Raw genomic sequence first — 87,091 nt, 5'->3', positions numbered from 1 at the left:
TACCGGCCAGCGCCAGGGTGCGCGTGGTGGGGGTGGGCGGGGGCGCCGGGGCCGAGGCCGGCGCCGCGGCCGGCGCGACGGGGCTCGGGGCCGTGGCCACCGCCGGTAAGGCGGGCGGCGCCGGGGCGGGAGGTGGCATGGGCGCCGGGACGGGCGCGGGGTGGGGTATGGCGGCCAGGCCGGCCAGCCCGGCGAAAGCGCCGACGGCACCGAACGGGGCGGCCGCGAGGAGCAGCGCGGGGGCCAACAGTTCGGGCTGGCTGATGAAGATCTCGAGGATGTGCGTCGGCCAGTCGAACAGCGCCAGCTGAACCAGATACTGGAACGCCAAGGCGGGATTGTGCACCAGGTAATAGCCGAACTGCTCGAAATCCTCCAGCAGTTCCAGGGCGCGCACCACCCAGAAGAGGGGTTGCCCGGCGTTCGTGTAGGCGTCGTAGTCCAGCCCGTTCACCGTGCCCTCGGCGGGGTCCCAGTCGATCCCGAAGCTCTTCAGGATCCTCGCGATGAAGTCGTTGAACGGATTGTCGATGGTGGGGTCGTGGTCGGGATCTGATGAATCATCGCTCGAGGCATCGGATTTCACGATGGGCGGCGCCGGATCGGGCTGCGGTGTCGATGTGACCGCGGCGCCGGACACCGCCTGGTAGGTGGACATTGTGGTGGCCGCCTGGGTCCACATCCGCGCGTAGTCGGCCTCGTTGACCGCGATGGGAACCGTGTTGACCCCGAAGAAGTTCGTCGCCAGCAGGGCACCGTGCACGACGTGGTTGGTGGCCAGTTCCGGCAGCGTGGGCATGGCGGTCAGCGCTGCGGTGTACGCCGCCGCGGCCACCTCGTGCCGGCTGGCGGCCGTGGCGCTGTCGACGCTCGATTTCGCCAGCCAGGCCAGGTACGGCGCGTGCGCGGCCGCGTAGGACTCGCCGGTGGGGCCCTGCCATGCGCCGGCCTGGACTCCCGCCAGCAGCGTGCTCAATTCTTCCGCGGCAGAAGAATATTCGGCACTCAGTTGCGACCAGGCACCGGCGGCGGCCAGCAACGACCCGGGTCCGGGGCCGCTGCTGAGCAGCGCGGAATGTAGTTCGGGCGGCGAGGCCATCCAAATTGGCGCCGTCATAGGCACTCCTCAGGCTGGAAGTGTTACCAGACTGAAGAGCTTAATGAATATGATTATCGTTTTCAAAGGGGCGAGCTTGTCGCCCCGCGCGCTACACCAGCGGACGGCCCTTCTTGATCCTGCGGTCCAGGTCGTGCAGCAAGACGTTGAAGGGGAACTGCCGGATGAACCGCGGTAGATACCGGTTCACCGTCGCCAACACGGCGATCAGGCGGTCGAAGCGGCGCTGCTTGGTCGCGTCCCAGGGCAGCCGCATCTCGTCGCGGAACCGTTGCGGCAGGAAGCCCGTGGTGATCAGCAGCGCGAAATTGTCGGAGAGCCGCTGCAGCGGGCGCGGCAGGGTCACTCCTTGAATCCGGTTGGCGGCGATGGGAAACAGGTACTCGCGCACGGCGTCGTCGATGTGCACCTTGGCCAGCGATTCTTCCCAGTAGCGGTCGAACGCCGCACGGTCGGCCGGCCACATCTTCGGCGGCACCTGCAAGGTGGTGGCCAGCGTCATGCCCTCGCGGTAGTGACGCTCGGCGTCTTCGCCGTCGAGTTCACCGATGAACATGCGGTAGATGTCGAGCCCGCCCTTGTACAGACAGGCCCCGACCCACAGCTGCAGCGCGGGATCGAACGCGTTGTAGGACACCGGGCTTTCGGGGGTCGAATAGACCTGCGCGTGAGCGCGGTTCACCGCGCGGCGAAAGGCGTCCTTCTGGGCGTCGCTGCCGTTGGTCGCGACGGCCAGGTACGTGAAGGTGGTGCGGGCACGCTTGATCGGGTGCAGGTCGACGCGGCCGCTTTCGACGCGGCTCTCCATCACGCCGTATCCGACGCCGGGCTGGGCCAGTTGCATGATCACGTTCGCGGGGCCCGCCAGCAAGGCGACGCCCATCAAACCCTCGTCGATCCCCAGCGCCCGCCGCCGCCGCCGCCGCCGCTGCGGGCGGGGCGGGTCGGTGGCTCGGCGCTCGACGTGCCCAATGGGCTGGTGCACCGGCTCGTGAATTGCCATTCGTCAGGTCCTCCCGCAGCGCTTGTCCGCTAATGTGCGAACACTTGTTTCCTGATATTGTCGCGGCCGGGCGTTAGTGTCAAGATGGTTGCCATGAGCGAGACGTCCAGCGCCCGGCCGTACCGCGGGGTCGAGGCCGCCGAGCGCCTGGCCACCCGCCGTAACCGGTTGCTCGCCGCGGGCCTGGACCTGCTCGGGGCGGAGCAACAGAACATCTCGGCGGTCACCGTCCGCGGCGTGTGCCGCAGTGCCGGCCTCGCGGCCAGGTATTTCTACGAGAGCTTCGCCGACAAGGACGAGTTCGTCGCGTGCGTGTTCGACTGGGTTATCGCCGAGCTGGCCGCTACCACCCAGGCGGCGGTCGCGGCGGTGCCGGCCGCCGAGCAAACCCGCGCCTGCATGGCCAACATCGTGCGCACCATCACCGAAGACCCCCGCGTGGGGAGGCTGGTGTTCAGCACGCAGCTGGCCGATCCGGTGATCGTGCGCAAACGCGTCGAGTCCAGCGCGCTGTTCGCCATGCTGTCGGGTCAGCACGTCGGCCACTCGCTACAGGTCCCGGCGAACGAACGCATCAAGGCCGCCTCGCATTTCGTGGTCGGCGGCGTCGGCCAAACCATCAGCGCCTGGCTGGCCGGTGACGTCCAGCTCGAACCGAACCAGCTCGTCGATCAGTTGGCGGCGCTGCTCGACGAGCTCGCCGAGCCAAACCTGTACCGCCTCACCGAAACACGCGCGGACGCCTAGCGTCCCAGCACGGGCTCACACGGGGCTGACCGTGCGCCAGCCCGTCGTGGCGGTAAGCGAGAAGTCACTCAACGTATTCGAAATATGTTGTCTCAAGCCGTCGTCCGAGTTTTCTGCGCCCGGCTCGTAGGCGAGAAACGAGACGAAGACTTGTCCGTGCGTCCGTCCCGATAACAACGCCAGCACCCCGTTGGTGCGCTGCATCGTCGCGCTGGTCACACCCGGGTACAGCGACTTCATGGCGAAGTAGTTGGCGTCCGTGCCGTCCGGCCGGTTGCCGGCCGGGTCGAGCACACCGAGGTTGGACGACACGACGGCGGTTGCGTTACCGGTGGCCACACTGATCAGCCGCCGGAATACCCGCTTGGGTATCAACGGCACCAGCGGCAGCAATGCCCACCGCTCGTCGGGCACATCCTGATGGCGAACCAGCGCTCGCTTGATCGCGGCGCGGATCTCCCGCAGGTCCATCGCATGCGCGGGCTCGATCGTGATGTCGACATTCGTGACGGCGTTCGCGCGCGTGTCGCCCGGGGTGCGCTCGTTGACCGGCATCCCCACGTTGACCGAACCGTCGGCGGCGACCCGCCCCGCCCGCTGGGCGAGTCGGGCCGCCATGCCCGCCAGCAGCGCGTTGCTGCTCCCTCCGAGCGCGTGGGCGCGCGCGTCCCATTCGTCGGCTTCGATGAAGAGCGTCGCGGCGGGAAGCATGATGCTTTGGTCCGGTCCGGCCAATCGCGCGGACCGCTGGGCGGGCGGTGGCGCGACGGCTCCGCCACCCGGGCGGCCGGCCCGGGCCAAGCGCGCGGCCGCGGCGACCGCGCGACCGATATCGGGTGTGTCACGGGCGGTTTGGCGAGCATCCTCGCGCAGCGCCCGCCACCGCCGCCGTGACCCGGCGGCGGGCCAGCGCGCCGCCGCCTCGCGTCCTGACGCCGCATCCGCCACCGCCTCGCAGAGTCCCACGCCGTCGCTGACGCAATGCGTGATGACCAAGCTGACCGCCGCCCCGCCGTCGGTGAACGGGAGCACCGCGAGGTGCCAGCCGGGTCCGTGCTCGGCGTCCGGCCGCTTACCGGCCTGCTCGGCGCACCAGTCGTCGAATTCCTCACGCGGACGTGGCCTCGCGACGATCTCGAGGCCGGGCTGCTCGCCGGGCGACACCCAGCGGTGCCGGCCGAACGGCAAGGGGGACCGCTCGATCCGGCGGGCCAACCTCCCCCTGCCCAGGTGGTCATGAAACCTCTTCAGGCCGTCGATGTCGACGGGTCTGTCGTACACCCAGATGCATTGCACCACGCTGGTGGTGCCCGTCGCCCGCTCCCCCAGAAAGAGGGTCTGGTCGGCCAGATCCAGCACGTTGTTCATGCCTAGGCCGCCTCGGTGTCGTCTTCGTCGGCGAAGTCCCGCTGCTCGCCCGAATCGCCCTGGGATGCAGCAACATCCGGGTCCACCGACGCCATCCTTGCGACGTTCACGCACACTTCGGTCAGGGTCGCGATGTAGCGATGCACCGACTCGCGCGCTATCTCGTTGTCCGGGAACGAGATTGTCACCGTGGTCTTTTCGGCGTGCCGGTTGATCCACATGTTGATGCCGCCGGCCGACAGGTTGTCACCATAGGTGCCGAAATTCGCCTCGGCCCACAGTCCGGCGAGGGGGATCTTGCGAAAGTCCAGGAAGGACAGCATCATCGGCAGCTGCGTCGGCAGCTTGATCCCCAGGTCATCCGGTGTCGCCAGCTCCAAGAGCCGCTCGAACGGGACATCGGCAAGACCTTTCGCGGCGTCGAAGGACTTCTGGGCCGCACGGGCCGCCTCACCGAACGAGACACCGCCGGTCGGCACGGTGACCGGGATCAGGCTGGCGAACCAGCCGACGGTCATCGTGTCGACGCCCGGCAGCCGGGTGTCCTTGGCGGTGAACCCGTGATAGGTCTCGTTGCCGGTCAATTCGTGGTCGGCCAGGGCCGTGCACGCCAAGACCCCCCCGATGAACCGGGCACCGGCCGCCCGGCAGGCGGCGTCGAAAGATTCGGTCTCGGCCCCGTCCAGCAAGTCCATCGTGACCAAGTCGCCCTTGCTGCTCGCCCAGGTATCCCCCAGCGGCAGTGGGAAATTCGGCCAGTTGCCGTCGGTGTCGCGGCCGAACGCGATCCAATCCTTGATCTCGGGCGACGACAGATCCAGGGTCGCAGCCTTCTTGCGCTGCCGCGCGGCGTAGTCACAATAGCTCCTGACCTCCGGGAGTTGGGGCTGCGGCTGATGTGCGCCCCGCGACAGTTCCTGATAGGTCAGGTGGATGTCGACGAAGATCAGCCCGGCGGACAAGCCGTCGATGTGCAGATGGTCGACACTGGCATAGAAGGTGAAGTAGTCGGGGTGCTCGACGACACCGAATGTGAAACAACCCCATTCGAGCGTTTCCGGGGTGGTCGTCAGTGCGTGGGTGCGCACCTGATCGGCGCTCATCTGCCCGAACGGCACCGGAACCATATCGATGACGGAGGGGTCATCGATCGTGCGGCGCACGATTTGGCCGTCCTCGAATTCGAACCAATTGTGGTAGGTGTCCTGGCGGCGGACGTGTGCGTTGATGGTTGCTGTCATCGCCGGAACGTCACATACGCCGGGGATGTCCCACGCCACGACCATCAGGCGGGGTAGCTGCCTGCTCATCGCGTTGCCGATGTTGGCGGCCCAAAGATGTTGATTCTGTTGGTAACTCGGAGCCAGCTCAGAGCGGCGCGCGGCCCGGGCCGCGCCATGCGACGCGGGCGCGGGCGTCCACATGGTGAGCGGACCGTTCGGTGGTTGCCATTCGGTGATGTTGCCGAGTGCGACCATTTGCTTAAGTCGTCCCTCCCGTAGTGCCGACATTTGTTGCGCAGCAAGGGAAAGCGAATGAGTCATCGGGCGTCGGCCGATGACCCTCCGCGCAGCATGAGTCCCGCTTATGGGAATTGTCACGACGTTTCTCGGCATGCGGACTGAAGTTGCCGCGTCGCTATGCGCCCCCTGTGTGCGGAAGTTGACGCTAGTCGAATAGGCCACAAACGTGCCCCAGATGTGAGGAGCGTCACACTGCATGGAGAGCGTCTGCGCCGGGCGCCGAGCCGCGGAATAGCCCGCCTACCTGCGCAATTCGGCCTGAGCCCGCTCGATCGCCGCCCCAAGATTTAATGACGGCATCGAAAATACGTGCGGGCGCCCAGTGCTCCGCCCCGGACTCACACCGGGCTGTGCGTGCGCCAGCCCGTGGTGGCGGTCAGCGAGAAATCGCCCAGCACGCCGGAGATGGCCTGCCGCAAATCTTCGTTCGAGTTTCGGTGACCCAACTGATAACCGAGGACCGACACGAAGACCTGGCCGTGCACCCGTCCCGACAACAACGCCAGCGCTCCGTTGGTGCGGTGCATCGTTGCACGGGTCACGCCCGGGTACACCGACTTCATCGCGAAATAGTCGGCGTCGCTGCCGTCTGGCCGATTCACCGCCGGGTCGAGGACACCGAGGTTGGACGACACGACGGTGGTGGCGCCGCCCGTGACCACGCTGATCAGTCGCCGGAAGATCCGCTTGGGGATCAGCGGAACCAGCGGCAGCAACGCCCAGCGCTCGTCGGGCACGTCCTGATGGCGGATCAGCGCGTTCTTGATCACGGCGCGGATCTCGCGCAGGTCGGTCCCGATCGCCGAGGACCTGAGCGTGACGTCGACGTTCGTGACCGCGTTGGCGCGAGTGTCGCCGGGGGTGCGTTCGTTGAGCGGCATCCCCACGTTGACCGAGCCGTCCGCCGCGACCCGTCCCACTCGCTGGGCGAGCCGGGCGGCCAGTCCCGCGAGCAGCGCGTTGCTGGTCCCGCCGAGGGCGCCGGCGCGGCTGTCCCACTCGTCGGCGTCGACGAAGAACGTGGTCATCGGCAGGGTGATGCGGTCGTCCCCCGCGATGGGCGGCGCAGGGGGCTTCTCGGCCGACGCCGATTGCACGGCGTCGCGGCCCTGCCGGAGCATTCGGATCGCCGCGCCGATCGCGCGAGCGACATCGCCCGTGTCGTGCGCGGTTTGGCGGGCGTCCTCACGCACCGCCCGCCACCGACGGCGCGCCGCCGCGGCCGGCCAGCGGATCGCGTCGTCGCGCCCGCACGCCGCGTCCGCCAACGTTTCACACAGCCCGACGCCGTCGGTGAGGCAATGCGTGGTGACCAGGCTGACGGCCGCGCCGCCGTCGGTGAGTGGGAGCACCGCCAGGTGCCAGCCGGGGCCGTGCTCGGCGTCCGGCCGTTTGGTGCCCTGCTCAGCCAGCCACGCGTCGATCTCGTCGCGTCGCCGCGGCGTGCCGACGATCTCGAGGGCGCACCGGTCGTTCGGCGCGACCCAGCGATGGCGCCCGAACGGCAAGGGAGACCGTTCGATCCGGCGCGACAGTCGCCCCTTCCCCAGGTGGCGATGGAACTCGCGCAGCCCGTCGATGTCGACGGCGTGGTCGTAGACCCACACACACTGCAGCAGGCTGGTGGCTCCCGTCGCCCGCTCACCGAGAAAAAGGGTCTGGTCGGCCAGGTCTAGCACGTTACTCATTGTTATGCCGCTTCGTGGTCGCCCGCGTGCGGCGGGAGCGGGTAGGGTTCTTCCGAATTCACCTGGGGCGCAACCACGACCGGCTCATCCGCGGTGGGCTGGGCGACGCGCACGAATGCCTGGGTCAGCGTCGCGATGTAGCGCAGCACCGACTCGCGTGCGATTGCGTTGTCCGGGAAGGACATCGTCACCGTGGTGTTGTCGGCCTGGCGGTTGATCCACATGTTGATCCCGCCGTGCGAAAGGCTGTCGCCGTAGGTGCCGAACTTCGTCTCCGCCCACAACCCGTTGAGGGGAATCTTGCGAAAGTCGAGGAAGGACAGCATCATCGGCAGTTGCGTGGGCAGCTTGATGCCCAGTTCGTCCGGTGAGGCCAATTCCAGGACCCGCTCGACCGGGACGTCCGCGAGGCGCTGGGAGTCGTCGAACGACTTCTGCGCGGCCCTGGCCGCCTGGGCGAACGTTTCGCCGGCCGTCGGCACGGTGATCGGGATCAAGCTGGCGAACCACCCCACGGTCATCGTGTCGACACCGGCCCTGCGGGTGTCCTTGGCCGTGAAGCCGTGATAGGTGTCCTTGCCGGTCAATTCGTGCTCGGCGAGACCGGCGCACGCCAGGACTCCCCCGATGAACCGGGCGCCGGCCGCGACGCAGGCGGCGTCGAAGGCCTCGGTCTCGGCGGCGTCCATCAGTTCGACGGTCAGCAGATCGCCCTTGGTGCTCGCCCAGATATCGCCCAGCGGCAGTGGGAAACTCGGCCAGTCGCCGTCGGTGTCACGCGCGAATGCGATCCAGTCCTTGATCTCGGGCGACGACAGGTCCAGCGCCGCGGCCTTCTCGCGCTGCCGCGCAACGTAGGCGCGATAGCTCCGCACCTCGGGCAGCGCGGCGGCACGATGCCCGCTCTGCGCCAGCTCCTGATACATCAGGTGGATGTCGAGGAAGATGAGTGCGGCGGAAAGGCCGTCGATGTGCAGGTGGTCGACACTGGCATAGAACGTGAAATAGTCAGCGGCCTGGACGATTCCGTAGGTGAAGCAGCCCCATTCCAAGGTCTCCGGAGTCGCAGTCAGGACGTGGGTGCGCACCTGGTCCGGAGTCATCTCGCCGAGCGCCACCGGGACGAAGTCGATGTCTTCGGGATTCTCGATTTCGTGGCGCACGAAGATTCCGTTGTCGAATTCGAACCAATAGTGATACGTGTCCTGGCGGCGCACATGGGCATTGATCGTCGCGGTCATCGCCTCGAGGTCGCAGATGCCGGGAATGTCCCACGCCACGATCATCAGCCGCGGCAGCTGCCGGCTCAGGTTCTTGCCGTGATAGGAGGCCCAGAGGTGTTGGTTCTGTTGATAACTCGGAGCCAGATCACCTCGGCGTGCGGCGCGCGCCGCTTCAAGCGCCGTAGGCGCGGCCATCCACATGGTAACCGGGCCGTGTGGCGGCTGCCATTCGTTGATGTTTCCGAGTGCGACCATTCGTCGAGTCCTTGTGCTGTGAGATACCGACATCTGTTGTGCGGTCTGGGAGGTGGTGAAAGTGCGATTAGCGCTTGGCTTTTGACGAATCTTGTGTTGGTTTCGAGCTTGAAATCTCGCGACGTACTTTTCGGTATATTCTGCTGAACTACCGCGTCGCTTACACCCCCTATGTCGCTGCTGTGGACGCTAGCTGACGCAGGCGATGATTTCGCGGTTTTGTGAAGACTCGCATTCTCCCGCGCGAATGTCTCCGCGGCGGTAATCTTTTTCGCTTACGGTGGTGCGGCCGGCCCGATGGGTGGCGCACGCGTACCAAAAAGTATCCAGCGAGGGCGGTTTATCGCCGATTCGCCTGTCCGCGTCTACAACTCGGGATACCATTGTTCGGCCCGTTCGCGGGGCCGGCATGGCCTCGAACCCGGGCGGCTCGAGCCAAACCTCCCCCGTATCACGGGAACAGCGGCAAATTCCAAAGCCGCATGCCGGGATGCAGCAACCACAACCGGGTCATTGTGAGCCGCAGGATGCGCACCGCGCTGGTGATCATGAAGATCGCCAGCGGCACCTCGATCAGCAGCGCCGTGATCACCGACAGCCAGATGTCCTTGGGGCCGGCCGTCATCAGGTCGAACCAGGCGTCGCAGATCAGCAACACCCCGGTGGTGAAGGCGGCGAGCACCAGCAGCTGGCGGCGCAGGTATCCGAGCAACGCCGTCGTCAGCATGAAGGCGACCAGCAGCACGTCGAAGCCGACCCAGGTAATCGGCCAGTTGTGCGCGACGTAGTTCTCCGGCAGCGTCACCGCCAGATACCCCAGCCACGGAACCATCGCCATGGAGCCACCGACCATCAGGCTCAGCCGGATGCGCCGCACCCGCGCCAGGAAGTCCGGGTCGATCACGTCACCCAGCGGCATTTCCAGGCGGGTGATCAGTTCCCGCCGTTGCTCGGGCGTCAGCGCCGCGATCTGCGCGTCGGTCAGAATGCCGTCGGTCATCAGAACATCCTCGGGCTCGGCCCGGTCGAATCAGTGGGCGGCACCCACCGGGGGCCGCCGGTCCGCCGCGGTCCTGGGCACCGCCTGGACGTCGCCGCTTTCGAATTCCTTCACCCAACACGCGAATTCAAGGGTGATGCCGTCCGGGTCCTGGAAGTAGAACGAGCGCACGTAGACCCCGGGATGCACGGTGGCGGACACCTGCATGGGGCTTTCGTCGTGGTTGAGGACCGGCCCGACCCGCACCCCCTTGTCCTTGAGGAGCTGGCGGTAGGCGTCGAACTTCTCGGCCGGTACGTGGAAGGCGAGATGGTTCATGGTGCTGACGGCGCTGGTGATGTCGCCGATGCCTGGGATGGCGCCCGGCGACGAGATCCCCGGCACCCGGTCGGGGGCGTCGGCGAACCAGAAAAAGGCGACGCAGTCGCCGTTGCCGGCGTCGAAGAAGAAATGCTGGCCGGCGCCGCCGGGCAGGTCCAGCGATTTGATCAGCGGCATGCCGAGGATGTTGCTGTAGAAGTCGACGGTTTTCGCCATGTCCGAACACACCAGGGCGACATGGTTGATCCCACCGAGTTCGAATTCCGTGTTGGTGTTGTGCGGCTTGATCATCTGGTGGCTCCCCTCGGTCCCCGGCTTGACGATCCTGGCCAAGATCCGAATCTGAATCTAACATCAGTTTCAGTTTTGGCCCAGGGAGGTGCGCAGGTGTCGACGGCGGCGTCCCCTGCTGGCCGGGCCGGCCGGCCCGCCGAACTTCCCACCGTTCGCGGCCGGCGCACGCAGGCCGCCATCGACGCGGCCGCCCGGGCCGTCATCGCGCGCAAGGGTGTGCTCGCCACGACCATCGCCGACATCGCCGCGGAGGCCGGACGTTCGGCGGCGTCGTTCTACAACTACTACGACTCCAAAGAGGCGATGGTGCGCCAGTGGGCGCTGCGCTTCCGCGACGAGGCCAACGAGCGCGCGCTGTCGGTGACCGAACATGGTTTGTCCGATCGGGAGCGCGCTCATGCCGCAGCCGCCGCGCACTGGCACACCTACCGCCACCGGCTCGCCGAGGTGATCAGCGTGTCGCAGCTGGCGATGATCAGCGACGACTTCGCCCAATACTGGGCCGAGATCTGTGAGATACCAATCTCTTTCATCGCCGAATCGGTCCGGCGCGCCCAGGCCGAGGGCCGTTGCCGCGGCGACGATCCCCGGCTGATCGCCGAGGCCATCGTGGCGATGTTCAACCAGTTCTGCTACATCCAGCTCGGTGGGGCGCGTGCGGTGGAACCCGACGATCAGGCCTGCATCCAGACCCTGGCCAACATCTACTACCGGGCCATCTATGCGTAAGGGGGACCGCTGAATTGACTGGTCGTACCGGTGCCGGAGTGATCCGCGAATTCATCGGGGTGTCGTCGCCCACCGCGGGGCGCGCGGGCGCGGGCGGGCACCCGTGCCAGGGGCTGTATCACCGGGGGGTGGGGCGCAAACCCAAGGTGGCGATGATCGCCACGCACTATCAGATCGACTTCTCCGAGCACTATCTCGCCGACTACATGGCCACCCGCGGCGTCGGGTTTCTGGGCTGGAACACCAGGTTTCGCGGCTTCGAAAGCAGCTTCCTGCTCGACCACGCGCTGGTCGACATCGGCGTCGGGGTGCGCTGGCTGCGCGAGGTCCAGGGCGTGGATACCGTGGTGCTGTTGGGCAATTCGGGTGGCGGATCGTTGATGGCCGCCTACCAGTCACAGGCGGTCGAACCGAACGTCACCCCCCTGGACGGGATGCGCCCGGCCGCCGGGCTGACCGAATTGCCGCCGGCCGACGGCTACGTGGCCACCGCCGCCCATCCCGGACGCCCGGAGGTGCTCACAGCCTGGATGGACGCCGCCGTCGTCGACGAAAATGATCCCGTGGCCACCGACGCCGACCTCGACCTGTTCAACGAGCGCAACGGCCCGCCGTACTCGCCGGAGTTCCTCGCCCGCTACCGCAGCGCGCAGAGCGCGCGCAACCACGCGATCACCGACTGGGCCGAAACCGAGCTCAAACGCGTTCGCGCGGCGGGGTTTTCCGATCGCCCGTTTTCCGTGATGCGGACCTGGGCCGATCCCCGCATGGTCGACCCCAGCATCGAGCCCACCAAGCGGCAACCCAACATGTGCTACGCGGGCGTCCCGGTGAAGGCGAACCGCTCGGCGCACGGGATCGCGGCGGCCTGCACGCTGCGCAACTGGCTGAGCATGTGGAGCCTGCGGGTGGCCCAAACCCGCGCCGAACCGCACCTGGCCCGGATCAGCTGTCCCGCCCTGGTGATCAACGCCGAGGCCGATACCGGGGTGTTTCCCTCTGACGCCCAACGCATTTTCGACGCACTCGCCGGCACCGACAAGACGCAGGCCTCGGTGGACACCGACCACTACTTCACCACCCCGGGGGCGCGCGGCGAGCAGGCCGACATGATCGCCCAATGGATCGGCAAGCGGTGGCGCTGAGAGTTCTCGCCATTTGGTCCCGGGTGCCTGCGACGGACAGCCGCCAGCCCGTGTCGTCAACCAACCGACTGGTTGTTAGCTTGGAAGGTACTGGGCCGAAACGGCCTCCTGCAGCAACGGAAGGCGACCAATGCCGATCGCGATAAATCCCGAGCATCAAGACCTGGCCGATTCCGTGCGATCGCTGGTGGCGCGCATCGCGCCGTCCGAGACGCTGCATGCGGCCATGGAGGCGCCCATAGACAACCCTCCGCCGTACTGGCAGGCCGCGGCCGACCAGGGACTGCACGGTGTCCATCTCGCCGAATCCGTCGGCGGACAGGGCTTCGGCATCCTCGAGTTGGCCATCGTGCTCGCCGAATTCGGTTACGGGGCGGTGCCGGGGCCGTTCGTGCCGTCGGCGATCGCCAGTGCCCTGATCTCCGCGCACGACCCGGACGCGAAGGTGCTCTCCGAGCTGGCGTCGGGCGCCGAAATCGCCTCCTACGGCCTGAATTGCTGTGCGCTGACCGCCACCCGGCAGGGCAATTCGCTGGTGATCCGCGGCGAGGTGCGTGCGGTTCCCGCCGCGGCGCAGGCCACGCTGCTGGTGTTGCCCGTCGCGATCGACAGCGGTGAAGCGTGGGTGGTGCTGCGTGCCGACCAGCTCGAGATCGAGCCGGTGAAGAGCCTGGACCCGCTGCGCCCCATCGCCGATGTGCGGGCCAACGCCGTCGAGGTCGGCGAGGACGTCGTGCTGACGAACCTGAGCATGGCGACGGCGCACGCGGTGATGACCACGCTGCTGTCCGCCGAAGCCATCGGCGTGGCCCGCTGGGCGACCGACACGGCCTCGCACTACGCCAAGATCCGTGAGCAGTTCGGCCGTCCGATCGGCCAGTTCCAGGCCATCAAGCACAAATGCGCCGAGATGATCGCCGACACCGAGCGGGCCACCGCGGCCGTGTGGGATGCCGCCCGCGCGATCGACGAGGCGCGCGAAAACGGTTGGGATACAGCAGCTTCACACGTCGACTTCGCGGCCGCCGTCGCGGCGACGCTGGCGCCCGCGGCCGCCCAGCGCTGCACCCAGGACTGCATTCAGGTGCACGGCGGGATCGGCTTCACTTGGGAGCACGACACAAACGTGTACTACCGCCGGGCACTGATGTTGGCAGCATCCTTCGGCCGCAGCTCGGATTACCCGCAGAAGGTCGTCGACACCGCCACCACCACCGGCATGCGCGCGGTGGACATCGACCTCGACCCCGACACCGAGAAGCTGCGGGCGGAAATCCGGGCCGAGGTCGCCGCGCTCAAGGAGATCGAGCGGGAGCAGCGCAAGATCGCCATCGCCGAGGGCGGTTGGGTACTGCCCTACCTCCCGAAGCCGTGGGGGCGGGCCGCCAGCCCGGTGGAGCAGATCATCATCGCCCAGGAGTTCGCCTCCGGGCGGGTCAAGCGGCCGCAGGTCGGCATCGCCGCGTGGATCATTCCGTCGATCGTCGCGTTCGGGACCGAGGAGCAAAAGCAACGGTTCCTGCCGCCGACGTTCCGCGGCGAGATGATCTGGTGCCAGCTGTTTTCCGAACCCGGCGCCGGATCGGACCTGGCCGGCCTCTCCACCAAGGCCACCCGGACCGACGGCGGCTGGCGCATCACCGGCCAGAAGATCTGGACCACCGCCGCGCAGTACTCGCAATGGGGCGCGCTGTTGGCCCGGACGGACCCCAGCGCCCCGAAACACAATGGCATCACCTACTTCCTGCTGGACATGAAGAGCGAAGGCGTGACGGTCACGCCGCTGCGCGAGCTCACCGGCAACGCCATGTTCAACACCGTCTACATCGACGACGTGTTCGTGCCCGACGACTGCGTGCTCGGTGAGGTCAACCGGGGCTGGGAGGTCAGCCGCAACACGCTGACCGCGGAGCGGGTGTCGATCGGCAGCAGCGACGCAAACTTCCTGGCGACCCTGCCCCAGTTCGTTGAGTTCGTTCGCGACGGCCACTTCGATCAGATCGCCCAGCACCGAGCGGGCCAATTGATCGCCGAAGGCCACGCGGCCAAGGTGCTTAACCTGCGCTCGACGCTGTTGACGCTGGCCGGTGGTGACGCCATGCCGTCGGCGGCCATCTCCAAGTTGCTGTCCATGCGTACCGGCCAGGGTTATGCCGAATTCGCGGTCTCGTCGTTCGGCACCGATGCCGCGATCGGTGACCCCGACCAGTTACCCGGCAAATGGGGCGAATACCTGTTGGCCAGCCGTGCCACCACCATTTACGGCGGCACCTCCGAGGTGCAGCTGAACATCATCGCCGAACGGCTGCTGGGCCTGCCCCGCGACCCGTAAAACGTCCAACAAGGGCCCCAAACAGGGCCATGCCGACCTGACTACGTCAGGCCGGCATGGTTCCCCCCATTCGCGGTCGGCCATCCCGAGGGTTGGCGTGTCGGCGATGGCCGCTACCGCGCGGAGATGGTGATCACCACCACCAGTTCCACCAGTGCTGGGGGCCCCAGTAGCCACGGCCCCAGTTGCCGTGGCCCCAGTTGCCGTGCCCCCAATTGCCATTTCCCCGACCATCATGGCCGCCCCATCCGCGACCGCCGGGGCGATCGGGGATGAAGCCCGGTCCGCTCTGCGGCCCAGCACTGGCGAAGCTCGTGGTGGCTGCGGGCGCAGGAGCGGCCTGAGCCGTGGGGGCGCCGCTGAAAAGCAGCGCACCGGCCACAGCCCCGGCACCTAGGACACCTGCGGCCCCGCCGCGTAATGATCGCCCGAGGATCATCGAAGTTTTCCTTTCCAACCACTTACCGATAGCAAAAACATTAGTTGGACATTTATGAGCAAAACAAGGGTAATTCGCTATTTGGCTATTGTGAATTGGATAACAGCGGCACCACCCCCAGCCAATAGTGCGGGCCATTGTTGGCCCGTATTTACGTAATTCATTTATTTGCAAATACTGAGGCTTCGGCCGAGCTCGAGCTATTCTAGCAGTTCAGCTATCATCTACTGATGTACTGGCCTACGGATCGCGGACCTACTGATGTCAGACTTTCCGCATTAACAGATATTCTGACTTCCGGACTCTTCGAGGAAAACAGGCCCCATCATATACCGACACCCAAAAGAAGCGTTCCAAGCACACAGCTACTTTTGCCTATTTGCGACACGATCTGCGAGCGAGCCGCTGTGGCGCCGCGCAACGGCGTTCCCATCCGCGGGCTAGCCGACCGGAGGGTGGGCGGCCCGGCGACGCGACTTACGCTGGCGTCGGTGACAGAATCAGTATTGACACAACGGCACCGAGCGCTGATTTACTGATTGGCACTCACGGAGGAAGACACCGAAGTGAACTTCAACAGCAGCCACAGCGGACCCGGCGCCGGATCCTTTCGCGCCCCGCACTCAGCCGCCGGGCCCTCCGGAGACGCCGCACCCACCGAGCGTCTCAGTCTCGGGGGTGCCCCGCGGATCGCCAGCCCGCCGCCGGCCGCCCAGCAGGGACGCACCCAGCGGACGCGCCGAACCGTCGACCTCCCGGCGCCGACGCACCGGGCCCTCGACATCTGGCAGCGCGAGGCGGCCGACCGGCTGGGAGTCGCCCGGGTGACCGGGCAGGAGGTCCTCACCGCGCTCATCGACCAGCTTCTGGTCGACCCGAAACTGACGGCACAGATCACCCGCGCCATCAAAGACCGCCGCTGACCCGCCCATCGGGCGAGCCCTACCGACCCGAACGGGCTAGTTAGTCGACGTCCATTTCGCGCAACTCGCGCTTGAGGACCTTGCCGGTGGGGTTGCGCGGCAGCTCGTCGAGGAAGACCACCTCGCGCGGCACCTTGTAGCGGGCCAGGTGGTCGCGCACGTAGTGCTTGACGGTGTCCTCGTCGAGGTCGGCGCCGTCCTTCTTCACCACGAAGGCGCGCAGGCGGTGGCCCCATTCCTTGTCTTCGACGCCGATCGCAGTGGCCTCCACGACGTCCGGGTGCCCGGTGATCAGGTCTTCGACCTCGGCCGGGAAGACGTTCTCGCCCCCGGAGACGATCATCTCGTCGTCGCGCCCGCTGATGAACAGCAGGCCGTCCTCATCGAAGTAGCCCACATCGCCCGAGGACAACAGCCCGTCGATGATCTGTTTCTTACCCCCGCCGGTGTAGCCCTCGAACGGGAACGCATTGCCGACGAAGATGCGTCCGACCTCGCCCTGCGGCAGCTCCTTGCCGTTGTCGTCGTAGATCTTGACCTTCACGCCCTTGACGACCGGCCCGACTGTCGACGAGTTGCGCTCCAGATGCTTGGGCTCGGCGATGGTGGCGAAGGCGATCTCGGTCGAGCCGTACATGTTGTAGATGACCGGGCCCAGGTCCTTCAGGCCCCGTTCCGCCAGGTCGGCTCCCAGCGCCGACCCGGATACGAACACGATCTTCAGGCTGGACAGATCGGGCTTCTTGTCCATCTTCTCGACCGCGTCGAGGATCCGCGACAACATCACCGGGACCACAACCATCGCGGTCACCTTGTGCTTCTCGATGTCTTCCAGCACCAGCGGCGGCTTGAACTTCCGGCGCAGCACCAGAGTCGAGCCCAAAAACATCGCGATCGTGCCATGCAGGAAACCCAGCGCGTGGAACATCGGTGCGGGCAGCGACGTCACCTCACCGGCCTTGAACGGAACGTGCGACAGGATGCCGCCGATCGGCGCCAGCGTCGGCGGGGTGCTGCGGTTCGCGCCCTTGGGTGTGCCGGTGGTCCCGCTGGTCAGGATGATGATCGACGAGTGCTTGCTCGCCTTGGGCGCGGCCTTCTTGTCGCTGCGCTCGATCAGGTCGGCCAGCGTGTCGTCCTTGCTGCCCGACTTCTCGTCACTGTCGGGATTGGTCCCGAGCGCCCGCAGTTTGCCCAGCTCCGGCGAGGCCTTGCTGACGGCCTTGGTGTATTCGTCGTCGTAAATGATCAGCTTGGCGCCCTCGCGCTCCGACACTTCTTTGATCTGCGGGCCGGAGAACTCGCTGTTGAGCAGGATGATGCGGGCGCCCACCCGGGCGGCGCCGAAGTAGGCGATCAGGAACCAGCGAGTGTTGCGGGCCAGGATGGCGACGCCGTCGCCGCCCTTGACGCCCTTCTCGATCAGCCCGTTGGCCACCGCGTGCGCGGCCTCGTCGAGCTCTCGGTAGGAGAATTCGCCCTCCTCGTCGATGCACGCCGCGCGGTCGGGGTGGCGCCTGGCGTTGAGAGCCGGCAGCATGCCGAACTCGCCCCACTTGTAGATGTCGGCGGCCATCGCGGCGTAGTTCTGCGGAGGCTCGATCCGAAACGCGCCCGACTCGAAGATCTTGCGCACGTAATGCAGTTCAGCGGAGCCGCGTTCCAGGTACTGCTGAACTTTTGCGGCGGCCTGACCGGGCAGGCCGAGGAGGTTAGGCATAAATCCACCTTATGTGACGTCCGTCTCAGTACGGCCAGAAATTCTGGCGAATTAGCATGAACCGCATGACCCGTCCGGTTTCGCTGGAGGTGGCCGGGCGCGAGGTCACCATCACCCATCCGGACAAGGTGGTGTTCCCCCGCGCGAGCGCCCGTGAAACCTCGACCGGCCCGTATACCAAGCTCGACCTGGTCCGTTATTACCTGTCCGTGGCGGACGGCGCGTTGCGCGGCGTGGCCGACCGCCCGATGATCCTGAAGCGCTTCGTCAAGGGCATCACCGAAGAAGCGGTGTTTCAGAAGCGCGCGCCGGCCAAGCGGCCGGACTGGGTGGACGTCGCCGAACTGCATTACGCGCGCGGCACTTCCGCCGCCGAGGCGGTGATCCACGACGCCGCCGGACTGGCCTGGGCGATCAACCTGGGCTGCGTCGACCTCAACCCGCATCCGGTGCTGGCCGACGACCTCGATCACCCCGACGAGTTACGGGTCGACCTGGATCCGATGCCCGGGGTCTCCTGGCGGCGCATCGTGGACGTCGCGCTGGTGGCGCGCGAGGTGCTCGAGGACTACGGCCTGACCGCGTGGCCGAAGACGTCGGGATCGCGCGGCTTTCACATCTACGCCCGCATCGCCCCGCGCTGGGAGTTCCGCCAGGTCCGGCTTGCCGCGCAGACCGTGGCCCGCGAGGTCGAGCGGCGGGTGCCCGACGCTGCGACGAGCCGCTGGTGGAAGGAAGAGCGCGAGGGGGTGTTCGTCGACTTCAACCAGAACGCGAAGGACCGCACCGTCGCATCGGCGTACTCCGTGCGGGCGACCCCGGATGCCCGGGTCTCGACACCGCTGCGGTGGGACGAGGTCGCCGGCTGCGACCCCGAGGCGTTCACCATCGACACCGTGCCCGCCCGGTTCGCCGAGATGGGTGACCCCTGGGCGGAAATGGACGACGCCGTCGGCGAACTCGACCGGCTGCTGGTGCTGGCCGAGGAGATGGGGCCGCCCGAACGCGCGCCGAAAGGGGCGGGCAAGCGCACCATCGGAGCGCCAGGCCGGAGGCAATCCACGATGCCGCTGATCGAGATCGCCCGCACCAAGACCAAGGACGAGGCGATGGCCGCGCTGGACGTCTGGCGCGACCGTTACCCCGCGGCGGCCCGCCGGCTGGAGCCGGTCGACGTCCTGGTCGACGGGATGCGCGGGCCCAGTTCGATCTGGTACCGGATCCGGATCAACTTGCAGCACGTCCCCGAAGACCGGCGGCCGCCCCAGGAAGAGCTGATCGCCGACTACAGCCCCTGGGAGGGGTACGGCGGAAAGCAGAAGCCATCGAGCTGACCCCCGGCCGCGCCTAGATCCCCACCCGCGTGATCGCGTTGTGCTTGCGCAGGTAGCAGTACCAGGTGACGCCCAGCAGGCCGAGGAAGAACACGATGTAGAACCGCAGCGCCGGTTCGATGCTGCCGAACTCCGACTTCGACCACGCGTACGCCAGCGGAACCACGAACCCGCCGACGGCGCCCACCGCCGAGATGACGCCCAGCGCCCCGGCCGCCTGGCGGCGCATGGCCACCATGGTGTCGGGATCGCCCCCGGCCAGTTCGCCCTTGACCTTGAAGATCCGCGAAATCATCCGGTAGGTCGAACCGTTGCCGATGCCGGTCGCGACGAACAGGAACATGAAGCTGGCGAAGAAGGCCGGTAGGTTCACCACCGTCACCGACCACAGCGCCGCCGCCGCCCCGATCGCCAGCATCACGAAGCTGGCGGCGGTGATGCGGGCCCCGCCGATCCGGTCGGCCAGCTTGCCGCCGAGGGGCCTGATGACGGATCCGATGCCGGCGCCCAGGAAGGCCCACGCCAGGGCGATGTCGCCGCGGCCGAAGACCGTTTTGAGCAGGGTCGGGAACGCGGCCGAGTAACCGATGAACGAGCCGAAGGTGCCGATGTAGAGCAGCGACATGATCCAGGTGTCGGGGTGCCGCAACGACTCCAGCACCGGCTTCACGTCGGCCTTGGCCTCGGTGAGGTTGTTCATGAACAGGAACGCGCAGACCGCGGCCACCACGACCAGCGGCACGTAGAACAGTCCGGCGCGCGACAACGCCATTCCGCCGCCGGCGATGACGATGGGCGGAATGATCTTCTGCACTACCGCGACGCCGATGTTGCCGCCGGCCGCGTTCAGGCCCAGCGCCCAGCCCTTGTCTTTCTCCGGGTAGAAGAACGAGATGTTGGCCATCGAGGAGGCGAAGTTGCCGCCGCCGAAGCCGGCCGTCGCGGCGATCGCCACCAGGGCGCCGAACGGCAGGCCGGGATGGCTCACCGCCCACGCCAGCAGCAGGCACGGGATCAGCAGCAGCGCCGCCGAGATGGTCGTCCAGTTGCGGCCGCCGAGCAGCGGCACCGCGAAGGTGTAGGGCAATCTCAGGAACGCCCCGACGCCGCTGGGGACGGCGACCAGGCACAGGGCCTGGCTGGCGGTCAGCGCCCAGCCGGATGCGGAGGGGTGCCCGTGCGCCCCGGCCGTCATCTGCACCACAACGATGCTCCACAACATCCACACACTGAAGCCGACGTGCTCGGCGAAGATCGAGAAGATCAGGTTCCGGCGGGCGATGGGCTTGCCGGTGGTCTCCCAGAATTCGGGGTCTTCGGGCCGCCAGTCATCGATCCAGTGCCGTCCCGTATGACGCTCGCGCGGTGGCGCGGGCTGCGATACGGGGCTGATGGTCGTGGTCATCCGGTGGGACTCCTGAGTTGAATGAGGCGCGGGCAGTGACCACTCGACGCTAAAGACACACTGTTACCGGACTGGGTGTGCACAGTTACGCGGGCAATACGCAGAAATCGCAACGGCCCGGTCACGTTTGTCAGAACTCTGCAATGCAACGACGCCGCGAGCCCACGGCGGCCGGTGGATGCGCGACAATCGGCGCCATGCAGGTGACTGAGGCTCCCCTGGGCCTACGGGAGCGCAAAAAGATCAAGACGCGCCGCGCGATCAGGCGCGAGGCGTTTCGCCTCATCGAAGAGAACGGCTACGCCGCGACCACGGTCGAACAGATCGCCGAGGCGGCCGACGTGTCGCCGAGCACCTTCTTCCGCTATTTCCCGTCCAAGGAATCGCTGCTGCTCGCCGACGACCTGGACCCGCTGATCCTGGACGCGTTGAAGGCCCAGCCGCGCAACCTGTCTCCGGCGCAGGCCTTCCGCCGGGCCTATCAGGCCGTCCTCGACCAACTGCCCGACGACCAGCTGGAGTTCGAGAACACCCGGCAGCGCCTGATGTTCTCGATACCCGAGCTCAAGGCGGCGATGTACGACGAGTACTACCGCACGGTGACCGTGGCCGCGGAGGCGATTGCGCACCGGATCGGCCGTCCCGCTGAGGATTTCGAAGTCCGGGTGTTCGCGGGAGCGTTGACGGGTGCCATGATGGCCGCCTTCGACAGCGCGCCGAAGACCGCCGGCACCATCTTTCGCGCCCTGGACTTCATGGACGCCGGCATGCCGCTGGGCTGACAGGGGTCAACAGCGCGGCGATGCGTCTGAGCGGGCGGAACGCGATACTCTCACGCGATGCGACAGGGATGGAATCGACGGGGATTCTTGCAGCTCGCAGGGGCTGCCGGGGTTGCCGCGATGGGCGGTGCGACCGCGTTCTCCTCGGGATGCTCGTCCCGCAGATCGGCGCCGGGAGCCACCCCGGGTTCGGTGACGGTCACCCACCTGTTCGGTGAGACCGTCATCAAGGAACCGCCCAAGCGCGTCGTCAGCGCCGGCTACACCGAGCAGGACGACCTGCTCGCGGTCGGCGTGGTGCCGATCGCCGTGACCAACTGGTTCGGTGACCAGCCCTCCGCCGTCTGGCCCTGGGCCGCACCCAAACTCGGCGGTGCGCAGCCGACGGTGTTGAACCTCGACAACGGCATTCCGGTAGACCAGATCGCCGGTCTCAAACCGGACCTGATCGTGGCCGTCAACGCCGGCCTGGACGCCGACACGTATCAGAAACTGTCCGCGATCGCCCCCACCGTCGCGCAGTCGGACGGCGACGCCTTCTTCGAGCCGTGGAAAGAGCAGGCCACCATCGTCGGCCAGGCGGTCTTCCAGGCCGACCAGATGAAGTCGCTGATCGACGGTGTCGACCAGAAGTTCACCGACATCGGCAAAAAGAATCAGCAGTGGACCGGCAAGAAGGCGCTGCTGATGCACGGCGCGCTGTGGGAGGGCACGGTCGTCGCCACCATGGCGGGCTGGCGGACGGACTTCCTGAATCAGATGGGACTGGTCATCGCCGACGCCATCAAGCCGTTCGGCACCGATCAGCGGGCCGTCATCCCCCGCGATCACATCAAATCGGTGCTCGAGTCCGCCGACGTGGTGATCTGGACGACGCGGAACCCCGACGACCAGAAGGCGATCCTGGCCGACCCCGAGGTGGCCGGATCGCTGACCACCGCGCAGAACCGGAACATCTTCACCACCAAGGACCAGGCCGGCGCGATCGCGTTCGCGTCGCCGCTGAGCTACCCCGTCATCGCCGATCAACTGCCGCCGCTGATCACCAAGATCCTGGGCTAGCCGCGCGGGCATGCCGAGGCTGTTTGAGCGTTTGCTAAGGCAGCTCTGGCAGAGCTCGAAAATCCGTCGACGACGCTCGCACATGCCCCGATTCCGGGGTTACCGTCGAGTAATGAGCGTGACGGACCTTAGCGGCGACCTGGCCCACAACCTGCCGACCGAGCTGGTCGGCAACACCGTCGTGGACTACGGCGATCGCGCGCTGATGGTGCAATGCGGAAGTACCGCTGAGGTATTGGCGTGGGCGGACGCGCTGCGCGCCGCGGCGATACCGGACGTGGTCGACGTCGTGCCGGCGGCCCGCACGGTGCTGGTGAAGCTGGACGGCCCGCGCCACCAAGGCGTCATCCGCCACCGGCTGCGCAAGATGAACGTCGCCGTCACCCCCGACACCCCCTCGGAACGCCACGCCGACGTGGTCATCGACGTCGTCTACGACGGTCCGGATCTGGCCGAGGTCGCCGGCCACACCGGGCTGACCATCGCGGCGGTGATCGACGCCCACACTTCCACGTTGTGGCGGGTCGGATTCAGTGGATTCGCACCGGGTTTCGCGTATCTGGTCGACGGCGACCCGCGGCTGCGGGTACCACGCCGCCCCGAGCCGAGGACCTCGGTGCCGGCCGGCTCCGTGGGCCTCGCCGGTGACTTCAGCGCGGTGTACCCGCGTCAGTCCCCCGGTGGCTGGCAACTCATCGGCCGCACCGATGCGGTGCTGTGGGACTTGCAGCGGCCGAACCCCGCGTTGTTGACGCAGGGCATGTGGGTTCAGTTCCGGGCCGTCTAGCCAGTGGCGGGTCGCCACCATAGCCAGCTAAGGAGACAACCGTGGCAATCCTGGAGATCCTCCGCACCGGACCGCTCGCCGTCGTCCAAGACCTCGGCCGCCCCGGACTGGCCCATCTGGGGGTGAGCCGGTCCGGAGCCGCCGACCGGCGCGCGCACCGGCTGGCCAACCGACTGGTGGCCAACCCCGACGACCGCGCCACCGTGGAGGTGACATTCGGCGGTTTCGCGGCCCGGGTGTCCGGCGGTGACGTCGACATCGCGGTGACGGGCGCCGACACCGATCCCACCGTCAACGGAATCAAGTTCGGCACCAACAGCATTCATCATGTGCGCGACGGCGAGGTGATCTCGTTGGGCGTCCCCCGCGCCGGCCTGCGCAGCTACCTGGCGATCCGCGGTGGCATCTGCGTGGAACCGGTGCTGGGCTCGCGCAGTTACGACGTGATGTCGGGCATCGGCCCGTCGCCGCTGCAGGCCGGCGACCGGCTCCCGATCGGCGAGCACACCGACGCCTATCCCGAACTGGACCAGGCGCCGGTGGCGGCCATCACCGGCGGCGTCGTCGAGCTGTTCGTGGTGCCCGGGCCGCGTGACGATTGGTTCGTCGAGCCAGACCGCCTGGTGCACACGTATTGGATGGCGTCCGATCGCAGCGACCGGGTGGGGATGCGGTTGACCGGCCGGCCCCTGCAGCACTGCTACCCGGACCGGCAGCTGCCCAGCGAGGGTGCCACCCGCGGCGCAATCCAGGTGCCGCCCAACGGTTTACCGGTGATCCTAGGACCCGACCATCCGGTGACCGGTGGCTATCCGGTGATCGGCGTGGTGGTCGACGAGGACGTCGACAAGATCGCCCAGGTGCGGCCCGGCCAGGCGGTGCGGCTGCACTGGGCCCGCCCCAGGGCTTTGGTGGGCGCCCACTCCGGGGCCGCGAGTTGGCCACTTTCCTAACGCAATTCGATCGCGATTCGTCGGCGCCGGACTCACAATGTATTCCAGCTCACACGGGCATGGGGGTATGTGTGAAATCACTTGATGGCGGCGCTGATTCGGGCTCGATGAACCGCACATTCGCGAACTGATTGCCCCTCAGGGATTTACCAGACAACTGGTAAACAACTAACAGGCGATATCGGCCCGTTCCGGTTGACCCGCTCGCGTCGTAAATGTGAGCATCGAATCGTGCGACGGGGCACGCCCCTTCATTCGGGGCGCCCAAGCGTCGAAGCCAGCCTCCGAACAGCTCTCCCGGTACCGGGCGAGCGCGGTGACCCCTCGCGTGGCGGCGGCCGGATGCGACGGTTCGTGGGGCCTGACGAGAGGGAGCTGTATGCACGTCGACCGGTGCGATGCCGTTGGGACGCAAGCGGTTTCCCGGATGAGTGTGCGCGCATGAGCGTCATGCCGAAGGCAGGACCGCTGCGCCGCAACCACCGCATCGCGGACTGGAACCCGGAAGACACGGCGGCCTGGGAGGCCGGCAACAAGAAGGTCGCCCGGCGCAACCTGCTGTGCACCATCGCCGGTGACCACGTGGCGTTTTCGATCTGGACCCTGTGGCCCGTCATGGCGCTGTTCATGCCGGGGTCCGTCTACGGCTTCTCCGCCGGCGACAAGCTGCTGCTGGGCGCGGTCGCCACCCTGGTCGGCGGGTGCGCCCGGATCCCCTACACCCTGGGCATCGCGGCCTTCGGAGGCCGCAACTGGACGATGTTCTCGGCCTTCGTGCTGCTGATCCCGACGGCCGGCACGATCGTGTTGCTGGCCAATCCCGGAGTGCCGCTGTGGCCGTTCGTGCTATGCGCGGCCCTGACCGGACTGGGCGGCGGCAATTACGCGGCCTCGCTGGCCAACGTCAACGCCTTCTACCCGCAGCGGCTCAAGGGCGGCGCGCTGGCCGTCAACGCCGGCGTCGCCAACCTGGGGGTCGCGGTGATCCAACTGGTCGGCCTACTGGTGCTGGCCACCGCCGGGCACGAGGCGCCGTACTGGGTGTGCGCGGTGTACCTGGTGTTGCTGGTCGTCGTGGGCATCTCGGCTGCGTTGTGCATGGACAACATCCATCACGGCACCCAGCTGAGCACCATGCGCAAGATCTTGTTCGAGCGCGACACCCATGTGATCTCGCTGCTCTACATCGCCACCTTCGGCTCGTGGATCGGCTTCTCCTTCGCCTTCGGGCAGGTGATGCAGGTCAACTTTGCCGAAAGCGGGGAAAGCCCCAAGCATGCGGCGCTGCACGCAGCGCAGCTGGCCTTCATCGGTCCCTTGCTGGGCTCGCTGGCGCGCATCTACGGCGGCCGGCTGGCGGACCGCCTCGGCGGCAGCCGCGTCACCCTGGGCGTGCTGGCCGGCATGACCCTGGGCGCCGGGCTGCTGGTCACCGTGAGCACCCTCGACGATCGCCACGCCGCGACGCACACCGCCAGCATGATCGGCTACGTCACCGGTTTCATGGTGCTGTTCGTCCTATCCGGCATGGGCAACGGCTCGGTCTTCAAGCTGATCCCCTCGGTCTACGAGGCGCGCAGCCGCTCGCTGGACACGAGCGAGGATGAGCGCCGTCATTGGGCCCGCGCGATGTCGGGGTCACTGATCGGCATCTGCTCGGCCGTCGGGGCGTTGGGCGGCGTGGGAATCAATTTGGCGCTGCGCCAGTCCTACCTGAATACCGGCACGGAAACGTCTGCCTACTGGGTGTTTCTGGCTTCCTACGTCGTGGCGGCGATCATGACCTGGATGGTCTACGTGCGCCGTCCCGCGTCGGCCCCGGACGTGTCCGGTGCGGCGCCGGAAACCGAGGTCGCGCGTGTGTGAGCGGACTCGCAACACGGGCAATGCCACAGCAATTGACCGGTAACGCAACCGAAACGTCGCAGGCATACACAATTCATATGGCCCCGCCACTGGCCCCGCCAGACTCCGCGCCGCTGACCGGCTACCGGATCGCCGTCACGTCGGCGAACCGCGCCGAGGAGCTGTGCGCGTTGCTGCGCCGTAACGGCGCGGAGGTTTCCAGCGCCGCGGCCATCAACATCATCGCGCTGCCCGAAGATGACGAATTGCAGAACCACACCGAAGCGGTGATCGCCCAACCCCCGGATATCTTGGTGGCGCACACCGGGATCGGCTTCCGCGGCTGGGTTGCCGCGGCCGACGGCTGGGGATTGGCCACCCAACTGCTCGCGTCGCTTGCCAAGTCGCGGATCGTGGCCCGCGGGCCGAAGGCGACCGGCGCGCTACGCGCCGCCGGGCTGCACGAGGAGTGGTCCCCCAAATCCGAATCGTCGCGCGAAGTTCTGCGCTACCTCCTCGAATCGGACGTCGCCGGTAAGCGGATCGCCGTCCAGTTGCACGGCGCCGCCGACGGGTGGGACCCGTTCCCGGAGTTCATCAACGGATTGCGGGCTGCGGGCGCAGAGGTGGTCCCCATCCACGTGTACCGCTGGAAGCCAACGCCGGCCGGCGGCGACTTCGACCAACTCGTCGCCTCGGTCGCGCGGCGGCAATTCGACGCGGTGACCTTCACGTCGGCGCCCGCCGGCGCGGCACTGCTGGAGCGCAGCCGCGAGCTGGGCATCGAAGATCAGCTGCTACAAGCGCTTCGCAGCGACGTGCACGCGATGTGCGTCGGTCCTGTCACCGCGCAACCGTTGGTCCGAGCGGGGATCCCGACGTCGTCACCCGAGCGAATGCGGTTGGGGGCGTTGGCCCGTCACATCGCGCAGGAGCTCCCGCCGCTGCGATCGTGCGCCATCCGGGCGGCCGGTCACGACATCGAGATCCGGGGAACCTGCGTGTTGGTCGACGGTTCGGTGAAGTCGCTGTCGGGATCCGGCATGGCCACCCTGCGCGCGCTGGCCGCGCGCCCCGGTGATGTCGTCGCGCGCAACGACTTGTTACGAGTGCTTCCCGGCAACAGCAATGATCCACACGCCGTCGATACCGCAGTGTTGCGGCTGCGAACGGCGCTGGGCGACAAGAACATCATCGCGACGGTGGTCAAGCGCGGCTACCGGCTCGCGATCGACCATTCGGAAGATTCCCCATGGCACTGATCCTGGTAGCGCACGGCACCCGCAGGCCGGGTGGCGTGACGATGATCGAAGACCTTGCGGCACAAGTGAGTACGTTGGTTCGCAGCACCGTGGACGTCGCCTTCGTCGACGTGGTGGGCCCCACCCCCAGCGAGGTCCTGGTGCGCGCGAAGGCCGCCGACCGCGCCGCCATCGTGGTGCCCGCGTTCCTGTCGCGCGGTTACCACGTCCGGGCCGATCTGCCCGCTCACGTCGAGATCAGCGGACACCCGAACGTCATCGTCACCCCGGCATTGGGCCCGAGCGGTCAAATCGCGCGGATCGTCGGCGACCAGTTGGTGAAATGTGGTTGGCGACCCGGTGATTCGGTGATCTTGGCGGCAGCGGGGACCTCGGACGTCAAGGCGCGCACGGACCTGCACACCACCGCGACGCTGGTGTCGGCGCTGACCGGATCGCGGGTGAGCCTGGCGTTCGCGGCCACCGGCGAGCCGCAGCTGCCCGAGGCGGTGGCCCGGGCGCGCCGCGCCGGCGGCCGCGTCGTCGTCGCCTCATATCTATTGGCCGACGGCCTGTTCCAGCAACGGCTGCACGCCTGCGGCGCCGACCTGGTCAGTGAGCCGCTGGGCACCCATCCCGGGCTGGCACGCCTGGTCGCGAACCGATTCCGGCGGGCCCTGCCGCCGGTCGTCGCCGCCACCGCCCGGCAGTCGTCGCGCCGGTCGAGCCCGCACCAGCTGGCCCACGGCCGCAGCGTGCGGTCCGCGTCCTAACGACGCCTGCCGGCAAGGCGCGCCGGTGTCCGGCGTTCCTTGATCTTTGATCGCAGACGGGTGATCCTGGCACCATGCCCCGCCGCCAAGAGCCATCGCCCGGCATCCTCGACCCGGTCGCCAAGATGCTGCGGTTGCCCTTCGGCACACCGGAATTCATCGACCGGATCGTCACCGGCGGGGTCAACCAGGTGGGCCGGCGGACCTTGCGCACGCTGATCACGACGTGGGACGCCGCGGGCGGCGGCCCATTCGCGGCCAGCGCCCTCGCCTCGACGGGGATGGCGAAGACCGCGGAAATCGTGCAGGGCATGTTCATCGGCCCGGTCTTTGGCCCGCTGCTGAAAATACTGGGCGCCGACAAGGTGGCCCTGCGGGCCTCGCTGTGCGCCTCGCAGTTGGTGGGCCTGGGCATCATGCGCTACGGCATCCGCTCCGAGCCGCTGCATTCCATGTCGGTGGACGCACTCGTCGATGCGATCGGGCCGACGATGCAGCGCTACCTGGCCGGCGACATCACCCGGTGAACCGGGCGGTCGGGCTCAGGCAGCCCGCGGATGGTAGTCGCGCGCGACCTGAACGTAGCCGTCGTCCGTGATCCGCACCGGGTACACCGGCACCGAAACGGCCGGATCGTCCAGGCAGGAACCGTCTTCGAGCGAGAACGCCTGCTTCAGGATGGGCGACTGAACCGTGACGCAGCCGTCGCGGTCGCCCACGATTCCGCGGGAAAGCACCGCGGCACCGGAGAACGGGTCGACGTTGCCCACCGCGTATACCGAGCCGTCGTCGAGCCGGAACAACGCCGCCTGGGAACCGTCGTCCAGCAGCACGCCGACGCCGCGACCCGGAATGAGGTGGTCGTAAGCGCACGCGCTGGTCCACACCTGGATGTCGTTGAGAAGTGTCATGATCCCTTCCTCATTCCTCCGGAGTTGTCGCTGCACGAACCCGCGGCATGCCAATGGACACAGGGATTTTGCGGCCGGCATGCTCGGTGAACGCCACCGTCGAGTCGACGGCGTCCGGGGCGTTGACGAACGACACGAACCGCGACAGCTTGTCCGGGTCGTCCAGCACGCCCTTCCATTCGCACTTGTAGTTCTGAACATGCCGCTCCATTGCGGCCTCGAATTCCTCGGCCAGGCCGAGCGAGTCCTCACACACGACCTCGCGCACATGGTCGAGCCCGCCGTCGAGCGAGTCGACCCACGGCGCCGTGCGTTGCAGCCGGTCGGCCGTCCGGATGTAGTACATGACGAACCGGTCGACGTAGCGGACCAGCGTTTGGGTGTCCAGATCGCTGGCCAGCAGTTGCGCGTGCTTGGGCGTCATGCCGCCGTTGCCGCCGACGTAGAGGTTCCAGCCCTTTTCGGTGGCGATGACGCCGACGTCCTTGGACCGGGCCTCGGCGCACTCGCGGGCGCAACCCGAGACGCCCATCTTGATCTTGTGCGGAGCCCGCAGTCCGCGGTAGCGCAGTTCCAGATCGATGGCCAGCTGCACCGAATCCTGCTGCCCGTACCGGCACCAGTCGGTGCCCACGCAGCTCTTCACCGTGCGCAAGGCCTTGCCGTAGGCGTGGCCTGATTCCATGCCGCCGTCGACCAGGCGCTGCCAGATCTCCGGCAGTTGGTCCACCCGGGCGCCGAACATGTCGATCCGCTGCCCGCCGGTGATCTTGGTGTAAAGCCCGAAGTCCTGGGCGATCTGGCCGATCAGGATCAGATGCTCTGGCTTGATGTCACCGCCGGGAACCCGCGGCACCACCGAGTAGCTGCCGTTCTTCTGGATGTTGGCCAGGAAGTGGTCGTTGGAATCCTGCAGCGAGGCCTGCTCGCCTTCCAGGATGTGATCCGACCCGGTGGAAGCCAGGATGGAGGCCACCACGGGTTTGCAGATGTCGCAACCCTTTCCGCGGCCGAAACGCTCCAACAGACCCGAGAAGGTCCGGATCTCGGTGGCCGAGATGATCTCGAACAGCTCCGCGCGCGACTGGCTGAAGTGCTCACACAGCGCCTTGGACTGTTCCACGCCCTCGGCTTCGAGCAGCTGCTTGAGCAGCGGGACGCACGACCCACACGAAGTACCGGCCGAGGTGCACGCCTTGAGAGCGGGGACATCGGCGCAGCCGTCGGCGATCGCACACTTCAGGTCGCCCTTGGTGACGTTGTTGCACGAGCAGATCTGTGCCGAATCCGGCAGCGCCCCAACGCCCAACGCAGCGCCGCCGCCGGACTGCGCCGGCGCGATCAGCGCCAGCGGGTCGCCGGGCAGCTCGCTGCCGACCATGGGCCGCAGCACCCCGTAGGACGAGGCGTCGCCGACCAGCACGCCGCCGAGCAGCGTCTTGGCGTCATCGGAGAGCACGAGCTTGGCGTAGGTCCGATTGACCGCATCGTTGATGGCGACCTCGAGGCAGTTCTCGGTCGTCCCCATCGCGTCGCCGAAGCTGGCCACGTCGACGCCCAGCAGTTTGAGCTTGGTGGACAGGTCCGCCTCGCCGAACTCCGCGACGCCGTCCAGCAGTCGGTCGGCCACCACCTCCGCCGAGGTGTAGCCCGGCCCCACCAGGCCGTAGCAGCGGCCGCCGATCGCGGCGACTTCACCGATCGCGTAGATGTCGGGATCGCTTGTCTGGCAGGACACGTCGGTGAGCACCCCGCCGCGCTCGGCGCGCGTCAGCCCGGCGGCGGTGGCCAGGTCGTCGCGCGGCCGGATGCCCGCCGCGAAGATCACCAGACCGGCGTCGATGACCTGGCCGTCGGTCAGGCTCACCCGCACCGAGGTGGTGCCGTCCGAATGGTCAACGGCCTCGATCGATTCGGTGCCCGTGCCGACGTGCACCGAGATGCCGAGCTCGCCGACCATCCTGGCCAGCAGCCCGCCGCCGGCCTCGTCGATCTGCTGGGCCATCAGCCGCGGCATCATCTCGACGACATGGGTCTGTAATCCGAACTGGCGCAGCGCATTAGCCGCTTCGAGCCCGAGCAGGCCTCCGCCGATCACGACACCCGCAGTGGCGTGCGAGGTTTCGACCGTGCGCTGGGCGTCGGCGCGGATCGCGTCGAGGTCGTCCAGCGTGCGGTACACGTGGCACGCGGGCAGGTCGTGGCCCGGCACCGGCGGCACGAAGGCGTACGACCCGGTCGCCAGGACCAAGGTGTCGTAGCCGTGCCGCTCGCCGTCGGCGGTGACCACCGTCTTTGCGGCGCGGTCTATTTCGGTAACCCGCTGGTTGAGCACCAGCCGGACCAGCTCGTCACCCTCGTATTCGTTGCCGGGCAATGCCAGGAGCTTGCGATCCCAGCTTTCGGTGTAGGAGGTCAGGCCCACGCGGTCATAGGCCGCATCGGTCTCCTCGGCGAAAACCGTGACGCGCCACGATCCCTCGGTGTCACGGGCGCGCAGCGCCTCGACGAACCGGTGCCCCACCATGCCATGTCCGACTACGATGATGTGACGAGGCGCACAGCTGGCGCGCGAAATCCCGTCTGCAGACATGGCTTTGAGAGTAACGGCCGGAAATTACGTTCTTTTCGCGCAATGTGACGGTCCTATGACGAGGATCTCACAACTCACAGGAAGGTCTGTGAGTGGTCGTTCGCTGCCGGTGAACGGCGAGGTGGAACTTTAGCGGGGTCGACTCATGTTTGTACTAGTAGCCGGCCGCACAGGCGCCGGTCACAGGAATCTCACAATCAAGCTCAAGGAATTAGAAGGGAAGCGCCATGAGTAACCTCGCATTGTGGTCGCGACCGGCCTGGGACACCGACCGGTGGTTGCGCGACTTTTTCGGCCCCGCCGCAGCGGTGGACTGGAACACCCCGGCGACCAGCGGATTCAAGCCCGCCGCCGAGATCGTCAAGGACGGCGACGACGCGATCGTACGTGTCGAGCTCCCGGGCGTTGACGTCGACCAGGACGTCAACGTGGAGGTCGACCGCGGGCGCTTGGTCATCCACGGCGAGCACCGCGATCAGCGCTCGGAAGACAAGGAAGGCCGCACGCTGCGGGAGATCCGGTACGGATCGTTCCGCCGGTCGTTCCAGCTGCCCGCCCACGTCACCGGCGACGCCATCACGGCGACCTACGACGCCGGCGTGCTGACGGTGCGGGTCACCGGCGCCTACGCCGGGAACCAGGCGCAGCGCATCGAGATCACCAAATAGTCTCCGGCCAGTTCGGAGAAAAGTAGCCGAATCCGGCGGAGCCGCAACGACTCCGCCGGATTCGCCGCGTCAGCCCCAGCGGGCCAGCAGCTCCTTGGCCCGGGCCGTGAGCGCGGCCTGCAGGAACGGCCCGAAGCTGATGCGCGCCACGCCCAGCGGGCCGAAGGACGACGGGTCGTCCTGGTCGGGCAGCGCGATGGCGTTGACGGGCAGCTCCAGCTCGGCGGTCAAGCGCCGCAACGTGTCGGGGTCGTGGCGGCCCACCGGATACAGCACATCGGCGCCGGCGGCCGCCGCCTGATTCAGGCGCGCCACCGCACGGTCGACGCGATCGGACGCCTCGCCGTCCTGGCGCAGGAACAGATCGGTCCGGGCGTTGATGACGACATGTACCCCGGCCTCGTCGGCGGCCGACCGCAGCGCCCCGACCAACTCCGCGTGTTCGTCGGCGGACCGCAACCGCTTGCCCTCCGAGTGCACGGTGTCCTCGATGTTCAGCCCGACGGCCCCGACGCTCAGCAGGCCCTCGATCAGCCGGCCCGCCGGCTGCCCGTAGCCGGATTCGATGTCCACCGATACCGGCACGTCGACCGCGGCGGTGATCTGTGCGACCCGGGTGAGGACATCGTCGAACGACATGCCCTCGTTGTCGGGTTTGCCGATCGACTCGGCCATCGGGTGGCTGCCCACGGTGAGGGCGGCGAATCCGGCGCCGGTGGCCAGCCGCGCCGACCACGCATCCCACACGGTCGGCAGGATGACCGGGCTGCCCGGCCGGTGCAGTTCCAGCAGCGTGGCGGCGCGCTCGGCAGGTGTGGTGGGTCCGGTCATACGTGTTTGCTCCCTCGGCATCCGGTCTCAACGGCCTGACGTCTGGCGTGTGCCGTGGATAGTATCGAGGGCGTACTGTGATCCGAAACACTGCCGAGGAGATCCGTTGACGAGCACGACTGGCACGACCGAATTCGCCGAACTGCACGACCTCATCGGCGGTCTGCGGCGGTGCGTGAGCTCCCTGCGGGCCCGATACGGTGACAGCCCGGCCATGCGCCGCATCGTCATCGATGCCGACCGCATCATGTCCGACGTCGACCTGCTCGACACCGACGTGTCCGAATTGGACCTGGCCGGCGCCACCGTGCAGCAGTCCGGCGAGAAGATCGTCATTCCAGACACCCAGTACGACAGCGAATTCTGGCGCGACGTCGACGACGAGGGTGTCGGCGGTCACAACAGGGCCTGAACAACTTAAGCCCCCCAGAAAAGGGGGGCTTTCCTCTGTGTACCCTTCGACCTACAGCCCGTTCGAAGAGGAACACACTAAATGAGCGCACCTACGGCGAACCGTCCTGCGTCCGGTGTCTTTTCACCCACGCGCGCCCGTATCCAGCAACGCACCCTGCGCACCGACCGGTGGTGGATGTCGCCGCTGCGAATCGATCTCGGCTTCGCCGCATTCATTATTTATGCGACAGCGCGGGCTTTCCAGCGCGGTGATTTCTTCGTCGCGCAATACCACTATCTGACGCCGTTCTACTCGCCATGTCTCAGCAACGCTTGCGGCGGCGCCAGCGACTTCTGGCCGCAGATCCTGCCGAACGTCTGGTGGCTGCCGTTCGCGGCGCTGACCCTGCCGTTCCTGCTGCTGTTCCGGTTGACCTGTTACTACTACCGCGGCGCCTATTACCGCACGGTGTGGCAGTCGCCCACCGCCTGCGCGGTGGCCGAACCCCGCGAGCACTACAGCGGCGAGACCAAACTCCCGCTGATCATTCAGAACTCCCACCGGTACTTCTTCTACATCGCCGGCATCATCTCGGTGATCAACACCTACGACGCGATCGTGGCGTTCCACTCCGACAGCGGACCCGGTGGGTTCGGGTTTGGCCTGGGCAACGTGATCATGGTCGTCAACGTCATCATGCTCTGGGTCTACACGCTGTCCTGCCACTCCTGCCGGCATATCACCGGCGGGCGCCTCAAGCACTTCTCCAAACACCCTGTGCGGTACTGGATCTGGACCCAGGTCAGCAAAATCAACACCCGGCACAAGCAGTACGCGTGGATCACGCTGGGCACGCTGATGCTCACCGACTTCTACATCGCGCTGGTGGCCAGCGGCGCCATCTCTGACCTGAGATTCGTTGGCTGACAAGCCATTCCGAAATAAACCAGATTTAGCTAGCGAGGGTTTCATGGTTGAAATCGAGCGGCACACGTACGACGTGGTCGTGATCGGTGCCGGCGGCGCCGGACTGCGTGCGGTTATCGAAGCGCGCGAACGGGGTCTGCGGGTCGCGGTGGTGTGTAAGTCGCTGTTCGGCAAGGCCCACACGGTGATGGCCGAGGGTGGCTGCGCGGCGTCCATGGGCAACACCAACCCGAAGGACAACTGGAAGACCCACTTCGGCGACACGATGCGCGGTGGGAAATTCCTCAACAACTGGCGCATGGCCGAACTGCACGCCAAGGAAGCACCGGACCGCGTCTGGGAGCTGGAAACCTATGGCGCGCTGTTCGATCGCCTCAAGGACGGCAAGATCAGCCAGCGCAACTTCGGCGGGCACACCTACCCGCGGCTGGCCCACGTCGGCGACCGCACCGGCCTGGAACTGATCCGCACCATGCAGCAGAAGATCGTCTCGCTGCAGCAGGAGGATTTCGCCGAGCTCGGCGACTACGAGGCCCGGATCCGGGTGTTTGCCGAAACCACGATCACCGAGCTGATCAAGGACGGCGACGCGATCGCCGGGGCGTTCGGCTACATCCGCGAAAGCGGACAGTTCATCTTGTTCGAGGCGCCGGCCGTGGTGCTGGCCACCGGCGGGATCGGCAAGTCGTTCAAGGTCACCTCGAACTCCTGGGAGTACACCGGCGACGGCCACGCCCTGGCCCTGCGGGCGGGCGCGTCGCTGATCAACATGGAGTTCGTCCAGTTCCACCCGACGGGCATGGTGTGGCCGCCGAGCGTGAAGGGGATCCTGGTCACCGAGGGTGTCCGCGGTGACGGCGGGGTGCTGAAGAACTCCGACGACAAGCGGTTCATGTTCGACTACATCCCGTCGGTGTTCAAGGGGCAGTACGCCGAGTCCGAGCAAGAAGCCGACCAGTGGCTCAAGGACAACGACTCGGCCCGCCGCACTCCGGACCTGCTCCCGCGCGACGAGGTCGCGCGCGCGATCAACTCGGAGGTCAAGGCCGGCCGGGGCAGCCCACACGGTGGCGTCTTCCTGGACATCGCGTCGCGGCTGACGCCGGCGGAGATCAACCGCCGCCTGCCGTCGATGTACCACCAGTTCAAGGAGCTGGCCGGGGTCGACATCACCAAGGAGCCGATGGAAGTCGGACCGACCTGCCACTACGTGATGGGCGGCGTCGAGGTGGACGCCGACACCGGGGCGGCCACGGTCCCCGGGCTGTTCGCCGCCGGCGAATGCTCCGGCGGTATGCACGGCTCGAACCGGCTCGGCGGCAACTCGCTGTCCGACCTGCTGGTGTTCGGCCGCCGCGCCGGGCTGGGCGCGGCCGACTACGTGCGGGCCCTGAGCAGCCGTCCGACGATCGCCGAAGGCGCCGTCGACGCGGCGGCGAAGCGGGCGCTGTCCCCCTTCGAGGCACCGACCACTGGCACACCGGAGAACCCGTACACCCTGCAGCTGGAACTGCAGCAGTCGATGAACGACCTGGTCGGCATCATCCGCAACGCCGACGAAATCGCGGAGGCTCTGGCGCGGCTCGACAAGCTGCGCGGGCGGTTCAAGAACCTCCACGTCGAGGGCCAGCGCCGGTACAACCCGGGCTGGAACCTGGCCATCGACCTGCGCAACATGCTGCTGGTCAGCGAGTGCGTCGCCAAGGCCGCGCTGCAGCGCACCGAGAGCCGCGGCGGACACACCCGCGACGACCACCCGGCGATGGACTCGTCGTGGCGCAAGGTGCTGCTGGTCTGCGAGGCGGCCGGCGGCAGCGACGAGGTGATTCCCGACATCACCGTCACGAAAAAGGATCAGACGCCGATGCGGCCCGATCTGCTGGAACTGTTTGAAATCGGTGAGCTGGAGAAGTACTACACCGACGAAGAACTCGCCGGGCACCCAGGACGGAGTGGCAAATGACCTACAACGCGACGATGCGGGTGTGGCGCGGCGACGACGCCAACGGCGGTCTGCAGGACTTCACGGTCGAGGTCAACGAGGGCGAGGTCGTCCTCGACATCATCCATCGCCTGCAGCAGACCCAGACGCCCGACCTGGCGGTCCGGTGGAACTGTAAGGCGGGCAAGTGTGGCTCCTGCTCGGCGGAGATCAACGGCAAGCCGCGCCTGCTCTGCATGACCCGGATGTCCACCTTCGCCGAGGACGAGGTCGTCACCGTCACTCCGCTGCGAACGTTCCCGGTGATCCGTGACCTGGTCACCGACGTCTCGTTCAACTACGAAAAGGCCCGCGAAATCCCGTCTTTCGCGCCGCCCAAGGACCTGCAGCCCGGCGAGTACCGGATGGCGCAGGAGGACGTGCAGCGTTCCCAGGAGTTCCGCAAGTGCATCGAGTGCTTCCTGTGCCAGAACGTGTGCCACGTGGTCCGCGACCACGAGGAGAACAAGAAGGCGTTCGCCGGCCCCCGCTTCCTAATGCGGATCGCCGAGCTGGAGATGCACCCGCTGGACACCCGCGACCGGCGCAACGATGCTCAGGACGAGCACGGCCTGGGCTACTGCAACATCACCAAGTGCTGCACCGAGGTCTGCCCGGAGAACATCAAGATCACCGACAACGCGCTGATCCCGATGAAAGAGCGGGTCGCCGACCGCAAGTACGACCCGGTGGTGTGGCTCGGCAACAAGCTGTTCCGTCGCTGAGCTGCACGCCGCGGTAATCCGGGCCGATCCCGCCATGGCACGTTAGGCCGTCGCGGGACCCGGGTAACCAAACTGCATCCTGTCGGGCCGCCCCGTGCGGTCAGCTAGCCACGACCGGAAAGGCAGTTCATGGAACCCATGCGAGAAACCGCCAGCATCAACAACATTCGCACCGCGATTCGGCAGTTGTCGGTGCGCGCCCAGCTCGCGCAAAAGGAAGGCCGGTACAGCGATGCCGCCGAACTCGAGAGCCGCATCCAGGGCTTTCGGGAAGAGCTGAGCCACCGCCCCTAGCCGGTCAACCCCCGGCGAGGCGGATTACGCGCCGAGCCGGCGAAAAACGCTCCGATGGAACACGATGGGCGCCACGTCGGCGTCCACCGTGACCTCGCTGACTCGCAGTACCACGATGGTGTGATCGCCGGCCGGGATGAGCTGCTCAATCGCGCTCTCCAGCCAGAGGCCGGTGCCCTTGATGAACACCGCACCCGTGGAGCGGGAAACCGTCTCCAACCCCGCGAACCTGTCGCCGGTCTTGGCGGCCAGCGTGCGCGCGGCTTCGTCATGTTCCTCGCCGAGCACGCTGATGCCCAGCATCGGCAGGTCCTTGAGCTTGGGCCACGTCGTCGAGGTGTTCTGCACGCAGAACGACACCAGCGGCGGGTCCAGCGAGACGGGGACAAAGGTACTGGCCGCCAGGCCTTCCCGGGTTCCGTTCACCTCGGCGGCGATCGCCACCACTCCGGACGGGAAATGACCGAAGGCCTCACGAAGTGACGACGCTGTCAGCTTGTTATTCGAGTTCACCGGACTTATTCGCCCCTAGAGCCGGAGACGGGATTTATCGGAAACGACCCTACCCGGCGCCGGTCACCCCGGCACGGCCACCCTTATCCGTTTTCTAAGCGTTCTGCCGAATACCCGTGCGCCGCGGCCACATCCGGATGGGCCCGCAGCCTGCTCTTCCAGGCGTTGCGACCGTAGACCGCGAAGATCGGATCCGAGGGATCATCCACGCGCTGCGCGTGTGCCTCGAGGTCGTCGGGCAGCGACAGCACCGGGATCCGCGCGTCCAGGCGCGGGTTGAAGAAAAACGGCACCGAGATGCGCTCGCCCGCGGGCCCCGCCAGGTTGACCCGGTGCTCGGTGGCGCGCAGGTACCCGCGGGTGGCCACCTCCAGCAGTTCACCGATGTTGACGATGAACGCCCCCTCGCGCGGCGGGACGTCGATCCAGCCGTCATCGGAGTTTGCGGCCGCCCGCACCTGCAGGCCCGTGCTGCCCGGCTCGGCCAGCAACAGCGTCAGCACCCCGGAGTCGCGGTGCGCGCCCACGCCCTGCGCGCTGGCCGCACTGCCCGGGTAGCGGATGATCTTGATCAGCGTGGCCGGCGCCTCGGCGAAGGCCGCGTCGAACACGTCGGACGGGCTGCCCAGCGCGGCCGCCCAGTGCCGCAGCAGGGCGCGGGCCACCGCGGACAGCGCGGCGTCCCACTCCTCGACGATCCCGGGCAGGTCGGGCAGCGCGGCCGGCCACTGATTGGGACCCTGCAGCCACCGATAGTCGGACTTGTCCAGCCCACCGATCGGCGGGCGCTGCGGCCCGACGTCGATCTGCTCGCGCCAATCCACTTCCCCGCGGGTCAGCTCGCCGCCGAGCCGGGTGTAACCCCGGAAGTGGGGGCTGCGCACCATCGCGACGGCGTCCTTGTCGGGTTGCGGCAGCGCGAAGAGCCGGCGCGCCGCGTCCAGGACCCGCCTCACCAGGTCCGGCGGCACCCCGTGCCCAGTCAGATAGAAGAAGCCGACCTCGTGGCCGGCCTCGCGCAAACCGTCGCGCAGGCGGCCGGGCTCGGCCCGCAGGTCCACCACGGGTAGCGCAGTGACGCCACGCACATCGGTCATGTGTGGATCATCGCCGCAGGTAGATCGAATTTCAACGGCATGACCAGCAGCTTCCCAACCGGTTGGTTAATTAGGCAATGAAATCTAGGTCACATTGACTTGCATCCCGCTGACGCGAGCGATATTTTGGGTCTTGTTACTGGTGGGTAACTTAGACCTAGTACTCAACCACAAGTGGCATTCTCAACGAGGAGGACCGTAGTGAGCCACTACAAGAGCAACGTCCGCGACCAGGTATTCAATCTGTTCGAGGTTCTGGGCGTTGACAAGGCGCTGGGCCAGGGCGATTACGCCGACCTGGACGCCGACACAGCCCAAGAAATGCTGAACGAGATCAGCCGGCTGGCCGAAGGGCCGGTCGCGGAGTCGTTCGTCGAGGGGGACCGCAATCCGCCCGTCTTCGACCCGAAGACGCACTCGGTGACGCTGCCCGAGTCTTTCAAGAAGTCCGTCCACTCCGTCATCGAGGCGGGTTGGGACAAGGTCGGTCTTGACGAGGCTCTGGGCGGAGTGCCCGCGCCCAAGGCGCTGCTGTGGGCCCTGCACGAGCATCTTCTGGGTGCCAACCCGGCCGTGTGGATGTACGCCGGAGGGGCGGGCTTCGCCCAGATCCTTCACCACCTCGGCACCGAAGAGCAGAAGAAGTGGGCCGAGCTGGCCGCCGAGCGCGGCTGGGGTTCGACCATGGTGCTCACCGAGCCGGACGCCGGCTCCGACGTGGGCGCCGGGCGGACCAAGGCAGTCCAGCAGGAGGACGGTTCCTGGCACATCGACGGTGTGAAGCGGTTCATCACCTCCGCCGACTCCGGCGACCTGTTCGAGAACATCTTCCACCTGGTGCTGGCGCGCCCCGAGGGTGCCGGACCGGGCACCAAGGGCCTGTCGCTGTTCTTCGTACCCAAGTTCCTGTTCGACTTCGAGACCGGTGAGCTGGGCGAGCGCAACGGCGTCTACGTCACCAACGTCGAGCACAAGATGGGCCTGAAGGTGTCGGCGACGTGCGAGCTGAGCTTCGGCCAGCACGACGTCCCCGCCAAGGGCTGGCTGGTCGGCGAGGTGCACAACGGCATCGCGCAGATGTTCGAGGTCATCGAGCAGGCCCGCATGATGGTCGGCACCAAGGCCATCGCGACCCTGTCGACGGGTTACCTGAACGCGCTGGAGTACGCGAAGTCTCGCGTGCAGGGCGCGGACATGACCCAGATGACCGACAAGACCGCACCGCGGGTGACCATCACGCACCACCCCGACGTGCGCCGGTCGCTGATGACCCAGAAGGCCTACGCCGAGGGTCTGCGCGCGCTGTACCTGTTCACGGCGACCTACCAGGACTCGGCCGTCGCCGAGGCCCTGCACGGTGTGGACGCCGAGTTGGCGGTCAAGGTCAACGACCTGATGCTGCCGGTCGTCAAGGGTGTGGGCTCGGAGCAGGCGTACGCCAAGCTCACCGAGAGCCTGCAGACCTTCGGTGGGTCCGGCTTCCTGCAGGACTACCCGATCGAGCAGTACATCCGCGACGCCAAGATCGACTCGCTTTACGAGGGCACCACCGCCATCCAGGCGCAGGACTTCTTCTTCCGCAAGATCGTCCGCGACAAGGGTGTGGCGCTGGCCCACGTGTCCGAGCAGATCCAGCAATTCGTCGACAGCGAGTCCGGCAACGGCCGCCTGAAGACCGAGCGGGAGCTGCTGTCCAAGGCACTTACCGACGTCCAGGCGATGGCGGCGACCCTGACCGGCTACCTGATGGCGGCGCAGGAGGACGTGACCAGCCTGTACAAGGTGGGTCTGGGTTCGGTGCGCTTCCTGATGAGCGTCGGTGACCTGGTCATCGGCTGGCTGTTGCAGCGTCAGGCGGCGGTCGCCGTGGCGGCGCTCGACGCCGGCGCCAGCGGCGAGGAGCGGTCCTTCTACGAGGGCAAGGTCGCGGTGGCATCGTTCTTCGCGAAGAACTTCCTGCCGCTGCTGACCAGCACTCGTGAGGTCATCGACACGCTGGACAACGACATCATGGAGCTCGACGAGGCCGCCTTCTAGGCCAACTCGAAACGACACGCGCAAATCCCCCGCTTCGCGCGTCGAAGCGGGGGATTTGTCGCTTAGCCAGACCGCAGAAAACGCTGGCCGACACCAAAAAGGCCGCCGCTGGATCCCCTCACTCCAGCGGCGGCCCTTTTCGTACGCCGACCCGTCGAAACGGACCAACGCTCGCATTCGGGGGATGCCCCGTATTGCCGTCGGGGTCGGGGGGTCAGACCACAACACGGGGCCATCCGGTGGGTCGGATACCCGCACCCCCATCCGACTAACCAGATGTGACTCAACTCATGACTAATGCCGAGCCACCAGGGGCGACGTGCGCCCGACCGGTCAGGCTTCCAGGATCGCGGCGACGCCCTGGCCGCCGGCCGCGCAGATCGAGACCAGGGCACGCACGGTGCCGCCGCCCTTCTGCTCGGCCTTGCGCTGGGCGAGCTGCTTGGCCGCCTGGGCCAGGATCCGCCCGCCGGTGGCCGCGAACGGGTGCCCGGCGGCCAGCGAGGACCCGTTGACGTTGAGCTTGGAGCGGTCGATCGCGCCCAGCGCGGCGTCCAGGCCGAGCCGCTCCTTGCAGTACTCCTCGGACTCCCACGCCTGCAGGTGGCACAGCACCACCGACGCGAAGGCCTCGTGGATCTCGTAGAAGTCGAAGTCCTGCAGGCTCAGGCCGTTGCGGGCGAGCAGCCGCGGCACCGCGTAGGTCGGGGCCATCAGCAGGCCGTCGCGCCCGTTGACGTAGTCGACCGCCGCGGTCTCCGAATCGACCAGGTAGGCCAGCGGCGTCAACGAATGAGCGGCCGCCCACTCGTCGGTGGCCAGCAGCGCCACCGACGCGCCGTCGGTCAGCGGAGTGGAGTTGCCGGCGGTCATCGTCGCGTCGCCGGCCTTCACGCCGAACACCGGACGCAGTTTGGCCAGCTTCTCCGCGGACGAGTCCGCGCGCAGGTTGTCGTCGCGGTACAGCCCCAAGAACGGCGTGACCAGGTCGTCGAAGAAGCCGCGGTCGTAGGCGGCGGCCATGTTGCGGTGGCTGGCCGCGGCCAGCTCGTCCTGGGCCACCCGGGCAATGCCCATCTTCTTGGCGGTCAGCGCCTGATGCTCCCCCATCGACAGCCCGGTGCGGGGTTCGCTGTTGACCGGGATCTCGACGCCCAGGGTGGCGGGCAGCGTGCCGACCAGCTTCAGCCGCTGCACGTTGGACTTGGCCCGGCGCAGCTTGAGCAGCGTGCGGCGCAGGTTGTCGCCCAGACCGATCGGGGCGTCGGAGGTGGTGTCCACCCCGCCGGCGGCGGCCACCTCGTAGCGTCCGGCCGCGATGCCCTCGGCGGCGGCGACGGCCGCCTGCAGCCCGGTCCCGCAGGCCTGCTGCAGGTCGAACGCCGGCGTGTGGGAGGACAGCTGCGAACCGAGCACGCATTCGCGCGTCAGGTTGAAGTCCCGGCTGTGCTTGAGCACGGCGCCGCCGACCACCACGCCCAGCCGTTCGCCGGCCAGCCCGAAACGATCCACCAGACCGCCCAGGGCGGCGGTGAACATGTCCTGGTTGGACGCCTCCGCGTAGGCCCCGTCCGACCGGGCGAACGGGATGCGGTTGCCGCCCAGGACGGCCACGCGCCGCCGCTCGGAACTGCGCTGTTTGCTTGCCTCAGAGCTTGCAGGGGCCACTGTTCTTCTCCGTGTTTCTGCGGTCTATCGGTTTGGGAATCGCCCGTCTGGGGCCATACTACTCACTGTTCTTACTCTGCAGTAAGTTCGTCCTCGATACGGTTGTGCTGTAGGCATACCCCAACTTCGCAAGAACATGGAAGGTAGCTCCAGTGGCTCCCAAAGCTTCGTCCGATCTGTTCTCTCAGATCGTCAATTCCGGTCCTGGATCGTTTCTCGCCAAGCAGCTCGGCGTTCCCCAACCCGAGACGCTGCGCCGCTACCGGGCCGGTGAACCGCCGCTGGCCGGGGCGCTGCTGATCGGCGGGGAGGGCAGGGTCGTCGAGCCTCTGCGCGCGGCGCTGGACGCCGACTACGACTTGGTGGGCAACAACCTGGGCGGTCGATGGGCCGACAAGTTCGGCGGCCTGGTGTTCGATGCCACCGGCATCACCACGCCCGAGGGGCTCAAGGGGCTGTACGAGTTCTTCACTCCCCTGCTGCGCAATCTGGGCCATTGCGCGCGCGTGGCCGTGGTCGGCACCACGCCCGACGCCGCCGCCAGCCCGCACGAGCGGATCGCGCAGCGCGCGCTCGAGGGCTTCACCCGCTCGCTGGGCAAGGAGCTGCGCAACGGCTCCACGGTGGCCCTGGTCTATCTGTCGCCGGACGCCAAACCCGCCGCGACGGGCCTGGAATCGACGATGCGGTTCATCTTGTCGGCCAAGTCCGCCTACGTCGACGGCCAGGTCTTCTACGTCGGGGACGCGGACTCCACGCCCCCGGCCGACTGGGAGCGCCCGCTGGACGGCAAGGTCGCCATCGTCACGGGGGCGGCCCGCGGAATCGGTGCGACGATCGCCGAGGTGTTCGCCCGCGACGGCGAGCGCCCGGTCGCGATCGACGTGGAATCGGCCGCCGAGACGCTGGCCGAGACGGCCAGCCGGGTCGGCGGCACCGCGCTGTGGCTCGACGTCACCGCGCCCGACGCCGTCGACAAGATCACCGAGCACCTGCGCGAGCACCACGGCGGCCGCGCCGACGTGCTGGTCAACAACGCCGGCATCACCCGCGACAAGCTGTTGGCCAACATGGACGATGCCCGCTGGGACGCCGTCCTGGCCGTCAATCTGCTTGCCCCGCTGCGTCTTACCGAAGGGCTGGTGTCCAACGGCACGCTCGGCGAGGGCGGCCGGGTGATCGGCCTGTCGTCGATGGCCGGCATCGCCGGCAACCGCGGCCAGACCAACTACGCGACGACGAAGGCCGGAATGATCGGCCTCACCCAGTCGCTGGCCCCGGAGCTCTACGGCAAGGGCATCACCATCAACGCCGTCGCGCCGGGATTCATCGAAACCCAGATGACGGCCGCCATCCCGCTGGCCACCCGCGAGGTCGGACGCCGGATGAACTCGCTGCTGCAGGGCGGGCAGCCGGTGGACGTCGCGGAAACCATCGCCTACTTCGCCAGCCCGGCTTCGAATGCGGTGACGGGCAACGTCATTCGCGTTTGCGGCCAGGCCATGCTGGGCGCATAGGAGAACGTCATGAATCAGCCAAGCGGCCTGAAGAACATGCTGCGCGCCGCCGCCGGGGCCCTGCCCGTGGTGTCGCGCAGCAGCGAGCTGCCCACCCGCACGGTGACCATCGAGGAGCTGCCGATCGACCGCGCGAACGTGGCCGAGTACGCGGGGGTCACCGGTCTGCGCTACGGCAATCACGTGCCGCTGACCTACCCGTTCGCGTTGACCTTTCCGGCGATGATGTCCCTGGTGACCGGGTTCGACTTCCCTTTCGCCGCAATGGGATCGGTGCACACCGAGAACCACATCACGCAGTACCGCCCGATCGCGGTCACCGACACCGTCGGCGTGCGCGTGCACGCCGAGAACCTGCGCGAGCACCGCAAGGGCTTGCTGGTCGATCTGGTGACCGACGTCAGCGTCGGCAACGACACCGCCTGGCACCAGGTGACGACCTTCCTGCACCAGCAGCGGACCAGCCTGTCCGACGAACCCAAGCCGCCCCCGCAGAAGCAGCCCAAGCTGCCGCCGCCGTCCACCGTGTTGCGGATCAGCCCGGGGCTGATCCGGCGCTATGCCGACGTCGGGGGCGATCACAACCCGATCCACACCAACTCGGTCGCGGCCAAGCTGTTCGGGTTCCCGACGGTGATCGCGCACGGAATGTTTACTGCGGCAGCCGTGTTGGCCAACGTCGAGGCGCAGATTCCCGATGCGGCCCGGTACTCGGTGCGGTTCGGCAAGCCGGTGGTGCTGCCCGCGACGACGGGACTCTACATCGACGAGCACGACGGCGGCTGGGACATTTCGCTGCGCAACATCGCCAAGGGCTACCCCCACCTGACCGGCACGGTCCGGGCGCTTTAGCGCCGACGCCACTAGCCCGCGTGCGTCGAACTGCGGCCCGTGGCAAGCAGTTTCAGACCGTGGGCGCTGGTCGCGGTCAGCAGGAATAGCAGGAACAGCCACAGCGGCGGCCGGGCGAGTTCCCAGACGAAGATCGCCGCCCAGATCGGTGAGCCCTGCGTCACCGCGAGCACGCCGGCCGCGCCGGCCAGCGACACCGCCGGCACGTGCAGGTGGGTGCCGGTCGCCCAGTTGATCGTCAAGATCAGCGCCGCCCCGGCGGCAGCGCCGGTGGCCAGCGAGGGCGTGAGCAACCCGCCTGCCCCGCCGGCCCGCAGAAACAGTGCGGTCAGTAGGGGTTTCAGCGCCAGGATCGCCAGCGCCGACAGCAGGGTCATGCCGCTGGCCAGGCTGACCGTGAGGATGCTGCGGCCGTTGCCGGGCAGCTCGGGCCACCAATGCGAACAGATCCCCATCACCAGGCCGGCCCCGGCGAGCGCGGGGATCAGCAACGGAGTCCGCATCTGGCGGGCCGGGCGTGCCACGGCCATCAACCGGTTGAAGGCCAGTCCCACCGCGAGAGCCACCGGCGCCAGCAACAATCCGTGCGCGGTCAGCAGATACGTCGACTCCTCGATCGGCCAATGCAGATTGGGCTGATCGCGGGTGATGGCCGAACCGACGGCGACCGCGAGGCCGGAGGACAGAAACGCCGCGCCCACCGCTCGCGGGTGCCAGGTGGTGAGCAGGATCCGGATCGAGAACAGCGCGCCGGCCAGCGGGACGGCATACACCGCGCCCAGGCCGGCGCCCGCGGCGCACGCCAGCAGGACCTCGCGGTCGCGCGGTGCGAGCCGCTTGAGCCATCCGGTGCCCAAATCGCTTAGCGCCGCGGCGAATTGGCGTGGGGCCCCTTCCCGCCCCAGCGACGCGCCCGATCCGACGAGCAGCACCTGCAGCAGGGCGTCGATGCTCCAGGACAGCCTCGGCACGGGTTCGCGGGCGGCGATGGTCTGCGCCAGCGGAGGCACCTCGGCCCGGCGCCGCAGCAGCCACCAGCCCAGGCCGGCCAGGGCGGCGCCGATCATCGGGCCGACGACGCGGCGGATCGGGCTGCTGGCGGCCACCCCGGCCAACAGCGCGCCGAAGCTGTAGTTGTAGGTGGCGTGCTGTACGGCGCGCAGCACGAACGTCGTCGCCAATCCGGCAACTCCGGCGAGCAACCCGACGAGGATTACCGCGCAAAAGAAGTCGAGGTTGCCGCGGTCCGAGCGGGGGACGCTCATGCGGGCCACCTGAACGAATGTAGGCCTAGTCGGCGGCGGCGTCCGAGCCGCCCGCGTCGGGGTGGGCCGCGGCCGCCTCCCGCTCGGCGGGTGAGCCCTTGAGGCCGTACCAGAACAGGTCGATCATCAGCTGGGCCGCCTCGTCGACGTCGACGTCACCGGTGCTGAGCCGGTTGGCGACCGCCTCGCCGGCGCCCACCAGGGCCACGGCCATCATCTCGTGCTCGCGCTCGGAGCGCGGGTTGCGGCTACCCGCCCGCATCAGCCCGGCCACCAGGTCGATGATCTGCTCGCGTCCCTCGCGGACCATGTGGGCGAACGCCTGCGAGCTGGTGGCCTGGGTGTACATCACGATCCAGGACGCCCGGTTGGCGTCGATGTAGCGCATGAACGACGCAATGGTGTTGCGCAGCATGTCATTGGGGCTCTGCTGGAAATCCATGTCGGCCCGCACCACGTCGATGAACCGGCCCATCTCGCGGTTCAGGCAGGCGCCGAACAGGTCCTCCTTGGAGCCGTAGTACAGGTACAGCATCGGCTTGGAGATCTGCGCCTCGGCGGCGATGGCGTCCATCGAGGTCTCGTGGTAGCCGTTGACGGAGAACATCTGGACGGCGGCGTCGAGCATCTGCTGCTCGCGAACGGCACGCGGCAACCGCTTGGTACCACCCGCCATCGCTTGCCTCTCCAGCCGTCTATCTGACTCAAGAGTAAGCAATGCGGTCCCGCCGCACACCCACTAGTGGCCGCAGCTGGGGCTGGGGCCCTTCATCGTCGCCACCCGCACCAGCGAATCGTCGACCTGCTTGGCCGGCAGGTCGCCCGACGCCACCGCCTGTTGCAACCGGTCCAAAACCGCCGGCACCTCGTCGGTGGTGACCCACAGTGCGACGTCGACGCCGGCGCGCAGGCTGCGCAGCACAGCCTCCGACACCCCGTAGCGGTCGGAGATGGCGGCCATGCTGGACAGGTCGTCGCTGAACACCGGCCCGGTGAACGGCGGGCCCTTGTAGCCGACCCCGTTGCGCAGCAGCTGCACCGCCTCGGGGCTCAGGCTGGCCGGCGCGTCGCCGGTGAGACCGGGAACCTGCAGATGGCCCACCATGACCCCGACCGGCGGCGTGGTCACCAGCGTCCGGTAGGGCACCAGATCGTTGTTCTGCAGATCGTCCAGCGGCGGCGTGACGACTCCCCCGGTGTGCGAATCGCCCGAGCCGTGCCCGTGGCCGGGGAAGTGCTTGAGTACCGGCAGCAGCCCGGCGTCGCGCAGCCCCTGCGCATAGGCACCGGCGTAGTCGGTGACCTTGGCCGGATCCGCGCTGAACGAACGGTTGCCGATCACGGCGTCGTCGGGCTCGTCGCTGACGTCGACGACGGGCGCGAAGTCGACCGTGATGCCCAGGTCGCGCATCTTCTTGCCGCGGTCGGCGGCCAGGTCATGGACCTGCTGGGCGGTTTGCGTCTGCGCCAGCTCGCGGGGCGACGGCGAGGTCCCGATCAGCGACTTCAGCCGCGAGACGCGACCGCCCTCTTCGTCGACGCTGACCGCCAGCGGCAGCGGGCCCGCCTTGGCCGCGATGTCGGTCAGCGGCCCTTTGAAGATCGACAGGTCCGTCCAGCTGCCGATGAAGATGCCGCCCACGTGGTAGCCGTTGACGACGGCCCGGGCGTCGTCGGCGTTCTTCACGCCCACCATCAGCAGTTGCGCGAGCTTGTCGCGGAGGCCCAACGTCGCCGGAACCGCCGACGGGTCGGCACACACCGGCGGCGCCGGAGCGGCCACCGGCTTGCTCGACGTCTTCGTCGACGTGCCGGGTGGGTGGGCGGTGTGGTGGCCGCAACCGGCCACCAGCGCCGACGCGGCTGCAAGCACGGCCAAGGTGCGCGAAAATGCCATCGGGCCATGCTTTCACGGCGGGCGTTTCGTGCCCGGCTCCAGGGGGCATCAACGGTACGTTGCAGATCAGGGGGCTGGGGCTTGTCGGGGCGCCCATTGACTGGCAGGGAGGAGCCAGCGATTAACGGTTTCTCGTTGGCCGCCGCGGTCAGCATCGCGGTGGGGTTGTCCGTCGGGGTGGCGACGACCGTCGGGATCACGCTCGCCGTGGCCGACCACAGCCTGGTGCAGGTGCCGAGCGTGCAGCGCCCTGCGCTTCCGGCCGGTCCCTATCAGGTGGAATACGGCGACCGCTGTTTTCACGGGCACTGTCTGCACTGGTGACGAGCGTTCCCGTTGGCCGGGTGCCCTTCTGCTAGGTTGGCGTAGGTCGAAAGTCACGACCGCAAGCCGACACCCAGGAGCCTTCGATGAACCGGATCGTTGCGCCCGCCGCAGCGAGCGTTGTGGTTGGCCTGTTGCTCGGCGCGGCCGCGATCTTCGGGATCACGCTGATGGTCCAGCAAGACACGAAGCCGCCACTCCCCGGGGGCGATCCGCAGTCGTCAGTGCTCAACCGGGTCGAGTACGGCAACCGTAGCTAGCCAGTCGCGGACAGGGACCGGAGCGCCGGTCCCATGCTCGACGGCTGGGCCGGTGTCGCGCCGGTGGCTCTGGTTGGTCGGTGCGATCGCGCTGGCCCTGGCGTTCGCCCAATCCCCCGGACGGATCTCCCCAGACACCAAGCTTGACCTGACCGCGAACCCGCTGCGCTTTCTGGCCCGGGCGACCAATCTGTGGAACAGCGAGCTGCCGTTCGGTCAGGCGCAGAACCAGGCGTACGGATACCTGTTTCCGCACGGCACCTTCTTTCTCGTCGGCCACGCGCTGGGCGTCCCCGGCTGGATCACCCAGCGGCTGTGGTGGGCGCTGCTGCTCGCCGTCGGCTTCTGGGGGCTGTTGCGGGTCGCCGAGGCGTTGCGGATCGGCAGCCCGGCGTCGCGGGTAATCGCCGCGGCCGCGTTCGCGCTGTCACCGCGAGTGCTGACCACGCTCGGCTCGATCTCGTCGGAAACATTGCCAATGATGTTGGCGCCCTGGGTGTTACTGCCCACGATCCTCGCCCTGCGAGCCGCCGGCGGCCGATCCGTGCGAGCGCTGGCCGGGCAGGCGGGACTGGCCATCGCGTTGATGGGCGCCGTGAACGCCATCGCGACCGCGGCCGGCTGCCTGCCGGCGGTGATCTGGTGGGCGTGCCACCGGCCGAACCGGTTGTGGTGGCGCTACACGGGGTGGTGGCTGGTGGCCCTGGTGCTGGCCACGCTGTGGTGGGTGGTGGCGCTGGTGATGCTGCGCGCCATCAGCCCTCCGTTCCTGGACTTCATCGAATCGTCGGGCGTGACGACGCAATGGTCGTCACTGGTCGAGATGCTGCGTGGCACCGACAGCTGGACCCCATACGTGGCGCCGACCGCCACCGCGGGCGCTCCGCTGGTGACCGGGTCGGCGGCGGTGCTCGGTACCTGCCTGGTCGCGGCGGCCGGGCTCGCGGGCCTGGCCGGCCGGGCCATGCCCGCGCGCGGGCGGCTGGTGACGATGCTGTTGGTTGGGGTGGTGCTGATGGCCGCCGGATACAGCGGCGGGCTGGGGTCGCCGGTGGCGCACGCGGTGCAGGCCTTCCTGGACGCCGGCGGCGCCCCGCTGCGCAACGTGCACAAGCTGGGATCGGTGATCAGGGTCCCGGTGGTGCTGGGCCTCGCGCACCTCCTGGGCCGGATACCGCTGCCGGGCAGCGCACCCACGTTGGTGTGGCTGCGCGCCTTTGCGCACCCCGAGCGTGACAAACGGCTCGCCACCGCGATCGTGGTCGTGACGGCGCTGATGGTCAGCACGTCACTGGCGTGGACCGGTCGGCTGGCGCCACCGGGAACCTTCACCGCGATCCCGCAGTACTGGCACGAGGCCGCCGACTGGCTCACCGAGCACAACACCGGGACACCGACCGCCGGGCGGGTGCTCGTGGTCCCGGGGGCGCCGTTCGCCACCCAGGTGTGGGGCACCAGCCACGACGAGCCGCTGCAGGTGCTGGGCGCCAGCCCATGGGGGGTGCGCGATTCCATCCCGCTGACCCCGCCGCAGACCATCCGGGCGCTCGATTCGGTGCAGCGCTTGTTCGCCGCAGGCCGCCCCTCGGCGGGCTTGGCAGATACCCTTGCCCGCCAAGGTATTTCCTATGTGGCGCTACGCAACGACCTCGACCCCGACACGTCGCGATCGGCGCGCCCGATCCTGGTCCACCGCGCCGTCGACGGGTCACCCGGACTGCGCAAGGTCGCACAGTTCGGCGCGCCGGTGGGTCCCGGCACGCTCGCGGGTTTCGTCGCGGACAGCGGACTGCGACCGCGATATCCGGCGGTCGAGATTTACCGCGTCGGCGACGACAGTGACCCCGCCACACCGTATTTCGTCGACACCGGCCGGCTGGCCCGGCTCGACGGCGGCCCCGAGGCGCTGCTGCGCCTTGACGAGCGGCGACGGCTGCTGGGCCAGCCGCCGCTGGGCCCGGCGCTGCTGAGCGCCGACGCGCGCGGCGCCGGGCTACCGATGGACGCCGGGGTGACCATCACCGACACCCCGGTGGCCCGAGAGACGGATTACGGCCGGGTGGACCAACATTCGTCGGCGATCCGGGCCCCCGGCGACGCGCGGCACACCTACAACCGGGTGCCCGACTACCCCGTCCCCGGCGCCGACCCGGTGACCGGCGCCTGGACCGGCGGCCGGATCACGGTATCGAGCTCATCGTCGGATTCCACCGCGATGCCCGACGTGGCACCGGCGACCTCGCCGGCCGCGGCGATCGACGGCGACTCCGCGACCGCCTGGGTGTCCAACTCGCTGCAGGCCGCCGTCGGTCAGTGGATGCGGATCGATTTCGACCATCCGGTGACCAACGCGGCGATCACGTTGACGCCCAGCGCCACCGCCGTCGGCGCCCAGGTGCGCCGCATCCTGATCGAAACCGCCACGGGCAGCACCACTTTGCGTTTCGACCAGCCGGGCAAGCCGCTTGCCGCGGCGCTGCCCTACGGCGAGACCCCATGGGTGCGGATCACCGCCGCGGGCACCGACGACGGATCCGCCGGCGTGCAGTTCGGCATCACCGACCTGTCGATCACCCAGTACGACGCCTCTGGATTCGCGCACCAGGTCGACCTGCGGCACACCGTGCGTGTGCCCGGGCCACCGCCGGGCTCGCCGGTCGCGGGGTGGGACCTGGGATCGGAGCTGCTGGGCAGGCCGGGTTGCGCCGCGGCGCCCGACGGTGTGCGCTGCGCGCCGTCGATGGCCCTGGCCCCGGAGGAACCGGTCAATTTCAGCCGGACGCTGACCGTGCCGGCGCCGATCTCGGTGACCCCGACGGTGTGGGTGCGCCCGCGCCAGGGGCCCAAGCTGGCTGACCTGATCGCCGAGCCGAATATCACCGTCGCCCATGGTGATTCGGACACCGTCGACGTGTTGGGCTCGGCGTACGCGGCCGCCGACGGCGACCCGGCCACCGCGTGGACAGCGCCGCAGCGGGTGGTGCAGCACAAGACCCCGCCGACCCTGACGCTCACGCTGCCCCGCCCCACCGAGGTCTCCGGGGTGCGGCTGGCTCCGAGCCGGTCGACGTTGCCCGCGCACCCGACGATGGTGGCCGTCAACCTGGGCGATGGCCCGCAGGCCGCCGCGCTGAAACCCGACGGCGTGCAGACGGTGCCGCTGAAACCCCGGGTGACCGACACCGTGACCATCAGCCTGCTCAATTGGCAGGACATCATCGACCGCAACGCGTTGGGTTTCGACCAGCTCAAACCGCCAGGGCTCGCCGAGGTCGCGGCGCTGGGCGCCGACGGCAACCCGATCGCGCCCGCCGACGCGGCCCGCAACCGCGCTCGGGAGATCAGCGTCGGCTGCGACCGCGGACCCGTCGTCGCGGTCGCGGGCCGGTTCGTGCACACCGCGATCCACACCACCGTGGGGGCGATCCTGGATGACGCGCCCGTCGCCGCGGTGCCCTGCGAACGCGAGCCGATCGCGCTGCCCGCCGGCCAACAGGAGCTGCTGATCAGCCCCGGCGCCCAATTCGTCGTGGACGGAGCCGAACTAAGCGCCCCGGCTGCCACCGAAGTCGCGCGGCCGCTGCGTGTTTCGTCCTGGCGGGCCTGGGGCCCGGATCGCCGCGAGGTGCAGGCGCCCGCCTCGTCGACGTCACGGGTGCTGGTCATCCCGGAAAGCATCAACCCGGGCTGGGTGGCGCGCACCAGCACCGGCGCCCGCTTGACGCCGATCGCGGTCAACGGGTGGCAGCAGGGCTGGCTGGTGCCCGCGGGCGACCCCGGCACCATCACGCTGACGTTCGCCTCCAACTCGCTCTACCGCGCCGGCCTGGCGGGGGGCCTGGCGCTGTTACCGCTGCTGGCGATGCTCGCGCTGTGGCGCACCCGACGAAAGGACGACGACGCGCCCGCGCGGCCATGGCGACCCGGCCCATGGGCGGCCGTCCCGGCGCTGCTCGCCGCGGGGGTGATCGCCGGCCTGGGCGGTGTCGCGGTGATGGGGGCCGCGCTGGGTCTGCGGTATGCGCTGCGCCGAGAGCGCTGGGAACGCCTCAGCGTGCTGGGCAGCGCCGGCGGCCTGATCCTGGCCGGCGCGGTGCTGTCACGGCAGCCCTGGCGGTCGGCCGACGGCTACGCCGGCCACTCCGCCGGTGTCCAGCTGCTGGCGCTGATTTCGCTTGCGGTGCTTACCGCTTCGGTGGTTGCGCTCCCCGAACGCGCCCAGGGGCCGCGCGACGAATAGTTGGCCGGGCTATTGGCTACCCGTTTACCGGCTGATTGACTGGATATGCGGGTTGGCGTAACCGTTCACCAACCGAGGAGTTAGCGCCATGGACTGGTTTTCCGCACCCGAATATTGGGTGGGCAGACTGGTGCTCGAGCGCGGCGCCGCGGCGATTTACCTGCTCGGCTTCGTTGCCGCCGCGGTCCAGTTCCGGGCGCTCATCGGCGAGCGCGGCATCCTGCCCATCCCGCAGTTCTTGGCGAGGCAATCCTTTTGGCGCACGCCGAGCCTGTTTCACCTGCGTTATTCGGATCGGCTGTTTGCGGCCGTCGCCTGGTTCGGTGCGGCGCTGTCGGTGGCGATCGTCGCCGGGGCCGCCGACGCGGTGCCGTTGTGGGCCGCGATGGCGATGTGGCTGGTGCTGTGGGTGCTCTACCTGTCGATCGTCAACGTCGGGCAGACCTGGTACTCGTTCGGCTGGGAGTCGCTGCTGCTCGAGACCGGATTCTTGATGATCTTCCTGGGCAATCACGACGTGGCACCGCCGGTGCTGACGCTCTGGATGGTTCGCCTGCTGTTGTTCCGGGTCGAGTTCGGTGCGGGACTGATCAAGATGCGCGGCGACCCGTGCTGGCGCGACCTGACGTGTTTGTACTACCACCATGAGACGCAACCGATGCCGGGGCCGTTGAGCTGGTTCTTCCACCACCTGCCCAAACCCCTGCACCGGATTGAGGTGGCGGGCAACCATTTCGCGCAGCTGGTCGTGCCGTTCGGATTGTTCGCGCCGCAGCCGGTGGCGAGTGTGGCCGCCGCGATCATCGTGATCACCCAGTTGTGGCTGGTCGCCTCGGGCAATTTCGCGTGGCTCAATTGGGTGACGATCGTGTTGGCGTTCAGCGCCATCGACGACGCGTCGATCGCGCTGCTTCTGCCCAAAGCGCTCGTCCCGGCGCATGCGGGCCTGGCGGCGACACCGCTGTGGTTCGTCGGGCTGGTGGCCGCCGTCACGGCCGCCGTGCTGTTCATGAGCTACTGGCCACTGGCGAACATGTTGTCTTCCCGGCAGCGAATGAACATGTCGTTCAACTCATTTCATTTGGTGAACACCTATGGCGCGTTCGGCAGCATCGGGCGGATCCGGCGGGAGGTGGTGATCGAAGGCACCGACGAGTCCCTCATCACATCCCAAACCGTGTGGAAGGAATACGAATTCAAGGGCAAGCCGGGGACGCCGCGTCGGCTGCCGCGACAGTGGGCGCCCTATCATCTGCGCCTGGACTGGCTGATGTGGTTCGCCGCGATCTCGCCGGGGTACGCGCAGCCGTGGCTGAGACCGTTCTTGCAGCGGCTGCTGGAAAACGATCGAGCGACCCTGCGGTTGTTGCGCCACAACCCGTTTCCCGATTCGCCGCCCCGGTATGTGCGGGCACAGCTCTACCAGTACCGCTTCACCACGCTGGCCGAGCTGCGCCACGATCGGGCGTGGTGGCATCGCGCATTGATCGGCGGGTACGTGCCACCGATAGCCCTGTCCAAGGCGACCAGCGCCAACTGAGTGTTGGGCAGCGGGCTACTGGTAGGACAGCGCCCCGGTGCCCGCGAGCTTGCCGCCCTCGACGATCAGGTACTCGGGGCGGATGGGCTTGCCGGCGAACCAGCTCTCCAAAATTTCGCGGGTGCCGGCCGCGTAACGCGCCTGCGCGGACAGTGTGGTGCCCGAAACATGCGGCGTCATGGCGTTATTCGGCATCGTCCGCCACGGATGGTCGGGCGGCGGCGGCTGCGGATACCACACGTCTCCGGCGTAGCCCGCGAGCTGACCGGACCTCAGCGCCGCAGCGATGGCCTCCGGGAGGGTCTCCTCGGCGCGCGCCGTGTTGACGATGTAGGAGCCCCGGCGCATGGTCGCGATCAGCCGCTCGTTGAACATCCGGCGGGTGTCGTCGTAAAGCGGCGAGTGGATGGACACCACGTCGACCGCTTGTACGAGCGACTCGACCGTTTGGTGAAACGTGACGTTGAGTTGTTTCTCGGCTTCGGGTGCCAGCCGGCGGGTGTCGGTGTAGTGCAGGTTGACGTCGAACGGCGCCAGCCGGCGCAGCACGGCACGCCCGATCCGGCCGGCCGCGATCAACCCGACGTCCATGCCCTCCAGGTCGTAGGCGCGTTCGGCGCAATCGGCGATGTTCCAGCCGCCTTCGGCCGCCCACCGGTGTGACGGCACGAAATTGCGTACCAGCGCCAGGATCTGCATCACCGTGTGCTCGGCGACGCTGATGCTGTTGCTGTACGTCACCTCGGCCACGGTGATCCCGCGCTCCTGGGCGGCGTCCAGATCGACGTGGTCCGAGCCGATGCCGGCGGTCAGGGCCAGCTTGAGCCTGGGCGCTCGGGCGATGCGTTCCGCGGTCAGATAGGCCGGCCAAAACGGCTGGGAGATCATGATTTCCGCGTCGGCCAGCTCGCGCTCGAATTCCGAGTCGGGGCCGTCCTTGTCCGACGTCACCACCAATTCGTGGCCGGCGTCTTCGAAGAACCGGCGCAGCCCCAGGGCACCCGAGACACAGCCGAGCAGCTCGCCCGGGGTGACGTCGATCTTCGACGGAGTCGGCACGGTGCTGCCGTCGGGGTATCCCTGGATGGTCGGGATGCTGTCGCGTGCGTAGCTCGGCGGGTACCCGTCGACAGGGTCGGGATAGAGCACCATCACACACTTGGCCATCGGATTCTCCTTAAACCGGCGATCACGCCCAGTCTCGGAGCGCGCCCGCCGCGGTGTCCAAGACAGGATTCCGACCGGCCGATAGGCAACGCCGATCAGCGCGGCTAGGACAGCTCGCCGAGCGTCGCGCCGATGCGGGCCTCGCGCGCGGTCCGGCGCAGCGCGCGCGCCAGCAACGAACCCGGCTCCGCCCGGTTGGTCACCAGCGCTATCAATGCGGTGACCGACGGGCGCCGCAGCCGCAGCACGCTCACCCCGGCCGGCACGCCCAGGGTGTGGATCCACGGTTGCGGCACGATGCTCGCCCACCGGCCGGCGCGAACGTGCGCGAACAGCGCGGCCACGGAATCGGTTTCCAGCTGCGGGGTGACCTGCAGGCCGTGGGTGGCCAACGCGTCATCGATGAGCCGGCGGCCCCGCATGCCCTGCGTCAGCAGGCACAGCGGCAACTGCACGGTGTCCGACCACGCCATGGTTTTCGCCTCGGCGCCAAGCAGTTCGGCGGCGGCGATGAGCACCGGTTGCTCGTGATACAGCGGGGTGACCAGGAGATCGGCCGTGTCCTGTTGGTCCGGATACAGGATGCCCGCGTCCAATTCGAACTTGCGGACCCGCTCCACGATCCCGGCCGAGCGCAGGTTGACCTCGAGCTGGACACGGACCAACGGATGTGCCGCGCAGAACGGATCCGTAAGCAGCGCAACGGTGGTCGAGGCGGCCGGCACCACGCCGAGCCGCAATTCGCCGGTCAGGCCGGCGCGCAGCGCGGTGACCTCCTGTTTGAGGGCGTCGCGGTCGGCCAGTATGCGCCGCGCCCACGGCACCAGCCGCTCGCCCTCGGGGGTGAGACCCTCGAACTTCTGGCCGCGCCGCACCAGCGGGACGTTGAGTTCGGATTCGAGCTTTCGGATGGCTTCCGACAGCGCGGGCTGCGACACGTAACAGGCGCTCGCGGCGCGCGCGAAGTGGCGCTCCTGAGCGAGCGCGACGAAGTACTCCAGCTGACGGAACAGCATGTGCCATTCGATCATGTCGCCGGCCGCGACCGGGTACCCGTCCTGATGGCCGCGGAGAGGCAGCCATGGTCGGTCACACCAAGCAGGATGCGAAGGAGACGCACAGTGACGAAGCAATTCAAGGTCGGAGATCACGTCAGATGGAACTCAGAAGCCGGCCAGGTCAGCGGCGCCATCGTGAAAAAGCACACCCGCGACACCGAGTACAAGGGCCACAAACGGCATTGCACCAAGGACGACCCGCAATACGAGATCAGAAGCGACAAAACCGACCACATCGCGATGCACAAAGGCGACGCCTTGGAGAAGATCGACTAGAACGAGCACGACACCACCATGAGCGACCGACGCCGGCAAGGACACGTCAGACCACGAGACGGGGCAGTAGCCGCGACGCGGTGACATGAACGCCGGCGGCAAGATCGTCGATCAGCGAGTTGACGTACTCCACCAACCCGGCGACGTCGACACCGTGCGGCGCGGGTAAGTCCGCGCGGGCAAGATGGTCGGAGGCGCGGCGAAGCAACGTGGTTGCGCCCTTGGGGTTGTCCCGCTGGATGTGGGTGATCCCCACCGCGAGCTGCGTCAGGCCTTGCCACAGCGCCTGCTCGTTGGCTGGACCGTTCTTCCACGCGGACTCCAAAACCTCATGAGCGTTGAATGCGAGACCTCGATTCAGCAGATCCTGGGCATACGCGAGGGTTTCGGCCGGTTCCAGCACCAGGTCATCCGGAACGCGTGGCACGCCCGCGCTGCCGGGCGGAAGTGGTCGGCCCAGAGCGTCGCGCGGCCGGGCATTTCGCGGCCGACCCGATTCGTCGCGATCACGCTCCGCCATCTATCCATCATCACCCGTCCCGCCGTCCCGAGCACAACCTCGACGAATACCGCACTGTGGCGCCCTCATTCGCTCACCGGCACGACACCCGGTCGCAGGTCTCTACCACTGTGGGGCCGCGGTGAGCCGGGCCGTTACAGCGTTTCGTCCAGCTCGCCGAGGCGGTCGGTCAACCGCAGATTTTCGGAGTAGTCGACCGGGCAACTGATCAGCGAGACGCCGTCGTCGTCGAGCGCGGTCCGCAGCGTCGGCAGCAGTTCCTCGGCGCTGTTGATCCGATATCCCTTGGCGCCGAAGCTTTCCGCGTACTTGACCACGTCGGGGTTGTTGAACTTCACGTAGTAGTGCGCCCCCAACTCGAGGTCCATCTTCCATTCGATGAGGCCGTAACCGTTGTCCTCCCAGATCAGCACCACCAACGGGATGCGCTCGCGCACGGCGGTCTCGATCTCCTGCGAGTTCATCAGGAACGCGCCGTCGCCGACGACGGCCAGCACCTTGCAATCCGGCTGCGCCAGCTTGACGCCCAGCGCGCCAGGCAGGGCAAAGCTCATGGTGGACAACCCGTTTGAGATCAGGCAGGTGTTCCGCTCGTAGGTCGGGTAGAGCCGGGCCATCCACATCTTGGTGGCGCCCGTGTCGACCAGGACGATGTCACTGCGGCCCAGGGCCGCGCGGGTGTCGGCGACCACCCGCGCCGGCGCCAGCGGGTAGCGCGAATCCTGTTGACCCCGTGCGAATTCCTCGGCCAACAGGCCCGAGCCGGGCACCTCGGCGGCGTGCGCGAAGGTGTGACCGGACAGCGCGTCGGTCAGGGCGTTCAGCGAATCGCTGATGTCGCCAATGATCCCGACGTCCACCGAGTAGTGCGCGTCGACCTCGGCCGGGAACCGGTGGATGTGGATGATCTTCTTGTCGGCCTGCGGGTTGATCCGCACCGGGTCGAATTCCTGCAACTCGTAGCCGACGGCGATGACGGCGTCGGCGTTGTCGAACCCGAAGTTGACGTAGTCGTGCCGCATGAAGCCCAGCGTGCCGATGCTGTTGGGGTGGTCATCCGGCATGACGCCCTTGCCGTGGAAGGTGTTGGCCACCTGGATGCCGAACTCTTCGGAGAAGCGCACCAGGGCCTTGGTGGCGTCGGCGCGGGCGGCGCCGTGCCCGGCCAGCAGTACCGGGCGCTTGGCGTTGCGCAGGACGTCGACGGCGCGCGCCACCTGGCGGGGAGCCGGGGCATCGGGGCGGACGACGTTGCGCGGCAACGGTCCCAGGTCGTAGTCGGTCTCGTCGGCGTCGATGTGCTCGGGCACCGCCAGGTAGACCGCGGCCGGGCGCTCGGACTCGGCGAGCTTGAACGCCTTGCGGACCATCTCGGGGATCGCGCGCGCGGTCGGGATGCCCGCCGCCCAGCGGGTGATGGGGGCGAACATCGACACCAGGTCGACGTACTGGTGTGACTCCTTGAACTCCCGGTCGTGACCCACCTGCGCGGAGATGGCGACCAGCGGGGTGCTGTTGGTGGTGGCGTCGGCCGTACCGAGCTGCATGTTGATCGCGCCGGGCCCTAGCGTGGCCGATACCACCGCGGCCCGCCCGGTGACCCTCCCGTACATCTCGGCCATGAACGAGGCGGCCTGCTCGTGCCGGGTCAGCACGTAGCGGATGGACGAGGACGCCAGCGCCTGTACCAACCGGATGTTCTCCTCGCCGGGCACCCCGAACACGACGGAAACACCCTCATTTTCCAGGCACTTGACGATCAGCTCAGCAGCTTTGGTCATCCGACACCTCCCTTAGGGGAACGATAGTGGCAGGCTAGGTGTTGGACTTTTCAGCCGCTAAGCAACACGAACCCGATGAAGGAGGGCCGACGTGCCCATCGCCACCATTAACCCGGCTACCGGCGAGACAGTGAAGACCTTCACCCCGGCCACCGACCAGGAAGTCGACGCCGCGATTGCCCGCGCTTACGAACGCTTCCTCGATTACCGCCACAACACCACGTTTGCCCAGCGCGCCCAGTGGGCAAACGCGACCGCCGACCTGCTGGAGGCGGAGGCCGACGACGTCGCCGCCATGATGACGCTGGAGATGGGCAAGACGCTGAAGTCGGCCAAGGCGGAAGCGCTCAAGTGCGCCAAGGGTTTTCGTTACTACGCCGAAAACGCCGAGCACCTGCTGGCCGACGAGCCGGCTGACGCCGAGGCGGTCGGCGCGAAGAGGGCCTACACCCGCTATCAACCGCTGGGCGTCGTGCTGGCCGTGATGCCGTGGAACTTCCCGCTATGGCAGGCCGTGCGGTTCGCCGCACCGGCGCTGATGGCCGGCAACGTCGGGATCCTCAAGCACGCGTCGAACGTCCCGCAGAGCGCGCTCTACCTCGCCGACGTGATCAAGCGCGGCGGCTTCCCCGACGGCTGTTTCCAGACGCTGCTCGTCTCGTCCAGCGCGGTCGAGCGCATCCTGCGCGACCCCCGGGTGGCGGCGGCCACCCTGACCGGCAGCGAACCGGCCGGCCAGTCGGTGGCGGCCATCGCAGGCGACGAGATCAAGCCGACCGTGCTCGAGCTCGGCGGCAGCGACCCGTTCATCGTGATGCCCTCGGCGAACCTGGACGAGGCCGCCAAGACCGCGGTCACCGCCCGGACCCAGAACAACGGCCAGTCCTGCATCGCCGCAAAGCGGTTCATCGTCCACACCGACATCTACGACGCGTTCGTCGAGAAGTTCACCGAGCGGATGCAGGCGCTGACCGTCGGCGACCCGACCGACCCGAACACCGACGTGGGCCCGCTGGCCACCGAGTCGGGCCGCGACGAGATCGCCAAGCAGGTCGACGACGCCGCCGCGGCGGGCGCCAAGATCCGGCTCGGCGGCAAGCCCATCGACGGGCCGGGCTGGTTCTACCCGCCGACGGTGGTCACCGACATCACCAAGGACATGGCCCTGTACACCGAGGAGGTGTTCGGTCCGGTCGCGTCGATGTACCGGGCGGCCGACATCGACGAGGCCATCGAGATCGCCAACGCCACCACGTTCGGCCTTGGATCCAACGCCTGGACCAACGACGAGGCCGAGCAGCAGCGCTTCATCGACGACATCGAGGCCGGCCAGGTCTTCATCAACGGGATGACGGTGTCCTACCCCGAACTGGGGTTCGGCGGCGTCAAGCGCTCCGGCTACGGACGCGAGCTGGCGGGCCTGGGCATCCGCGCCTTCGTCAACGCCAAAACCGTGTGGGTCGGGGAAACCGAGAGCGGCTCGTCGGCCGGCGACAACAAGGTCGAGTGATCGCCCGCAAGGTCGGGCGGCGGTCGCAAGCGCGGCGCAGCCGGGCGCAGCGGGCCGCCGCCGTCAGGCCGAGGCGCCGTCAGGCCGAGGCCCCGGCCAGCAGCTTCTCGTCCTCCTCGGCGAAGGTGTCCTCGAGCTGCACCGGCGTGTAGTCGAGATCGATCTCGCTGAGCGGTCGCCCTCGGGCACTGGAGATGGTGCCGAAGCGCCGCATCCCCTTGTCGGAGGCGTACTGCATGAACTCGTCCACCGACAGGCCGAACGGCATCGGGTCGTAGAGGGCGAAGCCTTCCTCGATCAGGCGCAGGCCGAGCGGCATCAGTTCGTTCATCCGCGTTTCGAAGACGCCCCAGTTGGCGTCGTCGGCGGCCACGTGGCGCCGGCAGGTGAAGGTGCCCCACGCCATGTGCCGTCGCTCGTCGTCGCCGATGCGCCGCACCAGCTCCTGCATGCCGGGCAGGATGCCGCGCTCCACGCAGATCTTGTGCCAGCCGAAGTAACCGGTCAGCGCCAGCATGCCCTCAACCATGTGGTTGTAGGTCACCGACGCCCGCACCTGCGCGGCCGGCGACGGATCGACCGTCAGCGCGTGCAGGCAGTCCGGCAGCTCCTCGTAGAAGATCGTGCGGTAGGTCGGGACGTCGTCGAGGAAGTTGTGCAGGTCCTCGGTGATGCCGACGGCGTCGAGCCACATGCGGAACACCTGGACGTGCTTGGCCTCCTCGAAGGCGAACTGCGTCAGATACATTTCGTCGCCGAGCCGGCCTTCGGCCCGCATCGCGGCCATGAACGGCTGGATGTCCTGGGTCACCGACTCCTCGCCGGCGATGAACTCGGCGCACAGCCGGGTCGCGTAGCTGCGTTCGTCGTCGGTGAGCCGTTCCCAGTCCTCACGATCGCGGGAGAAGTCGATGTCGGCCGGATTCCAGAACTTCGCGTTGCCGCCCGCAAACAGCTTGAGCGGCAAGCTATCCCAATTGAGACCACCCTGGACCATGGAGTGGATTTGGGTGCGATTCATGTGACCTCCTCAGATCGTTTGGGGGCTGCGCCGATTGGCGGGGTTTCCGGCGCAGCCGCGAATGCGGCGGCGAGCACCGCCACGAGCCTGCGCACTGCCAGCGCCGGCTGTTCCGGGGTGGGCTCGTCGAGCCCCAGAATCGGATCGAGGCCGCGCATGTAGGGCGCCAGCGCCAGGTGCGGAAAGATCAACAGCAGCAACGACAACAGCGCGTCGGTATCGGAATCCGCGCGCAGGTCGCCGCGGACGTGCGCGTCGCGCACGAGCGGGCGCATCACTTCCAGGTAGTGACGGTGGATGACGTGCTGCACGCTGACGCGGGCCTCGGTGTCGACTTCCAGGGTCGCCGCGGCGTGCAGCGCGCGTTCGTGCGGATGGTCGGCGAAGTAGGCCACCCACGCGTCGAGCCAGTCGGTGAGGAAGTCGAAGAAGGGCCGGCTCGGGTCCAGCTCGCGGATGCGGTCCTCCATGTAGGCACGCACCCGCTGGCTGCCGATATCGGCGATAAACGCGTACAGGTCACGCTTGTCCGCGAAATACTGGAAGAGGCTGCCCTTGGCGACCCCGGCGCGGCGGGCGATGACGTTCAGGCTGCCCCGGGAGAACCCGTGGGCTCCGAACTCCGACTCCGCGGCCTCGATGATCGCGGCGCGACGAGCGGGATCGACGCGCGCCCAGGTGACTGTTGGCAATGCCCCTCCTCAGGTGAATGACCACTGGTCATTTTACTGTGGCACGCATCACAGTCAAGGGGTTCAGCCGCCGCCCTCGGACCGAGCCACACCAGCGAGAAATTGGCCAAGCGAGCACTATCGGTAGTTAGTGACCTGGTGAAAGCCGTACGCCGAATCCAGCCGAGGAGTGATCGTGACGACGCACCACGACGACAGCATCGCGTGGCCCAGCCTGCGGGTAGACGACTGGGCTCCAACGAGACAAACACTGCACATGTGGGCGCAGATTGTCGGCAAGGTCCGGCTGGCCCACTCGCCGTTGATCAACCACTGGTGGCAGGTCACCTCGTATGTGAGCCCGCGCGGTTTGACGACGTCGGCGATCCCGTACGGGACAGCGGTCTTCGATATGGAGTTCGATTTCATCGACCACGTGCTGCTGATCCGCAGCAGCACCGGCGCGACCCGCAGTGTGCGCCTGGAACCGAAGTCGGTGGCCGAGTTCTACTCGCAGACGATGGGGGCACTCGACGAGCTGGGTTTCTCCACCCGCATCCAAGCGCACCCCAACGAGGTAGATCCGGCCCTGCCGTTCGCCGAGGATGTCGAACACGCGTCATACGACCCCGATGCGGCAAACCTGTTCTGGCGCCAGCTGCTTGCGGCGAACCGCGTGCTCGGCCAGTTTCGGTCCCGCTTCATGGGTAAGGTGAGTCCCGTCCATTTCTTCTGGGGCGCAATGGATCTCGCCTGCACCAGATTTTCCGGGCGCGGCGCGCCCCGCCACCCGGGCGGCGCACCCAACTGCGGAGACTGGGTGATGATCGAGGGCTACTCGCGAGAACTGAGCAGCTGCGGATTCTTTCCCGGCGGGGGTGATGAGGGCGCTTTCTACGCCTACGCCTATCCCGAACCCGACGGTTTCGCCGACCACCCGGTCAGCCCCGAGGAGGCGGGCTACGACAAGGATCTCGGTGAATTCTTGTTGCCGTACGAGGCGGTGCGGCAGGCAACCGACCCCGACCAGACGCTCCTCGGGTTCTTACAAGACACCTACGAGGCGGCCGCGGTGAATGCCGGCTGGGATCGCGCCGCGCTCGAAGACGACCCCGATCGCTGGAAGGCCCAACAAACTCGCGCATGAGGCGTTCGGTAAGTGCGTTTGGTGACGGTCGTGGGCAGCGCCAGCCTTACGCTCAGGGGCGCATCTGATAGGCCCCGCTGAGCGGCAGCACGTGGTCCTTCCAGATCTGGTCGTAGCGCGCGGGATCGTGGGCGGGGCGGCGAATCATCCGCAGCGCGAAGCGGGCCTGTTCGTCCGTCGTCGCCGGCTTGTCGGACAGCTCCACGGCGTAGGCGTTGAAGTCGCGGACCAGCACGGCGAAGATCTCGTCGATCAATCCCTCATCGACGCCCGAGAGCCCGGCCTCCTCCAGGATCAGCTGGGCGTAGGGCACCGTCGCGAACAGCTGGCCGACCCCGAATGCGAAGTCGATGTCCTTCTGCTGCACCGCATCCGGGGTCGCGCTGGCCAACATCTCGGTGAGCACGTCGATCTGTGAGCGCAGCAGCGCGACGTTGGGCAGGTGCCCGAAGCTGTCGAACGGCGCGCGCCAGTCGTGGAAGCGCACCTTGCCCAGGCCACCGGTCGGCCCCTGCGTGAACAGGAAGGTGTCGTCGGCGGCGTCGTCGCGGCGGCCGATCAACGGCAGCGCGCTGTTGGGGGCGAACAGGTAGTTGGGCATGAACTTGCCGAGCAGCCCGACGTTGATGTGGACGGTGCCCTCCAGCCTTGGCAGCAGGCCGATTTCGCGGGTCATCGCCTCGAAGATGGTGTCCTTCTCCACGCCCTTGGCGGCGATGACGTCCCACAGCGCGGTGATGACGCGTTCGCCTTCGCTGGTGATCTTCGCCTTGGTGAGCGGGCTGTACAGCAGGTAGCGGCGGTCTTCGGCCGACGCGCTGCGCATGTAGTCGCACGCCCGGGTGGCGACCAGCCGCATCGCGACCAGCCGCGCGTAGGCGTCGGTGAGGAGGCGCCGCACGTGGGTGAAGTCGGTGACGACGGTCCCGTACAGGATGCGGTTGGACGCGTGGGTGACCGCCTCGTACATCGCGTGGGTACACATGCCGACCGCGCCCCAGCCGAGGTTGTACTTGCACACGTTGACGGTGTTGAGCGCGGCGTGGAAGGCCTCGGGACCGCGGTGCAGGATGTCGGCCTCGGTCACCGGGTAGTCGCGCAGCGCGTAGTTGGCGACGAAGTTCTGCGAGTTCACCACGTTCTTGATCAGCTCGTAGCGCTCGTGCTGGGAGTCGGCGGCGAAGAACACGTACTCGTCGGTGCCGTCGAACTTGCCGAAGGTGGAGACCATCCGCGCCACGTTGGCGTTGCCGATGTAGTACTTCTCCCCGTTGGCGACCCAACCCGCCTCCGAGGGCGTCAGGATCATGTCGGTCTGGTAGACGTCGGCGCCGTGCGTCTGCTCCGACAGGCCGAAGGCGAACACCTCACCGGCCTCGAGCAGCGCGGCGGCCTTGCGCTTGGCGTCCTCGTTGGCGCTCATCCAGATCGGTCCCAGGCCCAAGGCTGTGACCTGGAAGGGATACCAGTAGTTCAGCCCGTAGAAGCCGACGATCTCGGCGAACGCACTGATCCGGTAGGTGTCCCAGCGGCAATCGTCCGCTCCGTAGGCGCTCGGGGTCAGCAACGAGGCGAAGATGCGCTCGCGGCCGATGTGGTCCAAAAACTCCGAATACCACACCCGTTCGTGGTCGTCGGCCTTCAGCCGGGCCTTGCCCCGAGATTCGAAGAAGTCGACCGTCGCGGCCATGATCTCCCCCGAGCGGCGGTCTGGGTACCGGCGTTGCAGGTGGTTGGGATTGAGCAACATGACGTGACTCCCAGCGGGTTCTCGACGAAGACGAGGGTGACGGTACTGCAATAAGGCGGCCGTCGGGATACCTGGAACAAAACGGCTCTGTTGGTCACGTGCCCGTCGCCCTAGCATCAGTGGCGTGTCAGAACTCAATACCGCTCGCGGGTCCATCGATACCGCCGCACTGGGCGTGACCCTCATGCATGAGCACGTGTTCATCATGACGACCGAGATCGCCGAGAACTATCCCGAAGCGTGGGGTGACGAAGACCGGCGAGTCGCCGACGCCGTCAAGCGGCTCAATGAACTGAAGGCCCGCGGCGTGGACACCATCGTCGACCTCACCGTGATCGGCCTGGGCCGCTACATCCCGCGGATCGCCCGGGTCGCGGCCGAGACCGAGCTGAATATCGTTGTGGCGACCGGGCTTTACACCTACAACGACGTGCCGATGTACTTCCACTACCTCGGCCCGGGCGGCGAGCTCGGCGGCCCGGAGATCATGACCGACATGTTCGTTCGCGACATCGAGCAGGGCATCGCCGACACCGGCATCAAGGCCGGGATCCTCAAGTGCGCCACCGACACACCCGGTGTCACCCCCGGCGTCGAGCGGGTGCTGCGCGCGGTGGCCCAGGCGCACAAGCGCACCGGCGTGCCGATCTCCACGCACACCCACGCCGGGCTACGGCGCGGTCTCGAACAGCAGAAGATTTTCGAGGAAGAGGGCGTCGACCTGAGCCGGGTGATCATCGGGCATTCCGGCGACAGCACCGACATCGGCTACCTCGAGGAGCTCATCGCCGCGGGCTCCTACCTCGGGATGGACCGCTTCGGCATCGACGCGTTCCTGCCCTTCGAGGACCGGGTGAACACCGTGGCGCAGATGTGCGAGCGCGGGCACGCCGACAAGATGGTGCTCTCGCACGACGCCAACTGTTACTTCGATGCGCTGCCCGACGAGCTGGTGTCGCAGGTGATGCCGAACTGGCACTACCTGCACATCCACAACGACGTGATCCCGGCGCTCAAGGAGCGCGGCGTCACCGACGAACAGTTGCACACCATGCTGGTGGACAACCCGCGGCGCATCTTCGAGCGGCAGGGCGCGTATGAGTGAGCCGATCCCGCCGATCGGCACGCAGATTTCGGCGCTGGCCGAACTCGCCCCCGACGAGCCGGCGGTCACCTGCGACGGCATTACCCTCACCCGCGCCCAGCTCGACCGCTCCACGAACCGGCTCGCCCGCGCCTACGCCGAGCGCGGCGTGGGCGTCGGCGACTACGTGACGATGGTGCTGCCCAACTCGGTCGAGTGGATCCAGGCCGCGGTGGCGTGCTGGAAGTTGGGCGCGGTGCCCCAGCCGTTGTCCGCGCGGTTGCCCGACACCGAGCTGCAGGGCTTGGTGGACCTGCGGCCACCCGCCCTGCTGGTCGGCCGCGAGCATCGCCAGATACGAAGCGTGCCAATGGGTTTCACGCCCGACCCAGGGCTGTCGGATGGCGCGCTGCCGGAGGCGGTGTCGCCGGTGTGGAAGGCGATGGGTTCGGGCGGCAGCACCGGCCGGCCCAAGCTGATCGAAGCCGGCGGCGACAGCCGGATACCGTCGGCGATCGGCTATCCGCTGGGCGCCCAGGAGGGCGACACCACCCTGGTGCCGGTGCCGCTGTCGCACAACACCGGCTTCACCACCGCGACCATCGCGCTGCTGATGCGCCATCACCTGGTGCTGATGAGCCGGTTCGACCCCGGGCGGTTCCTACGGCTGATCGCCGACCATCGCGTGACGTTCCTGACGACGGTGCCGACGATCATGCAGCGGACGCTGCCGGTCTACCAGGCCGACCCGGGCGCCTATGACCTCTCGTCCATTCGGCGGTTCTGGCATCTGGGGGCGCCCTGCCCGCCCGCCATCAAGCAGGCGTGGATCGACCTGCTGGGCGCCGAGAAAGTCTGGGAGCTCTACGGCGGCACCGAATTACAGGCGCTGACGTTCATCTCCGGGGACCAGTGGTTGGCGCATCGCGGGTCGGTCGGTGTGGTGGTCGTCGGAGAGATGAAGGTGCTCGACAACGACGGCAACCCCTGCCCGCCCGGCGTGGTCGGCGAGATCTACATGCGGCCCGGCCCGGACAGCGCGCCCACCTACCGCTACGTCGGCGCCACGGCGAAGAGCCGCGACGGCTGGGACTCGCTGGGCGATCTGGGTTATTTCGACGCCGACGGGTTCCTGTACCTCTCGGACCGGCGGGTCGACATGTTCACCGTCGGCGGCCGCAACGTCTACCCCGCCGAGGTCGAGAACGCGCTCTCGGCGCATCCGGATGTGTTGTCCTGTCTGGTGGTCGGCGTCCCCCACGAGGATCTCGGTCAGGTGCCGTACGCCCTGGTGCACGCCGCCGACGGTTCGGTGCTGGATTCCGTTGGCGTGCAAGCGTTTCTGCGCGACCATGTGGCGGGGTACAAGGTGCCGCACACCGTCGAGTTCGTCGACACCCCGCTGCGCGACGACGCCGGCAAGGCCCGCCGCTCGGCGGTCCGCGAACAGATCCTGGAGCGCCTGGCCACCGCGGAAGCCGGCTGACCCGCGGGCGGATCGGTGGCCCCGCGCACGCGGGATAACCCGGCGAACCGCTACGCCGCGTCGGATTTGGAGAGCGGACGGGACCGCACCGGCCGTCCCAAGATCACCTTGGCGGTGATCGCGCCGAGCTTCAGCATGCCGAGGTAGGTGGACGGGTTGAACAGGGTCGGCCACACCGTACGGCTCTTGTGTTCGTCGAGCGGCCGTCCGGCGAACCGGTCGCGTAGCCATCTCAGGGCCATCGGCGAGGAGAGCGGGTGAAGCAGCAGGTGACCACAGAATCGATCGCGGTGATAGGTGACCGCCACCCCGGCGGCGACATACGTCGCGACGAGCTGATCGATGTCGTCGATGCTGATGATTGTGTCGTGCACGGCCTGGATCACCAGCAGGGGCAGTGCGGGTGGGGTCTTGCCGAGCTTGGTTTCGTCGAAGATGTGGCGCACCTCCGGCAGGTCCCACAGTTCGTCGGTGGAGATGTCGACGTAGGAGCCGATGTCTGCGTTGCGCAGCCGCCGAACCGCGCCCGCGGTGGTCAGCTTCCGCAACTCGTTCAGCACCGCCCTGCCCTCTTCGGTGGCGTGCTCGATGACGACCCGCTGTGCTTCCGGGAACACCTCGGTCAGTGCCGCGATCATCAGCGCGGCCAGTCCGGCGAAAAACGACCCGTTGAGGCGGCGCGCCACGCTTTCCGGGTCGGCGACCGGTGAGCCGAGCACCGCGCCGACGATGTTGAGTTCTGGCGCATAGCGGGCGGCCGCCTCGGCCGCCCACGCGGAGGCGAAACCACCGCCCGAATAACCCCACAGCCCCACCGGGGCCGACGTTGACAAGCCCAGCCGTTCGCAATTCAGGGCAGCCCGGACACCGTCGAGAATGCGGTACCCCGGCTCGCGGGGTGCACCCCACATGCCGTGACAGCCCTCGTGGTCGGGTACCGAGACCGCCCAGCCTTCCGCCAATGCCGCCGCCATCAGCAGGAATTCCGGCTGCGTGAACGCGCCGATCGCCCCGGCGCCGCGGCGCAGCGCGTACGACGGGAAGCATTGCGACGCCACCGCGTCGATAGCGCACTGATACGACAGCACCGGACACATCGCGTGCGGATCGCGCTGTTCCGGCAGCAAGACGGTGGTCACGGCGACCTCCGGGTCGCCGTGCAGGTTCGTGCTGCGGTAGAGGAGCTGGGTGGCCGCAAAGCTTTGCGGCAGCACACCCAGGAAGCCCAACTCGACGGTGCGCGAGCGCAGCACGGTGCCACATTCAGCCTGTTCATACCCCGGCGGCGGTTGGTAGAAGGGATCGTCATCCGGCGAGAGCGGACGCTCACCAGGACGTAACTCCTCGTGTGGCGTGTCCGCCATCGACCGTGCCGCGATCATGTCGTTGTCCATCGTTGAACGCCTCTCCAGGACCGAAGCGACTTCGTTGCCTTTGCCGCTGCCGGCACCCGGTGACTCGCCGCTCTATCACACTCGTGGTTACCCAAAAATGAGGTTTCGAGACCTTAGGTACCGCATCGGAGAGGAATTCAGGGCGGTCCGGGCAGGTTCAGGGCGCGATCGCGTCAGCCTCGGCGTCGAGGGCCTGAGCCGCTTCGCCCGGTCTCTCGCGTTTCTCCCAGCGCCGCAACGCTTCTCGGCACGGCGACTCGACCAGCGCGTAACTGACCGCGGCGATCGCGAACCCGAAGATCAACGTCAACACCAACACCGTGGGCATGCGGCCGGTGAATGGAAACGTGCCGAGCACCGGGAACACCATGGCCAGCGCCGCCAGGTGCCACACGAACAGCCCGTAGGACCAGCGCCCCAGGGTCACCATCGCGGTGGTCCCCAAGATGCGGTGCGGCGTATCAACCCGGTCCAGCACCAGCGGGGCCACCAGCGCGAAGGCCACCAGCGAGCCCATCGCGGTCTTCACCGCGAACTGGGCCGGGGTGCCAGGCACCAGGCCTTCGGGACCGGCCAGCGGCGACGCCGCGATCAGGTAGGCGACCACCGCGACGGCGGCCATCACCAATCGCCGGCGAGCGATGCGCGCCGGCAACCCGATACCGCTGTGCACCCACTCCGCCAGCAGCATGCCGGCGGCGAACCAGGAGAAGAACGCCGGCGGCCAGTTCAGCGGGTTGATGCCGGACTCACCTCCTAGCGGCACCCAACCCCACGCCCAGCTGAGAACCCCCAGGGCCGCGATCGCGGGCACCCGCGCCCGCACCGGCAGGCGGCGCGCCAGCAGCGCGAGGATCGGCAGCGCCAGGTAGAAGCTGACCTCGACGGACAGGCTCCACATCTGGGTCAGCCCGCCGGTCAACGTCAGCGGCACGTAGATCTGGGTGAGCGTCAGGTTGGCCAGCCACACCGTCAGGCTGGCGTGGTCGGCGTCGGGCAACAAGGTCAGGATCACGACGACGGCAACCACATAGGCGGGCATGATGCGGACCACCCGCGACCGCAGGTAGTGGCCGGTGCGCGGGCGGGGCCCCAGATCCCTTGCGGCCCCGGCATGTCCGCGCCACAGCAGAAAACCCGACAGCGCGAAGAACACCGCCACGGCGAGATCGAAGCGGCCGAACAACCTGCCGGTGGCGCCGCTGGAGTGCCCGGTCTGGAACGCGACGTGCGTGACCACCACGCCCATGGCCGCGCAGGCACGCATGCCTTCCACGGCCGGCAGGAAGCTGCGGACCCCGCCCACCCGCTGGTCATCGGTCACCACCACAGTCTGCCTGTGCTGCGCTGCCCGGCGAACGGGCACACCCGGTGGGCCGTCCGTGCGAGCGACAGGTTCGTAAGTCGCTGCCTTACTTTGTGCTGTTAGGGTCAAACGAGTTTGCCCCGGGCTGCTTGCTCGGGTCGGGTCGCGGCTGATGAAGCAAGGAATTGAGGAGGGCACAGCGACGTGAACCGAGCAGTCATGTTGCGGTTCGCCGCATGCGGGATCATCGGACTCGGAGCTGCCCTGCTTATCGCCGCGCTGCTTTTGACGACGTACACCACCAGCAGGATCACCAAGGTCCCCCTGGACATCGACGCCACGCTGATCAGTGACGGCACCGGGACCGCACTCGACTCCGCGTCGTTGTCGACCGACCACGTCGTCGTCAACCAGAACGTGCCGCTGGTCTCCCAGCAGCAGATCAGCGTCGAGTCGCCCGCCAACGCCGACGTGGTCACGCTTCAGGTCGGAAGTTCGGTGCGGCGCACCGACAAGCAGAAGGACAGCGGGCTGCTGCTGGCGATCGTGGACACCGTCACGCTCAACCGCAAGACCGCGCTCGCCGTCTCCGACGACACCCACGCCGGCGGCTCGGTCCAGAAGCCGCGCGCGGTCAACGACGAGAACCCGCCCACCGCGATGCCGCTGCGGCACGACGGGCTGTCCTACCGGTTCCCGTTCCACACCGAGAAGAAGACCTATCCCTACTTCGATCCGATCGCGCAGAAGGCGTTCGACGTCAACTACGACACCCAGGAAGACGTCAACGGGCTCACCACGTACAAGTTCACCCAGAACGTCGGCTTCAACGCCGACGGCAAGCTGGTGGCGCCGGTGGCCTACCAGTCGCTGCTGGCCGGCAACGAGGACGCCAAGCAGACCACGTCGGCGTCGATGTGGGGCATCCAGGGCGGCGACCCGAACGAGCAGATCACCATGACCCGCTACTACGCGGCGCAGCGCACATTCTGGGTGGACCCGGTGTCGGGCACCATCGTCAAACAGACCGAGCACGCCGACCACTACTTCGCCCGTGACCCGCTCAAGCCGGAGCTCACGCTGGCCGACTACAAGGTCACCTCGAACGAAGACACCGTCGAATCCCAGATCAACGCGGCCCGCGACGAGCGCGACCGGCTGGCGCTGTGGTCGCGCGTGCTGCCGATCACGTTCACCGCGGTCGGCCTGATCGCGCTGATCGGTGGTGGGCTGCTCGCCTCGTTCAGCCTGCGCAGCGAGAGCGCGCTGACCGACCCCGGCCTGGACCGGGGCGACCAGGACTTCTTCGGCCGCAGCGGTCTCGAGGAACCGGTGCCCGGCGCCGAAGCCGAGACCGAGAAGCTGCCCACCCAGCGTCCCGAGGCCCGTGAGGAGGCCGGCCCGCCCGGCTCCGACCAGCCCGGCCCGGACGAGCCCACCGAGGCGGGGCCGGCCGAACCCCATCCGCCCGGCCAGCACGACCGCGAATAGCCCGGCCCGGATGCGTTAACCGTGCGCTGGACCCGACCCGGGTACGCACTGGTCTTGGCGCTGCTGGTGGTCGGGCCGCTCCTGGCGCCCGGATATCTGCTGTTGCGTGACGCGGTGTCGACGCCGCGGTCCTACCTGTCCGACACCGCGCTGGGGCTGACGTCGGCGCCGCGCGCCACCCCCCAGGATTTCGCGGTGGCGCTGGCCTCCAATCTGGTCGACGGCGGCGTGGTGGTGAAGACCCTCCTGGTACTCGGGTTGTGGCTGGCGGGATGGGGCGCGGCCCGGCTGGTCGCCGTGGTGCTGCCGTGCGCGGGCGCGCCCGGCGAGTTCGTCGCCACGACCATGGCGATCTGGAATCCCTATGTCGCAGAACGGCTTTTGCAGGGTCATTGGAGCCTGCTGGTCGGCTATGGCTGCCTGCCCTGGGTGGCCGCGGCGATGTTGACGCTGCGGGCGACGGCGGCGAGCCGGTTCGCGTTTTTCGGGCTGGCCTTCTGGATCGCGCTGGCCGGACTGACCCCGACCGGGCTGCTGCTGGCGGCGACGGTGGCGCTGGTCTGCGTGGCGGTGCCGGGCACCGGCGCCGCGCGCGGGTGGTGCGCCGCGGCCGCGTCGGGCGCCGCGCTGGTGGCGGCGCTGCCGTGGCTGACGGCGTCGGCGATGGGTTCGTCGCTGACCGCCCACACGGCGGCCAACCGGCTGGGGGTCGAGGCGTTCGCGCCCCGCGCCGAGCCCGGGCTGGGTACGCTGGCCAGCCTGGCCGGCCTCGGCGGAATCTGGAACGGCGACGCCGTACCCGGTTCGCGCACCACGCTTTTCGCGGTGTGCTCGGCCGTGGTGCTGATCGGGGTGGTGGCGGTGGGCCTGCCGACGGTCGTCCGGCGCCCGGGGGCGGTGCCGCTGCTGGTGCTGGCGGCGGTGTCGGTGTTGGTCCCGGCGGCGCTGGCGACCGGCCCGGGTTTGCAGCTGCTGAGCGCGGTGGTCGACACCGTGCCCGGCTTCGGGGTGTTGCGCGACGGGCAGAAGTGGGTGGCGCTGGCGATGCCGGGCTACGCGCTGGCGGGGGCCGGTGCGGCGGTGACGCTGCGCCGGTCGCTGCGACTTTCGGGGACCGCGGTCCCGGCGCTGGTCTGCTGCCTGGCGCTGCTGCTGGCGCTGCCCGACCTGGCCTGGGGCGTGTTCGGCAAGGTGACCCCGGTGCGCTATCCGCGTGGCTGGACCGCCGTCGCCGCGGCGATCAACGCCCAGCCGGCAGCGGTTGCGGTGTTGCCCGCCGGCACCATGCGGCTGTTCTCCTGGTCGGGCCCCGCACCGGTGCTGGACCCGCTGCCCCGCTGGGTGCGCGCCGACGTGCTGAGCACCGGTGACCTGGTGATCTCGGGGACCACCATCGGCGGCGAGGGCGCGCACGCCCGCGCGGTGCAGCAGCTCCTGCTGTCCGGGCCCGATCCGTCCGCGCTGGCCGCGGCCGGGGTGGGCTGGCTGGTGGTCGAATCCGACAGCGCCGGCGACATGGGGGCGGCCGCGCGCACCCTGGGCGCGCTGGCCCCGGTCTATCTGGACCACGAGATCGCGCTGTACCGGATCGGCGGGCAGACCGCCGGGGTGGCGGCCTGGCGGCGGACGGCGACGACGGTCGCGCACCTGGCGTGGCTGGCGATGCTGATCGGCGGCGGCGCCGGCGCGGCGATCGGCGCGTGGCGGCGCCGTGCCCGCTCAGCCCCGCCCGGTCACTAGCCCGCTGACCGTGCGGCCGGCCCGCACCGCTTCCAGCACGCCGCACATCGCGTCGGCGCTTTGCGTCCAGGAGAATTCCCCGCTGCGGGTGTGTGCCTTGGCGCCGAGTTGTTCGCGCAGCACCGGATCGGCGAGCAGTTCCTCGAGCCGATCCACCAGCTCGGCGTGGCTGTCCACCAAAATCCCCGTCACCTCGTCGACGATCGAGTCCGACAGGCCACCCGAGGACCGGTAGCCGATGGTCGGCACCCCGTGCTGGGCGGCCTCGACGACGGCCAGGCCCCAGCCCTCCTTGCGCGACGGCAGCAGGTGCACCCAGGCCCCTTGCAGGACATGGTGTTTGGTCACGTCGTCGACGTGACCGTGAAACGTCACCGCCGAACCGATGCCGAGCCGCTGCACGTGCTCGACGCGGCGCTCGCGCCACCAGCCGTCGCCGACGATGTCGAGATGCAGACCCGGTGTCCGCGGCAGCAGCCGCGCGACCGCCTCCAGGGCGTCCTCGATCTGCTTGTGCGGTACCAGCCGCGACAGCACCACCACCCGCGGCGCGGCCGACCGCGGGCCGGTCAGCGACTGCGCCGGCGCCTGGTCGAGGCCGTTGCGCACCACCGCGATCTGTGCGCCGTCGACGCCCAGGGTGACCAGGTCGCGCGCGGACGGCAGCGACACCGTGACGTACTGGTTGTGCCGGTTCGCCCTTGGCGACAGCGTCGACTCGACGAACCAGCCGAGCCGCCCGAGCACCGGCCCGGCCACCGGCCACTGCTCGCGGTGGCAGTGGTGCACCAGCACCACTACCCGGCGGCCGTAGACCAACCGGGCCAGGAAGGGCAGGCCGTTTTGGGTGTCGATGACGACGTCGGGCCGTACTTTTCGCAGCGGCCCGACCCCGAGCCGGGCCGCGGCCATCGCCAGCAGCGCGAAGATGTACACCGTGTAACGGTCCCCGGCCCGGGTGATCCGCACGCCGTCGACCACCTCGCGGCGCGCCGCGCCGGGATAGCGGGCGGTGCGCAGCGTGACGGCGATCCCCGATGCGGCCAGCTGCGCGCCGATGCGCTGCAAATAGGCTTCGCTGCCGCCGCCCTGCGGGTGCCCGGTATCGCGCCAGCACAGCAGCAGGACCGAACGCAGGGAAGACATTGGTCGTCAGCCTAATGGGAATCGGTCACTGCGCCGTGGCGAGGCCGCTAGCGGCGCAACTGTGTCTGCCGGCGGGACCGTCGGCGAACCCACCGAATCAATTCGATGATTCCGGCAAACGCCAGCGCCGCCCCGAACGACACCGCGAACGCCGCGATCGTGTTATCGGCGAAGGTGTGGCCGCCGATATAGCCGATCATCGTGTTCAGCGTCGCCCACACGAGGGCGCCGATCGCGTCGAACACCACGAACTGCCGGTAGGGAAAGTCGAGCACGCCGCAAGCGATGGTGGTGGCGGTGCGGCCCCCGGGGAGGAACCGCGCCACGATCACCAGCGGACCACCGTGGCGGTCCAATCCCCGGTGCGCCCACTCAAGGCTGCGCTTCCCCTTCTCGCCGCGCGTGATCCAGCGGCGGGCCCAATCGTCGGCCGAGTGACCGATCGCGTACGCGAGGTTGTCGCCGAGGAATGCACCGATGGCCGCCATCACGATCACCCAGCCCAGCAGCATCGAGCCGTTGGCCGCGAGGATGCCCCCGGTGACCAGCGCCGTCTCGCTCGGCAACAGGGGCAGGATGGCGTCGAATGTGCAGGAGGCCAGGATCAGCGGATACGCCCACCATGAGTGGCCGAGCGCGTCAAGCAGGGAGTCGAACACTACAGCGCAACATTACACAGCGGCCGTGGTCAGGAGGTCAGCCCCAACCTGGTGAACGGCTCGGCCTCGCCGCGGTCCACGGCTTCGTCATGCTTGGCCGCCGCGCGGTCCAACAGGTCGATCAGGGCCGGCTCGTCGCGGACCGGCTGACGGTACTTCGGTCCGAGAGCGAGTATCTGATCGCGTTCGTCCAGCAGCTTGCGGAAGATGCGCTCGCGCTCGGCCGGGTCGTGAGTGTATTCGGAGTCGAGGTAGGCCGTCGCGTGCCGCCGGGCGCCGGCGATCGCCGTCTGGGCTTTGCCGACGGGGCTGAGCAGCGAGGCGACCACGGTGACGAGCAGGACACCGACGATCACCCCCAGCGACAGGTAGGTGCCGATCTCGACCAGGGTCACCGGCTCGCCGTCGTTGATGAACGGGACGTTGTTCTCGTGCAGGGCGTGCAAGATCAGCTTGATGCCGATGAAACCGAGGATCGCCGCGAGCCCATACGAGAGGTAGACGAGTCGGTCCAGCAGGCCCTCGATGAGGAAGTAAAGCTGCCGAAGTCCCAGCAGCGAGAACGCCGTCGCGGTGAAGACGATGTAGACGCTCTGGGTGAGGCCGAAGATCGCCGGGATCGAGTCGAGCGCGAAAAACATGTCCGTGCCCCCGATGGCGACCATCACCAACAGCATCGGCGTCATCGCGCGCCGGCCGTCCACCATCGTGAACAACTTGTCGCCGTCATAGTGCTCGGAGGTATGCAGCACCTTCTTCGCCATCCGGATGATGACGTTGTCGGCCCTGTGCGACTCCTCGCCGTCGTTGGGCCGCAGGATGCTACCGGCGGCAATCAATAGGACCAACCCGAACAGGTAGAAGACCCAGGCGAAAGTATTGATCAGCGCGGCACCGAGAAAGATGAAGCCGGTGCGAGCGATCAGGGAAAAAACGATCCCGAACAGCAGCACCTTCTGCTGATCCTCGCGCGGAACCCGGAAGCTCGCCATGATCATCAAGAAGACGAAAAGGTTGTCGACCGACAACGCCTTTTCGGTGACGTATCCAGCGAAATATTCCGGTCCTTGCTCTTGGCCACCCCACACGAGCAGGCCCACCCCGAAAAGCAGCGCGACGCCGACGTACGCGGCCGACCAGACCGCGGCCTCCCGCAGCGTCGGGACGTGCGCCCTGCGGACGTGAAAGAAGAAATCGAAGGACAACAGGCCGACGATGCCCAGGACGGTCAGGGCCCACACCCAATTGGGAACATCCATCTGCTGCTTGAGCCACCTTCGTCGGAGCCGTCGTCTGTGCTTCCGTACCCTCTTTGCCGCCACAGTATGTGTGCCACCGGCCGTAGGGTTGGCCGGTGGCCGTGACCCCGCATCCCACGCGAGTTTTCGCGCGTCGGGCGACCCTGGCCCGCTCGGTGCGGCTGCTGTCGCAGTTTCGCTACGAGCAGTCCGATCCGGCCCGCTTCTACGGCGCCCTGGCCGCCGACACCGCGGCCATGGTGGGCGACCTGTGGCGGGCGGCCCACGGCGAGCCGCTTTCCGGCCGCACGCTTCTCGACGTCGGCGGAGGGCCGGGTTACTTCGCGGCGGCCTTCACCGATGCCGGCGTCGGCTACGTCGGGGTCGAACCCGACCCCAGCGAGATGCACGCCGCCGGGCCCACCGTTGCCAGCGGAGCCGGCACCTTCGTGCGCGCGTCGGGAATGGCGCTGCCGTTCGCCGACGACTCCGTGGACATCTGCCTGTCGTCCAACGTCGCCGAGCACGTGCCGCGACCCTGGCAGCTCGGCGCCGAGATGCTGCGGGTGACCAAGCCGGGCGGGCTGGCCGTGCTGTCCTACACCGTCTGGCTGGGGCCGTTCGGCGGCCACGAGATGGGCCTGACCCACTACCTCGGCGGCGCCCCCGCCGCCCCCCGCTACACCCGCAAGCACGGCCATCCGCCCAAAAACCACTACGGGTCGTCGTTGTTCGAGGTGTCGGCGGCAGCGGGCCTGAACTGGGCCGAGAACACCGGGGCGCTGGTGGCCGCATTTCCCCGCTACCACCCGCGATGGGCGTGGTGGCTGACCGGCGTGCCGATGCTGCGCGAGTTCCTGGTGAGCAATCTGGTGCTGGTCCTGCAACCCCAATAGTGAAACGTGTTCTCGTTTTGCCCTGGCTTGGGTAGGGTGGCGCGCATGGGCGACATCAAGACCGAATACGACAAACTTTTCATCGGCGGCAAGTGGACGGAGCCGTCGACCTCTGAGGTGATCGAGGTGCGCTGTCCGGCCACCGGCGAGTACTTCGGGAAGGCCCCGCTGGCCGCGGCAGCGGACGTCGACGCCGCGGTCGCCGCGGCGCTGACCGCGTTCGACAACGGCCCCTGGCCCACGACGCCGCCGAAGGAGCGCGCGGCCGTGATCGCCAATGCGGCCAAGCTGATGGAGGAGCGCAAGGAACTGCTGAGCGCGCTGCTCGCCGGGGAGACCGGCCAGCCGCCGACCACCATCGAGACGATGCACTGGATGGGCTCGATGGGCGCGATGAACTTCTTCGCCGGCCCGGCCGTCGACCAGGTCAAGTGGCGCGAGATCCGCAACGGCTCCTACGGCCAGACCATCGTGCACCGCGAGCCGATCGGTGTGGTGGGCGCGATCGTCGCCTGGAACGTGCCGCTGTTCCTGGCGGTCAACAAGCTGGGCCCGGCGCTGCTGGCCGGTTGCACCGTGGTGCTCAAGCCCGCCGCCGAAACCCCCTTGACCACAAACGCTTTGGCGGACATCTTCGCCGAGGCCGGCCTGCCCGAGGGCGTGCTGTCGGTGGTGCCCGGTGGTATCGAGACCGGCCAGGCGCTGACCTCCAACCCGGACGTCGACCTGTTCACGTTCACCGGCAGCTCCGGTGTGGGCAAGGAGATCGGCCGGCGCGCCGCGGAAATGCTCAAGCCGTGCACGCTGGAGCTCGGCGGTAAGTCGGCGGCCATCCTCCTCGAGGACGTCGACCTGGCCTCGGCGATCCCGATGCTGGTGTTCTCCGGGATCATGAACACCGGGCAGGCCTGCGTGGGCCAGACCCGCATCCTGGCGCCCCGCTCCCGTTACGATGAAATCGTCAACGCCGTAAGCGAATTCGTGCAGGCCCTGCCGGTCGGACTGCCGTCGGACCCGGCCGCCCAGATCGGCTCGCTGATCTCGGAGAAGCAGCGCGCCCGCGTCGAGGGCTACATCGCCAAGGGCATCGAGGAAGGCGCCCGACTGGTGTGCGGCGGCGGTCGCCCCGAGGGCCTGGACAACGGATTCTTCGTCCAGCCCACGGTTTTCGCCGACGTCGACAACAAGATGACGATCGCCCAGGAGGAGATCTTCGGGCCGGTGCTGAGCATCATCCCGTTCGACACCGAAGAGGACGCGATCAAGATCGCCAACGACTCGGCCTACGGGTTGGCCGGCAGCGTGTGGACCACCGACATCCCCAAGGGCATCGAGATCTCGGAGAAGATCCGCACCGGCACTTACGCCATCAACTGGTACGCCTTCGACCCGTGCTGCCCGTTCGGCGGCTACAAGAATTCCGGCATCGGCCGCGAGAACGGGCCGGAGGGCGTCGAGCACTTCACGCAGCAGAAGAGCGTGCTGATGCCGATGGGCTACACCGTCGACGCTTGATCCAGATGCCGGCTAGCGCCCGACAAAGCGGGCCGGCCGGCGTTCGACGAACGACTGCACGCCCTCTGCGGCGTCCTGGCTGGCGAAGAGTTCGGTGACGGCGGGGCGCAGCCGCTCGACGGCGGCCGCGTCCCCGCGCTCGACCGCCAGGTGGGCCGAGGCCAGCGTCGCCCGCACGCCCAGCGGCGCGGCGCGATCGGCGATGGTGTGCGCGATGTCGCGAGCCCGGGCCAGACCCGCCGCGGCGTCGTCGGCCACCTCCTGGACCAGCCCGATGCGGTGCGCTTCGGCCGCGTCGAACTCGTCGCCGGTGAGCAGCCAGCGCATGGCGTTGCCCCAACCGGCGGCCCTGGGCAGGCGGATCGTCGCACCACCGAACGGATAGATCCCGCGCTGCACCTCCAGCTGCGTGAACCGGGTACCGGTCGCGGCGATGCGGATGTCGGCGGCCAGCAGCAATTCGATGCCCAGCGTCATGCACCAGCCGTGCGCGACGGCGACCAACGGTGTGGTCCAGGCGCCGTCGAGGCGCCAGGGATCTCTGCCGTCGTCCGGGAAGGACAGCCCCCCGCCGGCGAGGCCGGGGCCGACGTCGACGAGGTCCAGACCGGCGGTGAAGTGGTCGCCCTGCGCGAACAGCACGCCGGCCCGCACCGAGCGATCGGACTCCAGCACGCCGTAGGCGCGGGACAGGTCGGCGAGCATCGCCCGGTCGAACGCGTTGCGCTTGTGGGGCCGGTTCAGGCCGATGAGCAGGACATGGCCGTCGCGCTGCAGCGACACGGTGTCCAGATCCGGCAGGGCGGGCGGCGAGGGCTCGGGGTTGTTGACCATCCGCCCAGTGAAGCGAAGTCGTAGAGATTATGCAATAAAGCATAATTTCGTTCTATTTTCACGGCCGCAAGTGCGGACCGCCGCCGCCTCTGCGTCCGATTTATGCGGCGTACGTCACATTCCGCCTGAGAAATTGCTTAATTTACGGATGTCTTATATGGTTCATAGCATAATCAATGGCCGTACATAGGCCGGGAGAACATCATGTGGATCATCGAGCTCAACGTCGCCGGCTATCAATTCACCCGCGAGATGCCAGACTTGCGGCGCCGCACCTTCCGCTTCAGCCCACGCCATATGCACTGGCCGGCGTTACGGCACTCGCACGCTGCATGACCTCGGCCATCGGAAGTACGCACATGCCGATCATCGGTGAGCCAGCGCCGGAGCAAGCCCCGGCGAAGCGCGGGGGGACCCGGACCAAGATGCTGGCCAGCGCCGCCGAGGTGATGCGCGAACGCGGGGCGGCGGGCGTCACCATCGACGCGGTGCTCGCCCGCAGCGGCGCCCCACGCGGCTCGGTGTACTACCACTTTCCCGACGGACGCAACCAGATCCTGACCGAGGCGCTGCGCTACTCCGGCGACTCCATCACCGCCATGATCGACGACGCCGCCGGGCGGGGCGCCCGAGTGTTGTTGCAGGAGTTCGTCGGATTCTGGGAGCGGCTGCTCACCGACGGCGGATTCACCGCCGGCTGTCCGGTCGTAGCCGCGGCGATCGGCTGTTCGGACGACGACGGCCCGAAGCTGTCCGCCGAGGCCGGCGCCATCCTGGGCCGTTGGTGCACCGCGCTCACCCGCGCTTTCGTCAACGACGGCTTCGACCACGCCGACGCCGCTTCGCTGGCCGTGATGTCGATCGCCGCGCTGGAGGGCGCCATCGTGCTCTCCCGCTCCACCCGCAACGCGGGCCCGCTACACCAGGTGGGCGAACAGCTCGAATTCCTGATCAAGGCAAAGGAATTCGTGGCCCGGAACAAGATCCCGGGAAAGCAGGGCGCCGCGCGGTGACCCGGTCAGTCGCTGGCCGGTAGCGGCTTGACCTCTTTGAGCTGCAGGGCGGTCTGCCCGATGCTCAGACTGCCCGCGCCCGGCTTGGTCACCAGCACCTCGGCACCGGCGTCGTCGACGTAGCGCTTGCCCATGACCGTGCCGTCGGCGAAAGCCGGGTCCAGTTCGCCCGACCGCTCGCCGCCGACCGGCACCATCGGCGCACCGCCACACCGCAGGTCGTCGAGGCTGTCGGCACTCCTGACGACGATCACCTGCGTGTCACAGACCTGGCTGGCGAGACGAGTTCCGTTCTTGACCATTGATTTCCGTCCTTGATCGCTTACTTCTGGGCCGGTGCGGCGCGCAATCCCGCGAGGGTCTGGATGATCTCCCGCCGCAAGACCTTGCCGGTAGCGGTGGTGGGCAGCTCGTCGCGAAACACTACCTCGTCGGGGGTGCGCGAACCGCGCAAACTCTGGCGGACGAATTCCCGCAATTCTTCGGGGTCGGGGTCCACGCCCGCCGCCGGCACCACGACCGCGACGATCGCCTGGCCCCACTGCGGGTCCTCGACACCGACCACGGCGACGTCACGCACGTGGGGGTGCTCGACCAGGACCTCCTCCAGCTCGGCGGGCGCGATGTTCTCGCCGCCGCGGATGATGGTGTCGTCGCTGCGCCCGCCGATGAACAGGTAGCCCTCGTCGTCGAGCATGGCGACGTCCTTGGTGGGGAACCAGCCGTTTTCGTCGAGCACCGAACCGATCCCGGTATAGCGGCCCGACACCTGCTCGCCCCGCACGAACAGCTCGCCGGTCTCACCCGGCGGCAGCACGTTGCCGGCCTCGTCGCGGATCTGCAGCTCGATGCCCGCCACCGCCTGGCCGACCGAGCCCAGCCGGCGGGCGACGTCGGTGGTCGCCGCCGCCTGCGCCGCGCGATGGTCGTCGGGCGTCAGCACCGCGATCGTCGAGCTGGTCTCGGTCAGGCCGTAGGCGTTGACGAAGCCCACGTTGGGCAGCAGCTCGAGCGCGCGGCGGACCAGCGGCAGCCCCACCTTCGAGCCGCCGTAGGCCAGGTTGCGCAGCGACGGCAGCTCGATGGCCGCCCCGCCGCCGTTCTCCAGCACGGTGATGATGCGATCCAGCATGGTCGGCACCACCGTCGCGGTGGTGACGTTCTCGGTGTTGATCAGCCGAACCCATTCCTGCGCATCGAAATTCGGCAGGTACACCATCTTGCGGCCGGCGTACAGATTCGACAGCGCGGCGCTGACCCCGGCGATGTGATACGGCGGCACGCAGATCAGGGCGGCGTCGGTGTCGGAGGCCGCCCCGAATTCGACGGTCCCGGTGACGTAACTGGTCAGGTTGTTGTGCGAGAGTTCGACGGCCTTGGGCTGCGAGGTCGTGCCCGAGGTGAACAGCACGATCGCGACGGAGTCCGGGTCGGGGAATTCCGCGGCCGGCTCGGCGGTGCGCGCGGCCGCCAGAAAGTCGTCGGAGACCATCACCCGGTCCGACACGTCCCCGACCGCGTCGCGGTAGCGGCTGTCGACGATCACCAGCGGTTCGGGCAGCCGCTCGATCAGTGCCTGGATGCCGTCGGCGGAAAGTCGGTAATTGATCGGCGTGAAGGCGACCCCGGCGCGCGCCGCGGCGAAGATCAGCACCGGCAGCATCGCGCCGCCGGTGCCCACGTACGCGACGTGCTTGGCGTTCGACCCGGCGATCACGCCCGCGCCGCCGTCGGCAAGATCGCTGAGCTGTTGCGTTGTCAGCCGCAGGTCTCCAGACACCACCGCGGTGCGCTCGGCGTCGCCCGACGCGGCCATCTCCAGCAGCAACGAAATGCTCATCCTCGCTCTTTCTGGATTCCCGGCCCTTTACAAATCTCGTCTGCAGTGTAACTGAGCCTGGTTGTCCCCTGATGCCGAGCTTGCCGCGCGACAGGTGCCCTGGTCACGGCGGGTCCGTCGGAGCTGATGACATGGCCGTTCGAGCCCTCGTCGGCAGGGCTGGGACGAGAAACCCGAATTTCAATCAGTGCTGGGCGCTCCGCCACCGGTTCAGCAACGAGCGGGCGGATCCCAGGCCGAAATGCGCGGGATCCAGCGTGGCACGTTGGCCCGATAGTCGACGTATTCACCGCCATAGCGCTCGGTGAGATGGGGCTCCTCCCAGAACCGAATGGCGATCGCCTGGAACGTGAAAAAGATTGCGAACCAGAGCAATAGCGAGCCCGACGCGGTGACGGCCGCCTCGCCGAGCAGTATGCACAGCACGCCGGTGATCATCGGGTTCCGCACGTGCCGGTAGGGGCCTCGCACGACCAGATGGACCGGCTCGCCCATCACATTGCCCAGACCGAGCGTCCCCTCGCCCACTCGGTCGAACAGCACGTTCGTCCAGATCATCAGGGCCACGCCGGCGGCGATCAGCAAGGAGCCGACCGTGATCAGCCCGGCCGTCAGCGCGGCATCCAGGTGCGGCGCGCGCATGCCCGCCGGGAAGACGATCAGGGCCGGCACCACGAGCGTCACCGTCACCGGGAACAGTAGGACAGACATCAGGTGTCGCCACCAAAGGCGTCGTCGCGTGCTCGTCACCATGGAAGACCTCCTCCGTCAGATACTTCAACCTCGGTTCAACAACCAAAGTTACGCCGCATGACAACATTTGCCAACGCTTGTTGAAGTATTCTGTCGGGCATGGCGGAACCGCGTCGTCCCGGCCGGTGGCGCACCGGCCAGCAGAACAGGCAGCGCATCATCGACGCGGCGCGCGAACGCTTCATGCGCGACGGATACGAGCGGGCCACCGTCCGCGCGATCGCGGCCGACGCCGGTGTGGACGTCGCGATGGTCTACTACTTTTTCGGCAATAAGGAAGGCCTGTTCACCGCCTCCACGCTGACCGGTCCCGAGCACCCGTTGCACCAGCTGGCCACGCTGCTCGACGAGGGGACCCAACGGATCGGCGAAAGGCTGGTGCGGCGCTTCCTCGAGCACTGGGAGGAAGGCGCCGTCTTCGAGCCGTTCCTGACGCTGTGGCGTTCGGCGGCGATCCACCCCGAGGCGCGAAAGGTGTTGCACGACAGCCTCGCCGGCCCAATCGCCAAGCGGGTCGCGGCGGAATTCGGGGTGACCGATGCCGAGCTACGGGTCGAGCTGGTGGCCAGCCACCTGGCCGGGCTCGCTTTCGCGCGCTACCAGCTGAGGATCGAGCCGCTCGCGTCGACCACTGTCGAGGACCTGGTCGGCTGGCTGGGGCCGACCGTGCAGCGCTACCTCGCGGGTTAGGTGCCCGTCCACTTGGGTGGGCGCTTCTCCGCGAAGGCGATCGCGCCTTCCTTGGCGTCGTTAGACGAGAACACCGGAGTCAGCAGCTTGTTCTGCTCGGCGAACATCTCCTCGGGGCTCCAGCCGCGGGACTCCACGATGATCCGCTTGGTGGCGGCCACCGCGAGCGGCCCGTTCGCCGCGATCTTCTCGGCCAGCTCGATCGCGGCGTCCAAAGCGCCGCCCGGGTCGGCCAGCACGTTGACCATGCCCAGCGCGTGCGCCCGCTCGGCGCTCAGGTTCTCACCGGTCAGCGCCAGTTCCATTGCGATCGCGGACGGGATGCGCTGCGGTAGCCGCAGCAGCCCGCCGCCGCCGGCGACCAGGCCACGCTTGACCTCCGGAATGCCGAACGCCGAGTCCTTCGAGGCCACGATCAGGTCAGTGGCCAGCGCCAGCTCGGTGCCGCCGGCCAGCGCGTAGCCCTCCACCGCGGCGATCAGCGGCTTGACCGGCGGACGCTCGGTGAAGCCCATGCCCCGGCCCTCGACGATGGGCAGCTCGCCGCGGGCGAAGGCCTTCAGATCCATGCCCGCGCAGAACGAGCCGCCCGCCCCGGTGAGGATGCCCACCGAGAGGCCGGTCTCGTTGTCGAGCCGATCAACGGCGGCGGCCAGGCCGTTGGCCACCGCGGAGTTGACCGCGTTCTTGGCCTTCGGCCGGTTGATCGTGATGATGAGGATTCGATCCCGTTGTTCGACCAGAACTTCGGGTTCGTTGGCGTCGTCGTTCCCAGTGCTCACGTGCCGCACAGCTCCTTCGGTAGGGGTGGCTGCTATCGGACCGATGGTAACCGTCGGCGGAAATGGCGTTAACGTCCCCCGAGATCCCGCTTACCGCCGAAGGCGATTGGTTACCGAGCGGGGCCGATCACGCCGGAGCCATCGCGGTCTCGATGACCGTCAGCGTCTCGGAAAGCCCTGCGGCCCTGCGGATTTCGATGAAGTCGGCTACCATGGCGTCGGAAACCTCGTGCGGGTCCTCGAGCGTCGACCCGTCGGAGAGCACCGAGATGTTGAGCTGATCGACATAACTCCACACGGTGATGTTCAGGCCGCTGCCGGCGGTCAACGGGCCCACCGAATAGATCTCGGTGACCAGCGCGCCGCCCACCCGGCCGCGTTCCCGGGGGCCGGGCACATTCGAGATGTTGAGGTTGAGGATCTTGTTATGCCCGTCGCGCCCGGACGCCCACCGGAAGAAGGCCTGCGTGGGCGCGGGTGGCATGTAGGCCGCCCACCGGCTGACCAGCTCCGGCCCCATCAGCTGGTTGCTTTCCTTGGCAGCGATGGCGTTCTCGTGGCTGCACCGCACCCGCTCCAGCGGATCGTCGGAATCGGTCGGCAGGCCCACCAGCACACCGGTGAAGCGATTGCCGGAGATCCGTTCGGGCGAGAAGTCGAAGCTCATCGGCACCGACGCCAGCAGCGGCACCGCCTTGCCGTCGTACCGCAACAGCAGGGTGCGCAGCGCGCCGGACGCCATGGCCAGCACCATGTCGTTGATCGTCGCCCCGAGCCGCTTGCCGGTCTCCTTGACGTCGGCCAGCGCCAGCGTGGCGGTGGCGAATCGCCGTTCCGCGGTGATCTTGTGGTTCATGAAGGTCGGCGGCGGTTCGAAGGGCCGCGTCAGTTCCGGGGAGAATTTGCGCGCGCTGCGGCGCACCCGGCCCAGCCCCTGGGCGGTGTAGCGGATGGTGTGCGGCAGGCTCCCGACATGGCGCAGGTGGTCGGCCAACGCCGACGCCATCAGCTGCCGCGTGGTGGGAGCCGGGTCGCACATATACGGCTTGCCCTCCGGACCCGGCTGCAGGTCCATGCCGCGCGCCAGCAGGTTCGCCGAGGCGACACCGTCGGCCAGGGCGTGGTGAATTTTGCCGACGACCGCAATCCGGTTGTTGGCCAACCCATCTACGAAGTACATCTCCCACAGCGGGCGGCTGCGGTCAAGCGGCGTGCTGGCGATTTTCCCGATGGCCTCGTCCAGTTCGCGGCGGCCGCCCGGCGGCGACACCCGCCACGGGCGGATGTGATAGTCGAGATCGAGTTCGCAGTTTTCCCGCCACATCGGGTGATGGAAGCTGAATGGCACCTCGACGAGCTGGTAGCAGAACGGATCGAGCTTGTTCAGCCGCCCGGCGATGACTTCGCGAAACGTGTTGACGTCCAGCGATCGGCGGTCGGCGTCGAGTTCGATGACGGCCGCTTTGATGGTGTGCATGTGCACGTTCGGCGCTTCGCTGTACAGCAGTACAGAGTCCCACCCGCTAAGCCTCTTCACCGCTGCCCCTTACCCATAGAGGGACCATACTCAGCGGTGGCGGTTCAGATAACCTCTTTTGCCCCGACGCGTGTCTTGGTGCGGTAGATCTGGTTGAGGAACAGCGAGGCGACGTGCGCGGCGGCGCCGGCGCGCACGCCGTCGATGAGGTCATATCCGTGGCCGGCCCCGGGGAATTCGAGGTAGCCGACCATCGAATGCGACACCGCCCGCAGCCGCTCGACGGGGATGACGGTGTACATG

75 protein-coding genes and 1 pseudogene are annotated in these 87,091 nt (G+C 67.9%); 38 read left to right on the top strand and 38 right to left on the bottom strand.

Going from position 1 to position 87,091, the window contains the following annotated elements:
- Both A5732_RS09865 and A5732_RS09860 read right to left on the bottom strand, forming a co-directional pair.
- Positions 1–1,117 (bottom strand): PPE family protein (locus tag A5732_RS09865; protein ID WP_076102090.1); only part of this gene is annotated, 1,117 nt, incomplete at its 3' end.
- A 91-nt stretch (positions 1,118–1,208) separates the two neighbouring features.
- Complete coding sequence (locus tag A5732_RS09860; RefSeq protein ID WP_076102087.1) at positions 1,209–2,120, bottom strand: oxygenase MpaB family protein; 912 nt, start codon at positions 2,118–2,120, stop codon at positions 1,209–1,211.
- Between the two features lie 84 nt (positions 2,121–2,204).
- On the opposite strand from A5732_RS09860, the gene A5732_RS09855 reads away from it, so the two are divergent.
- A complete protein-coding gene (locus A5732_RS09855) occupies positions 2,205–2,867 on the top strand; it encodes a TetR/AcrR family transcriptional regulator (protein WP_076052259.1) in 663 nt (220 codons plus the stop codon).
- A 15-nt stretch (positions 2,868–2,882) separates the two neighbouring features.
- Here A5732_RS09855 and A5732_RS09850 read toward each other — a convergent pair whose 3' ends face one another.
- From A5732_RS09850 to A5732_RS09825, 6 genes are all read right to left on the bottom strand, one after another.
- On the bottom strand, positions 2,883–4,235 hold the full coding sequence (locus tag A5732_RS09850; protein ID WP_076102086.1) for a hypothetical protein: 1,353 nt from the start codon (positions 4,233–4,235) through the stop codon (positions 2,883–2,885).
- A gap of 2 nt (positions 4,236–4,237) precedes the next feature.
- A complete protein-coding gene (locus A5732_RS09845) occupies positions 4,238–5,713 on the bottom strand; it encodes a condensation domain-containing protein (RefSeq protein ID WP_076102085.1) in 1,476 nt (491 codons plus the stop codon).
- 383 nt (positions 5,714–6,096) lie between these two features.
- Positions 6,097–7,446: a hypothetical protein gene (locus tag A5732_RS09840; RefSeq protein WP_076102084.1), complete on the bottom strand. Its 1,350-nt coding sequence runs from the start codon at positions 7,444–7,446 to the stop codon at positions 6,097–6,099.
- A gap of 2 nt (positions 7,447–7,448) precedes the next feature.
- Entirely contained in the window at positions 7,449–8,924 is a 1,476-nt protein-coding gene (locus A5732_RS09835) for a condensation domain-containing protein (protein ID WP_076102083.1), read from the bottom strand.
- A 451-nt stretch (positions 8,925–9,375) separates the two neighbouring features.
- On the bottom strand, positions 9,376–9,924 hold the full coding sequence (locus tag A5732_RS09830; RefSeq protein WP_076052255.1) for a hypothetical protein: 549 nt from the start codon (positions 9,922–9,924) through the stop codon (positions 9,376–9,378).
- Positions 9,925–9,954: 30 nt separating this feature from the next.
- On the bottom strand, positions 9,955–10,536 hold the full coding sequence (locus A5732_RS09825; protein ID WP_064953676.1) for a VOC family protein: 582 nt from the start codon (positions 10,534–10,536) through the stop codon (positions 9,955–9,957).
- 96 nt (positions 10,537–10,632) lie between these two features.
- Here A5732_RS09825 and A5732_RS09820 point away from each other — a divergent pair, with 96 nt between their 5' ends.
- From A5732_RS09820 to A5732_RS09800, 4 genes are all read left to right on the top strand, one after another.
- Entirely contained in the window at positions 10,633–11,268 is a 636-nt protein-coding gene (locus tag A5732_RS09820; RefSeq protein WP_076052254.1) for a TetR/AcrR family transcriptional regulator, read from the top strand.
- Positions 11,269–11,282: 14 nt separating this feature from the next.
- Positions 11,283–12,413 (top strand): alpha/beta hydrolase, encoded by a 1,131-nt coding sequence (locus A5732_RS09815; protein WP_142256585.1) that lies wholly within the window; start codon positions 11,283–11,285, stop codon positions 12,411–12,413.
- Positions 12,414–12,543: 130 nt separating this feature from the next.
- Entirely contained in the window at positions 12,544–14,745 is a 2,202-nt protein-coding gene (locus tag A5732_RS09810) for an acyl-CoA dehydrogenase (RefSeq protein ID WP_076052252.1), read from the top strand.
- Positions 14,746–15,750: 1,005 nt separating this feature from the next.
- Entirely contained in the window at positions 15,751–16,107 is a 357-nt protein-coding gene (locus tag A5732_RS09800; RefSeq protein WP_076052266.1) for an ATPase, read from the top strand.
- A gap of 40 nt (positions 16,108–16,147) precedes the next feature.
- Here A5732_RS09800 and fadD2 read toward each other — a convergent pair whose 3' ends face one another.
- The gene (fadD2, locus tag A5732_RS09795; protein ID WP_076052250.1) at positions 16,148–17,827 is read right to left on the bottom strand and encodes a long-chain-fatty-acid--CoA ligase FadD2; all 1,680 of its coding nucleotides are present in this window, start codon (positions 17,825–17,827) and stop codon (positions 16,148–16,150) included.
- A 56-nt stretch (positions 17,828–17,883) separates the two neighbouring features.
- Between fadD2 and A5732_RS09790 the strand changes: the two genes are divergently transcribed.
- Complete coding sequence (locus A5732_RS09790) at positions 17,884–19,161, top strand: DNA polymerase domain-containing protein (RefSeq protein WP_076102081.1); 1,278 nt, start codon at positions 17,884–17,886, stop codon at positions 19,159–19,161.
- A gap of 13 nt (positions 19,162–19,174) precedes the next feature.
- Here A5732_RS09790 and A5732_RS09785 read toward each other — a convergent pair whose 3' ends face one another.
- On the bottom strand, positions 19,175–20,566 hold the full coding sequence (locus A5732_RS09785; protein ID WP_076102080.1) for a NarK family nitrate/nitrite MFS transporter: 1,392 nt from the start codon (positions 20,564–20,566) through the stop codon (positions 19,175–19,177).
- 197 nt (positions 20,567–20,763) lie between these two features.
- Here A5732_RS09785 and A5732_RS09780 point away from each other — a divergent pair, with 197 nt between their 5' ends.
- The 8 genes from A5732_RS09780 (at position 20,764) to A5732_RS09745 (ending at position 28,536) form a co-directional block, all read left to right on the top strand.
- Positions 20,764–21,348 (top strand): acyl-CoA-like ligand-binding transcription factor, encoded by a 585-nt coding sequence (locus A5732_RS09780; RefSeq protein ID WP_076102079.1) that lies wholly within the window; start codon positions 20,764–20,766, stop codon positions 21,346–21,348.
- Positions 21,349–21,405: 57 nt separating this feature from the next.
- A complete protein-coding gene (locus tag A5732_RS09775) occupies positions 21,406–22,410 on the top strand; it encodes an ABC transporter substrate-binding protein (protein ID WP_076102078.1) in 1,005 nt (334 codons plus the stop codon).
- Positions 22,411–22,522: 112 nt separating this feature from the next.
- Positions 22,523–23,197, top strand: coding sequence for a 5-oxoprolinase subunit B family protein (locus A5732_RS09770; RefSeq protein WP_076102077.1), 675 nt, complete (start codon positions 22,523–22,525; stop codon positions 23,195–23,197).
- 41 nt (positions 23,198–23,238) lie between these two features.
- Positions 23,239–24,150 carry a 5-oxoprolinase/urea amidolyase family protein gene (locus A5732_RS09765; RefSeq protein WP_064953685.1) on the top strand — a complete coding sequence of 304 codons (912 nt, stop codon included), beginning with the start codon at positions 23,239–23,241 and terminating at the stop codon, positions 24,148–24,150.
- A 468-nt stretch (positions 24,151–24,618) separates the two neighbouring features.
- Complete coding sequence (locus A5732_RS09760; protein WP_170880000.1) at positions 24,619–26,016, top strand: MFS transporter; 1,398 nt, start codon at positions 24,619–24,621, stop codon at positions 26,014–26,016.
- Positions 26,017–26,105: 89 nt separating this feature from the next.
- Positions 26,106–27,257, top strand: coding sequence for a uroporphyrinogen-III synthase (locus tag A5732_RS09755; RefSeq protein ID WP_139334604.1), 1,152 nt, complete (start codon positions 26,106–26,108; stop codon positions 27,255–27,257).
- Positions 27,248–28,009, top strand: a complete 762-nt coding sequence (locus tag A5732_RS09750; protein WP_076102076.1) for a sirohydrochlorin chelatase — start codon at positions 27,248–27,250, stop codon at positions 28,007–28,009. The genes A5732_RS09755 and A5732_RS09750 overlap by 10 nt, the downstream gene beginning before the upstream one ends.
- Positions 28,010–28,083: 74 nt before the next feature.
- Positions 28,084–28,536, top strand: a complete 453-nt coding sequence (locus A5732_RS09745) for a hypothetical protein (protein ID WP_076052243.1) — start codon at positions 28,084–28,086, stop codon at positions 28,534–28,536.
- 15 nt (positions 28,537–28,551) lie between these two features.
- Here A5732_RS09745 and nirD read toward each other — a convergent pair whose 3' ends face one another.
- Together nirD and nirB are read right to left on the bottom strand one after the other, a co-directional pair.
- Positions 28,552–28,920, bottom strand: a complete 369-nt coding sequence (nirD, locus tag A5732_RS09740; protein WP_064953690.1) for a nitrite reductase small subunit NirD — start codon at positions 28,918–28,920, stop codon at positions 28,552–28,554.
- 10 nt (positions 28,921–28,930) lie between these two features.
- Positions 28,931–31,513 carry a nitrite reductase large subunit NirB gene (gene nirB, locus A5732_RS09735; protein WP_076102075.1) on the bottom strand — a complete coding sequence of 861 codons (2,583 nt, stop codon included), beginning with the start codon at positions 31,511–31,513 and terminating at the stop codon, positions 28,931–28,933.
- A gap of 227 nt (positions 31,514–31,740) precedes the next feature.
- On the opposite strand from nirB, the gene A5732_RS09730 reads away from it, so the two are divergent.
- Complete coding sequence (locus A5732_RS09730) at positions 31,741–32,181, top strand: Hsp20/alpha crystallin family protein (protein ID WP_076052241.1); 441 nt, start codon at positions 31,741–31,743, stop codon at positions 32,179–32,181.
- A gap of 69 nt (positions 32,182–32,250) precedes the next feature.
- Here the strand turns inward: A5732_RS09730 and A5732_RS09725 are convergent, their stop codons facing one another.
- Positions 32,251–33,012 (bottom strand): isocitrate lyase/PEP mutase family protein, encoded by a 762-nt coding sequence (locus tag A5732_RS09725; RefSeq protein WP_076052240.1) that lies wholly within the window; start codon positions 33,010–33,012, stop codon positions 32,251–32,253.
- 106 nt (positions 33,013–33,118) lie between these two features.
- Here A5732_RS09725 and A5732_RS09720 point away from each other — a divergent pair, with 106 nt between their 5' ends.
- The 5 genes from A5732_RS09720 to A5732_RS27315 all read left to right on the top strand — a co-directional run bounded on the left by A5732_RS09720 (position 33,119) and on the right by A5732_RS27315 (position 37,333).
- Positions 33,119–33,424 (top strand): hypothetical protein, encoded by a 306-nt coding sequence (locus A5732_RS09720; RefSeq protein WP_064953694.1) that lies wholly within the window; start codon positions 33,119–33,121, stop codon positions 33,422–33,424.
- A gap of 81 nt (positions 33,425–33,505) precedes the next feature.
- Positions 33,506–34,333: a hypothetical protein gene (locus A5732_RS09715; RefSeq protein WP_076102074.1), complete on the top strand. Its 828-nt coding sequence runs from the start codon at positions 33,506–33,508 to the stop codon at positions 34,331–34,333.
- Positions 34,334–34,376: 43 nt separating this feature from the next.
- Positions 34,377–36,296, top strand: a complete 1,920-nt coding sequence (locus A5732_RS09710; protein WP_076102073.1) for a fumarate reductase/succinate dehydrogenase flavoprotein subunit — start codon at positions 34,377–34,379, stop codon at positions 36,294–36,296.
- The gene (locus A5732_RS09705) at positions 36,293–37,039 is read left to right on the top strand and encodes a succinate dehydrogenase/fumarate reductase iron-sulfur subunit (RefSeq protein ID WP_064953697.1); all 747 of its coding nucleotides are present in this window, start codon (positions 36,293–36,295) and stop codon (positions 37,037–37,039) included. The genes A5732_RS09710 and A5732_RS09705 overlap by 4 nt, the downstream gene beginning before the upstream one ends.
- A 129-nt stretch (positions 37,040–37,168) precedes the next feature.
- A complete protein-coding gene (locus tag A5732_RS27315; protein WP_171974997.1) occupies positions 37,169–37,333 on the top strand; it encodes a hypothetical protein in 165 nt (54 codons plus the stop codon).
- Positions 37,334–37,357: 24 nt separating this feature from the next.
- Here the strand turns inward: A5732_RS27315 and A5732_RS09700 are convergent, their stop codons facing one another.
- The gene (locus A5732_RS09700) at positions 37,358–37,846 is read right to left on the bottom strand and encodes a flavin reductase family protein (RefSeq protein WP_065053588.1); all 489 of its coding nucleotides are present in this window, start codon (positions 37,844–37,846) and stop codon (positions 37,358–37,360) included.
- A gap of 83 nt (positions 37,847–37,929) precedes the next feature.
- A complete protein-coding gene (locus tag A5732_RS09695) occupies positions 37,930–38,943 on the bottom strand; it encodes an isopenicillin N synthase family dioxygenase (RefSeq protein ID WP_076102072.1) in 1,014 nt (337 codons plus the stop codon).
- A gap of 201 nt (positions 38,944–39,144) precedes the next feature.
- On the opposite strand from A5732_RS09695, the gene A5732_RS09690 reads away from it, so the two are divergent.
- Entirely contained in the window at positions 39,145–40,980 is a 1,836-nt protein-coding gene (locus tag A5732_RS09690; RefSeq protein ID WP_065052830.1) for an acyl-CoA dehydrogenase, read from the top strand.
- Between the two features lie 333 nt (positions 40,981–41,313).
- Here A5732_RS09690 and A5732_RS09685 read toward each other — a convergent pair whose 3' ends face one another.
- Complete coding sequence (locus tag A5732_RS09685; protein WP_064953701.1) at positions 41,314–42,648, bottom strand: acetyl-CoA C-acetyltransferase; 1,335 nt, start codon at positions 42,646–42,648, stop codon at positions 41,314–41,316.
- A gap of 152 nt (positions 42,649–42,800) precedes the next feature.
- Here A5732_RS09685 and A5732_RS09680 point away from each other — a divergent pair, with 152 nt between their 5' ends.
- Positions 42,801–44,165 carry a 3-oxoacyl-ACP reductase gene (locus tag A5732_RS09680; protein ID WP_076102071.1) on the top strand — a complete coding sequence of 455 codons (1,365 nt, stop codon included), beginning with the start codon at positions 42,801–42,803 and terminating at the stop codon, positions 44,163–44,165.
- A 9-nt stretch (positions 44,166–44,174) separates the two neighbouring features.
- Positions 44,175–45,017 (top strand): MaoC/PaaZ C-terminal domain-containing protein, encoded by an 843-nt coding sequence (locus tag A5732_RS09675; protein WP_065074010.1) that lies wholly within the window; start codon positions 44,175–44,177, stop codon positions 45,015–45,017.
- Between the two features lie 11 nt (positions 45,018–45,028).
- Here the strand turns inward: A5732_RS09675 and A5732_RS09670 are convergent, their stop codons facing one another.
- The 3 genes from A5732_RS09670 to A5732_RS09660 all read right to left on the bottom strand — a co-directional run bounded on the left by A5732_RS09670 (position 45,029) and on the right by A5732_RS09660 (position 48,179).
- Positions 45,029–46,282, bottom strand: a complete 1,254-nt coding sequence (locus tag A5732_RS09670; RefSeq protein ID WP_076052235.1) for a chloride channel protein — start codon at positions 46,280–46,282, stop codon at positions 45,029–45,031.
- Between the two features lie 25 nt (positions 46,283–46,307).
- The gene (locus A5732_RS09665; protein ID WP_076052234.1) at positions 46,308–46,958 is read right to left on the bottom strand and encodes a TetR/AcrR family transcriptional regulator; all 651 of its coding nucleotides are present in this window, start codon (positions 46,956–46,958) and stop codon (positions 46,308–46,310) included.
- 63 nt (positions 46,959–47,021) lie between these two features.
- Complete coding sequence (locus tag A5732_RS09660) at positions 47,022–48,179, bottom strand: glycoside hydrolase family 3 N-terminal domain-containing protein (RefSeq protein WP_076052233.1); 1,158 nt, start codon at positions 48,177–48,179, stop codon at positions 47,022–47,024.
- A gap of 120 nt (positions 48,180–48,299) precedes the next feature.
- On the opposite strand from A5732_RS09660, the gene A5732_RS09655 reads away from it, so the two are divergent.
- The 4 genes from A5732_RS09655 (at position 48,300) to A5732_RS09640 (ending at position 54,543) form a co-directional block, all read left to right on the top strand.
- Complete coding sequence (locus A5732_RS09655) at positions 48,300–48,503, top strand: DUF2613 family protein (RefSeq protein ID WP_076102089.1); 204 nt, start codon at positions 48,300–48,302, stop codon at positions 48,501–48,503.
- An 86-nt stretch (positions 48,504–48,589) separates the two neighbouring features.
- Complete coding sequence (locus A5732_RS09650) at positions 48,590–48,763, top strand: DUF2613 domain-containing protein (protein ID WP_007769006.1); 174 nt, start codon at positions 48,590–48,592, stop codon at positions 48,761–48,763.
- Between the two features lie 52 nt (positions 48,764–48,815).
- Positions 48,816–53,003: a DUF3367 domain-containing protein gene (locus A5732_RS09645; RefSeq protein ID WP_076102070.1), complete on the top strand. Its 4,188-nt coding sequence runs from the start codon at positions 48,816–48,818 to the stop codon at positions 53,001–53,003.
- Between the two features lie 88 nt (positions 53,004–53,091).
- Positions 53,092–54,543: a lipase maturation factor family protein gene (locus tag A5732_RS09640; RefSeq protein ID WP_076102069.1), complete on the top strand. Its 1,452-nt coding sequence runs from the start codon at positions 53,092–53,094 to the stop codon at positions 54,541–54,543.
- A 15-nt stretch (positions 54,544–54,558) separates the two neighbouring features.
- On the opposite strand, the gene A5732_RS09635 is transcribed toward A5732_RS09640, so the two are convergent.
- Positions 54,559–55,710, bottom strand: a complete 1,152-nt coding sequence (locus A5732_RS09635) for an NAD-dependent formate dehydrogenase (protein ID WP_076102068.1) — start codon at positions 55,708–55,710, stop codon at positions 54,559–54,561.
- Between the two features lie 104 nt (positions 55,711–55,814).
- A complete protein-coding gene (locus tag A5732_RS09630; RefSeq protein ID WP_076102088.1) occupies positions 55,815–56,726 on the bottom strand; it encodes a LysR family transcriptional regulator in 912 nt (303 codons plus the stop codon).
- 105 nt (positions 56,727–56,831) lie between these two features.
- Between A5732_RS09630 and A5732_RS09625 the strand changes: the two genes are divergently transcribed.
- Positions 56,832–57,044: a DUF2945 domain-containing protein gene (locus tag A5732_RS09625; protein WP_064953710.1), complete on the top strand. Its 213-nt coding sequence runs from the start codon at positions 56,832–56,834 to the stop codon at positions 57,042–57,044.
- A gap of 46 nt (positions 57,045–57,090) precedes the next feature.
- On the opposite strand, the gene A5732_RS09620 is transcribed toward A5732_RS09625, so the two are convergent.
- Entirely contained in the window at positions 57,091–57,564 is a 474-nt protein-coding gene (locus A5732_RS09620; RefSeq protein WP_076102067.1) for a DUF309 domain-containing protein, read from the bottom strand.
- Positions 57,565–57,698: 134 nt separating this feature from the next.
- Positions 57,699–59,345 (bottom strand): acetolactate synthase large subunit, encoded by a 1,647-nt coding sequence (locus A5732_RS09615; protein WP_065052806.1) that lies wholly within the window; start codon positions 59,343–59,345, stop codon positions 57,699–57,701.
- 91 nt (positions 59,346–59,436) lie between these two features.
- Here A5732_RS09615 and A5732_RS09610 point away from each other — a divergent pair, with 91 nt between their 5' ends.
- On the top strand, positions 59,437–60,855 hold the full coding sequence (locus A5732_RS09610) for an NADP-dependent succinic semialdehyde dehydrogenase (RefSeq protein ID WP_076102066.1): 1,419 nt from the start codon (positions 59,437–59,439) through the stop codon (positions 60,853–60,855).
- A 79-nt stretch (positions 60,856–60,934) separates the two neighbouring features.
- Here the strand turns inward: A5732_RS09610 and A5732_RS09605 are convergent, their stop codons facing one another.
- Together A5732_RS09605 and A5732_RS09600 are read right to left on the bottom strand one after the other, a co-directional pair.
- Complete coding sequence (locus A5732_RS09605; protein ID WP_064953714.1) at positions 60,935–61,876, bottom strand: R2-like ligand-binding oxidase; 942 nt, start codon at positions 61,874–61,876, stop codon at positions 60,935–60,937.
- A complete protein-coding gene (locus A5732_RS09600) occupies positions 61,873–62,568 on the bottom strand; it encodes a TetR/AcrR family transcriptional regulator (RefSeq protein WP_076102065.1) in 696 nt (231 codons plus the stop codon). Before A5732_RS09600 ends, A5732_RS09605 begins: the two co-directional genes overlap by 4 nt.
- Positions 62,569–62,782: 214 nt before the next feature.
- Here A5732_RS09600 and A5732_RS09595 point away from each other — a divergent pair, with 214 nt between their 5' ends.
- Positions 62,783–63,694 carry a DUF5996 family protein gene (locus A5732_RS09595; protein ID WP_212568080.1) on the top strand — a complete coding sequence of 304 codons (912 nt, stop codon included), beginning with the start codon at positions 62,783–62,785 and terminating at the stop codon, positions 63,692–63,694.
- 52 nt (positions 63,695–63,746) lie between these two features.
- Here the strand turns inward: A5732_RS09595 and A5732_RS09590 are convergent, their stop codons facing one another.
- Positions 63,747–65,444 (bottom strand): acyl-CoA dehydrogenase, encoded by a 1,698-nt coding sequence (locus A5732_RS09590; protein WP_076102064.1) that lies wholly within the window; start codon positions 65,442–65,444, stop codon positions 63,747–63,749.
- Between the two features lie 124 nt (positions 65,445–65,568).
- Between A5732_RS09590 and A5732_RS09585 the strand changes: the two genes are divergently transcribed.
- Both A5732_RS09585 and A5732_RS09580 read left to right on the top strand, forming a co-directional pair.
- The gene (locus A5732_RS09585; protein WP_076052225.1) at positions 65,569–66,549 is read left to right on the top strand and encodes a phosphotriesterase-related protein; all 981 of its coding nucleotides are present in this window, start codon (positions 65,569–65,571) and stop codon (positions 66,547–66,549) included.
- Complete coding sequence (locus A5732_RS09580; RefSeq protein ID WP_076102063.1) at positions 66,542–68,014, top strand: AMP-binding protein; 1,473 nt, start codon at positions 66,542–66,544, stop codon at positions 68,012–68,014. The genes A5732_RS09585 and A5732_RS09580 overlap by 8 nt, the downstream gene beginning before the upstream one ends.
- 50 nt (positions 68,015–68,064) lie before the next feature.
- On the opposite strand, the gene A5732_RS09575 is transcribed toward A5732_RS09580, so the two are convergent.
- Positions 68,065–69,408, bottom strand: coding sequence for a lipase family protein (locus A5732_RS09575; protein ID WP_076102062.1), 1,344 nt, complete (start codon positions 69,406–69,408; stop codon positions 68,065–68,067).
- A 157-nt stretch (positions 69,409–69,565) separates the two neighbouring features.
- The gene (locus tag A5732_RS09570; protein ID WP_076102061.1) at positions 69,566–70,738 is read right to left on the bottom strand and encodes an acyltransferase family protein; all 1,173 of its coding nucleotides are present in this window, start codon (positions 70,736–70,738) and stop codon (positions 69,566–69,568) included.
- 180 nt (positions 70,739–70,918) lie between these two features.
- Here A5732_RS09570 and A5732_RS09565 point away from each other — a divergent pair, with 180 nt between their 5' ends.
- Together A5732_RS09565 and A5732_RS09560 are read left to right on the top strand one after the other, a co-directional pair.
- Positions 70,919–72,205: a DUF3068 domain-containing protein gene (locus tag A5732_RS09565; RefSeq protein ID WP_170879998.1), complete on the top strand. Its 1,287-nt coding sequence runs from the start codon at positions 70,919–70,921 to the stop codon at positions 72,203–72,205.
- 21 nt (positions 72,206–72,226) lie between these two features.
- Positions 72,227–73,945, top strand: a complete 1,719-nt coding sequence (locus A5732_RS09560; protein WP_076102060.1) for a hypothetical protein — start codon at positions 72,227–72,229, stop codon at positions 73,943–73,945.
- On the opposite strand, the gene A5732_RS09555 is transcribed toward A5732_RS09560, so the two are convergent.
- Genes A5732_RS09555 through A5732_RS09545 form a run of 3 tightly spaced genes read right to left on the bottom strand, consistent with a single transcriptional unit; the run spans position 73,925 to position 77,009 of the window.
- Complete coding sequence (locus A5732_RS09555) at positions 73,925–75,091, bottom strand: glycosyltransferase family 4 protein (RefSeq protein ID WP_076102059.1); 1,167 nt, start codon at positions 75,089–75,091, stop codon at positions 73,925–73,927. The genes A5732_RS09560 and A5732_RS09555 overlap by 21 nt on opposite strands.
- Positions 75,092–75,138: 47 nt before the next feature.
- Entirely contained in the window at positions 75,139–75,750 is a 612-nt protein-coding gene (locus A5732_RS09550; RefSeq protein WP_064953724.1) for a DedA family protein, read from the bottom strand.
- Positions 75,751–75,779: 29 nt separating this feature from the next.
- Positions 75,780–77,009 (bottom strand): TerC family protein, encoded by a 1,230-nt coding sequence (locus A5732_RS09545; RefSeq protein ID WP_076102058.1) that lies wholly within the window; start codon positions 77,007–77,009, stop codon positions 75,780–75,782.
- Positions 77,010–77,110: 101 nt separating this feature from the next.
- Between A5732_RS09545 and A5732_RS09540 the strand changes: the two genes are divergently transcribed.
- Together A5732_RS09540 and A5732_RS09535 are read left to right on the top strand one after the other, a co-directional pair.
- Positions 77,111–77,884: a class I SAM-dependent methyltransferase gene (locus A5732_RS09540; RefSeq protein ID WP_142256586.1), complete on the top strand. Its 774-nt coding sequence runs from the start codon at positions 77,111–77,113 to the stop codon at positions 77,882–77,884.
- Positions 77,885–77,929: 45 nt separating this feature from the next.
- Positions 77,930–79,399, top strand: a complete 1,470-nt coding sequence (locus A5732_RS09535; RefSeq protein WP_076102056.1) for an aldehyde dehydrogenase — start codon at positions 77,930–77,932, stop codon at positions 79,397–79,399.
- A 12-nt stretch (positions 79,400–79,411) separates the two neighbouring features.
- On the opposite strand, the gene A5732_RS09530 is transcribed toward A5732_RS09535, so the two are convergent.
- A complete protein-coding gene (locus tag A5732_RS09530) occupies positions 79,412–80,233 on the bottom strand; it encodes a crotonase/enoyl-CoA hydratase family protein (protein WP_076056100.1) in 822 nt (273 codons plus the stop codon).
- A 359-nt stretch (positions 80,234–80,592) separates the two neighbouring features.
- Here A5732_RS09530 and A5732_RS09525 point away from each other — a divergent pair, with 359 nt between their 5' ends.
- Positions 80,593–81,246, top strand: coding sequence for a TetR/AcrR family transcriptional regulator (locus A5732_RS09525; RefSeq protein WP_231127425.1), 654 nt, complete (start codon positions 80,593–80,595; stop codon positions 81,244–81,246).
- A 5-nt stretch (positions 81,247–81,251) separates the two neighbouring features.
- Here A5732_RS09525 and A5732_RS09520 read toward each other — a convergent pair whose 3' ends face one another.
- The 3 genes from A5732_RS09520 to A5732_RS09510 all read right to left on the bottom strand — a co-directional run bounded on the left by A5732_RS09520 (position 81,252) and on the right by A5732_RS09510 (position 83,839).
- A complete protein-coding gene (locus A5732_RS09520) occupies positions 81,252–81,548 on the bottom strand; it encodes a hypothetical protein (RefSeq protein WP_064877673.1) in 297 nt (98 codons plus the stop codon).
- Positions 81,549–81,568: 20 nt separating this feature from the next.
- Positions 81,569–83,086: a class I adenylate-forming enzyme family protein gene (locus A5732_RS09515; protein WP_076102055.1), complete on the bottom strand. Its 1,518-nt coding sequence runs from the start codon at positions 83,084–83,086 to the stop codon at positions 81,569–81,571.
- A gap of 210 nt (positions 83,087–83,296) precedes the next feature.
- A complete protein-coding gene (locus tag A5732_RS09510; RefSeq protein WP_065056964.1) occupies positions 83,297–83,839 on the bottom strand; it encodes a methyltransferase family protein in 543 nt (180 codons plus the stop codon).
- A gap of 99 nt (positions 83,840–83,938) precedes the next feature.
- Here A5732_RS09510 and A5732_RS09505 point away from each other — a divergent pair, with 99 nt between their 5' ends.
- Positions 83,939–84,529 (top strand): TetR family transcriptional regulator, encoded by a 591-nt coding sequence (locus A5732_RS09505; RefSeq protein WP_076102054.1) that lies wholly within the window; start codon positions 83,939–83,941, stop codon positions 84,527–84,529.
- Here the strand turns inward: A5732_RS09505 and A5732_RS09500 are convergent.
- The 3 genes and pseudogenes from A5732_RS09500 to A5732_RS09490 form a co-directional block, all read right to left on the bottom strand.
- A complete protein-coding gene (locus A5732_RS09500) occupies positions 84,526–85,320 on the bottom strand; it encodes a crotonase/enoyl-CoA hydratase family protein (protein ID WP_371915834.1) in 795 nt (264 codons plus the stop codon). The genes A5732_RS09505 and A5732_RS09500 overlap by 4 nt on opposite strands.
- A 118-nt stretch (positions 85,321–85,438) precedes the next feature.
- Positions 85,439–86,848: a WS/DGAT/MGAT family O-acyltransferase gene (locus tag A5732_RS09495; protein WP_076102053.1), complete on the bottom strand. Its 1,410-nt coding sequence runs from the start codon at positions 86,846–86,848 to the stop codon at positions 85,439–85,441.
- Positions 86,849–86,892: 44 nt separating this feature from the next.
- Positions 86,893–87,091, bottom strand: a pseudogene (locus A5732_RS09490) (alpha/beta hydrolase); the annotation flags it as partial.

The sequence above is a fragment of the Mycobacterium colombiense genome, from assembly GCF_001953985.1.
Classification (GTDB): domain Bacteria; phylum Actinomycetota; class Actinomycetes; order Mycobacteriales; family Mycobacteriaceae; genus Mycobacterium; species Mycobacterium colombiense_B.
This window is presented reverse-complemented; position numbering and strand designations above follow the sequence as displayed.

Coding starts and splice junctions, on each gene's coding strand:
- A5732_RS09635 (WP_076102068.1), bottom strand. CDS start 55,710: ATGGCCAAGTGTGTGATGGTGCTCTATCCCGACCCTGTCGACGGGTAC.
- A5732_RS09810 (WP_076052252.1), top strand. CDS start 12,544: ATGCCGATCGCGATAAATCCCGAGCATCAAGACCTGGCCGATTCCGTG.
- A5732_RS09660 (WP_076052233.1), bottom strand. CDS start 48,179: ATGGCATTTTCGCGCACCTTGGCCGTGCTTGCAGCCGCGTCGGCGCTG.
- A5732_RS09850 (WP_076102086.1), bottom strand. CDS start 4,235: ATGAACAACGTGCTGGATCTGGCCGACCAGACCCTCTTTCTGGGGGAG.
- A5732_RS09675 (WP_065074010.1), top strand. CDS start 44,175: ATGAATCAGCCAAGCGGCCTGAAGAACATGCTGCGCGCCGCCGCCGGG.
- A5732_RS09555 (WP_076102059.1), bottom strand. CDS start 75,091: ATGTCTTCCCTGCGTTCGGTCCTGCTGCTGTGCTGGCGCGATACCGGG.
- A5732_RS09750 (WP_076102076.1), top strand. CDS start 27,248: ATGGCACTGATCCTGGTAGCGCACGGCACCCGCAGGCCGGGTGGCGTG.
- A5732_RS09665 (WP_076052234.1), bottom strand. CDS start 46,958: ATGGCGGGTGGTACCAAGCGGTTGCCGCGTGCCGTTCGCGAGCAGCAG.
- A5732_RS09605 (WP_064953714.1), bottom strand. CDS start 61,876: ATGAATCGCACCCAAATCCACTCCATGGTCCAGGGTGGTCTCAATTGG.
- A5732_RS09840 (WP_076102084.1), bottom strand. CDS start 7,446: ATGAGTAACGTGCTAGACCTGGCCGACCAGACCCTTTTTCTCGGTGAG.
- fadD2 (WP_076052250.1), bottom strand. CDS start 17,827: ATGCCTAACCTCCTCGGCCTGCCCGGTCAGGCCGCCGCAAAAGTTCAG.
- A5732_RS09785 (WP_076102080.1), bottom strand. CDS start 20,566: ATGACCACGACCATCAGCCCCGTATCGCAGCCCGCGCCACCGCGCGAG.
- A5732_RS09640 (WP_076102069.1), top strand. CDS start 53,092: ATGGACTGGTTTTCCGCACCCGAATATTGGGTGGGCAGACTGGTGCTC.
- A5732_RS09710 (WP_076102073.1), top strand. CDS start 34,377: ATGGTTGAAATCGAGCGGCACACGTACGACGTGGTCGTGATCGGTGCC.
- A5732_RS09505 (WP_076102054.1), top strand. CDS start 83,939: ATGGCGGAACCGCGTCGTCCCGGCCGGTGGCGCACCGGCCAGCAGAAC.
- A5732_RS09855 (WP_076052259.1), top strand. CDS start 2,205: ATGGTTGCCATGAGCGAGACGTCCAGCGCCCGGCCGTACCGCGGGGTC.
- A5732_RS09520 (WP_064877673.1), bottom strand. CDS start 81,548: ATGGTCAAGAACGGAACTCGTCTCGCCAGCCAGGTCTGTGACACGCAG.
- A5732_RS09695 (WP_076102072.1), bottom strand. CDS start 38,943: ATGACCGATGTGCGTGGCGTCACTGCGCTACCCGTGGTGGACCTGCGG.
- A5732_RS09615 (WP_065052806.1), bottom strand. CDS start 59,345: ATGACCAAAGCTGCTGAGCTGATCGTCAAGTGCCTGGAAAATGAGGGT.
- A5732_RS27315 (WP_171974997.1), top strand. CDS start 37,169: ATGGAACCCATGCGAGAAACCGCCAGCATCAACAACATTCGCACCGCG.
- A5732_RS09825 (WP_064953676.1), bottom strand. CDS start 10,536: ATGATCAAGCCGCACAACACCAACACGGAATTCGAACTCGGTGGGATC.
- A5732_RS09630 (WP_076102088.1), bottom strand. CDS start 56,726: ATGCTGTTCCGTCAGCTGGAGTACTTCGTCGCGCTCGCTCAGGAGCGC.
- A5732_RS09670 (WP_076052235.1), bottom strand. CDS start 46,282: ATGAGCGTCCCCCGCTCGGACCGCGGCAACCTCGACTTCTTTTGCGCG.
- A5732_RS09530 (WP_076056100.1), bottom strand. CDS start 80,233: ATGGTCAACAACCCCGAGCCCTCGCCGCCCGCCCTGCCGGATCTGGAC.
- A5732_RS09845 (WP_076102085.1), bottom strand. CDS start 5,713: ATGGTCGCACTCGGCAACATCACCGAATGGCAACCACCGAACGGTCCG.
- A5732_RS09515 (WP_076102055.1), bottom strand. CDS start 83,086: ATGAGCATTTCGTTGCTGCTGGAGATGGCCGCGTCGGGCGACGCCGAG.
- A5732_RS09620 (WP_076102067.1), bottom strand. CDS start 57,564: ATGGCGGAGCGTGATCGCGACGAATCGGGTCGGCCGCGAAATGCCCGG.
- A5732_RS09590 (WP_076102064.1), bottom strand. CDS start 65,444: ATGTTGCTCAATCCCAACCACCTGCAACGCCGGTACCCAGACCGCCGC.
- A5732_RS09835 (WP_076102083.1), bottom strand. CDS start 8,924: ATGGTCGCACTCGGAAACATCAACGAATGGCAGCCGCCACACGGCCCG.
- A5732_RS09725 (WP_076052240.1), bottom strand. CDS start 33,012: ATGACCGGACCCACCACACCTGCCGAGCGCGCCGCCACGCTGCTGGAA.
- A5732_RS09580 (WP_076102063.1), top strand. CDS start 66,542: ATGAGTGAGCCGATCCCGCCGATCGGCACGCAGATTTCGGCGCTGGCC.
- A5732_RS09780 (WP_076102079.1), top strand. CDS start 20,764: ATGCAGGTGACTGAGGCTCCCCTGGGCCTACGGGAGCGCAAAAAGATC.
- A5732_RS09535 (WP_076102056.1), top strand. CDS start 77,930: ATGGGCGACATCAAGACCGAATACGACAAACTTTTCATCGGCGGCAAG.
- A5732_RS09860 (WP_076102087.1), bottom strand. CDS start 2,120: ATGGCAATTCACGAGCCGGTGCACCAGCCCATTGGGCACGTCGAGCGC.
- A5732_RS09770 (WP_076102077.1), top strand. CDS start 22,523: ATGAGCGTGACGGACCTTAGCGGCGACCTGGCCCACAACCTGCCGACC.
- nirD (WP_064953690.1), bottom strand. CDS start 28,920: ATGACACTTCTCAACGACATCCAGGTGTGGACCAGCGCGTGCGCTTAC.
- nirB (WP_076102075.1), bottom strand. CDS start 31,513: ATGTCTGCAGACGGGATTTCGCGCGCCAGCTGTGCGCCTCGTCACATC.
- A5732_RS09715 (WP_076102074.1), top strand. CDS start 33,506: ATGAGCGCACCTACGGCGAACCGTCCTGCGTCCGGTGTCTTTTCACCC.
- A5732_RS09650 (WP_007769006.1), top strand. CDS start 48,590: ATGAACCGGATCGTTGCGCCCGCCGCAGCGAGCGTTGTGGTTGGCCTG.
- A5732_RS09545 (WP_076102058.1), bottom strand. CDS start 77,009: ATGGATGTTCCCAATTGGGTGTGGGCCCTGACCGTCCTGGGCATCGTC.
- A5732_RS09830 (WP_076052255.1), bottom strand. CDS start 9,924: ATGACCGACGGCATTCTGACCGACGCGCAGATCGCGGCGCTGACGCCC.
- A5732_RS09510 (WP_065056964.1), bottom strand. CDS start 83,839: ATGGTGACGAGCACGCGACGACGCCTTTGGTGGCGACACCTGATGTCT.
- A5732_RS09730 (WP_076052241.1), top strand. CDS start 31,741: ATGAGTAACCTCGCATTGTGGTCGCGACCGGCCTGGGACACCGACCGG.
- A5732_RS09705 (WP_064953697.1), top strand. CDS start 36,293: ATGACCTACAACGCGACGATGCGGGTGTGGCGCGGCGACGACGCCAAC.
- A5732_RS09525 (WP_231127425.1), top strand. CDS start 80,593: ATGCCGATCATCGGTGAGCCAGCGCCGGAGCAAGCCCCGGCGAAGCGC.
- A5732_RS09790 (WP_076102081.1), top strand. CDS start 17,884: ATGAACCGCATGACCCGTCCGGTTTCGCTGGAGGTGGCCGGGCGCGAG.
- A5732_RS09775 (WP_076102078.1), top strand. CDS start 21,406: ATGCGACAGGGATGGAATCGACGGGGATTCTTGCAGCTCGCAGGGGCT.
- A5732_RS09575 (WP_076102062.1), bottom strand. CDS start 69,408: ATGGACAACGACATGATCGCGGCACGGTCGATGGCGGACACGCCACAC.
- A5732_RS09745 (WP_076052243.1), top strand. CDS start 28,084: ATGCCCCGCCGCCAAGAGCCATCGCCCGGCATCCTCGACCCGGTCGCC.